Here is a 115,343-nt window from a genome sequence, read left to right as displayed (position 1 = left end):
ACAATGCCAATGAAATTGAGCGGCTGGACCTTCATGAAGGCGACTTCGTATTTGTAGAAAAAGGAGGAGAAATCATCCCTAAAATCACCGCTGTAAATCCGGATAAAAGAAAGCGCGGCGCAAGCCCGATAACCTACATCTCCCACTGTCCTGAATGTGGCACCGAGCTGGAACGCAAAGAAGGCGAGGCCAAACACTATTGCCCAAACACAGCATCCTGCCCGCCTCAAGTACTGGGAAGGATAGAACATTTTGTACATAAGCGAGCAATGGATATCGATTCTATGGGAACTGAGCGGATACGCGCCTTGATCGACCAAGGGTTTATTGGAACCTATGCGGATATCTATGAGCTAGAGGGCAAAAAGGAGATGTTACTGGGTTTAGAAATGTCCCAGGATCAGTATGAAACCGAAGGGGACGGACTGCTTTACATCACCTTGGAAAAAGCTATTTTTGCCTTGACGGAGCAGATTTCTTTTAAGCAAATCCGTGATTTCCTAACAGAAAAAGCTGAGTTGCCTTTGGCTGAAACACTCCGTGCATTCCAGGAACAAATCCGCATCTGGAAGAAAAAAACAGCTTCCAATGTAGGGATGGTAGGATACCTGGTCAACAATCTTAAAGACCATAGCCTTCCCAAACTGGAGGATTACGTACCAGTAGCTGTAGTGCTGGAGATCTTGCTGGGCAGAAGGGTTGATTTTGAAACTCTACTGTCTGTCAGTAAAAATGAGGGCACTGTACATGGGATTCTGCTCAAGTTAAATTTGGATTTGCCCCCGGAGGTCAGTGACCGCATTAAAAAACTAAAGGCCAACACCTTCCAAGATGGGGTGATTTCCAATATGATGGAAGGAATTGCGACATCCAAAAACCAGCCATTTGAAAAAGTCCTTTTTGCACTGGGAATCAGAAATATAGGAGAGAACACCGCACAGCTTCTAGCCAGACATTTTGGCAACATTGATCAACTCCAAGCTGCTAATTCCGAACAATTGTTGGCGATCAATGGTGTGGGTGAAACCTTGGTGCATAGCATTCAGGATTTCTTCTCACAAGCGGAAAACCTACACACCATACAACGGCTCCGGGAGCATGGGTTGAATTTTGAGATCGAACAGAATGAAAACACCCAAAAAGGAAAACAATTAGCCGGAAAAAGGATTTTGGCCAGCGGCAAACTTGAACATTTCAAACGGGACGAAATTAAAGACACTGTACAGGCTTACGGTGGGCAGTATATTTCCGCGGTATCCAAAAATCTGGACTTTATCATAGAAGGCTCGGAAATGGGGCCAAGCAAAAAGGAAAAGGCTCAAAAACTCGGCATCCCTTTGATTTCAGAAGAAGATTTTTTGAGGATGATAGGTAGGTAGATTTGGCAATATTTAGTCGTAATCGTAGTGGGCAGAACTCTTCATGTAATTGAAGTTTCTGCGACTGAATACTGTGACTCAACACTAATACCCCCTTTTTTCCCAAAAACTGAATGCCAATTCCTCTCATCCCATTATCTTTAACCTCCCAAACCTTATAACCATGAATAAACTAAAAGGAACCGGCGTCGCCCTTGTCACCCCATTTCACGATGATTATTCGATTGATTTCGAAGGTCTAAAAAGACTTGTCAATCACGTAATCGAAGGTGGCGTGGATTACCTTGTGGTATTGGGCACAACAGGTGAAACGGTGACACTAACATCTGCTGAAAAAAAGCAGGTGCTAAATGCCGTTTTGGAATACAATAACAGCAGGGTACCGGTAGTCTATGGCATGGGAGGCAATAACACCATGGCTGTGCTGAACGATATTTCCACTACTGACTTTACAGGTATCACAGCTATTCTGTCGGTCAGCCCATACTATAACAAACCAAGCCAAGCCGGGATCATTTCCCATTATAAAGCCATTGCGGACGCATGCCCGGTGCCTGTGATATTGTACAATATCCCGGGAAGGACTATGTCGAACATGACAGCTGATACCACCCTGGCACTTGCTGATCACTCCAATATCATCGGGATGAAAGAGGCAAGCGGCAATCTGGAGCAATGTATGCAGATTGCCGCTAAAATGCCGAAGGACTTTCTCTTGGTATCTGGGGATGATCTGATGACCAAGGCACTCTACAGTATAGGTGGATCTGGGATCATATCAGTGATGGCCAACGCCATCCCGGCTACATTCAAGGCACTGTGTCATGGAACAGAAGAGGAATCCCTCAAAGCAGCTTTCTCGCTCTTGCCCCTGAACAGTCTGATGTATGAAGAAAGTAATCCTGTAGGGGTCAAAAACTTACTCCGTCACATGGGGATATGCGAAGATCAGGTAAGACTGCCCATGCTACGGGCCAGCCTTGAGCTGAATCAAAAGATCAAAGCCGAATATCAAAAATTAAAATAAGTATGAAAAATGCCAGATCCGTATCCGAACTCAATAGGCTGATCCAACAAGCCTTGGAAACGGAATTGGATCCGGTGATTTGGGTGATTGGGGAAATCGCGGATTTCAGAAAAGCACCCCAGGGACATGCCTACTTTGAGTTGGTAGAGAAACAAGGAAATACAGTACAGGCAAAAATCAAAGCCAATCTCTGGTCTTTCTCCTACAGAACAGTGGCGGCCAGATTTGAATCCACCACCGGAACCAGCATAAAAAACGGGATGAAAGTCCTTGCACAGGTAACCGTGAATTTCCACGCTGTATATGGACTTAGCGTCAATATAAAAGATATAGACCCTTCCTTTTCATTGGGGGAAAGGGCGAGGCTCCGACAGGAAACCATTGACCGACTGACCCGGGACGGGTTACTGAGGCTGAACGCAAGACATTTACTTCCCCCTGTGATCCAGAAAATCGCCATCATAAGCAGCCCTACCGCTGCCGGTTATGGTGATTTCATCAACCAACTTGAGAATAACGTGTATGATTATCGGGTTTACCATAAGCTTTTCCCCTCTACTATGCAGGGAAACGATGCGGTAACTTCTATACTCAAAAGCCTAGATCAAATCGAAGAAACCAGGGATCAACTGGGAATAGAAGCAGTGGTGATTATCCGTGGAGGTGGTGCCCAACTGGATTTGGACTGCTTTGATGATTACCAGCTTTCTGTCCAAATAGCGAACTTCCCTCTACCGATATTTACAGGTATTGGACATGAAAGGGACGAGTGTATAGCTGATTTAGTCGCCCATACCAAACTAAAGACCCCCACTGCGGTGGCAGAATTCCTGCTCTCTGGATTTCGGGAATTTGAAGAAAACCTGGGTCTAATTCTGCTGAGGTTGGATCGGATTACCCGACAGAAAATAAATGGGGAACAGGCAAAAGTGCAGCACCTAGCCCATCAGGTTAGCGCCTTTGCGGAAAACAGGCTAAAACTGGAAGCGGAGAAATTGCATTCATCGGTAAACAGAATCCGCTTGTCAGCCAAAAACATCCTCAATATTCAGGAGAACAGCCTGGTGACTTTTGAGAAAGACTTGAAACGGGAACTGGATGCTTTTTTTCAGCATCAAAAACAAAACCTGGAATCCAAAGAAACACTGCTACGTCAGTTGAACCCTAAAGCTATTTTAGCACGAGGCTACACAAGGACGGAAGTAAAAGGAAAATCACTGCACCTAACCCAGGTTAAGAAAGGTGATCAGCTACTTACCTATACGGCAACGGCAAAAATCAGCAGCACTATTACACAAATTGAGGAAAAATGAACGAATTTAAATATAATGAGGCAATGGCCCGACTGGAAGCCATTCTAGCAGAACTAGAGGAAGGTAAAAAAAACGTGGACGAGCTATCAGATCTGGTAAAAGAGGCCGCCGAGCTGGTAAAGACCTGCAGAGGCAAGTTAAAAACCACTGAAGAAGATATTAAAAAGGCCTTTGAAGAAGCCTGAACTTGCAGCGTGAAGTGGTCAATTCATACATTGCCCTGTTAACAAATATAATTTAATACTGAGCATTGGCATATTTGTTGTCAAATTTGCAATTAGGTCCTGCCCTAAGGTATATTTCCCTGTTTAGGATTACACGTTATGTCAAGAATCATCAAGTTTGCTACAGCGGTCTTTCTCTTATTTGTAAGTATGACTATGTCCGCCCAGAATTTCTACAAAGAAAAACAACCCAGGGACAATATCTTCAGCATTGGAGTGGGGCCTTCCATAGCCTATATGGATAATGGTGGACAGTACAGATCTCTTAACTTTGAGTATAGGCCATCTGTCTCCGCCTCCTTGACCAAAAGACTCACAGACCGATATGAAATAAGGGCCACCGGTGGTGTCCAACGGATTTCAAGTGGGGGTAATCCAAGCACGGAAACCAGGAATATGTGGGCAGCCCACAGCTCTTCGTTCACAGCTATAGGCACTGCTTATTATTTTGATGTGATGCCAAGTATGTATCTGATCCCATTTGCTAACCACATGAACAGAAGCATGTTCAACTTTTATGTGGGCTTGGGACTAGGAGTAATGCACACGAGTACAAAGCAGACTAAATCCTTTAGCAAAGAGGAGGCACCAACCCGTGAGCAAATAACTACAGGGTATGTTCCCGTCCGGGGAGCTGTAACTTATACTCTAGGTGCTTATTCTGATCTCGCACTGGAGGGAACTTTATTGGCAACGTTCACAGATAACATTGACGGAAATGTAGGCTTCAATAAGTTTGGAGACCATCTCCTACAGGCTCAAATAGTTTATAGACGGTACTTTTTCAGCGAGTTTAAGCGATAGGACTTACTGACATCACAACTTTTCCGTGATTACCTGCGGTGTACTTCAAGTACAACTCAAGCGTTTTCTGTTGTGTGATAGATCTGCCCCATAGTTAGAGGGATCACATGTACAGGGAAGAAAAAAATCAAGCTGTGACTTCTAAAAATTTTCTAGGGACAGAAATCAGCAGATTCTGGTAGATCCCTGGAATTCTGATCAAGAAATAATCCTGATTTCCCTTCTCTATCACCTCACCCGTCATGTGCTGAAGGGGACCTCCGATTACCTTTACTTTCTGTCCGGGATCTATCGTAGAGCCATCGGACTCCACGCTTACCCCGGTATCTACTATCCTCTTGATGATCTCCAAGTCCTCTTCACGGACCGTGGCATGTTGACCGGAAAAATGAACAAATTTCACTGCTCCCGGCACCTGCAGGCATTCCCAAAGCTGGTTACGGATTGTCTTCACAAACACGTACCCGTTAAACATGGCGCGTTTTACTTTCTTTTTCCTGTCAGACCACTGCCTCAACTCCTCTATCATAGGCAAGTACACTTCCAGTCCTTTTTCCACTAGGCGATCTGCCACTTTCTTTTCAGATCTTGAGGCGGTGTACATTACATACCACTTTGGTTCTTCCATCTTTTTATTCAACTATTTGGGAGGGCGAACTTACAAATTCCATGCTGGAAAGGGAATAATTTTGACACCCAAAACATAAAAAACCTCCGAGACATAGCCTCGGAGGTTTTATCAAAAAAAACCACCAACCTTAATCCAATCAAGATTTAAGTTTGCTGATTCTCAATGAGAGTTTATCTGCCAACAAATACATGACTGGTACGATGACTAACGTAAGGAAGGTAGCAAAGGTTAGCCCAAATATTACCGTCCAGGCCATAGGTCCCCAAAATGCCGCATTATCCCCACCTACATAAAACTGGGGATCAAACGAGCTGAGTAATGTTCCAAAGTTAATATTCATGCCTATCGCCAAGGGGATAAGCCCAAGTACAGTAGTGATAGCCGTCAGCAGCACAGGTCGTAGCCTGGTCTTGCCTGACTCTACTATACTTGACACTAATATTGGATACTCCAGCCTTTCCTTTGGCCCCAAGCCCAGTTCATCTCTCTTTCTTGACCTTACCAGATTGGTATAATCAATCAATACGATCGCATTGTTTACAACAACTCCGGCAAGTGAAATAATCCCGATCCCTGTCATGATCACAACAAAGTCCATGTTGAAAATCACCAGACCCAAGAATACCCCAATAGTACTCAGAATCACAGATGCCATAATAATGAAAGGAGTAGTCACGGAATTAAACTGTGCTACAATGATCAGGAAGATCAATGAAACGGCTATGCCCAATGCTCCCATGAGGAATTCCATGGATTTCTGCTGCTCTTCCTGTTCTCCTGTGTATTTCACGGAAATACCATCAGGAACCTCCCAGGATTGCAGCGATTGCTGGATTTTCGCGTTCACTTCCGTAGGATTATAGCCATCAAGCACATTGGAATAAACCGTAATCGCCTTTTCCAGATCCTTTCTTTTGACCGAACCATAAGTAGAGCCATATTTAATGTCAGCTACTGCTGATATAGGCACTTCCCGCTTGGTTCCAAATTTATCCCTAAAGCCGATTTTTTTGTTTACCAGTGTGTTAATATCATAACGATAATTTTCCTGCAACCTAAGCTGGATAGGATAATCATCCTCTCCTTCTTTATATTTAGACACTTCCAGTCCAAACAATGCCGTCCTTAAATCAGTAGCTATCTCAGAGGTGGATAAGCCAAATCTTCTTGCCTTCTCACGGTCAATATCGAAAATCACCTCTGGATTACCGAGCGACAGATCGGATTTCAATTCTTCTATACCGGCTATATTTTGGTTGACCAGATATTCTCTGGTTCTATTGACAAAGGCTATCAGTTGCTCATAATCCTCCCCTACAAACTCCAGGTTGACAGCCCGGCCTGTAGGAGGACCATTTCGCTCCTTGTCCACAGTTATCAGCACACCTGGATATTTATCCACCAGCTGACGGATTGCTTCCATAGCCCCATTGGTATTGATCCCTTGTCTATCAATGTAATCCACAAATCCGATGGTGATCTTTGCCTTGTGGGGAGTAGGCTGGTTACTTGGCCCTTCCATAGGATCGCCAGTCCCTTCGCCCACTTGGGTAATCACGGATTCCAGAATGTTTTCATAATCATCCAATGCATCCATCAGCTCACTTTCCATCCCCTTTACAAAATCATTGGTGGCTTCTATATCAGTTCCAATAGGAAACTCAATAAACACATTCACCAATTGAGGCTGGTTATCCGGGAAAAACAGGACTTTTGGGGCTCTTATCCCCAACAAAACCAAGGAAAAAACCAAAAGCAGAAAAGTACCCCCAAAGAAGAGATAAGGATTCCTTTTTGAAAGGGCTAACTTGAGCAATGATTCATAGCCATTTTCAAGATTCACCAAAAACACCATCTGAAACCACCGGATGGCTTTTCTTAATACAAAGACGTTAAATATGGTAAGCAAACAGCCCACAAGCATCAAGGTACCAAAGCCTGTTGCTCCTACAAGATAAAATATGGCGGACAACACCAGAAAAACCCCGGCCACAATTATTGACTTCCGTTTTGGCTTATTTTTGGACATATCCGCCACTTTCATAAACATGGCAGTCAGTACGGGATTGATCACCAATGCCACAAAAAGAGAGGAAGAAAGTACAATGATCAGTGTAATAGGGAGGAACTTCATAAACTCTCCTACTATATCCTTCCAGAATGCAAGAGGGAGGAATGCCGCAAGTGTGGTGGCCGTAGAAGTGATGATAGGCCAAGCCACCTCACCTACTCCTTCCTTAGCTGCCTGAATCGGATCTTTGCCTTCAGACATCAAGCGGTATATATTTTCCACCACCACGATACCATTATCCACCAGCATACCCAGGGCGAGTATGAGAGAGAAAAGGACCATCAGATTGAGGGTGATGCCAAAAGCATTCAATACCAAAAAAGAAATAAACATGGAAAGCGGAATTGCTATCCCTACAAAAAGCGCATTTCTAAAACCTAAAAAGAACATCAAAACCAATACGACCAGGATCACCCCAAAAATGATGGAGTTTTCCAGATCACTTACTTGCAGTCTAGTCGCCTTGGACTGATCATTGGTGATGCTGATCTCCAGATCCGGCGGAAAGCGATTTGCCTTGGTCTTGTCTATGATCTCCTTGATTTTATCCGCGGCGTTGAGCAGGTTTTCCCCACTCCTCTTCACCACATTGATCGTCACCACCGGAAGGTTTTTACTGCGGGCGTAGCTCGTCCTTTCTTTATAGGTGTCTTTCACCTCGGCCACATCCCTCAAATACACTATTTTTTGATTATCTGTCTTGACTATGATCCCCAGCAAATCCATCGGGTCGGTAAACTCTCCGTCCACCCGAAGAGTACGCTGAAACTCTCCAGAACGGATATTACCCCCGGAGATAGTCACGTTTTCTGTCTGGACAGCTTGGGCGATATCGTTGAAGGTCACACCTGTGGACTCCATTTTATATGGATCCGCGTTGATCTGTATTTCCCGTTCCACGGTACCTGCAAGGTCTGCTTTAGAAATCTCAGGAAGTTTCTCTATTTCATCTTCCAGGTATTCCCCAAACTTTTTCAGCTCTGCCTCAGAGTAATCTCCCGATATGTTCACGTTCATAATCGGGAAATCCGAAGTGTTCACCTCAAGTACATTGGGATCCTGATCCAGGTCTGTTGGCAGCTCACTTTTGGATTTATCCACGGCATCCTTCACGTCCTGAATCGCCTTGGAGATTTCCACACCGGGATTGAACTCCACCACTATAGATGAAAAATCCTGAACTGAGGTTGACGTGATATCCTTCACATCATTGATAGACTTCAGCTCCTTCTCTATAGGACGGGTGATAAGGTTTTCCATGTCCACCGGCGAATTACCGGGATAAGGAGTGCCCACATAGACAGTAGGTATGACTATCTCCGGAAAACTCTCCTTAGGCATATTACGGTAAGCACTCAGCCCAAGCACAGTAATGATCAGGGTAAGGATTACTACAGAAGTGGAATTGTCCACTGATAGACTGGACAGCCCAAATTCTCTTGTTTTTTGTTGCTTTTGAATATCCGACATTGTGTTACTGCTGAGCTATATTCACATTGAAATTATCCCCGACTTCACGGAATCCCTTGTCCACCAAAGTTTCTGTACCGGAAAGCCCTGATACGATTTCTGTTTCCCTAGAAAAGGTCTTCCCTCTGGTCACGTATGTTTTTTTGGCCTTGCCGTCCACCACAGTGAACACATAATCCCCTCTGTTGTCGCTCAATATCAGATGACTTGGTATTACTATGGCTTCCGGGTTTTCATAATCCTTGATCTTCAAAACAGAGATCATATTAGGCTTGACCATAGGAAGATTTGGTAAAAAGACCTCCACTTTAAATGTCCTGTTGTCCGGATTGATAATCGCACCTACGGAAGACACCCGCGTAGCCAGATCCTTGTTGATAGAAGGGAAATTCACGTTCACGGAATCCCCTTTGTTCAACACGCCTACATAGCTTTCCGAGATATCTGCCTCTATGAACAAATCACTTTCTCCCACAAACTGGAACATGGACATACCCGGCTGGACCAGTTCCCCCAATCTCACCTCCACAGACTCGATAGTGCCGGAAAACGGTGCCCTTACCACAGTCTTATCCAGATTGGTCCGTGCAGTGGCCAGGTTCCTTTCGAGCCCTTCCTTTCTGTTTTTGGCTTCCAGATACTGTACCTCTGTGCCGATCTGCTGATTCCAGAGCCGCTCCTGTTTTTCAAATAAGGTAGTCGCAAGATCCAGGGAATTCTGAAGCTCATCTATATTGTTTTGGATGCTTTCAGAATCTATCCTGGCCAAAACGGCACCTTTAGCTACTTGTTGTCCTTCATTTACAGGGATCTCAAGTATTCTTCCCGCCGTCTCAGAACTAATCATAACGTTCTTCTTCGACAACACAGACCCAGTCACTTCTACATAGTGATCAAACTGTCCTTTTTTTGCCCGCACCGTAGTCACAAGCAGGGACTTTTGGTTCTGCTTCGCAAACTCCGGATCAAGCTGAACCAGCTCTGCCTCAAGCTCGCTTATTTTGGTGTTGATTTCGTGAGCCTCAGCTTTAAGCTTATCCAATTCAGCTTTTTTGGCATCTACTCCTTCTTCAGTAGCACAGGATATGGTTACTAAAGCCAGGATGAACAGGGGTAAAAATTTATAGGCTACCTTCATATATTTTAAATCAATGGTTTGTAAAATTATCTTGTGGGAATAGCTGGTTTATCCAAGCCTTCATGGATTATACCCAGGGCCTTCTCCAGATCTACTTTGGAGATGAGCCCATCGTATAAGGCACTCAGGTAATTTATTTCTGCTTCGATCAGGTCAGAATCTGCTTCCACTACTTCGAAATTTGACCCTACACCCTCATTATATTTGATCTTGGACATATCATATACTTCTTGGGCCAGCTCCATACTTTCTCTCTGCACCTTCAGCACTTTGATGTCATTGGCAAGATTTTGCTTGGCTTGAAAAATCTCCAACTCTATGTTTTGATCCAATAAGAATTTCTGGTTTTCCAGCTGCCTCAGCTGAATTCTGTTTCGCTGGATTCTTGCACTTTTAGAAAAACCATCAAAAATCGGAATATTCAAGGTTACCCCTAACATTGCCGAACTAAACCAGTTTATTTTATCAAAGGCAGTTTCAAAGGAATCTCCGGCTCCTGATCTCATGAAATTTCCGCTGAAATTCAAGGTCGGCATATACTGGGCCGTGTTATTTCTGAGATCCAATCCCGTCAACTCAATATTGGTATTTAACTGGTCCTTTTCCACGCGATGCACACCTTCCAGGCTAAGCAATTCGTTCAATTCCTGCTCTGGATTCAACTCCCGAAGTGTTTCTGTAATGACAATATCATAGTATTCCGGCAGTCCCATCTGGATTTTCAGGAGTTGCTTGGATACCTCATAGGCAGTTTTGCTACGTTCATACTGGGAGAAGGTATTGTTTCGCTGCACCTTGATCCTAGAAACGTCGATTTTCTCGGAGAATCCAGCCTCATACATCGCAGTGGTCTCCTCCAGCAGAGAATCTATCCTAGCCAGGTTTGATTCCGAGAGTTTGATTCGCTCTGCATTGACCAATACGCCGAAATATGCCTTTTTCACATTTTCGATCACATCGTTTTCCACCTTGATCCGATCAAACTCCGTGAGGGACTTATAGGTCTTGGCTGCTCTCAATCCGATAAAGAAAGACCCGTCAAAAATCATCTGGGTGACCGTCACCCCCAAACTGCTGGTGTTAGCCACACCAAAACGAAGAGGAATTACATCAGAAGGATTATCAGGATCAGCAAAAGGACCTTCATTCGGCACAAACATCACTTGCACCATAGGATTATGATTAAATGAAAATGACCCGTTTACCTGTGGTAATCCAGCCGCTGTCTCTTCCTTCACCGTAGTCTGCGAGACCAAGACTTCCAGTCTTGCATTTTTCGCATCTACATTGTTTTCCAAGGCAAACTCCAGAGTCTCTTTAAAATTAAGCTCTAAAGTCTCCCTAGGTGGAGCTTCCTGCGCTATAGCTTCCCATCCGGTTAAGCCTAGGACGAGTATAAGCACTATATAAATCTTCTGTTTAAGCATGATGTTATCTAAAAATGATCTTATTCTCTTTAATTATCTTTTTATTAGGCATTCCATTACTTGGACTCGCTGATCCGGGTTACTTTATCCAAATAGGCTTTCCTCCCTTTTTCTGTAAAAATCCCATGTAAGAAATGATCCAACATCTCAACATGAAGAGTGGCAAGACTGTAATCCGTTCTATCAAAGTTTGTCGGGTTCATCGCATATCTGATTTGTTCAATCCTCATATTTGCCAGAATTTTCGCGTTGAGTTCAGGACGAAAGTAGCCAAGCCTCTTGCCTTTTTCAATTACGTTGACGATATCTGTCACAATAATTTCATCTTTAAACTCATTAAACATATTCCACACTTCGGGAAAATACTTTTGGATTTCCAGCAAGACCATTGGATTTAAAGTGGCCAAGCGTTCTTTTACCATTTTGGACATATGAACCAAATGCTCAATGACTCCGTCCTCCCCTTCCATTATCCTTTTGATAGTTTTTTGATCTTCTTTCAAAGCCACAGAAAAAGCCTCCTTGACGAGCTGCTTTTTGTCCATAAATTCTTGGTAAATGGTCTTTTTTGAAATCCCTGCCAAGCGTGCTATATCCTCCATGGTAATAGCCCGTATGCCATATTGGCTAAATTGCTCACTGGCTACCTGTAAAATCTTTTCCCTCATTTAATCATAACTTCTGAAATTTTCCGATGCAAAATTACAGAAACTTTTAGCCTGTCAAAAGTTTCCTGCGTATCAAAAACGAACAATATTCGGTGTTAACAGAAAAATAATGCACAAAAACGTGCGAAAATGAACATACTGGTGATTTTTTGGAATATTAAGTGGAGTGGAAGGATAAGATATTAGATTCAAGACATTAGATTTAAGAGCCGACACTAAGTCTGGTTCAAGTCTCATGACTTGGACCCAAGATATTGCAGTCTTCAGACTGCCTTTCAATGATCATAGATTTATATAACCACAGCAGGCTGCTGCCCACGATAATGAAGTCTCCTTACTTCTATTTCAATTTCACAACATAGCAGTCTGAAGACTGCATTTAGCAAGGCACAAGTCATGAGACTTGCGCCAACTAAGGTTTTTCAAAAAAACCAGGCAATGAGTTTTCAAGTAAAAACCAAATTACTATTTTCGCATTCACTCGGGGTGTAGCGCAGTCCGGTTAGCGTACACGTCTGGGGGGCGTGAGGTCGCAGGTTCAAATCCTGTCACCCCGACAAATAGGTTAACAACCTATATCACAAGCCTGCAAATCTTACGATTTGTGGGCTTTTGAATTTTTATGTATCAGTTCGATTTAGACAATTTCATTGATTCGACTTCGCTCAATGTGACAATTATGAGTTACGAGACAGCCTCTTTCTTACAAGTTCAGCATTTCGTGTACCAGTTTCAAGATTCTTGTCTCATGAATAAATCCTTGAGTGAATTGTTTTGCGAACAGCACCAAAAAATGGTACTTTTCGCAAAATAAACATCTAAATGAGTGTTGAAAAATATCCGAGTCTTGAAAATTGGATCAACAAGCTTGGTATGGGGTTCTGAGTTAAAAACTAATAACCCCATCACTGGTTCAAGTCTCATGACTTGAACCCTCGATAATGAAGTCTACGTCTGGTTCAAGTCTTCAGACTTGGACCCAAAATATTGCAGTCTTCAGACTGCCTATTAGTAAACCACTCTCCCGACTTCTATTTCAATTGCAAACCATAGCAGTCTGAAGACTGCATTAGAATAGACACAAGTCTGAAGACTTGCGCCAACTGCGCTGGATGCTCTAGTTCAAGTCTCACGACTTGGACTTAACTTGCTGCAGTCTCCCGACTGCACTTAACCGGAGGAAAAAATCAGTAGCCTATTCAATCAAAAGCACATCAATCATCTTTTCCGGTAATCCTGCATAGTTGGAAACACTGCTATAAACATAATCCTCCGCTGAATAAACCAATCCGGCGACCACCGGATTCTGGTGAATGTAATTGAGGCATCTACTGATCCTTTCGCTTGTATTTAGCTCAATAGGATGATTATGCTGCTGCCATAATTGAAAATTAGCGTTGTTTGGGTTCTTTGCTCCAGCTTTCCTAAAGTGATCAAGCAAAAACTCTTTTCTGCTTTCATCTTGGCTTGTCTGGATAGGTTTAAGTATTTCTATTGAAGTGTATTTCTTGAAATCCCGGTTAATTGCCTCAATTGTCGGCTCACTATTTCTGCCAATGATCAAATGAATATGGCTTGACATGATGCAAAAGGCACATAAGTCCAAGCCTTTGTTGTTTTGGCAGTATTTTAAAGAACCTATCAGAATATCTCTGTAGTGTTTTCGGGTGAATAGATCTATCCATTCTACAATAGTAAAAGTCACGAAGTAAAGTCTCTCCTGATCTCTGATTTTGTATTTTCTGCTCATTTAAAAAGTCATTAGGTCACTACTAGTAAGTTACTTAAAAGTGAAATGTTTTTTCATGGATTGGTTAAAAAATTAGGCAATCTGGCTCAAGTCTCATGACGGGTCTGGTTCAAGTCTGAAGACTTGCGCCAATTCCAGCACAGTCTGGTTCAAGTCTCATGACTTGGACCCAAAATATTGCAGTCTTCAGACTGCCTTTCAGTAATCGTAAATTTATATAACCACAGCAGTCTGAAGACTGCATTATCATAAGCACAAGACTGAAGTCTTGCGCTAGACATCATTACCAAATTTTCCAATCCGCCACGGCGGACAAGTTATTTCATTTTCCAATCTTTCAATCTAACGCTCAATTCCGTACCTTTGCAGCTTACCAGCCAAAGGACATGATTTTCTTCTTTGAATCCCCTCAAAAAACCGTTTACGCTGTACAATCCCCACAACCTTTCGCGCCCGAAGACCTAGAAAAGCTGACTTGGCTTTTTGGTGGGGCTACAGCCATCAGCAGCCCTTCAATTTCCGGCAAATACTCAGGCCCCCGCAAGGAAATGATCACCCCATGGTCAACCAACGCGGTGGAAATCACCGCAAACATGGGAATCCCCGGCGTGATCCGTATCGAGGAGTTTTTTCCCCTCAACGAAGGAGATCAGATCGACCCCATGCTTCAGCATGCTTTTGAAGGGCTGGATCAGGAGATTTTTGACATCCACCTGCAGCCGGAAGCGATCGTGGAAATCCACGATATCGCTGCCTATAATACCGAACACGGATTGGCACTAAGCCAGGTAGAAGTGGATTACTTGGACAATGTAGCCAAGCAACTGGCCCGTCCACTGACGGATTCTGAGGTTTTCGGATTTTCCCAGGTGAACTCAGAGCATTGCCGACACAAGATTTTCAACGGTACTTTTATTATAGACGGAGTAGAAAAGCCACAGACACTTTTTCAACTCATCAAAGAAACTTCCAAAGCGCATCCCAACCGGATCGCTTCGGCTTACAAGGACAACGTGGCCTTTGTAGGCGGACCAAAAGCACAGCAATTCGCACCGAAAACAGCACATCAGGCGGACTTCTTCGAAACCCGTGAGATCGACACGGTTATTTCCCTAAAAGCTGAAACACATAACTTCCCAACTACCGTGGAGCCTTTCAACGGCGCCGCAACCGGAGCTGGTGGAGAAATCAGAGACCGTATGGCTGGTGGTACCGCCTCCATTCCTTTGGCAGGGACGGCGGTATATATGACTTCTTATCCTAGATCTGAAAAAGGAAGATCCTGGGAAAGCAAACTGGAAGAACGTCCTTGGCTATACCAAACGCCTATGGATATCCTGATCAAAGCTTCCAACGGAGCTTCTGATTTTGGAAATAAATTCGGTCAACCGCTGATTTCCGGATCTTTGTTGACTTTTGAGCATGAGGAAGACGGCAAGCACCACGGCTTTGATAAAGTAATCATGCTGGCTGGCGGCGTGGGCTTCACCAATGCCAACTACACGAAAAAAGACGCACCAAAAGCCGGGGATCAGATTGTGATCATGGGCGGCGACAACTATAGAATCGGAATGGGCGGTTCGGCGGTTTCTTCTTTGAATACCGGTGAGCTTTCCAACGCAATCGAGCTTAATGCCATTCAGCGATCCAATCCTGAGATGCAAAAGCGGGTTTCCAATGTGATCCGCGCCATGGCCGAGAGCGAAAACAACCCAATCATTTCTATCCACGATCACGGAGCCGGCGGACATTTGAACTGCCTTTCTGAATTGGTGGAAGATGCCGGGGGAACAATCCACATCGACAAATTGCCGGTGGGAGATCCTACCCTTTCTGCCAAGGAAATCATCGGAAACGAATCCCAGGAGCGTATGGGATTGGTAATCGGCAAAGCGGACGTGGACACCTTACATCAGATCTCGGATCGGGAGCGTGCGCCATTCTATGTGGTGGGTGAGACGACCGGAGATATGCATTTCAAATTTGAAAATGGCAAAACAGGTGAAAAACCTGTGGACTGGAACCTGAGCTACATGTTCGGTTCTTCGCCTAAAACCATTTTGGAAGACGATACAACCAACGCAACTTTTGCGGAAGCAAACTACGAAGCTGACCTGATCCAAGCCTATGTGCGAGAAGTACTTCAGCTGGAAGCAGTGGCTTGTAAGGATTGGTTGACCAATAAAGTAGATAGATCCGTGACGGGTCGTGTGGCTACGCAGCAGACCGTAGGTGAGATCCAACTTCCGCTGAATGACGTTGCTGTAATGGCGCTTGACTTCACCGGAAATAAAGGCATCGCAACTTCCATCGGACATGCACCGGTGGCAGCTTTGGCAAATCCAGAAGCAGGTAGCCGATTGGCGATAGCTGAGGCGATGACCAACTTGATTTTTGCACATATTCAGGACGGCTTGCAGGGAATTTCCCTTTCTGCCAACTGGATGTGGCCCGCAAAAAACAAAGGCGAAAACGATAGACTATATAGAGCAGTCGAGGCCGTTTCCAAGTTTGCCATAGACTTGGGTGTCAATATCCCTACGGGAAAAGACTCCCTTTCCATGACTCAGAAATACCCTGACGGAAAAACGGTGTACTCTCCGGGAACGGTGATTATCTCCTCCGTGGGTGAATGTTCTGACGTGCAGAAAACAGTAAAAACTGCCCTGAAACCTATCAAGGGAAGTAGAATTCTCTACATAGATTTCTCTAAGGATGAGTTCAAACTTGCCGGTTCCAGCTTCTATCAGGCGCTGAACAAGGTCGGAACAGAAACCCCGGACGTCAAAGACCCGCAGTATTTTGCCAAGGCATTTACAGCCGTACAGGACCTGATCGATCAGACTTGGATAATGGCAGGTCACGATATCTCTTCCGGAGGATTGATCACTGCTTTATTGGAAATGTGTTTCCCAGTGCAGAACATTGGCTTGAAAGTAAAACTGGACCGTCTGCATGAGCCAGATACAATTAAAGCATTGTTTGCAGAGAATCCGGGTATCCTGATTCAGGTAGCAGATGATCATGCAGTGGAAGCCTTATTGGTAGAAGCTGACGTGGATTATGTAGAGCTGGCGAAAGTCACTGATTCCGGAACTATTGAATTTGCAGGCAAAGACCTCACGCTGGATATCACTGAACTTCGTGATGTATGGTTCAGATCTTCTTATTTATTGGACAGAAAGCAAAGCGGAGAGCAACTGGCAAAAGACCGCTTTGACAACTATAAAAACCAGCCCTTGGCTTATGAGTTTTCAGATGGCTGGAAAGGTGATTTTGCTGCAGCCGGGCTTGATCCATTCAGAACTACAAAAGGCAAGGCGAAAGCAGCGATCATCCGTGAAAAAGGGGTGAATGGCGATCGTGAGATGGCTTACTCACTTTGGTTGGCAGGTTTTGAAGTGAAGGACATTCACATGACCGATCTGATCGCAGGTCGTGAAAACCTGGAAGATGTGCAGCTAATCGTCTTCGTAGGTGGATTCTCCAACTCCGATGTACTGGGTTCGGCCAAAGGCTGGGCAGGTGCCTTCCTTTATAATCCAAAAGCGAAGCAGGCGCTGGACAACTTCTACGCAAGACCTGACACCTTGAGTTTGGGCGTATGTAACGGTTGCCAGCTGATGGTAGAATTGGGCTTGGTCACTCCTGATCATGCTGACAAACCAAAGATGCTTCACAATGCATCCCATAAGTTTGAATCTACTTTCGTGAACGTAACCATCCCTGAAAATAATTCTGTGATGTTGGGTTCGCTTAGCGGTCAGCGACTAGGCGTATGGGTAGCACATGGGGAAGGAAAATTCCATCTACCTCAAGCAGAAAGCGACTACAACTTCGCGATGAAGTATAGCTACGAGGCTTATCCAGGCAATCCAAACGGTTCCGATCATGCTACCGCAGGTATCGCTTCCGCAGACGGACGTCACTTGGCTATTATGCCACATATCGAACGAAGCCTAAAACCTTGGAACTGGGCGCATTATCCTGCTGATCGCAAGGATGACTTTACGCCATGGATGGAGGCATTTGTGAACGCGAGGAAGTGGGTTGAGGCGAATTCTGAAGGCTAACAGCAGAAAGCTGAAAACTTATAGATAATACAAGTTTTATCACTTCCAAACAAAAAATTTAGGCAAAAAAACTTACTCTTTCCAAAAACGTACTATATTAATGAATAATTGAGAAGTCTAGAAAAGGGAATTGCTTAAAACTAACTATATTTTCGTATAACGAATTAATTAGCTTACTCTTACTGCCTGAACATAGGTTTAGGCGGATATATGAACCGATAAACATTACTTATACTTTTATAAAAAAAAAACACAATCATGAGCATATTTAATTTTATAAAAAAGTGGAAATCTAGGAAAGAAAAATCTGATTTACATAGAGTCAGGATAACTTCGAACGGAGCATTTTACATGAAAACAGAAGATCTATTTAATGATAAAGAAGAAAGTTTAATGCTTTTAACTAAATTGAATAAATCAATTAAAAACCACAATAAAAAAAGTCAAAAGTCATTTACTCTTGTTGAGTAAAATATGCCAAGACTAGATCTAATTCTATTACCTTTATTAGGTGGATATATCTTCCTAGTTAATTTCAACATTACACGATATTACCATTTAAGACTCGAACGCCAAAAACTGATTTATAACTCTTTGGCAGCTGCCATTTTGCTTGGATTATTTGTCTATTTTTTAGATTATTTTATATTAAGATCAAATTTATCTTTAGAAATTATTTGTTTAGAAAATATATATTTATACGAAATACGATCCAAATTTAGTTTTTTAATTGACAATATATTAAATATTACTCCTGTCCCTGGGTTAAAACATGCTATACTTATATTCTTGATTTCATATCCTTTAGCTCAACTATTGAACCTACTTTTCACGCGAAAATTTTCTTTTGATTATACCATAGAGAGGTGGGGGAATCATTTAGAAAGAATTATCTGGTTTTCATTAACTGAAAAAAAAGATGAAGACAAATTATTAATGATAACAACAAAAACAAATAAAGTTTACATAGGATACATAAATAGGCTTTCGGAACCTATAGGTGAGTCTTACGTAACAATAATCCCTAATTTTAGTGGTTATAGGGATAAAGAAACACAAAAACTAGAAATAACTACATCATATACAGATGTATTGGAAAAATATGTGACACAAAATAAAGAAGCTGACATTGGAAATAAGTTAGGTGTAATTTTACCAACTAATGAAATATTGTTTGTTTCAAGATTTGATAGTGAAATCTTTGGAAGATTTAATGAGAATGATCAAGAGACCGCTGTTACATATGGGTCGTTTACTAAAAAATTAATTTCCCTAATCATTAACAAAATTTTCTAGTTCAGTTCTAAACTCGAATATTTCCCCCACCCTCCTGATGTAGTATCATCCATTTGTTTTAATTTTTAGGATTAATCTAGAAAATCAAATTTTCAGTTGTACTTTTTCCTTTAGTCAATGCATAAATGAATTTAACTCATGGTTAAAAAGAAAAACAACATTGAAGGCAATTGCGCACTTTGTGGGGAACTCAAAAAATTGTCATTTGAGCACGTACCTCCCGCAGCGGCATTCAATAATTCACCAATATTTATCCAAGGTCACGAACACCTGACAGACGAAAGTAGTTATTTGTTTGGAAAAAAAATGAAGAGTAATAAAGGATTCGGAGGTTATACTTTATGCGAGTCTTGTAACAACAATACTGGTGATTGGTATGCCAGAGATTTTGTAAGTTTTGCTCATCAAGGAATGGAAATAATTAACAATTCCAAAGGTCAATACAACATAAAAGGAGAATACAAAATCAAACCTCTTAATGTCATAAAACAGATTTTGACAATGTTCATGTCTGCAGACAAGTCGGGACACCTTCAGTCTCAAAAAGATTTGGTTGAATTCTTAATGAATAAAGATAATGTGGGGATGCCTGAAAAATATAAGATATATCTATATTCTACTCTATCCAGCCACAAGAGAATGATAGGACATTCAATTGTGTATGACCCGAAACTAGGAATTCAAAAATGGTCAGAAATTAATTTTCAACCATTTGGGTACTTACTTTCAGAAGATTCAGTAGCTGCTCATGAGCACATGTGTGATATCAGCACTTTTGGCAGCGTAGAATATGGCAAAGAATTATTAGTCGAATTATCAACTGCATATCTCAATGTTGAGACTCCATTAATTGGATTATATTCATAACCGAATATAGGTGGAGTTTGATCACCCCTAATGAGTGTAATCAGAAAGCTTTTGGTAGCCCTCATATGCTAAGTCTATTCCATTCTCGCTTAGTGACCACTAAAGCACTTACCTTAGCGAGTTAGGACTTTCTAAATCGACTTTTTTAGAAAAAATAGTTTTCAGACTTACCTTGTTCTAAATGCCATTTCTGCCAAAATTCTTTTTCATAGTTGAATTGCTCTAGATTAACTAATCTGGCTTTCAGATGCCCTATTTCGTTATTTCTCTCTTTCGAATAAACATTTCTGAAGGAATGTTCAACAATTAGTTTATTGATTGAACTAGTCTTGTCAGCTGACAATCTGGTTCCCCTTTGGGGAGGTTTTGCTCCAATTTTAGTATATAGCAAATGCTGTGGACTGAGTGGAAAAATAATCTCAGTACCCTTTGAATTCCAGCCACCTTTAAAGTCATATTTACCTTTATGATAATTTAGACGCATGACAGGCTTATCTGACGTAAACCAGTTTTGTCCAAATGACGAATGCAATATAGTCCATCTATGCTCATTCAAAATGGTCGATGTATTTCTCATTTGGTGCTGAATTGTATATAACCAAGACGCCCGTCCAATATCAGTTTCTATTTTTAGCGAAACCGATTCTTCTCCTTCAATAACCTTGGGGGTAACCTTGAAGGGGAAACTATATATATTTTCCTCGATAGGTGTTGCTTCATTCTCTCTTTTTTGAAAATTATCTAAGTCCTTAGGGAAATTATCAATTACATTTTGCATTACACCCATTGTTGTTTCCGATCCTCTTTCTAAATATTCAAAAAGTCTTGCTGGGGTTCTTAGATCATGCAATGCCAAGAATTTAACCAAAGTCCTCCAGTCATCAGGTTTAAGAATATCATTTTTTAGCACCTTACTTAGAACCGCAGAGACAGGCGATTCAAATTCTGAACCAAACCAATGCTCCATTTCATCTGAAACTGATCCCTTTTCAATCCTAGAATACAAATGAGTAAAAAAAGCTGTTCCCTCAACATGTGTTTCATTCCAAGTGGGAATGTTTTCATGAGAAACAAGTGTCCTATAGCACCAAACTTTCCCCTTAGATGATTGCCAATGCTTAAGATAAGATTGGGCTAAATAATGATTGTCTTTAGTTATTTGTTTTCCATTCATAAAGACTCTAAAAAGGTGATTTTAATAAAAAAGCCTTCCTAGTTAACAGAAAGGCTTTTCCCAAAGATTGGTGATTCCTATTTCTCCATCATCTTTTTCAACAACTCCACCTTTTCCCGCTCCGATTCCAGAAGTCGCTCGTAAAGCTTTTTATTTTCGTCCATAGATTCAAGAAGTTTATCCAATGGATTAAAAGTACAGTGGTAATTCAAGCCTATTCCGGAGGAGTTGTTAAAGGAATTGTTCACTATCTGCAAGGCCATCTCCTCATTAAAACTCTTAATCGCTTCCGCTGGAACCTTTAAAATATCGGCCACCTGACGCAGAAGCTCCTCCTCCACTTCTTCCTTTTGCTCCAGCAGGCTGATTTTCTTCTGGGACCAGTCAGGCCCGAGTTCGAAGGCCAGCGATTCCTGCTTGATGCCCATCATCTCACGAAAACGCTTGATATTCCGGCCGTGGTGGATTTTTTCGTTCATAGTCTGAAGTATTAGAAAGGGAAATTAACAAAATCTGCCCAAAGTCCTTGGACTAATTTATTCCTTAGAGATGAGATCAGCAAGGAATCCGAGGTTTTGGCTGATATATCCAGACAAAAGGTGTCGGGAAATGTAATAAAGAATTGACATTCATCATATCCCGATCCCAAAGGGATCGAACCTTGAATAACCGCGGGTGAAACCCGTGGCAATGAGGACAAATGTATGATGCCCCACGACCCCGAAGGTGGTCGAACTCCGCAGCTGTACAGCTTTGAGCTAATGTCATGAGATCTGCCCATAGTGTTTAGACTAAACTTTTCTTTAGGGATGAGATCAGCAAGGAATTCTAGGTATTGCCTGATAAAAGACGACAAAAGGTGTCGGGCTAAAGGATTACTGATTGAGATTTTCACTGTTGACAGGCCAGGAGAATAGTTTGTTTGTGGTGGTTTTTTGATATCGGCCATGCCTATGGCATTTTGTGAACATGCTGTCCCCCATTTCACCAGCCATTGAAATGGCTGGCTAAAGGATCGGTCATGCCTATGGCATTGACCCCATTTTTTTTTATCAGGAACATAGAGCGTATTACTGTTACACCAATATCTAATCAGTCCCAGCGGGACGATCGATTTTCTAGCCAGAGGTTTTAACCTCTGGAATATTTGATGGAGATAAGATTTGGCTAAGTCCCAGAGGGACGGACGATATTCACCTCCTAATCATTGGCCACCTGTTTTCAAACCTAAATAAAATATCCCTTTTCCAGAATGTGGTATTCCTTTCTAGAATAGTTCATCCCGGTGAATCCTATGAATTTGGTCCTGTAACCAATGGCCAAGGCTATAGAAAACAGATGAAAAAGCAAACCCAAATCCCCGACGAAAAATCCTTCTACCGATTACCCTTTGAAAAAGGTACATTCACACTGACAGAAGAAACCCTTTATCAGCATTCTGCACACCGAAAGCCGGAATCCTATTTTCGTGAAAAGAAAAAGTATATTAGCTATAGAAATGAAATCCTGACTCTAAGTGTAAGACTGGAAAATGAGCCACAGAATAAGCAACTTGTTTTTATCAAAGTTGAAAAAGACAGTATCCTGATTAGCTGCAATGCTGGAACAACTTCCAGCTATCTTAGTCGATTTGCCTTTTTCACTCTGCTGGATTTTGCAAAGAATACTTGGAGTGAATATTTCAAAAAATACTATTGGCCAGACTTTTTTGACCCACAAACGGGCAAAAGTAAATATCTAAAAGTCATCAATGACAGACAGGGGCTGGATGTAGAGGAGTTGAAAAAATATCCCAAATTTTACAAACCTGGATTTGAGTTACCCGATTTGCAGAATGAACCCGCACCAATTCATCGAGAGGAAATTGTTCCTGTAAGTGTCGAAGATAAGGAAGAAAACAATTATGCCATCGCTTATTGTTTGGCTCATGAAACAGGTGGCTGGAAGTATGCCGAGCATTTTCCATTTTTAGTACCAAGCCATGCATTGTTGACTAAGGACAAAACCAGGATTAAGAATTTTACAAATTTTTTACTTGGTCAAAGTGATTATGAAAAATTAGCCCCCACTCCGAAACAAGTGCAACTAATTGAGCTTTGTTTTAAGATGAAGGAATTAGCAACGATCAACCGTGAAAATCAATGGGGAGCTAAAGATTTCACCAAAGATGACATTGAAAAGGCAAGGAAGCTCTTAGAAGTTTGGCATGAGGCACTAGAGTTACTTTTGGCTCAAAAATATGTTGCTGACTACCGAACAAGAGGCCTAAAAAGTCTTCAACAAAAACCTAAGAGAAATTCTTTCTACCGATGCAGTTTCAAAAAAGAACGACCAAAATTAGTATTGTTTAAAAATGATAAGGGAGACTATTTGACGCTGGAATTAAGGTTGAAAATCAAGGGAAAAACCTGTAAACCATACCATCCGATTTTCCCCCTCTTCATATCCACAAAACAAGCTTCGAGAGAATTATATCTTCTGGAAAACTTCACAGACTTTCAATTGATCGAATTTTTTTCAACGACAGATTTCAAATTTGCTGTACTTAAATGCCACTATGGGGATGAAATTGAACATTTCGTAAACCTATTGGCAGAGCGGTATGAGATAAAAGAATCCTGAGTGCTTTCAGGATTCTTGTAGCTGAACTAAAATAAGCGATGGTACAAACATAACCCAAGTTAGCATTTAGCCGGTACCTATTCCTCCAAACTACATGATCTGGGAAACCTGGTTCCAATCTCTGAAAAGACGGCTAAATATTGTTTCAGTCTAACACCATTAATGATTAATGCCCATGGAATGACGGAAAGTCTACCTCTTCCTTCTCTCTTAACTGCCATCTTCACGGTATCTCCTCATCTGGGTATAGTTTGACGATTTCCTAAATTTAGTAATTTGCAATCCCCGCACCACTTCTGATAATAGGCTAAGAGGCAAAGTTAGGAAGAGGTCGACTGGACAGAATTTGTAATTAACTTTTTCCTTAAAATCTATGATCAAAAACTGGGGCATATTGCAAAATTGTCTTTACTTAATGGCTTAGATGAATTCCTTACTTAGTCCTAACCAAACCATCTTCTTTCTCCTGAAAGAGAAAGACATTAATAATGGAAGATTACTTTCTTACCAGATTTCAGAAAAAGACTAGGATTGAGCTCCAACGGATAGTTGATAATCAAGAGCAATACCGACCTGAGGCTGTTTTAGCTGCGACCAAGCTGCTAAATAAAAACCTGAGTGAGCAAGTCCTTCCAGTTCTTGATGAAGCTGCCGATCCAACGAAAGAAAAAAAATTAGAAGTTGATAGGCTTTCCTTAAGCCTTGATTACCGTCCATTTTTCCGAACATTGAGTTATAGGGAGTTTTTGACTGCTATTTCCATTGCCCTGTTTGCTTTGGCCATAATAGGGATTATTAATTACTATTCGGATGAACGATTCTTTAAAGACACACATAGCACTTGGAAATTGTACACGATTCTTTTCGTTTTCATAGCTAACCACGTCGTTTATAGGCATGAGCATAAAAGGTCAAATAATTTTCTTGGCAGATCTATTAATGATCTCTTTTTACTTGTTTCACTGGTGCTATTGGCGACTTGTCACCAGTTTATAATAGGAAGTACCTACAATTTCCGAATTGAAAATGGTTTTTTAGGTATTATTATCATAGTAACAGTCATAACAATGGCCATTTTTTCTTTCGAAATTGGGCTTGGGTTTCTCAAAATGTTATTAAAAAAAATCAAGTGTCAAATTTTCTAAAACTCAAATTGACCTTGATAGTTGGGTCTATCAGTATTTTGACTTTAATCCCTCTTTTTGAGAGTAACTTTAATGCACCTGTCACCATGCATAGATGGAAGCAACTGGACTGGGACGATTTTCAAGGTTTTGTTAAACCCTTTACAGGCTGGGGGGCCGGAATCAGTAGTGATATTTTCATTGAATTCGACTCTATCCAGGAAAAATTCTCGGCATATGCCGCAATGAACAACCAGTCTTCTTGGAAAAGAAAAGAAGCAATCGATTCAAAATATACCTTAAACCATGAACAATACCACTTCAACATTACTGAATACCATGCTCGCAAACTTAATCAGCTAATCATCAACAAGAATTTAAGCAATGAGTCAGAGGTAAATTTCGAGTTATATGCAGTTCGCTCAGAACTTAGGAAAATGCAAGTAAAGTATGATACAGAATCCGATCATTCCTTAAAAAGAGCATTCCAAAGAATGTGGGAATACAAGATTGATTCCATGTTGAATAAATCAGGAGACTATCCATTATTTCAAGAAAACAGAAACATAGAAGTATTTTTCCCTGATAAACCTCAAGTACTACTTTATTCCATTGATGATGAAAAGCTTACAGGGCATATTCTTGAAAAGTATGACGCTTTGTTTTGGATACTAGATATGAACTTTTCTAGTACTGACACCTCGACGATTGAATCGTATGCGGTAAGTATATTGGCGGCAAATGGCATGTCTGACATTTTAGTTCATCGAGATTCACTTAAAGGAAATGTGATATTTGATTCCAAAAGCAAAGACACCTTAAAAAATGAAATAGTGGTGGACAAATGGTTCTTGGGAAACAATACTACCTATTGGTTAAGAAACAGGCATCCAATTGGAGAAGAAAACGAAGAGATCTACAAAAGAATGGGAGATCAATTCTTCAACTCATTTAAAGTGCTTGAAGAGTGAAAAAATTGATATTAGCTCAAGGCAAATTGAAGAATCCAGAAAGTCCCCGCTAGGTGTAGTACCATCGCTCGTGGGACTGGGTGTAGTTTCCCTGCCCTACAGGCTGGCCCAAGGCTAAAACAACCCGCCGCAGTGGGTTGTTTTTTAACTCCTTGTCCTACCCTAATAGCTTAACCGATTTGCAATCAGAAACACTTCCAATCTAGCATCATACGATGAAATCGAATTGTAAATTCATTGGCGCTTTAGGTTTCTTACCCATGTAGGTTTTCTTGGTGCGGTACAGGCCATTTTCAAAGGTTCTCAGTTCTGACCGCCAGCCTTGCAGATCCATCACTTCTGTAAAAAGCCGGGTGATCTCTCCCAAAGGATCACGATAAGCTTCTGAACCTAAAATTTCATAAGGTTTCATGTTGCTTTGTTTAAGTGTAACAATGATGGCACTTTGCCATGCGACTCAACAAAACTCGTAAGTCTCTGATCGGTAATCTATTCTGAGGAAGGATAGCTTATTCTAGCAGAAGGATAAAATACAGAAGGTTATGCTAGAAATATGGATGGGCGATTAATTAGTAAGTTCAACCCCTTCAGGGTTGATGCTATTTTCCCATTACGTCAGCTAACCACCCATTCCATGGGTGGCTATTGAAAAGTTTGACCACTTTGTGGTCGGCTTTCAATCGGTAATATTTGCTAAGTGATGACGAACAAGTATGATTTTATACTTTGAAACAATTCCTATTAACACTAACTAATCCTCCCCATTATCATGACTATACGAAAGAAATAGTAAATCAGATGACCTACCAAACTCTAAGTCTTTTTTGTATTCAATGATCCTGAAGAGCCTGTCCCGATCCTGAAAGGATCAAACCCTCAATAACCATGGGTGCAACCCATGGATCATAGCAGAGCACGTCTCTTTAGCCCAACCCCTATAGGGGGTTGAACAAAATCGATCTGTAGTCACTGCCAGACATAAATTGACGCGAAGATTTTAGAAATAGAATAAATTATCCCTACAAAACACCTATTTTACCTAAGAAATCCAGTCTCACATCCTGTGTCAAATGCAGGAAAGGATTAAATTTGATCTAACACAGATTTGATCTAACACAGAAATAAGTCACAATGATCTGTTACAGTTTGCACCTTCACAGTCTAAGTTCAAAAATATGTATCAGCTCTATTCTGTAAATAAAGAGATAAAAGCATGCTAAGATTCGGTAAACTCAAGCATTTAGGCCTCTCCGGTCTCCCGTCTTCGGTCTTCCATCCTCTAACGCAAAGAAAATAAGGCTACTGGCATCATTACGAATAATCATTTAAAAAATCACCCCATGAACGACTCTTCATCCAAACAAATCCATCAAGGCCGAAACGTCAAGCGCTTCCGTGAAATGCTGGGCATCAAGCAGGAATCCCTGGCTTATGAATTGGGTGAGGAGTGGAACCAGAAGAAGATCTCCCTGCTGGAGCAAAAAGAAGAAATAGAAACCAGCCTGCTTTCCCAGATTGCTGATGTGCTGCAACTACCTGTTGAAGCATTCCAGAATTTTGATGAGGAACAGGCGGTGAATATAATTTCTAATACCTTTAATAAGGAAGCATTTATAGCCAATTCTGGTGCAAACTTTCATTTCGATCCAGTGGATAAAATTCTCAAGCTACACGAAGAAAAAATTGAGTTATACGAGCGTATGCTGAAGGAGAAGGATGAGATGATGGCGAGGTTGGAAAAGTTGATTGGGAGGTAACAAAATTCCATTTGGATTAATTATCCTATTTTTGCGTTCTTTTAGTAAAATCAGCTCAAAGCATTGAATACCACTCCCTATAATATTGCCCGAATAGAACAGCTTATCCATCAGTTCAGATTGGAGAAGGAAGAGTTTTTGGATTTAGTGAGCGAAGGTTTGAAGAATAAATTGGAGTGGGAAGATATTTTTAAGTCTGAAATCCAACTCAATCATCTGAAAAGGATCGATAAGATTTTCAACAAAGGTCTATCCTATTATTTGGATGCAAACCCTCCTATTCAAAGTCAGGAAGCCAGTATATTTTTTAGAAAGGAAAAATTTGGAACTGATCTTAACCTTGCTTCCAAAAAGATTGTTACTCAGTTTGAAGAGTTGAAGCTGTCCTTATCAGGATTAGCTAAGATGTCTGATCTTAAAATGGATAGGACTTTGCCTATTTATACTACGGCTGAAGATGCACAAACCGTTGCTAAAGAAGTTCGGAAAACACTTTTCCCAAAGTTTAGAAAAGATTCCAAGAAGTTCTTAGAAGAACTGATCAATAAATTTGCAGAGGCAAATATTTTGGTCTTTGAATTTGTAGAGCACCCTTCATTAAAACAAAAAAGCAATATTGACGGGTTCTATCTACAACCAAATGTCATTGTATTAAGAAGGAATCAGGATTACTTCAAGCGAGAGATTTTCACTTTAGCTCATGAATTGGGTCATTACCTGCTCAATCAGGAAGAAGTCGAATCCATGGATTATGACCAACTGGCTCATAGTACAACCACATCCAAAATTGAGACTTGGTGTAATAATTTTGCTTTTGCCTTCCTCGCGGGTGATGAATTAGCGGCTCTTGATAATCTACCGGAAATTGGCAAATCCAATGATTATTTATTCGATGAGATCAAAGCTATTTCTGATAACACTCACCTGAGCTTTACAGCAATCCTTACTTATCTGGTTAGAACAAACAAGATGAGCGGTGCTATATATGGGAGAATGAGAAAAGATCAGGAGGATACTATTCAAACTAAAAAAGACGCTGAAAAAAAGAAAAGAGAACTGGAAAAGGAAATGGGCAAAAAGACAATGGCAAGTCAGGCCAAACCCATACAATCCCCATTATTTGTATCAGCCGTCCAAACCGCATTTTACGATGGGGTGATCAATGAATATGAGCTATGCAAGACACTACATCTCAAACCTGAGCAACTTGAAAAATACCTGAGATGATTGTAGTTATCGACACCAGTTCTTTATTGAGTTTGGTTCGGTACTATCTGCCGTTTGATAAAAAGGGCGTTCTATTCGAAGTGATCAAGAGCAAAGTTTCTTCAGGTGAGATCATTCTGCTTGATGCTGTTTACGAGGAAAGTAAATTTGTTGGCCAGAAAATCATCCTGCAAAAGCTGGATTTTCTGACTGATAAAGGATTTTTGAAAGAAAATAAGGTCATCACCAAGACAGATGAACTGATCCCCTTAGCTCCGACTAGGTTTTTAAACAAGGTAAAGAACCAGTTCGTCGCCAATCCATTTCAATTAAAAAAACTCAACGAATCAGAATTCGAAGTTCAGAAAAACCGCTTTATGGAATCTGCCGATGCAAAGTTGATTATGTATTGCCAACATCTGATCAAAGACAACCCAGAGGAAGAAATCTACTTAGTAACAGAAGAGACTCCTTCAGCCAATGACCTAAAACTTTTCAAAAAGATCCCTGCCATCTGCGGTATTCTAGGTATTCCTGTAATCACACTTCCCGAGCTTTTAGAAAAGTATCAAGAGGTGGAATTGGGGTTTAGCTAAGTCTTTCGATTCTTATCGCTACACTTTAAAATGCTTGAGCTGAACCCCTTCCTCTGTCTTCCACTCCAAAGGTCCACTGGCGGAGCGCGCCAAGGTAGCTCCAGCTAAATGGCATGCTTGGATTGCCTTTAGCCAAAAAAATTCCTGGACGAAAAAAAGAGAGCTGTCTGATTCTGTTTATTTGGAGGTAGTTTAATTTGAACGTATAAAATCATTTTCAAATAATTAGTCCACCATCTTATCCCTATTGAACGAAAAAGAATCGTTATGATAGGTGTACTTACTAACTACGTTTTTACATTCAATTATCTTTATTTAGGGGCTGAAACACAAATTTTATCCAGTCCCAACCCCACCAATGCAACTCGAACAAACAATAAATCAACTTGGCAAGCTCTACTCTCCCTTATCCATTGAATGCCAGCAAGATCTTATTGCCAACTCAAAAATCAGCACATTTAAGAGAGGGGAGATTGTAGTCCGGGAAGGACAGTATTCTGAAAAGGCGTATTTGATCGTAGAAGGTTGCGCCAGAGCTTACTATTTAAAAGACGGAAAGGATATTTCTGATTGGTTTACCTTCGAAAATCAGTTTATGGCTCCCATCGTCAGTTTTTTCAGTGCCAAACCTAGCCCTCATTATGTGGAGTTTGTGGAAGATTCAGTTGCTTACGAGTTCTCAAAAGACACGTTTGATAGTCTTTCCCACAAACATCATGATTTTGAGCGCTTCATCAGCAAAGTGGTGACAGAAACCATGTTGGGGCTATGCGAAAGGCTTTACACCATCCAATTCAATAGAGCCGAGGACAGATTTAAACACCTGATCAGTATTTACCCTGATATCACCAACAGGATACCGCTTACCCATATTGCCTCCTATTTGGGGATTACTTTGGAGACCCTGAGTAGAATTAGAAGCTCTAAAAACCGGACTTGATCTATATCAAATGATCACTCTTCCATTAGAATGACCTTTGTGAAAAGACTCAAAAAATGGAAAAAAACAACAAACTACCCACATCAAATTGGGGGAAATGGTGGGACCCCATCCGAAAATGGTTTTATCCAGGCTGGCTACTATATGAAATGTCAGTTCGTTTTTATGATTACTCCCAATCCGCCTATCATTTTTTTACAAGAAAGCAGGATTTCATCGCAGTTTATATTGGCAAAATAGGCAGCCAAACGCTGGCTGTTTTTAGTAGTGCCGCCACTTTCGCTGTTTGTACAGCCTTTTTAACCATCCCAGCTTGTTTTGCCCTCTACCAATTTTTCAAAACAGAGAATTTAACAGGATCTCCATTTGAGGAAAAATTCAAACCCTGGTTCTAATGACTATGAAATCGAGCATGTCGAAGGCGACACACAAAGGGATGATTATTCCCCGGGCGGGATTCCATGTGACCATTGAAAAACAATTATAAACACATGAAAAGAATACTGATTATAAATGGCCATCCTGATAAAGAAAGTTTCAACTTTGCCCTATCAGAAGCCTATAAGCAAGGTGCGGCGCAGTCGGACGCTGAAATCAAAGAAATTACTATCAGAGAATTGGATTTCAACCCAAACCTTCAATTTGGTTACAGAAAGCGGACTGAACTGGAACCGGATTTACTGGACGCACAAGACAAATTGAAATGGGCTGACCACCTCGTTTGGATATATCCGGTCTGGTGGGGTTCAGTACCAGCGATGATGAAAGGTTTTCTGGACAGGGTCTTACTCCCTGGTTTTGCGTTCCACAAAAGAGTAGATTCGCTGTGGTGGGACAAGTGTTTCACCGGAAAAACAGCCAGAATAATTTGCACTTTGGATCAGCCGGCATGGTATTACCGTTTGGTTTATGGAAGCCCAAGCCATCATGCCATGAGAAAAGTAACAATGCATTATATTGGGGTCAAAAAGGTGCGGATTACAGCTATTGGCCCCATCAGGCTTTCCAAAGAAGAATTTAGGGCAAAATGGCTAAAAAAAGTGGAAAAGCTGGGTCAAACCAATCAGTAAGAGTTGGATGATAATAAAAAGCTGATATAGAGCTGAATGGATACAAACAAGGAATGGGGTTATTGAATTCTGCAATAAGATTTCTCCATTAGATGATGCCGCCCTATCTGATCAAGCCAAAGGTTTTTGGCTGGCATGGTTGAATAGTTGACAACTCTCCTTTGGAAGGATCGTCGTTATAGCCTATATTCACAACCCGAGGTTTTGTAGGTTAGGGAGATTAACATAAGCCAAAACAGACTTAACAGCAATACCATCAATCACATAAGGAGCTTTTAATGCTTAAACTGGGGAAAGACAGCTATAAACAAAAGAAAATATCAAATCACATCGACCCATGAAAACCTTAACAAAAGAAATCCAAGAAGCCATTACTCCTGCTATGGCGATAGAACTATTAAAAGAAGGCAACAAGAGATTTGTCCAGAATTTAAAGGCAAATCGAAATCTACTCCAGCAAGCCAATGAGACCTCGGACGGGCAGCATCCTTTCGCCGTAATCTTGAGTTGTATTGATAGCAGAACTTCTGCGGAGTTGATTTTTGACCAAGGGTTGGGTGATATCTTCAGTGTGCGCATTGCGGGCAATATTGTGAATGAAGATATCCTGGGAAGTATTGAATTTGCATGCAAGGTCGCAGGATCCAAAATAATAGTAGTACTGGGACATTCGAAATGCGGTGCGATCAAAGGGGCTTGTGACCATGTTGAAATGGGGAATTTGACCGCATTGTTGGCCAAAATAAGACCTGCGGTGGATGAAGAAAGACAAACCAAGAAAAACAGGAATTCGACAAATGCCAAATTTGTTGAGAATGTGGCTGAAATAAATGTGAAAAGAACCGTCAAAGCAATAACTGAAAGAAGCACAATCATAAAACAAATGCTTGACAATGGAGAGATTGGAATAGTAGGGGGCATCCACGAATTATCTACAGGGCAAGTCTCATTTTACCCAGACACTATCAAACTAGGCTGATAAAGCTTTCATTATCATTAAGCATTGCCAACAGGCAGCTTAAACAACCCCAACTAATGCCAATGGGCTTGACCCGGGCTTGCTGAAAAAGCCTAAGGTATTCCAGACGTGCCTACAGGCAGGTTCAAGGCGTCCGGGTGAAGATGTACTTTGTACTTCGAATGTAAGATGGTACGGCAGAGGCTTGCTTAAAAATCCCCATTTTGGTGTTATTTGGTGCAGATATAAAAACCTCTTGCCGTCAAAAAGCTTGTATCTGCTGAAAAAACACCAATAAGCTATCATTTTAAATGATTAATCTATTTTTCCAGCGAAGGGTTTTTCAGCAGCCCCTCCATAAACTTCCGCATTCTAACAGAAATTTCAGATTGAATCATCCAGAATATTATTGAGCTCTTCCCAACACTTTTATAATTACCCCCCAACCTATACTATAAAAATCAGTTACGAACAATAATCTTTATTAAAATTTTTATTTAAGTAATAAATTTTACCTCTCATTTATTCAAATTACGTAAGTCACAACGTAACCATTTATACATTTTTTTACGTAAAAACAGCCAAACATCAATTCGTTTTAAAGAAGATTGAAAAATTGGCGTGATTTTGGTTTTAGTATGCATGCATCCTTTTTCGAGATTATCGCATCTTCTGAATAGGACAAGCTTAAAACGACCAACTACACAACAGAAGTACCTAAGTAATTTATTTGATCACTAAACCCACATAAAATGAAAACGCTGCAAATACCACGATGGACGAGAAACCTAATAATGGGAATCCTTACAATTCTCTGGGTTAGCCCTAAAAATGCAAAGGCTGATGCCCCGGCCGGTGTATCATTCCAGGTATTCTATGACGAATTGATGCCATATGGTGATTGGGTCAAAGATGCCAGGTATGGATATGTCTGGCTGCCCGCCGTATATGACGATTTCCATCCTTATGGCACCAACGGACACTGGGTCATGACATCCTATGGCAATACGTGGGTTTCTGACTACGATTGGGGCTGGGCAACCTTCCACTATGGTAGATGGTATTATGATGATAATTACAGGAGCTGGGCATGGATCCCTGATTATACTTGGGGGCCGGCATGGGTAGACTGGAGAACTGGAGGAGGATACTACGGTTGGGCTCCGATGGGTCCTGGTTTCAGTGTAAGCGTCAGAGTAAACATTCCGGCCTTCCATTGGGTATTTGTACCACAAAACAGGTTTGTGTACCGCAATGTTTATAGTTACTGTGTACCAAGAGCCCGTAGGGTAAACATCTACAATAACACTACTATCATCAATCATACAGTAGTTTACAATAACAATAAATACTATGCAGGTCCTCCTAGAAGGGAAATCGAACAGGTGACCAAAAGATCCTATCCTGAACGCAGATTAGAAAGCAGCAAAACCCCAGGTAGAACAGTGGCTTCCAGAAATGTGGTCAGCGCCTACAGACCTGACTTGCAAAGCGCAAGAGGAACTTCTGCATCAGCCAGGCCTTCCAGAGTACTCTCGTCCGGTGAAGCCAGAACACAACCTACCGCTTCTCCTTCAAGAGTTAATAGCAGATCAGAATCTGTATCGAGCAGGCCTGCCACAACAACAGCAGGATCTTCCCGTTCTGTTCAGCCTGCCACAACTCCAAGCAGGTCAAATTCCACTTCGAAAGGCAGTGCCTTCGAAACGAAGCCTTACTCTGGCAACCAGACCAGAACGACTGCGCCGACTAATTCCAGAAGTACTGATTCCCGAACTTCTGCGCCGGCGAGCAGATCTGGCTCAGGCAGAGAAACCAAGGCTTCCCCAGCTCAAACCAGAACCCAGACGGTATCTCCTGCACAGAGATCGACCCAGCCACGGACTCAGTCCGCACCCGCACAAAGATCTACTCAAAGTAGATCCCAATCTTCGAGTCCGGCAGTAAAAAGCGCTCCGGCACAAACCCGAAAAGCCGCTCCGGCTCCTAGCCGTAGTTCCACAGAAGTGAAACGCTCCTCGGGTTCCAGAACAGCCCCGGCCTCAACTTCCAGATCTTCTAGTAGTCCCTCCTCTAGAAGCAGTTCTAAGAGCAGAGGGAATAATTAATCTCAAACCATTCCTAGTAGGATGGCCAGCTGGCCATCCTTTTTTTGTGCCATGAAACTTTTTCATCCGCAAGAAGCACAGAGGCTCCCGAAGAGATCAAAACTATTTTATCAAGAAACAGAATGGGAGGAGTCCACCATAAAGCCCACCTTGGCCTCCTGATCATGGCCGGCCAACCCCACCTCTCGCCGAACTGCAGCAATCCAACTATAAAGAAAAACGGTCAACGGAATTGTTGCCGAAATCCATGTTGATTCTTATTCTACAGCCGAAAACACCATCTGCCTAAACTTCCAGCCAGTCTCATCCCCCGTATTGCCTTGAGTCTGCTTCATAAGGATCCCTATGGTATTGGTCACCGGATCGGCAAAATACTGTGTATTGAAGTATCCTCCCCAGTCAAAAGTACCTAAACTGCCTATACCTCCTTTGGCCACACCATTTTCGTCCACCAGTCCAAAAGCCAGCCCATAGTCTTTCCCTCCATTTCCCAGTAAATCCCCCACTTGATTACTCATGATGGCTTTGATGGTCGTTGGACTGAGTAATCTATTTCCATTATACGCACCACCATTAAGATACATCTGAAGGAATTTGGCATAATCTTCAGCGGTAGATGATAGTCCTGCCCCGCCGGAGAAGTAAGTTTTTGCTCCTTTTTTGGGGTAATCCGGATCGTAAAAAGTCACTGGAAAAGCTTCCCATTGATTATTGACTTTCCTGTGAACAGTGACCAGTTTTTCACCTTGGGAGTCATTTAGGTAAAACCCCGTGTTTTTCATGCCGATGGGGTCAAAAACCTTGGTTTGAAGAAATTGGTCAAAAGGCATTCCTGAAACAACTTCTATAAAATAACCTAGCACATCCAGCCCTTCACTGTAGGTGAATTTTGTTCCAGGATCATGATGAAGTGGGAGTTTGGCAAGCTTTTTAATATTTTCGCTGATTTTGATCGGCTCTGTGGTAAACAAATCCACAATTCCGGCTTTGTGGTAGATCATTTTCATCCGCTCATCCCCATCGATCACCCCATACCCGATCCCCGAAGTATGGGTGATCAGATCCCGTATAGTGATTGCCCGGGATGCAGGCCGGGAAGAAAATGTAGTGTCGCCATATCGGAAACCTGTCAAAACCTGAGGCTCTGCAAATTCAGGGATATACTTGGATATTGGGTCATCCATTTGGAATCTCCCCTCCTCCCACAGCATCATAACAGCCGTAGAGGTGATGGCTTTTGACTGTGAGGCAATCCTAAAAATCTGATCTGTTGCCATTGCTTTCCCCGTAGCGACATCCGCCAAACCTTTAGCTTCATGATAGACTATTTTACCATCTTTCACCACCATAGCAACTACTCCAGGGATCTGGTCCGAACTGATGGCATCTTCCAGCATCTGATCTATACGGCTTACACGCTCTGCGGACATCCCTTGAAAAGGTTGTTTCCCCTGTGCAGAAAGAACAGTTGAAGGGCTCTGGGCATAGCTATGTATGCTCAATAAGAGCGTGAAAGCAAAACAGCAGACGCCAATGTATTTCTTATCCATAGGTTGAGGGTTTGATTGAAAAGTAAATTAGGAAATCTTGCCTTCAATGCCGCTGCTGCCTGAAAAAAAAGGCCGATGAAAAGTCACCGGCCTATGTTCTATGCTCTTTGCTTGTTTGATTATTCGACCTCAAAGTAATACTCGGTTCCATCCTGGAACATACCAAGCACTACTAAAGGCTCTCCATTGTTGGCTTCTAAGACTTCCAGCAGATTTTCCACATCTGTGATTTTTGTCCTGCCGCTTTCAGAGATGACAGAAGTTATGATAAACCCCGGTCTGGCTCCGGCCCTGCCCCACTTGCCTCCGTTGACACCGGATATCACTGCTCCACCAGCAATTTCAAGTTGACTTTTAACCTTATCGCTTACATCCTCAAAAACCACTCCCTCATATTCATAGGTTTTCGGGATTTCCCTCCTTACAATCTCCGTATCACCTGAGAAGTTTTTCAGGGTAGCGGTAGTTTTATGGGTTTTACCATTTCTGATATATTCCACTTCCACCTTGTCACCTGGGCGTTTTCTGGCAACCATTTCCTGTAGATTAGCCACATTGTTTGTGGCACGGCCATCGACACTGATGATGATGTCTCCTTTTTTGAGACCGGCTTCAGCCCCACCGCTGTTTTCGTTTACTCCGCCCACATACACACCTTGCTCTACCGGGAAGTTTTCCTCCAAATAATCAGCAAGCTCAGGGCTGACATTTTGGATATTCACCCCCAGCAGTCCTCTTTGCACAGTACCGAAGTTCATCAGGTCATCCATTACCTTCTTCACCAAAGTGCTTGGAACGGCAAAAGAGTACCCGTTAAACGTACCTGTCTGGGAGGCTATCGCAGTATTGATCCCGATCAGTTCACCCGCCAGATTCACAAGTGCCCCTCCCGAATTACCCGGGTTGACTACTGCATCTGTCTGAAGGAATGATTCTACTTCCATATTATTTTCAACCACACCTCGTAGAATGCCAATATTTCTTGCTTTTGCCGAAATAATCCCGGCAGTAACTGTGGAAGTAAGGTCAAATGGATTTCCTACTGCCAACACCCATTCACCGATCTTGGTATTATCTGAGTCACCAAATCTTACAAATGGGAGATTGCTAGCTTCTATTTTCAACAATGCAAGATCAGTAGTTGGATCCGTGCCTATGACTTTAGCTATGAATCGTTTATTGTTCTCTAAAGAAATCTCAACTTCAGTGGCTTTATCCACCACATGATTATTGGTGACAATATAGCCGTCAGAAGAAATTATGACACCCGAACCGGAACTGATTGGCATGGGCCTGCTTCCAGGACCTGCTCCCCTGCCACCTTGAGGTGGTATTCCAAAAAACTCCTGTAGGGGATCCCTTTGTATTCTGCCACTTGAAGGGTAAGCGATTTTGCTTTTCACATGCACCACGGCAGGGGTAACTATTTCGGCAGAGGCCACAAAATTGATCCCATCAGGCACTGTGAAATCCTTACCAGAAAGTAAATTCACAAAACTCGCCTGCTGCTTTTCATCAAAGCTTGTGGCATTCTGTGATTGAGAGAGAAAGCTGACGCCCGCTAAGGCAACTATGCCCCCTATTAAAGATGCAAGAAGCATTCCTAGAAAGAATTGTTTTTTGCTCATATGTACTTTGTTATAATTAGGTTTAAGATAATAATTATTTCAACCCTTGGAGTGTCTCCTTAGGTTCAAATATTGAACCTGAACTACCGACCGGGGATCCAAATTAACATGAATTAACCGCTTTTTGACCCCTTTGCCCATAAGATTTCAACAGCGCTGATTTCGATAAAACCATGAACAACCCCTCAGCTAAGCCCTATGCCCTCATATTACCTAGCAGTACTTCATTCATGTATTTTCAGAGAATCAGGCATGTCATTTTACAAGACGGAATTACCATGTAAATTTGGCATGAAAGAGGTGTCCATCCGTCAGATTTCATTCCTTACATTATGTCAATTAACTGGGCTTATTATTTCTAACGGAGTATGCGAGTCCATGTTCTTGAGAAATAAGATGCTTTGGAAAAATGAAAGGAAGAAGAAAACCAAAGTATCCATATATTCCATACTTGATTATGGAAAAGACCCTGAATACGGTAATTGCTTATTTTGAGTATATTAAAGGAAATATATTTTTATGAAGTACTACCTGTCGGCCCTGTTGTTGTTCTTTTCTTTTCCCCACTGCAGTGTCGGGCAAGAGACTAGCACGTCCAACAGTTCACAGCCTACCCCCACCCCAACAACCGCAATAGATACGCTCTTCACATTCAATGACACCATCAACATCCCCCCGAAAACCACAAAGTCCCCCGGTTCAGTACTGACCCAAATCATCAACAAAGCCCAACGCTATGCATATGACCTAAGCGAACTCAACATAGAACTAGCTGAGTCTCTCGACACATTGGAGATGTATGACCAACTCCCATCCATCAACCGTTTGGCCAGTAGAATAAAGTCTCAAACGGAAGCAGATGCGGATCATCTAAACCATCGCTATTTGATAGGGATGGAGAACCTTGTTTCCACTGCGGGAGATATGAATAATGAGTACCGGAGGAAAATTCAAGAAAGGGCGGACAATCTTTCAAAAGTGGGGGAAAAACTATACAAAATAAAAGCGGACTCACTTTTTCAGATGACACTTAGGGACACCTCTTTGATACCCTCTATCAACCACGAATTCAAATTACTCAAGGAATCCTTAATGAAAGTAGATAGCATCTATCTACAGCAAGAAATTCTCACTGCTCGCTATCAGGCAAAGGTATCTGAAAACGCTATGGTTTTTCTAGCACTGAAACAGTACCTGAACCAAACCAAGAAAAGACTAGATAGGCAATATTGGACCAAAGAGATCAATTACCTATGGGAACCTACCAACTACCCCAAACTTGTAACGCTATCTTCGGCAACAAAAGCCTCTTTCCATCTCAATTTCAACCTGATGAAGGCTTATGTTGATCGCACAAAATACACTTTTCTTATCTGTAGCGTATTGTTGATTCTCTCCTATTGGAAAATCAGATCGACCCTCAAAATCATAGCTAGCCAAAAGGAATTTGCCCCACTTATATTCGACCGGGTAAAATATTTCAAGCGATATACCTTCTCTTCCACTTTACTGATTCTTCTACCTATATTTTTGATAATTTTTCCCAAGCCGCCATTAGTATTTATATCCCTATTATCCCTTATTATGGTGATAGCTTCCAGTTTTCTGATCAGAGAACAATTTGGTGCTTACTTCAACAAAATATGGTTTGCCTTTTTGCCTCCCTACGTGCTTTTGGCAATTAGCGGCTTGAATTGGAAGACAATGTATCAGGAAAGGTGGTTTATCCTACTTTCATCTTTGATTTTTATTTTGATGGGAATTTTGCTTCTCAAGCATGCTATGAAAGTCAAGGACAAGCATCACAACTTCCTGAAGTGCCTAGCCGTTTTTCTGATTCTGATCGAGATTTTTGCCTTCTTCACCAATGTGTTTGGACGGTTCAATCTGTCCAAAACCTATTCGGTCGCAGGTATTGTTCTTTTCTATAGGGCAATAGGCTTATATCTATTTGTCAATGTATTTCTGGAAGCCATCTATTTATTTATAGAACACAGCAAAAAAGAAAGCGACGTGTTTACCTCCTACTTTGATTTCCAGGATTTACAGAAGCGCACAAAAGGCATTCTTTACGTTTTTGCTATTGCCACCTGGGTTTACGGGATGTTTTGGCATCTGGGCTTTTTTGATGAAACCTATGCCTGGATCTCAGAATTTCTATTAAAGGACAGGACATTGGGAGAAACCGTTTTTCAATTCGGGAGCATTCTTATGTTCGCGGTAATCCTCTATGTCTCCACCTTTCTCGCTAACAACATAGCCTATTTTGCCTCTGTAAAAGATCAAAAAACCGCTACATCCAGAAAGCAGCGACTGGGCAGTTCTGTTCTCTTGATCCGGCTTGCTGTGCTGATAATCGGCTTTTTCATAGGCATGACGGCTGCCAAAATCCCATTTGACAAAATTGCTATCGTACTGGGAGCCTTATCAGTAGGCATCGGGTTTGGCCTGCAGACCATCATCAATAATCTGGTATCAGGCATCATCCTTGCGTTCGAGCGGCCTATTCAGATCGGGGATGAAATCCAGGTAGGGATGAATGCCGGAACTGTAAAAGATGTAGGAATACGGGCAAGTAAAATCCAGGCTTATGATGGCTCTGAAATCGTGGTGCCAAATGGTGATTTGCTCTCGCAAAGTTTGATTAATTGGACTCTTTCAGATAAAAAGCGAAGAGTGGAGCTGATTATCGGAGTGGGCTACGGTTCAGATATGAAGCTGGTCAAAGCCGTACTGGAAGAGGTCTTGAAAGGGGAACGTATTATGAAGGCTCCACCTCCACGTGTATATATGCAGACTTTCAATGATAGTTCGGTGGATTTTCGGGTATTATTCTGGGTGGAAAGTATGGACATCTGGGTGGACGTACGGGCGGAAGTGATGGCTACAATCTTTGAAAAATTCGCTGAACACTCCATAGAAATCCCATTTCCGAAAAGAGACCTTTATTTAAAATCCATCCCATCCAACTGGCAAGAAAACATATCCAGACCCGGCGAAGACATCAGCCCGGAACGGTTAGACACGGATCAAAACAATGATCCAGGGAATAAAAACAAAAATTCCTCTGAAGGCAAATCTCCAGAGGAATGATTCTCGCTAACAAAAAAAGATCTTATTAGGCTCTTTTGACATTGACCGCATTCGGCCCTTTTTTGCCATCTTTGACGTCATAAGTTACTTTGTCATTCTGTGCGACTTGGTCCACCAACCCGGTAGCGTGTACGAATACTTCGCTTTGGGACTCATCGTCAACGATAAATCCAAACCCTTTGGCTTCATTGTAAAATTTTACTGTTCCGGTAAACATAATAAATTGTGATAAAATGGAATTGAAAGAGAGCTAAAAGTAAATATTCGAATAAAAAAAACAAAATAATCATTCTTATTTTGAAAAAATGAAGAAAATAATTTTGGTCAGACATGGGAAATCAGCGTGGGACAACCCTCTTTTGGATGATCCCGATAGACCATTGGCAGGGAGAGGCTTGAGGGATGTGCCAATTATGGGATTCAGGTTATTACAAAGAGGGGTTTCTCCTGACCTCATCCTGAGTTCTACTGCTACACGTGCTGCCCATACTGCAGAAATCATATCCGAAGTACTTAAGCTATCCCAAGCTAAACTAGTTTATGAAAAGTCCTTATATCATGCTTCTTCAAGTACGCTCTTGAAAATTGTCCAAGGGCTGGATGATTCTTACAATACAATTTTTTTGGTCGGGCACAATCCGGGCATGAATGACTTAATTGAAGTCTTAGGTGGGAGCATTGACAATCTGCCTACCTCCGGTCAATATGGCTTTCTAGCAGATACAGATCACTGGGCAAAGTTCTCTCCAAACAACTCCAGGACTTGGTTCTTTGACTACCCTAAAAAATCATAAATCAGAAGGGACGCCACTCCTTTTCATTGGAATCCCCCAACTTATAACACAAAATTACGACTACAATAAGTAGGGCATGCTGAAAAACGCCAGTAATAAATCAAAAGCTATCATTTTGAATGATTAACCCTTTTTTCATGCGTAGGGTTTTGAAGCAAGTGCAAGTTTATTGAGGGGAATGGGCCTTTATCCATGCATCAGAAAATCTCAAAATCGAGATTTTCAAGCTAGTCTAAGGCATACCATCTTCTATGTTGGCCTCATTCGAGGTATAAGCATACATCTTCACTCGGCCGCCTTGAACCTGCCTGTCTGGTAGGCCCGCCTCCCGGAGGGCAGCCAGACCTGGCATACCTGAGACTTTTTCAGCAAGCCCTAAGTAAAAAAGTGCAAGACAAACCTGCCAGGTTTTGCCAGTAAAGCCGTAACAAATTACTTTTTCAGCAAAAATCACCAATTTAAACCTGGCAGGTTTGAGTAAAAGCTCCCTTAGGTTACCTTATGAAAATCAAGGCAAATCAAAGGCTCTTACATCCTGAATCACTCCTTCAAAATCCTCAGAATGATCCAATAAGTAACTGACCTTAGCTGCAACCGTCTCTGGAGAGGAAAGATCTCCTGCTACTTTGTAATTCTTAAAACGCGCTAAATCAGGAAAATCAGATTCTTCTGCCTGCCTTATTTCATCCTGCATCTCTGTATCTATAATTCCAGGCGCCAGGCTAAAAAACCTGAACTGGGAATTTTCATGCTCTTTCTCAGCCACTTGAGTAAACATGGCAATGGCAGCTTTGGTACTGCAATATCCAGCCCATCCTGCCACAGGTCTGGAAGACGCTCCGGAGCTGATATTACAAATAATCTTTTTGGCATTACTATCTTTATACGCTGCCACAAAAGCATTTGTCAAATACATGGGAGCCAAAAGATTTACATTGACCTGTGCCCTCATTTGCTTGACTTGGAGCACTCCTACAGGTTTTATCTCCCCTATCCAGCCCGCATTGTTGATCAAGACCACCTCTTCGTAATCTCCGGAAGGAAAAAATTCCGGGAGTTTATTCTCCAGCACATCCAAATCCCCGAGATCAATACTGACCTCATGGAGATTTGGATGCTTCAGACCGAGCTTACTCCTAGAAATAGCTATAATAGTATAATTATCCTTTTGCAGATAAGTATCCAAAATCGCTCTACCCAATCCTTTGCTATGGCCTGTGAGAATAAGAAGAGAATGTTTCATTTAGAATGAATGTGTTGATTTAAAGAATATACTGGGAAAGATCCCTGTTCTGTACAAGAGAGCTCAATCTGTCCTGTACCATTTCTTTGGTAACCATGATTTTGGAATTGGCTGTAATGGTATCCGGCACCTCAAACAGGAAATCATTCAGTAAGTGGCTCATTACCGTATGCAGCCTTCTTGCGCCTATATTTTCCACCTCTTGATTGATCAAAAAGGCCAATCTGGCAATTTCCTCGATAGATTCATCATTGAACTCCAAGTACACCTCTTCGGACTCAAACAAGGCTTGGTACTGCTTGGTAAGCGCGTTCTTAGGCTCGCGCAAAATTCTGGAAAAGTCTTCCTGGGTCAAGCTTTGCAACTCAACACGGATAGGGAATCTACCTTGGAGTTCGGGTATCAGATCTGAGGGCTTAGCCACATGAAATGCGCCCGCCGCAATAAACAAAACATGGTCTGTGTTGATCACCCCGTACTTGGTATTGACGGCAGAGCCTTCTACTATAGGCAATAAATCACGCTGTACACCTTCACGGCTCACATCGGGACCACCACCGTTTTTACCCGATTTGGAAGCGATCTTATCGATCTCATCGATGAAGATGATTCCGTTATTCTCAGCCAGTTTGATTGCCTCTTCCTTTACTTCTTCAAAGTCCACCAACTTGGACATTTCTTCTTCCAGCAGTATTTTCCTCGCTTCAGAAATACTCACTTTGCGTTTCTTCACCTTTTTAGGCATCATATTGGAAATCATGTCCTGAAGGCCTGCCATACTGGCATCATCCATCATCCCGTTTCCGATCATGCCTACCCCCACCGGCGAGCCTGCTTTCACGCTGATTTCGATTTTCCGCTCATCCAATTCCCCATCACGTAGCTTCTCCCTGAAGCGGTCACGGGTCCTTTCATTCAGTTCATCATCATTGCTTGGCTCAGAATCCTCCTCGCTATTTACAGGAATAGTCCGGGTAAATCCGGCATTTTTTACCGGAGGGATCAGAATATCCAGAATAATTTCTTCCACCGCTTCAGCGGCTTTCGCTTTTACAGCTTCATTTTTCTGATCCCTGACCAGTGCCACGGATTGCTCTACCAGATCCCTCACCATGCTCTCCACATCCCTGCCGACGTAACCTACTTCGGTAAACTTAGATGCTTCTACTTTGGTAAAAGGCGCATGCGCCACTTTAGCAAGCCTTCTGGCAATCTCCGTTTTACCCACGCCCGTGGATCCAATCATAAGAATGTTATTCGGGACGATATCCTTCTGTATATCGGTCTTCACCAGCAAGCGCCGGATCCTGTTTCTCAATGCTATGGCCACGTTGCGCTTTGCATCGTGCTGCCCAATGATATATTTATCCAACTCAGCGACAATCTGTCTCGGAGTAAGTGAAAGTATTTTTTCCATGTTGTTAGGTTAAAATGTACGCAGATCGCTGTGGTCTATGGCGATCTGAGTCATTGTATGATTTTAGTATTTTGATAAGTACTTAGCCTGATTTTGGCCAAAGAACACTAGTCGTTTTCTTTGGGGTTTTCAGGCTGTAAGTTAAACTTCAAGGGGTCGTCCACCTTTGCTTTCAAAAGTGCTATTTCCAACACTTCCTCCACTCTATTCACAAAATGGAAGTCCACTCCCTTAACGTACTGTTCATCGATTTCTTCGATATCCCGTCGATTTTTATGGCAAAGGATAATTTCCTTAATCCCAGCTCTTTTGGCCGCAAGGATTTTCTCCTTGATTCCTCCCACAGGCATTACTTTTCCTATCAGGCTGATTTCCCCTGTCATGGCTATCTTTGCCTTTACCTTTCGCTGGGTAAAGACAGAAGCCATCGCTGTCAGCATGGTAATACCAGCTGATGGCCCGTCTTTAGGCACAGCTCCCGCTGGTACGTGGATGTGCAGGTCATATTGATCAAACACTCTATGATCAATCCCAAGTTTCTCAGCTTTGGATTTCAGGTAGGATAAAGCAGTGATCGCGGATTCCTTCATGACTTCGCCAAGTTGCCCCGACAAGGTAAGTTTGCCTTTGCCCCGGCTAAGACTGGTTTCTATAAAGAGTATCTCGCCACCCACACTCGTCCATGCCAGCCCTGTCACAACACCAGCGGTATTATTGTCAGTATAAGACTCCTTATCAAACATCTCGGATCCCAGGATTTTCCGTACTGCGGTGGCCGTGATCTTGGGACTGTACTCCTCTTCCATCGCTATAGCCTTGGCTATATTCCGAACCACTTTGCCTATCGCCCTTTCGAGATTCCGTACACCGGATTCCCTGGTATAATCCTCTATTATTTTTACCAATGCAGCCTTGTCAAAGCTGATTTGCTTCGCCTTCAACCCATGTTCCTTTCGCTGTTTCGGTACTAAATGGCGCTTGGCGATTTCCACTTTTTCTTCCTGGGTGTATCCAGTCACCTCTATGATTTCCATTCTGTCCCGCAGTGCAGGCTGAATAGTATCCAGGGAATTGGCAGTGGCAATGAAGAGCACCTTGCTCAAATCATATTCTACTTCAAGGTAATTATCCAGGAAAGCGCTGTTTTGTTCAGGATCCAACACTTCTAGGAATGCTGACGAAGGATCTCCCCTGAAATCAGAAGAAAGCTTATCAATCTCATCCAGCACATACACTGGGTTTGAGATTTTCACCTTTTTCATGTTCTGGATGATCTTCCCGGGCATTGCCCCTACATAGGTTTTGCGATGCCCCCTGATCTCTGCCTCATCATGCATCCCCCCCAGTGACATACGCACGTATTTTCTTCCCAAGGCTGCCGCTATGGACTTACCCAAAGAGGTTTTTCCCACACCAGGAGGGCCGTAGAGACATAAAATCGGGCCTTTTAGATCATTTTTTAGTTTCAAAACCGCCAAGTACTCAATGATTCTTTCTTTGACTTTTTCCAATCCGAAATGATCGCTGTCCAATACCTTCTTGGCATGGTTCAAATCAAAATTATCTTGGGTAAATTCATTCCAAGGCAAATCCACCATGGTTTCGGCATAGTTCAGTGCTATAGGATATTCCGCTGCAGAAGGGTTGATTCTGAGCACTTTGTCCAGTTCCTTTTCAAAATGTCGCCTTACTTCTTCCGGCCAGTTCTTCTTAGCCCCCCGAAGTCTCAGGTCTTCCACTTCTTTTTCAGGACCCTCGTCCCCAAGCTCGGTCTGCAGGACCTTCATCTGCTGCCGAAGAAAATAATCCCGCTGTTGCTGGTCAATATCCGTGTGTACTTTCTTTTGAATCTCAGATTTCAGCTCCAGCATCTGGATGTCCTTCATCATAAACTCCAGCAAAAGTGTCGCCCGCTCTACCCCATCATTGATTTCCAGCAAACGCTGCTTTGCCTCAACCGGGGCGTTGATATTGGAGGAAAGGAAATGCGTCAAAAAGGGGGTATTGTCAATATTGTCCAATGCCACCTGGGCCTCCCTCGGAATCTCCGGGTTAAGATGAAGTATCCGGGTGGCGGATTCCTTCAATGACTCTTCCAATGCCTGGATTTTTTTGGAGCTTTTGGGGAAATTTTCCTCCAGGTATTCAGCTTTGGCAATGAAGTATGGGTCATCGGTGATCTGTTCACTGATCTGGAAACGTTTTTTCCCTTGGATAATAATGGTGGTGTTGCCATCAGGCAAGACGATCATTTTGATGATTTTGGCAAGTGTCCCTATTTGATAGATATCCTCCCAGCCTGGATCATCAATATTAGGATTGATCTGGGCACACACCCCTATCAGTTTATTTCCTTTTTGTGCTTTTTTCACCAGGCGTATGGAACGTTGCCTCCCCACGGTGATGGGGATGACCACCCCAGGGAAAAGCACCGTGTTTCTCACTGACAGAACAGGGATCTCATCTTCAAGAACTTCCTTTCCCTGCGCATCATCCTCTTCATCGGTTATTAGCTGGATCAGATCTCCTTCGCCGGCAAAATCACCGACCATCATATTTTGAAACACTGAATTTTCGAATTGGCTCATATAGACAGAATGACAGCTAAGCTGTCCGTTTTATGCTAAAATAAAAGAAGAACCCTCAAAATACGAAGGTTCTTGCTAAAAGGTCAAGGTGCATGCCAAAGGGGCAAATGGTCAGAATGGCAGTTATTGGTCAAAATATTCAGGATCAAACTCAAAAAGTGACCTATCTGAGTAAACATAAATCTTATCCTCCGATTGAAATGAGTAATTCCAATTGAAATAAGAAACCGTAAATCCATGCTGCCAAATCTTAGTGGACTCTGTCCGCATATTGAACGCTGAAACTTCCTCCGGGTAAAAACTGTAAACCCAGTCACCTATTACAAATATTTCATTGGCAGAAGTTGGTCTTCCAAAATGTCCCAAATCTGCATAGGGCTCCCAATTTTCTGTAGTGGGGTTAAACTGTCGTATTTCTGGATATATAGATCCAGTGTTGTCCATAATAGTATAAATAGCACCATCATATCTAAAGGTTCTGAATAATACAGTATACTGATCATTTTCAAATTCTCTTTCAAGCTTTTCCCAAGTATTGGTAGAAATGGTATACTTATATACACCTGCATCCCAGATATAACCACCGGCGGTATATTTATATCCTCCTTCAAAATACAAGTGGCTACCCATAGAATAAATTAATTTGGGTTTGTTTGCCAAGGAAGGAATATCAGCAAGTTGTTTTAATTTATTTGTTTTAGGATCAAATTCCCAAAAGGAATTCTGACTGACTGACTTGCCAATGGCACCTAAATAGATTTTACCGTTAATAGAAGCGTAAGAGAATCCACCGGCAAGATGGTACACACTTTCTGGACCGCTGGCCACTTTTTCTACTTTACGTAATTCCGGGTTAATTCTGTACACATTATTTTCCAAAAAGAAGTACCCAATACCCTCAACAGTCACCCCACTTTCCTGTACATTTCTATAGCCAACAAATTCCTCCGGCATTGGCATAAAGCGCAAATTCGGATCAGTGAAGTGAAACTCAGCATAATTCTTAGATTTCTGTCCATAATTATTTGCATAGACTTTCAGATTTCTGGATGAAATATTTCTCCCAAAAATTACACCTACCATATCGGAAGTGGCATGCTCACTAGGAACAGCAACACCAGGAATATCACTTAAGAATTCATTGCCTTGATACTCTTCTATAAAATTCTGTCCCAAGACTTCATAGTAATCATAGGTTTTACCAGAAAACTGTTGATTTGGTATTAACTCCGATCCCTTCATCCTGAAAACATCTTTGAGAGGATATTCCTTTCCACGAACTTCAACTACCAAGCTCCCATTGGCAGCAATATAATTATTCATCCGTGCTAGAAATGTTATTTCCTTTTCTTCGTACTTCATGACAGGCAAAGGCCATCCTCCACCATTCTCACTCTTCATGATCACCTGAACTTCATCAGAAGTGAGAAAATCTCCCTTTATCACTACCTCCTGTTGATAAAAGACCTCTTGAATTGGGTTAGTAAAAAACTGTGGTTCTTTGAAATTTACTTGTTCATTTAATTCTAACTTTTTCCCTGCAATAGTGATATCGAAGTTTAAGTTAATAGATTGGTCATCTATTCGATCAATTTGTATCAAGCTTGGGATTATAATTTCAAAACTCTCTTTGGTTAATCCTAATACCTGGGCAGGAGTCCCATTTACCTTTATCTCATAATTTTGAAGGTTTGTGCTAAGCCTTTCAGCAAAGACAAGTATTGTATCACCATAATAAGCCGGCTGCGCAAATTCCATTCTATCAAACACAAACCCCTTACTTCCCTGACTCAAAAACTCGGTGGGAGTGGAATAGACAATTCCATTACTAGTCCGAAGAAATGCTGCAACATAATATATCGTTCCCTCTATCAATCCATAAGAAGCTGATAAAGTGAAATTTTCCTGAGGAGCACCTGGATTACTGACATAATCTGAGTATCCTATTGTAGGATTATCTGACTCTGAATACACAAATCCATATTCCAAAATCTCATCACTCCCACGGTCAATCATGCGGGCACGAAACTCCGCCCCCTCCTCAGATATACTCTGCACTAGTGTCACAGAAAACCGTGGGTTTGTCCTTGGTACAATCTCTTCTTTTTCACAAGAAGCTAAAAACATGATAGAAACCGCGGCTATTATAAATCGTAACCTCATACCATTCAAAATTCAAATCCTATATTAAATGAAACAAGCGTATTATTATATCCTACGTTGGTTGAATTAGGCAAAAAGGTCAAATACATTCCTTTTGCATAATCCGCTTGAATTTCAGCGTATAACCTTCTTTTCTCATTGATTGGAATAGTGCTTCCCAACTTCAATCCAGGAACAAAAAGTGATGGTTCTGCCTCCATCAGATCCATGTTGCTTAAATAGGTTTGATTTGAATGAAGGTGTGTAAAGTCAATGTATCCCTCACTGGTTTTCAGGGAAGTAAACATTAAACCAGCACGTAAACCAAAATAAATATTCAAGTCATCCCTTTTATAAAAACTAAAATTGACACTAAAAGGGATTTGGATGCTTCGCTGTGTAAAATCTTGCGATCCTGTTACCATAATGGATCTATTGACTTGACTGATCGACCAAGTACTAGACATGACCTGGTACTTGAATCTTAAATCAAAACTTATTCGAGGAGACTTTCTGAAATCATGAAGTCTAATGCCTGCCTCAGCTTGAAAATTACGTGGTTGATCTATTTTACTTGCTCTCCCATACTCATTTTCAAAAGACCTAATGAACATAGCTGCCATTCCCACTCCTACAGTAGGTGACATTTTAAAAAGTGGAATTTTATCTACATGAACCTTATAAGGTAATTGCTCGCACTCATGATATTGTGTTAGGATACGGATCAAATCTTGTTCTTCCAAATTTGCCCGTTCAATCAGGTCATTTATTTCAAAACCACAGCTTCCCGCCGTTAATATCTTTAGAGTAGAGATATACAATTTGATACGTTTTCTCCTCTTTCCCCCATCATAGGTCACATCCTGGTAATATGAGCGAAGCTCTTGGATCTCTAATCCATTGTCTATATAATATTTGCCCTTTTTATAATCCAGTTGGAGTTTGCCGGAAAACAAAATCTGTACAAATTCAAGTGCTGAGGATTCGTCCAGTTTTTTGCTCATAAAAAACCGCCCATTGGCCAGCCCAAAAGCCTGAAGATCTGCGGGAAAATAAGTCTTTACACTTCCATTATGCTCAAATTCAACTTTATCATAATTGGAGTAATCATAGTTGCTGATGATTTGTCCAAAAAGCTTGGTTCCATCAGTAGTAATAATAAAATCCGACTCCAGAGCGGAAGCTGGATTGATTCTTGACCATATCTCTTCCTCTATATAACCACTCTGTGCCTGGACATAAAAAAATGGCATACCCGTCAAAATCATGACCACCACCATGAGTATAATTCTATTCATATGTCTCTAATTATCACGCTAGATAATTAGATTATTTTTAACTAACCAATATTTAGTTAAAAATATTTTTAGTAGAGCCTGCCACTGGTTAAAAATCAAAAAGCCGGGATTTCTCCCGGCTTTCCTTATATACTTTCACTCTGCTTTAGCCCTCACCTGTAAACAGTTTGAGCACATCGTTTCCGATCGCAAATACCATCAATGCAAGCAGGACGACCATACCGACTTTCTGGGCATTCTCTAGAAATCTATCGGAAGGCGCACGTCCTGAGATCATCTCATATAGCAAGAAAATCACATGCCCTCCATCCAGTGCAGGGATCGGCAACAGATTCATAAAGGCAAGGATCATGGAAATCAACCCTGTGATAGTCCAAAATTTAGTCCAGTTCCAGGTATCCCCATAGATTTTTGCCATCCCAATAGGCCCACTGACATTTTTGGTTGATACTTCCCCGGTAAACATCTTACCCATTGCTTTTGCATTCACGATTACTACCGTAAATGCTTTTACCGTTCCCTTTTTAAGTGATTCAGTAAAACTATATTTGCTTTGAACCATTTCTATCAAAGGATTGACAGCAATATCCACCGTCCCCCTATCTGTCACCGCTACCATTTTATGTATGGTGTCATTGGAACTCGTCAGCAATTCAAAATCAGCCGCTTTATTTTTGGATTTTCCAAGTGCAGTCTGTAGTTCGTCAAAATAAGTGATTGGCTGACCATTTACAGAAAGGATTTTATCTTCTGGCGTGATTCCGGCTTTGTCTGCCGCACCACCTTTATCTATCTTGCGTAGTTCGAACGGATATCTGATGTCCACAAAACTGTTTATCGCATTCTGACTATTGAAGGAATTGATAAAGCCACGGGGAATATCAACTTTGAGGATTTCTCCTCCACGATCTACGGTGTAGTAGCCATTTTCACTGAGCAAAGCTGAACCTGAAGTAAGATCACTGAGTGTTTCATAGGGTTCACCATTGATATCCAAGATCTTATCACCTGTTTGCAAACCTATAGACTCACCTATTTCAAGGGCAACAATGCCGTTTTCTATGATTTGGTCCCGGGAGAAATAGGTTTCCCCATTATTATAAACCAAGATCACGAAAATCACGATTCCGGTAACCACATTGACAATAATTCCGCCCAACATTACGATCAGACGCTGCCAAGCTGGCTTGGAGCGAAACTCCCAAGGCTGTGGCTCCCCGGACATTTGCTCTGAATCCATGGATTCATCCACCATTCCGGAGATTTTTACAAATCCTCCCAGTGGAATAGCCCCAATGGAATATTCGGTTTCCCCATACTGGAATCCGGCGATTTTCGGAGGAAATCCAATTGAGAATTTTTCTACTCTCATGCCAAACATCTTGGCGGTAAGCAAGTGGCCCAACTCGTGTAAACCCACCAGGATCGACAATCCCAGGAGTAATTGGCCCACCATAATTAAGGTATCCATTATACTTTATTCGTTATTAGTTCTTTTGTAATTTCTCTTGCCCGCTTATCCGTCTCCACATAATCCTCCAACTTTGGATGTGCAATAAACTCAGCTTTTTCGAGAGTTTCGCCAATCAGCTCTGACATTTCCAGAAAACCCACTTCTTTATTCAGGAAAGCCGCAACCGCTATTTCATTGGCAGCATTCAACACACATGGCGCATTCCCTCCTTTTGCAAGGGCATCATAGGCCAGCTGAAGATTCTTAAAGGTTGTTAAATCCGGTTGTTCGAAGGTCAATTGAGGATAATCCATAAAGTCAAACCGCTCGAAATCACTTTTCAGCCGATCAGGAAAGCTCAGGGCAAACTGAATTGGAATACGCATATCTGGTAATCCAAGTTGTGCTTTGATCGATCCATCTTCAAACTGAACCATGGAATGTACAATACTCTGAGGATGTACGACCACATCAATCTGCTCAGTTTTCAGCCCGAACAGCCATTTTGCCTCGATCACTTCCAAGCCCTTATTCATCAAGGAGGCAGAATCTATAGTGATTTTTGCACCCATGTCCCAATTGGGATGCTTAAGTGCCTGTTCACAAGTTACAGTTTCCAGGAAAGTTCTGTCCTTACCCCTAAACGGGCCGCCGGAGGCAGTAAGGATGATTTTTTCAATAGGATTATGAAACTCACCGATCAGGCACTGAAAAATCGCGGAATGCTCAGAATCCACAGGATAGATATTGACCCGGTTTTCTTTTGCCAAAGCAGTGATAATCTCTCCTGCTACAACAAGAGTCTCTTTGTTTGCCAAGGCAATCTGCTTACCTGCCTTAATGGCATTTACCGTAGGAATCAGCCCGGAATAGCCTACCAATGCGGTCAAAACCACATCAATAGTTTCCATCTCCACCACTTGGGCAATAGCTTTGTCGCCCGCATACACTTTAATGTCCTTTGGCTGAAGGATATCCCGAACTTTGGAGTACAGTGTTTCATTACCGATCACTACCACGTTTGGATTAAACTCCAGCGCTTGTGCAACCAGTAAATCCGCATTATTCTGTGCGGTCAGAACCTCCACAATAAAATCTTCAGGATGTTGGCGGATCACCTCCAGGGTTTGGGTACCAATACTTCCGGTGCTGCCCAGAATGGCTACGCGTTTGGGTTCTGTCATTCAGTTTTGGATTGTTGAGTAAATCAAAACTCTTTAGATTTGGTGAGTTTTCTCAATTGCTGACAAAATTACAAGATGCTCCCACTTTTCCTTGTACAATTCGTCAGATTTTATCAGATGGCATATTTTTAAAGGCCAAAAAGAAGAGATTTTATTACACTTTGAACTTAAAAAAAGTGAAATTCTCAACAGAAACCAGTGCAATCCGTCACTTTGATAAATAATTCGCTATGAACAGTCTATTCAAAACAACCGGAGTGTCCTTTCTGGCAGGCTTGGCCGGAGCTGCAGTCTGGACATCAATCAATTTTTCGGAAACAGAACAGTTTTATAATGCTCCTGAACCCAATACCGCTGAGGTAAGCTTTACTTCCCAACATCAACCTTCCACAAGGCCATACGCTGCTACTGATGCGCCAATTTCTTTTGTCGAAGCATCGGAAAACAGTACAGAGTCTGTTGTCTTTATCAAGAACTTCTCCGGAACCGATCCCAGAAGATACAGTATGTTTGATTACTTCTTCGGAGGAGGGGGGGTACCCACCCAGCAAGTCAGTACAGGTTCCGGTGTGATTATTTCAGCAGATGGCTATATCGTCACCAATAACCACGTGATAGACCGGGCGGAAACCATAGAAGTGGTACATAAGAAGAGAACGTACAAAGCCAAACTGATCGGCACAGATAAAAACACCGACATAGCGGTTTTGAAAATAGAAGAAACCAATCTGCCCGCAATTAAGCGTGGCAGCAGCCGGGATCTGAAGATCGGAGAGTGGGTACTTGCAGTTGGAAATCCATTTAATCTTACCTCCACTGTCACTGCCGGGATAGTCTCTGCCAAAGAGCGTCAGATCAATATCCTAGGAGGGGATTTTCCTCTGGAAAGCTTTATTCAGACAGATGCACCCATCAACCCGGGCAACTCTGGGGGTGCTCTTGTCAACGTAAATGGAGAACTGGTAGGGATCAATACCGCTATCCTTTCCAGAACAGGATCTTATACAGGATATGGATTTGCAGTACCAGTGGATATTGCCCTGAAAGTGTCCAATGACCTTATACAATACGGAGAAGTCCAAAAAGCCATTCCAGGTATAGAGGCGGTAGAAATCACACCTGAATTGGCGGAAGAAATGAACATCAAAACGCTAGATGGAGTCATAGTCACCCATGTGATCAAAGGGGGTGCGGCAGAGCAGGCCGGATTGCAGCGCAATGATGTGATCACAAAACTTGGAAACCAGGTAATTACCGGAAAAGGAAGTTTCGAAGAAGCATTGTCCTATTATTATCCAGGCGATGATCTGAGTGTGAATTTTCTACGAAAGGGAAGCTCAAAAACAGCTGAACTCCGACTTCAAAACCTAGAAGGCGGTAACGGAGTAATTAAGCGGGAATTCTATAGCTCAGGTATTTTAGGGGCAAGACTGGAAGCGGTGAATACCATAGAGAAAGACAAATTTGGGGTGGATTATGGTATCAAAATCACCGGATTGACCAGAGGATATCTACGGGAGCTCGGGTTGCGGGAAGGATTCATCATCACCCAGATCAATGGAAACCCTGCGCAAGATCCTAACAAAGTCGGTGCCTACCTGGAGAAATACAGCGGAAGGCTTTTACTTGAAGGTGTAGCCTCGAACGGACAGCCATTTATGCAGAGTTATAGTGTGAGGTAGCACCTAAATTTAAATTTACCTTATTAAATATACTATCTAATCATCTAGGCGATCCATAGAAATCATGATTCCATAAAATCTTGCTATCGGTCAGTTTGAAACAGGTGAAAGGTCATCACAAAATACCGAGATGCCCTCGGAGCTTAGGCAAGCCCCCCACAGCTGATAAGTCTCCGCTACATCGGATGGTTCCCATATAAAAGTATGACTTGGCTCTACCAGAGCCTTCGGTTCCCAGAGCAAAACGGGACGGAGATCCGGTAAAGCTGAGTCAACTCTCTTATTTACTTGCACCAAATCATTTACTCCCTGGTAGTAGGGATAATTTTCTTTCTCATCCTTCTTTGGATATTGGAATTCTTCTTTCATTTCTATACTGACCACCCCATACCTGCCCAAAACACCAAATCGCTTTTGGGATTGGATTGAGTTATAGATAGAAATGGCTCTAATTTGGTGAAAAGGCGTTTCCATTAGTTCCCCCAACTCGAATAGAGGTGAACCATTAACTAGAATTAATGGCCCTGATTCGTATCGGAAACCTGAATTTGCCGGAGACAGGTACAATTCGTACGTGTTTTTGTTCCGTTTTACAGATGCCTTTGAGACTATACCTGAAAAAGCCTCTCTCAAGGTAGCAATGCCAGAATAATCACTGGCCAGATAAACCTGATCAGGAGCGATTTGTTCTGTTTGTTTAGCTAGTGGTTCATATTCATCAAAACCAGTCCGGTAAATCTGGTCTATGTATTTCCGCTTTCTTTTATGATCCAAAATTTTCACAACAGCTTCGCTAAATGGCACTTTGTCCTCAAATGGTTTGAACTGGTTATTCTCCAAAGATGAAAAATCCACCTCCACTTCACCTATAGGTTCTCCTAAATTGCCGGATTGATATGCCCAAACAGCAGAAGCCCCTCTATGATGCATAAGTTTATCTTCGTACCTGGCACTATCACGCCATGCAAATTCCTCAACCAATCCCTGATCCAGAAAATAGACAGAGATTCTTGAGTTAGGTTCTTTAACAGGCGGTACTAATTTGAATTTCGGTGAATTATCTACCACAACTTCCGATTCCTTCAATGTTCCGAAAAGTGGAGATGCTTCCAGCGAGGGATCGTAAACTTTCACTACCACTAATTCCGTTTCATTGGATTTTGATGAGGCCTTAACGGAGTTTGATTTTATTTCAACTTTAAAACATTCATTATCAGAAATTTTTTGCTTTAACGGATCTAACTCAGGATCAGCATTTTTTGGAAGGGAAGTCGATGAAAAAATTGCGGGATTATAAACATGGATTATAGCCTCAGTCTGGAAATCCGAACCCGGAATATGAGCCACCAGCTTATAGTTCCCCGTAGCAAGCTGGTCTGATAATAACAAAGCGGAGGATGCATTGTCCATGGAAGCATTAAATCGCTCGATAGCCACAGTCTTTCCTGTGTTATCGACCAAATACAGATTCAACAGTTTATCTTTCTCGACTGGACTACCAGCTTCATCCACAGGGAGCAATAGTAAAGGGACTATATCTCCACTTACAAATACCGAGGAAGAGACAATCATGCCCACTCGGTGCTGTGTATCCTGAGCAAATGACAGGTTTTCTCCCGAGTTAATAAGAAAAAACGTTACCGATAAATAAGTTAGAATTCGTTCCACCATTCTGGTTTTTGGTTGGTAATATCAGTGAGTGCTCCCCTGTAGTCCAGGCAATTGCTACAGCCAGCAGGAGGAATGAATGGTATGCCGGGAATAGGCTCGCAAGGATCAAGAAATGTGAGTTGATAGGGCAAGTCTTCTGGGGAAAGCATCCATCTATAAGAGGATTCGTGTGCGACAAAAAAGTAGCCCGAAACTTTCTCTTCAGCATCGGCGACATTTCGGATATTAGTTACCAACTCAAATGGAGGAGGGTCAAAGATACCTCCGCCACTTTGTTGCTGGGTAGCAAGCTGATCCCAAAACTGGTATCCTTCAGGTGATAGGCTATATTGGGTAATGTAAGCTGAATAACCAAACTTAATCTGCTCATTATCGTCCGTTTCTAAAAAAAACAATCCCCGGTTATATCCCCCTTTTTTATCTTCCCAAACTCTTATGTCCTGATATTCATAAGCATTCGTAGCATAACACCGTTTGTTTGGGTTATTATCTCCCAGCATCGATGTTTCAAAAATCCAACTCGGCACAATTTTCCATCGAAAATAGAAGATCTCTTCTGAATGCTCCTGTAATGGGACAGACACCTGAACTCCTCTCTGCTCTACTAACTGTGTCTGATTATCTACATTAATGCTCTTCAGGATCGTCTTATGTTCCACATCTACTTTCTCAATGGCTGGAGCGGGATGAATCCCATCCTCATCGGACTCGTATATCCTCCCATCTGAAGTCTCTATATGCACTTTATAAGTCACGCCTACCTTAGCAGAGAAATCCGCATCCCCGATCAAGTATTTTTTAGCTTCTGGGTTCCAGAGATAGGCATAGCTTTCACCCTCAGAAGTCAATAGGGTAACCCTGGCATCAGGAATCACCTCATCCAGGACATTATTCACCGTGCTGGTCCATCGCAATGCCACATAAAATCTTTGAGGAGGTGCAGGCTTCTTACTTTGCTCCAGGTAGGAAATATTGGAGATAAAGCCGTCCACAACCAGCCGACGTGGTTCACTTCCTGTCTCGAAGGAAACGGGATCAATGCAGGCAGTCAATATCAATAGAAGCGCTATCGTAAAACTCTGTCGCATCTTTATAATTTAAAATTGTAAGAGATAGAGGGAAAGGCACTACCCAAAACAGAAAGCTGAAAGGCATTCCCTCTTTGGGTAAAATAAACTGAAAAGGGATTTCTTCTGCTGTACACATTATATATGGAGAATACCCACTCCCCGTCAATAAACTTCTCTTTTTTCAAGCCGCTTTTCAACGTAAAAGCCAAATCCAATCTGTGATAATCCGGAATCCGATATTGATTTCTGTCACTGTAATTCAGCACTGAGAGAATGTCTTCAAATTGAAACTTAGAAACAGGAACCGTAATTGGCCTGCCTGTAGAATACGCAAAATTAAGATTCATGGCAAACCTTCTACTTACCTTATAATCCATTACCAGGGAGAGGTCATGCGGTTTATCATAATTGGCCGGAAAAAAGCTCCCCCCATTGATTTTCTCTTCTTTGAACGGGGATTGGTCAAACTTCCTTAAACTTCTAGAATAAGTGTATCCTACCCAGCCTGTGAGCTTTCCGCGATTTTTCCTAATCAAAAACTCTGCTCCATACGCTTTGCCTACACCTTGTACCAAGTCAGCATCCAATGTTTCATTTAATAAAATCGTTGCGGCATTCTTATAATCGACTACGTTTTGTATGTCCTTATAATAGCCTTCCACCGATACTTCAAATAGATTATCCTTCCAGTTTTTGAAGAACCCCAGAGTATATTGATCCGCAATCGAAGGAGATAGATTATATCCCGAGGACTTCCAATAGTCCACAGGTGAAATAGCAGCCGTGTTTGAAATCAAATGGATATACTGGTTCGTCCGATAATAGCTGAGCTTGATCGAGCTGGAAGGAGTAGCGAGCCATCTAAAAGAAGCCCTCGGCTCTATACCAAAAAAAGACTTAGCTATTTCATTTGAGCTAAAGGCCAAGGTATCTGTGACAGATGCCGGTGTACGGGGCTGATCAGGATCAAATTCAAAGTAACTGCCCCCTAGAGCCAAATAATTAGAGACCCTCAACCCATACACTAAGGATAAGCGCGGAGAAATGACGTACTCATCATTCAGATAGACGGCACTTTCAAGCGCGTTTTCCTGCGGGATTCGCACCATTTGAGAGGTGGTATTTTCTCTTCCTGGAGTAAATTCCCCATTATTGAAATCATAATAAAGCGAGGTAAATCCAAAATCGAACTTATGCGCAGCTCCCAATTCATAAGTAAAATCAATTTTTCCCTGATAGTTTAGAATACCGGATTGATAGTCGAAATCGTAATTGACTTCAGTATTATGAATATTACTTTGGAAATCACTCACGACCATCTGTGCCTGCATCAGAAATCTGTTGTTAAACCGATGTCCCCATTTTAAAATACCGAGTTTGGTCTTCCACACATAAGCTGTATCAGATGCAAATTCAAAATTATCCTCACTAAGATATCCAGAGAAAGTCAGAACGTTGTTTTCATCTAGGGTATGGTTGACTTTAAAATTGACATCATAGAATCCTGCGGCACTTTGGTACAAGTCCGGATCTTTCATCTGCTTCAGCATCCAGTTAGGATAAGCAGTTCTTCCTGATATCAAAAATGTGGTTTTGTCCTTCTTTATTGGCCCCTCTATCAGTAGTCTGGAGGAGATCAACCCTATCCCACCCTGTACTTCCATGCCTTGGGAATTTCCGTTGCGAAGGTTTACGTTCAGCACAGATGAGACTCTCCCGCCATAATTAGCAGGCCCGCCTCCTTTGTATAATTCCACGTCCCTGATCAGGTCTGAATTAAATGCTCCAAAGAAACCAAACAAATGAGAACTATTATACACAATAGCCCCGTCCATCATGACCAGGTTTTGTCCCGGATCTCCGCCGCGTACATTGAAACCTGACGTGCCTTCTCCGACCGAGCTCACGCCAGGGAGAGAAATGAGGCTTTTCACCGGATCTACTTCGCCCATGAATGTGGGCAGACTTTTGATTACCGCAATATCAAGGATTTCCCTTCCTGCAATTTTTTCAGAAACAGAAATTTCCTGACTTCTGGCGGTGATAGTGAATTCTTCCAGCTTAAGAGTTTCATTAAAAAGTTCCGCATCCAATTCTCCTGTATTGATCAACTGAATTGGGATCGATTGAGGCTCATAACCTGAATATTGAACAAGCAGTTTATACTTTCCAGGAATAATTTTCAGCACATACTTGCCGTCTAAATCAGTAACCACCCCCTCTTCGCTGCCTACTACCTGTATGCTTGCTCCGATCAAAGGTTCATTTTCACCGGCATCAGTGATCCTGCCAGAAAGTGTAACCGGCAAATTCGAATTTTCCGGCTTGCCTGCTCCTATTAATTGATATCCATTAAGGTTGGCGTCATCTTCCTCCCACTTTTCGTACCGGTATGCCTCCAAGCCTTCCTGGTTGACTATGATTAAGAGATCTTTATAATAAACAATACTATAGCCATAATTTTTCAATAGGTTTTCTATGTATTCAATAGCGTTTTCCCCTTGTTTGGCATTTACCAGAAAAGCTTCAATTCCCCATTCCTTTTTATAGAAAAAGAGGTTTTCTGTATGCTCTTGAAGATTATCCAACACCACTGGAAGGGGCGTTTCGAAATAGTCCCGATCAAAAAATATTGGCTTGACCGGCTCTTGTGCGAAGAGTACCGGGGTTAAAAGCAAGAAGAATAATAAGTGTGGTAGTTTTCTCTTCATAGGTGCAGGAAGCATAAAAATGCCATCCACAAATTGCAGATGGCATTTTATATTTTCAGCTTAAATTAATCAACATCCCACCAAACCGGAGTATCCAATCCATCGGCACCTTGACGGGCTACTACAGCCTGGTAGTTTGTAGAATTAAGGTTAACCTCAAACAAAGGATATGCTTGACGCACTGGAATCTGACCACTGGCGTTCAGCGCATCTTCAGCTGGCTTCAGATCTGGATAACCAGTTCTTCTCCACTCTGCCCATGCTTCATAACCATTCAGGAAGTTGGCTATCCACTTCTGGGTATTTATCTTCTCTAAAGCTCTGGCATTATCATATTGAACCCATGAATTTGATATGTAAGTGGCATATCCATCAGCTACCTCATATTGTTCCAGAGAGGCTTCGATACCTTGATAATATAGCGCTTCGGCATCTCCAGCAATCCATCCTCTATGGGCAGCCTCAGCCATAGAAAACAATACCTGAGCTGACGTAAAGATATAATTTGGAGCATCTTGAGCTCGTAATTCTTCTCCTAAGAAAGATTTGTTTGTATTGGGAATCGCACCGGATCTAGCTTCTGACAGCCCATAAGGCATCCCTACATAGTTCCCTCCATTTTCAGTAGGATCTGCATATACAGGAAGACGCGGATCCATGGCGACATTGAGTACTCCACCGTTTGCTACAGTCTGCATTCTATCTACCAAGGTATTGGCCACAGCATAATCACGGCGTGTAAGGAATCTGGCAAACCATGCATTCTGGAAAGCTGCTTCCGGTAGGTTCGCGTAGAAAATGTTTTCGCTATTATCCAAAGCAATCACTCCATCATTTATAGCAGAAGCAAATTCAGCGGCGCCAGTTGTTGGATCTACCTCCGAAAGCCGCAAAGCCATCACCATACGGAGTGTATTTGCAAACTTTTTCCACATATCCATATCTCCATCGAAAAGGATATCCCCCTGTACAGGCGCAGTTGAAGATATGTTTGCTTGAGCGGTTTTGAGTGTAGCCAAAATACCCGCATAAACATCTGATTGTGCATCAAATGCAGGTTGACGTACTCCTTCACCAATATTTAATGCCTCAGAATAGGGAATATCCCCCCATCGATCGGTTGTTCTCTGGAAAAAATAAGACTGCAGTATTTGAGCCACTGCAATCTGATTCTCGTTTGAACCATACCTTGATGCTTCCACCATGGTTTCCTCATTAGAATTTACGAGAATGATCTGCTCTAAATCCATTAATGCTCCTCTATATAGGGCTCCATAATCAAATATAATTGTCTGATAATTATCCGCACTCGTGTATTGGGAATTTGCCAAATATTGCGAATAAAGTGAGCCCTGAGGATCATCTACTGTTCCCTTCAAGCTATTGATTGAATTAGTCAATAAGGAAGACGGGATTGCCTGAGTTGTTTCATTAGGGTTTACGTTAGTATCCCCGAAATCTCCTATATCACAGGATGCTACTCCAACAGTAACCATCCCGATAAGCATATATTTTGAAATTGATTTTTTCATGTTTCTTATTTATTAGAATCCTAAACGAATATCAAAACCAATAGATCGTGTAGCAGGAAGCTGCCCACTATCCACCCAAGCACCGTTGTTACGGGCAGTTCTGGTATCACCTGACAACTGGGAAGGATCCAAACCTGGTACGTTTGTTTTAATCAACCAAGGGTTGTTTGCCACTACTGCCACAGCTGCGGTTCTTAAGAAATTGGTACGCTGTAGCAAAGATTGGGGCAGGTTATAACCGAATCTAATCTCACGCAGTTTCACATAGCTCGCATCATATACCCATGCTTCGTGTAGACCGAATAGTGACTTCCAATAAGCATCTGTCTCTAGGTACGTGTCATTTTCTGTTCCATCTGCATATACTCCATCAAACTTCAGACCTCCACCGTCCTCTACTGCATCCCGCATAGGTACTCCTTTATCGTTGTTACCAACTGTCATTTCTCCCAATCCAGAATAGGCGTTGAACATGTTGGTAATGGAATTGATCTTACCTCCGATTTGCCAATCAATTGTAAAACTCAATTCAAAATCCTTATAGGTAAATCTGTTAAAAATACCACCAGTATAATCAGGCAACACCGTACCTAAAACTTGATTTTGAACCTGCAAAGGAATGCCATCATCTCCAACCACAATCCTACCTGCTTCATCTCTTTCATACTTTGCACCAATAATAGTTCCCCACTCTTCGCCTACTTTGGCTCTTGCTGAAATTGAACCCCAACCGCCAGAGACACGGTCACCAAGGAAACCATTTACAAGCTGAATAGCATCTATACCGGGATAAATTTCTTCGATAAAGTTTCTGCTTCGCGCAAAATTGAAGTTGATATCCCAATTAAAGTTGGTAGTTTGAATCGGTGTACCACCGATTGTAGCATCCCATCCACGTGTATATGTCTTACCTGCATTTATTGTATAAGAGGAAATACCCGTTGTGCTAGGCACCTCAGTACTGATTATTTCATTGGAATTATCATAATAGAAATAAGAGAACTCCGTGCGGATACGGCCATTGAGGAATGCTAGCTCTATACCTGTCTCAATCGCAGAAGTTGTGCTAGGTCTTAAAGTTGGATCTACTAATGAATTAGGATAACCCATTGTAGGATTTCCATTATATGGGGTACCTAATGCATAGGTAGGGTCTAATTGATATGGATTCAATTCACTGCCCACTTCTGCATAACCTGCACGAAATTTACCAAATGATAAGATATTTTGGCTACCCAATAGCTCGGAGAATATAAATGAGGTAGAAACAGCCGGGTATGTAAACGCATTATTGTCTTCTGGCAAAACAGAATCCCAATCCCGCCGAATCGATGCATCTAAGAATAATATTTCCTTATAGCCTATACTAGCTTGTGCAAATAGTGATCTTACTTCCCTTTGACGGAATCTATTGGCCACAACTGGACGATCCACCGAAGCACTCACATTATAAAGGTCAGGAACTGAAAGCCCTCCTGCTGTTGATATACTATTTCTACTATCTTTATCAAAACGAATATTACCACCTGCCAGTGCAGATATAGAAAAATTCTCAGTCACATTGCTGTACTGCCCCATAAACTCAAAGTTATCTTCCGTACGCTCTTCTGTACCTTGTCTGTATCTATCAAGGTCAAGTGTACCAGAGGCTATCCGATCATCCCATCGGTATGATTCGTAATAACGGCTTGCATTTGCAACTACAGAAAGTCCATCAACAATTTCATAGGACAATCCAAATTTACCGTTGTACACATCTTTTTGGGACTCTGCAATATTTCCATACTGTTCAGTGTAAGGGTTATTCCAATAAAGCGGTGTAGAGTTTCTTGCAGAATTTATATTCCAACTGGTATATCTGCCATCAGGCATTCTATAATACCTTTTTAACATGTCCATATCCAGCTGACGCTGGAACCATTGATTGAAATTCTGGGAAACACTGCCTTGGTATCCCTCAGTTAGGTTTCCAAAAGTGTTGGTTCTATTATAATTACTCATTATCCGCATTGTCAATCCTTCTGCTAGATCAACACTTGCATTCAAGTTCAAAAATGTTCTTTCCTGATTTGTGTTTGGTAATACACCAGTTCTGTTCACATTAGTCACTGTTGCATTGACATTATATCCCTCGCCAGCTTTTCCTATATTCAAGCTGTTTTGCACACCAACTCCAGTGTTAAAGAAATTCTTCACGTTGTCTGGATTTGGAGACCATGGTCGAGTCTGACCATAAGATTCAGTTCCAGGAGTAAAGGCATCCCACTGGGCTACCTGACGTCCATCCATGCGTGGCCCCCAGCTTTCATCCGCTGAGAAATTTGGAATTAGGGCACCATTTAATCCAGCAAGTGCAGGATCATCTGTGGCAGGATTGAAGGTAAAGGTCTCAAATTCCTGAGAATACCCCCCTCCATATTCGTTTTGATACTTGGGCATTACGGAAACATTTTCAAATGTCGTCGTATTGTTGAAATCAATCGTCATAGCCCCAGCTTTAGCCCTCTTCATGGTAATGATGATCACACCTTCTTTAGCACGCGAGCCATATAATGCTGATGCATTTGCTCCTTTCAATACGTTAATTGATGCCACATTGTCCATGTTGATAGAAGCAGGATCAGCAATGGGCACACCATCTACCACGTAAAGAGGTGAACCTCCGCCGAAACCTCTTACACCTCGAATACGGACTACTGCCTCTCCAAATTTGGCTCCGGATCCTGAAACCACCTGAACACCTGAGATCTTACCTGCAAGTGCTTCATTTAAATTGGTCTCTCTAGCTACGCGGAGATTTTCGGCCACCACTTCTTGAGTTGCATAACCTAGAGTCTTCTTTTCCCGCTCAACATTAAGAGCTGTCACTACCACTTCGCTTAGTTGAGTCACATCTTCAGCTAGCTGTGCGTCGATGGTTGATTGGTTCCCAATCTCAATCTCAGTGGAGGTCATGCCTACAAATGAGAATATCAATACTCCTCCCGTATTAGGTACAGTCAATTGGTACTTACCGTCAATGTCGGTAATCGTTCCGTTCTGAGTTCCTTTCAAGATGACACTTACTCCAGGCAAAGTAGCCCCGTCTGATGCAGACGTCACCGTACCTTCTATAGTACGGTTTTGAGCCCAGGCTAAACCTGAAAGGACCATCAAGAAAGAAAATAGTAAAATTTTCTTCATAAGGGTTTTATTTAGTTTGGTTGAAATTAATGATCCATGAAAATGTTAATGTTTCATAATCGTGCAGAACAAATATATAGAAAATCAAAATGCGTACAAATCAAACCAAACACAGCAACACCCCACCCAAAGCCCGATGGACGCAAACAGAACCAAAACATCAAGTTTAAAAACCCCACGACAAGTGATTTATACTAAGAATTTCAATTTTTATTCATAAAAAAAACCTGTTTTTTAAAAATTCGGATTTTTCATCTCTTCACAAAATGTTCAGTCAAGGAGAAAAAAAAATCTTTTTTTTTTGCGTGCCAAATTTTAAAAATGGGGCTTCAATAGATTCAAAAGCAAAACAAACTCTTAACATTAGAATTTATTCATCATATTTTATTATTTTGATACTAAGTGCTAAACAATGTCACATTGAAAACATCCGCTAAAAACCCCGGTCAAATCCTAGTTGAATTCAGCAACTCGCTAGAAGAGCTGGTGGACTACTCCACACGGGCAAAAAGCAGTGGATTTGTTGAAGCTCACTCAAGGCAATTATTGGGCAGCTTTGAAAAAACACACGAGCTCGCACTGGATCTACTGACCAGTTACTTTAAACAATTTGGGAAAGGCCCTTTCTCAGGATCCAGGGATTTAACTGTCGAGGCTTTTCATGCTGACCTGATCGACGATGGAAAGGCTTGGCTGGATATAGTAATAGACCGCATTCAGTACAACCCAGTCTATCCTATTGACACTCAGGAGAGGTTCTTGGAAAACATCCAAAAAAGGTACACTAGACTGCTCCAGCGCTTTGAAGATACTATGAGTAAAAAGTTGAATGAGTAAAAATCATCATCAAACAACCTCCGCCCTACAGTCAGGCCACTTCCGTCGCCGGGCTTCCGTTAGTCAAAGTACTGGAAAATGGCCAAGCCTTTAATTGAGAGCGTTCCAGAGATATCAATAAGACCTCATCTTAAATTTTTTCTTCAGCTCCAGCACAGCGTTTTTGAATGAAGTATCTGTCTCCATCATATCATTCACCGTCTGTACAGCATGGATTACCGTAGAGTGATCTCTTCCCCCAAAGTGGTAACCGATAGATTTTAGGGAATGATTGGTAAATTCTTTGCAGAAATACATCGCGACCTGCCTTGCGGCTACAATTTCTTTCTTGCGCGTCTTTGCCTTGAGGTCATCCAGCACTATCCCATAGTACTCCGCCACTGTCTTCTGGATAAAGTCAACCCCCACTTCTGTCTCGATATCCTTGATGATGTTTTTCATCACGGTTTTGGCCAGCTCCAGACTGATCTCCACACGGCTCAATGACGCATGTGCGATAAGTGAAATAAGAATACCTTCCAGTTCACGTACATTGGTATCCACTGTGTAAGCAAGATATTCCACTACATCATCAGGGATCATAATCCCCTCAGATTGCATCTTTCTCCGGATAATCGCCACCCTGGTCTCAAAATCCGGCATCTGCAAATCCGCGGTCAGCCCCCATTTAAACCGGGAAAGCAATCGCTCTTCCAAACCTTTCAGATCCCTAGGCGGACAATCTGAGGTCATGATAATCTGTTTTTTACTCTGATGTAGATGATTGAAGATATGAAAGAACATTTCCTGAGTCCTATCTTTTCCAGCCAAAAACTGGATATCATCAATGATCAACACATCCACCTGCATATAAAAATTAGTGAAGCTCTTCACATTCCCATCCTTGATGGAGTCCATGAACTGATTCACAAATTTCTCCGAAGACACATAAAGCACAAATTTGTCCTCAGGGCCATTTTTGATCTCATTACCGATCGCCTGAACCAAGTGGGTCTTGCCCAATCCCACTCCCCCATAGACCATCAGCGGATTAAAGGAAGTGATTCCTGGCTTGGTGGCCACGGCAAAACCAGCTGAACGCGCAAGTCTATTGCAGTCACCTTCAATATAAGTAGTGAAAGTGTAGGTGGGGTTTAGATTACTATTTGTCAATGCCTCGGCATTGAGAGACTTCATCTCAAAAGGGGTCTTGTCAGGCTCGACAGCTGGTGAAGCACTTTTTTTAACACCATTGTTTCCCTGAGGGAAAGAAACCACATAGGGCTGGTTTGAGGAGTTGCCCCTATCCACTACCACTGCGTATTCCAATCTGCCACTTTGTCCAAGAGTAGTCTTTATGGCCAATTTTAACTCTTGCACATAGTTATCCTCCAGCCACTCATAGAAGAACTGGCTTGGCACCTGGATGGTCAGTGAAGTACCCTCCAGTTTGACGGGATTAATAGGCTTAAACCAAGTTGAAAAGCTCTGCTCATTGACGTGCTGCTCGATAACACGTAAACATTCATTCCAAACGGCGCTAGCTTCTGAACTCATTAGAGAAGATTTCTGAAAAACAAAGATTTTGCAGTAGGTGCAAGGGTGTCAAATTTGAGCAAAATTAACTTAAATAAAAAATTGAATTCTTCTTGAAATATTGAGATTTTGAATTCCGACCATTTCTCTCCCAAAGGAAATTTGGTTCAATTATATTATTCGATTCAAAGTTTTCACCCCGGGGCTATTCAGACTACTTTTTATATTAAAAAACATAATGCTCTGAATGGCCCTACTGGCCAACCAAATCAAACAACTACCATAATCCTTTTCAAAATCTTGATTTCCCCGGCATTTTTCTATTTTTGATAAAGGACATTTTAACCTCTGATTTCAAATCAAGGACTGTTTTTTATACGTAAACTTTTGAAACCACCGACATTTAAACCCACTTATGACAGATCTAGACTTCTATACTTTTACACAATCCGGCAAAGAGGCCTGGATTGAGCAAATAAAAAAAGATTTAAAGGGAAGAGATTATGACCAGACACTAAGCTCCACTCTTTGGGAAAAAATCAAAGTCCATCCTTTTTATACCAAAGAGGATTTAAATAAAGACACAGCTGAATATAGATTCCATATGGATTCTATCATGCCAGGAGATTCCGCACGGACTTGGACTAATTTAGTATCCATCTATCCTATAGAAGAAACTGCAAATAAAGAGATACTGCATTTCCTGCAAAATGGCGCTGAAGGCCTAGTCCTTCATCTGGAAGGCACCGAAAACCTGAACAGGCTTCTCAAAGGCGTACAAACTGAATTTATTTCAACCAATTTTTTACCCACTGGAGAAACAGCTCTTTTCTTCCGAACAATTCAAGAATGGACAGAATCCCTCACACTTACCCCAAACATGCTAAAAGGCAGTTTTCTATGGAGCCCGTTTGATGATTTGTTTCGAGGCAGCAGCTCTTTCGACCAAGGTCTTGATTTTGCCGCCAAAGCAATCCATGATTATAAAGAGTTTAGGGAGCTTTTCCCAGTGACGGTGAACCTGGCCCGATATGCAAACACAGGCGCCACCGGGATACAGGAACTGGCATATGGATTGGGAGAAGTCATAGAACTTATAGATAAGTTTTCAAAAAAAGCGATCTCGCCCGCTCAGGCGTTTGAAAACCTTGTATTCCATACTGCAATTGGCGATTCCCACTTTGCTGAAATCGCCAAAACAAAAGCTTTGAGAAAACTCATAGTAGAGCTGGCTAGAAATTATGGCGTACACCTTCAGATGGAGAGCATTCATATTATCGCTAGCACCAGTACCTGGAGCAAATCACCTTTGGACAAAAACACCAATCTGATCCGTCAGACCTATGAGGCGACGGCCGGGATTCTGGGAGGAGCCAATTCTCTGTGGGTAATTCCTGCGGAAGAAAAGAATGCCTCTGCCTTGGAAAAAAGAGTCGCCAGGAATGTTTCTGCTATTCTGAAAGAGGAATGTAACCTCGACAAGGTAATGGATCCTGGATCTGGGTCATTTTATCTGGAAAAGCTACAGGAAAAAATCGAACAGAATGTAATTCTGAAGCTTCAAGAACTCGAACAAAACGGAGGATGGCTAAAAAGCTTCGAAAACCGTAACCTTCATTCTGAAATCAGAAAAAGCCGTGAATCTTCACAAAAGAAAGTTTTAGCTGATTCTGAAATTAAAGTAGGCGCAAACAAATATCTCGCAAAAGATAGTCAGGAGGAATATATATTATTCGACCCTTTGGTTGAAAAGGACTTTGAACTGCTTCCAAGCCGTGCCACATACTTTGTAGAACAAAATAACCTGAGCAACTCATGAGACCGGACATCACTAAATGGGAATCATTAAAAATTCAAGTTCCCGAAAAAACGGAAAACCCCAATTGGGAATCTCCCGAGCAGATTTCTATTCCTCCCCTTTTTGATAGCAAACAAATTGCAGGACTTCCCCATATCACTTATGCGGCAGGAATCCCCCCATACTTGCGTGGACCTTACTCCACCATGTATCGCACACGCCCCTGGACGATCCGCCAGTATGCAGGTTTTTCTACCGCTGAAGAGTCTAATGCTTTCTATAGAAAAAATCTTGCCGCAGGCCAAAAAGGATTATCCGTAGCCTTTGATTTAGCTACTCACAGAGGGTATGATTCTGATCATCCCAGAGTAGTAGGTGACGTGGGCAAAGCCGGGGTGGCCATCGATTCCATAGAAGACATGAAGCTGCTTTTTGATCAGATCCCGCTGGATCAAATGTCTGTTTCCATGACCATGAATGGGGCGGTGATCCCGATTTTGGCATTTTACATAGTAGCGGCCGAAGAGCAGGGAGTCACAGCAGATCAGCTCAGCGGCACGATACAGAATGATATCCTGAAGGAATTCATGGTACGAAACACCTATATCTACCCTCCCCAGCCATCGATGCGGATCATAGCGGATATTTTTAGGTTCACCTCAGAGAAGATGCCGAAGTTCAACTCTATATCCATCTCAGGATACCATATGCAAGAAGCCGGAGCCACTGCGGATTTGGAGTTGGCTTACACGCTGGCAGATGGAATGGAGTATTTGCGTACCGGCGTAAAAGCGGGTTTGGACATTGATGATTTTGCCCCACGGCTTTCCTTCTTTTGGGGAATAGGGATGAATTACTTTATGGAAATTGCAAAAATGCGTGCTGGCAGATTGCTTTGGGCAAAAATCGTCAAGCAGTTCCATCCCAAATCGGATAAATCACTCGCACTCCGTACACACTGCCAGACCTCAGGATGGTCACTTACCGAACAAGATCCCTACAATAATGTGACACGAACCGCCATAGAGGCACTTGCGGCAGTCATGGGAGGAACCCAATCCCTGCATACAAACTCTTTGGATGAAGCCATAGCACTGCCCACAGACTTCTCTGCAAGGATAGCCAGAAACACCCAGCTTGTTCTGCAGGAGGAAACAGACATTACAAATGTGGTGGACCCTTGGGGAGGATCACATTATGTAGAGTTCCTGACCGATCAATTAGTGAACCGTGCTTGGAGCTTGATAAAAGAAGTAGAGGAGCTTGGCGGAATGGCGAAAGCTATAGAGACGGGATTGCCAAAACTCAGGATAGAAGAAGCTGCTGCCAAAAAGCAGGCAAGAATAGACAGTGGGCGTGACATCATTGTAGGAGTAAATCGCTATCAGGTGGATGAAGACTCCGGAATAGAAGTGAGGGATGTAGATAATCAAGCTGTAAGAACCTCCCAACTAGAAAGGCTGAAAAAGCTAAAAGAGTCCAGAAACCAGCAAGAGGTGGGGACTACTTTGGAAGCCCTGACAAAAGCTGCAAAATCCGGCGAAGGGAATCTTCTCGAACTTGCGGTCAATGCAGCAAGAAAAAGGGCTACTTTAGGGGAAATCTCAGATGCTATGGAAGAGGCATTTGGGCGACATCAGGCACAAACCAAATCAATTACCGGAGTTTACGCAGCAGAAGTGAAAAATCAGGACTCGTTCAAAAAAGCCATAGAATTATCTGACAAATTTGCAGGATTGGAAGGACGCCGTCCAAGGATAATGGTCGCAAAGATGGGGCAGGACGGGCATGACCGAGGTGCCAAGATCATCGCAACGGGATTTGCCGACATGGGATTTGACGTGGACATCGGCCCCCTTTTCCAGACTCCGGAAGAAGTAGCCCAACAAGCCATAGAAAACGATGTGCATGTAGTTGGGGCTTCTTCATTGGCAGCAGGTCATAAAACCCTCGTACCCCAATTGATCGATGGACTTAAAAAACTCGGCAGACCGGACATCATGGTAATAGCAGGCGGGGTCATTCCCGCCAAAGATTACCAGTTTCTCACCGACGCAGGTGTGTTTGCCGTTTTCGGCCCTGGAACAGTTCTTTCTGAAGCAGCAATTCAGATTCTGGAAAAGTTGATCGAAGAGGAATGAATGCTGAATTTCTATTTCGAAAACAACCGGTCATCAAAATCGAATGGTTCTGTCAAGGTAATTTCAACTTCATAAGATAGCCTATGGGATGGATTAATCAAGAAGTTAAAATCACCCCGAACTACTACTGATGGGACTTTAAAAACCAGATATTTATTTTCTGAGAGAAATTCATCACCTATTTCCCGTGTGGAATGAGAATGAGGAATTGATCCCCAGTCAGGAGGCAACTCCGAAGTCACAATTTCCTTCACCTCAATTGTATCAGGAATTGTAATTTCCACTAGTTCATAATCGGTCGGGATATTACCAAGCGGTGTGTGTACAGCTATTTCAGCTGTGCAAAGCGCACGGGATTGGCTAGTGTAAAGCACTGCTTTCCCTTTGCTATTCCATCTTCCGCCAGCCAATTCCGCTCCTTTTCCTGACAAATCGAACGCATACTTGCTTTTGGAAAGTCGGTAAATTTTCATGCTAAAAGACCATACTCGATTCTAGTCAACTCGTCCTTCAAAAGAGTAATCCCAAAACTGCTGTCCAGAAAAGACTTTGGTAGTAAACCGCCCAAAGCTATGGAAGGAGTCTCCAGCCAAGTTTGAAATTTTGACTTTTGCCCGAACACCTCTACTCCTCTCTTTTGAAGTAAGGCAATTTCAACTATCTTTTCTGACTGCAAGGAATCAAAAGACTTTTGCTCTTTTTGGTATCGCTGCATGGTACGCTCAGAGATATGTAAATACGACGCCCATTCTTCATTTGTAAATGCACTCTTGGAGGCAAACCTATCGAAATCCTCAAAAGAAACACCTTGCCTGATCAGAGAGATTACGTCATTTATAAACTTATCGTCTGTGGTGTTATAAGCTACTTCTGGATCAAAAATAGTAAATTGAGTCATGGCGCATCAGCAAGACTATGTACAACTGTCATAAATTTAACGACATTTGTCTAGACTTTGTTTAATTACTTCAGTTTTTTCTAAAAAAATCCTATATGTCATTAAGGTATTCTACAGCTCTACTCCTGACACTTATAGTCGCCTGCAGTTCTCCTGGAAAGAAAGACAATCCAAAAGAAATTCTCGCTAACCAGATGGAAGAGCATCTCAAAACCGAAGTACTGGATAAGTGGTACCCTCAAGCTATCGACACTATTGACGGTGGTTTTCTGAGCAATTTCACCTACGATTTCAAGCCAGAGGAAAAGCAGGAAAAAATGATCGTAACCCAATCCCGCCACGTCTGGACAAACGCCAAAGCATCCTTAAAGTATCCTGAAATCGATTACTATAAACAGGGAGCGGAACACGGTTTTATGTTTCTACGCGACAAAATGTGGGATTATGAACATGGAGGATTTCATTGGCTGGTGGACAAGCAAGGAAACCCGATCGGTGACCCCATGAAAACTGCCTATGGAAATGCATTTGGGATCTTTGCGCTAGCCGCATATTACGATGCATCAAAGGATGAATCTGCTCTCCAGCTAGCAAAGGAAGCTTTTTACTGGCTGGACACCCATGCCCATGATTCTATCAACGGAGGATATTATCAGCATTTAGAGTCCGATGGCTCCCCTATTTCCCGAACTGACGACACCCCTTCCACTTCCGACCTTGGATACAAAGACCAGAACAGTTCCATACATTTGCTGGAAGCCTTCACTGAATTATACCAAGTCTGGACGAAACCAATTGTAAAGAAGAGGCTGGAGGAAATGCTGCTGTTGATACGGGATCAAATCGTGACTGACAAAGGTTATTTGACGCTTTTTCTTAGTCCAGAATGGAAGCCTATTACGTTTGTGGATTCCACAGAAGAGGTTATTTTGGCACATCACAGCTTAGATCATGTATCTTTTGGCCACGATGTGGAGACAGGTTTTTTGATGATAGAAGCCTCAGAGGCTTTAGGCTGGAAAAACGACAGCACCACGCACAAGGTGGCAAAGAAAATGATAGACCATGCACTGGAAAAGGGCTGGGATGAAGCTGTAGGTGGGTTTTATGATGAAGGGTATTATTTTAAGAATGGTTATCGGGTGACACATGACACCAAAAACTGGTGGGCGCAGGCAGAGGGAATGAATGCCTTACTGCTAATGGCCGAGCTTTATCCAGAAGATTCACGTGACTATTATGGCAAGTTTGAAAAACTATGGAAATACACTGACACCTATCTTATAGACCATGATCATGGTGATTGGTATTCCGGAGGACTCGATAAACAACCCGAACTAAAAACAGTTGGAAAAGGGAATATTTGGAAAGGAATCTATCACCATTACAGATCATTGGATCACTGCATTGACAGGTTGAGAGAAATGAGTGGGCATATGGAATAACTTCTGACTCCCATTAACTTCACGGTAGTGGAACTTATTTCCTAGAACTATGCCGGTGATGTGACCCACAATCTTTGGTTATTTTATAAACCTAGCATGAAGCAAATCACTTTTGTATATGACCCGGAAACGGAACAGGAAAAACTGGAAGAGCTTTTGGGAAGACTTGATCCGAAGCCCCATGAGCATGTTTCTTTTTCAGATCTTTCATTGAATAAGTACTCTTCTGGACATTGGCTAGCCTGCTCCTTATCCGATTCACAGTTTAAAGAATTGCTTAAAAAGTTAAAAGGTAGCGAGATAAACATAGGAATCCTTCCACATCCTAAATTGGTGAATGGGAAAAAGGGGCTAGGAATCAGCCCAAGTCTTGAAAAAGCCTGGGAGGAGATTCAAGTAGCTAAAGACATACCCAAAATGGATCTCATGCAGGTGAATGAAGAGTTGACTTTCAATTCACTGGTAGTGGGCAACTCGCTCAGTATATTATACTCAAACGGGTCGGCTGGTTTCATAGAAGGAATCAGAACCAGATTTTCACAGCTGCTCAACCTATTCCGCAGGGTAAAACTAAAACCCTACACAATCACATACAAGAACAAAAACGGCGAAGACCTGACCATCAATACTGCAGCAATGGGAATTCTAGCCGTAGCCCATTGCGAAAGCAATCTGATTTTCCGGCGGATAATCCAAGAATCCGGGCTTGATGACGGCAGGATACACCTGTTGATCTTAGCGCCAAAAAGCCTTTTTGCATTGATTCAGTTTGGCCTGCAGCATTTGTTCATCCCAATGAAAGGGGGAACCCTGCCCAGCTTCGTAGGCTATCTATCCACGAATGAAGCAAAGATTGCATCTTCAGAAGCTATGGAATATGCCATAGACGGCGAAGAGGGCAAAGCGAATGAGCTAATTGTTAATCTGGTGGATGAAAATCTCAACGTACTTCCTGGTTCATCTATCATGGGAAGTGAGGAAAGAGAAGGTCCTATTGAAATCAATATTAAATCGCTGCCTTCAGGAAGATTGAAAACAGAGCTTCTGCATTCTTACCTGCCATGGGTACGCCATGCCACTACCGAAGAATTCAAGGAACTATTCTCCATGCTCCGACAGAATTCACGGACGAGTTCGAGCTACTTGGTTCTGATGGCCTTGTCCACCATGATCGCTACCTTTGGCCTATTTGGTGATTCCGCTCCGGTTGTAATTGGGGCTATGATCCTTGCTCCCTTGATGGGGCCGATTATTTCCCTTGCAATGGGTGCGCTGAGGCAAGACAGTATGCTGGTACGAGATAGTATGCTAACGATTTTGTGGGGAATTATCCTTGGGTTGATATTCTCTATTCTGATTACCTGGATTACACCTCTTGAAGTGCTTAACAATCAAATTACCGCCAGAATACGGCCAAATCTATTAGACTTGGGAATAGCAGTAGCTTCAGGAATTGCCGGTGCTTATGCCTATTCGAAAGAAGAAATCTCCAAAACGCTGGCTGGAGTAGCTATCTCCGTGGCCTTAGTCCCTCCCCTAGCAGTTGCCGGAATAGGTATAGGGTGGGCAGATTGGAGTGTGTTTAGTGGTGCCATGCTATTATTAGGAACAAACCTGGCTGGAATAGTAATGGCGGCCGCCCTGACTTTTCTCATTCTTGGGTTTAGTCCGTTTCGTCTGGCCAAAAGAGGGTTGCTGATCAGCCTTGGGATTCTCCTGGCTATCGCTCTTCCGCTGGGATTGAGCTTCAATGAGATAGTGAAGGAAAACAAGGTAATCCAAGATCTCAGTGGAAAGGAGATTCCGCACGGACTACTACGGGAGGTAAAGGTGCTTCGGATGCAACCACTGAAGTTGTCAGTCACTATTCTTTCGGAGAAAGCCCTGGGTGAAGAGGATTTTAAAGAAATCAGACAAGAAATTGAGGCCGAAATCGGTCAGGAAATCTCGTTGGAACTAACCTTGGGCGTGAGAATGGGGGACATAGAAAAATAGATTAGTTATACAGGAATGAGATCACAATACCAGAATCCATAGGTAGATGGATCTTCTTTCTCCTTAGAAAAGCATTGATCAGACTCATCCTTGCTTTTTGGCGCTTCATATTTCCGCAGGACCACTTCTCCCTTTTCAAAATCAACAGGTTTGCTAAAAATGGGCCCATCATAAACAAAGGTGTGGAACTCACCATTTTCACCGCAGGGATCTACACCTGAAGGCAGGTCTTTTATAAAATCTTCATCAATCTCCCGTCCAACAAAGCTTTTATCCAGGTATTTCTCATTTACGCAGGTTGTAATAGTTTTGAAACCCAGATCCAAAAACTCCCGGATGAGTAGATCAGTGGATTGCTTCCAAAGCGGAAATACACCAACCAAATCCAACTCTGCCAGTTTATTTTGCCGATAAGTTCTTAGATCCTCCAGAAAGATATCCCCAAAAACAGATGCAGTTATGCCTTCTTTCTTCAAGCTGCTAAGTGTATTACGCATAGTTTCCTCATAGATTTCCATGGATGGCATATCCGGGATTTCCATTTTCACCAAGGGCTTGCCTATGCTTTCTACCTGCCTATCCAACAATTCCGTGCGAACCCCATGCATAGATATCCGCTGATATCTCTGACTGATACTGGTCAGCAAACATTTTACTTCATACTCCTCTGACTGCTGCAATTTATAAAGGGTAAGTGCGGAATCTTTTCCCCCACTCCAATTGAGTAGAACTTTAGCTTTTTTATTTGTCATCGAAATATTGGAATATAGAGCCTAAAATAGATAAAACTGGCCAAAAGACTAATCTATAGTCTATGTAAACCTTTTCTGATTGTACTAGACTATTAAAAAAAAACACTCTATTTCAGCAGGTTATCCGCTAAAATAGAGTGCTAGAGATATTAACTTTTTACTCCTTTACCCGGGTAAGTTTCATCTCCCCCCGCTGTGACACTACTTTAAGCTCATCCTCAGAAATAAGCTCACCAGCGTGTGAAATGGTCATATCTTGAACAGCAAAGTCATAGCTGAATTTATTCGCTTCTACTTTTCCATTTTCCAAGGGAATCTCACCCATTTGGCTTGCTATCGTACCTGTCAATGTTCCATTATCGACTTTATAATTGAACGTTAATTCCATTTCACCTTGAGGGCCGGCCAAAGTGGTTTTCCATTTTCCGGTAATGTCACTTTGTGCATAAGCTGTCATGCCTGCTACCATTAGGACACAGCAGAGCATTGATAATTTCTTGAAATTCATGATTTTTTTAGGATTAAGGGTTTAAATGATAAAAAGAGCATCAGCCTTTCCCGAGACGCCAACTAATCAAATGTTTTCGGCCTCCTGGAAATGACAGACTTTCAAAAATTAGTTAATTATCAGACAATTACCAAAAATTAGACGGATACAAATTGCTTTATACCAGTTTTTCCGACTGCTTCAAGATCAATATTATCTTGGGCAACTATAAACCTGGCAAACAGTCATGAGGGAGAATTAATTTATTGTTTCATACAATTCTGGGTTAAGTAAAAGTGTTGTTTGGGGGATGACAGTTGAGAAATAAATTTCAGGGTGAAATTGACCAAAAAATAAGATCGCTATTTCTATTTACGTAAAAGATCCTTTCCCATGAATTTCTATTTCATAAAACTGATATAGGAGAAAATTAGGCATAGGAAAACGTAGCTTACTTCTTGTCTTATAAAATTAAAATTCTCGGCAAAGCAGTGCAAACCGCCTAATTAATGTAAATTGCACTGGTCATACAGCCTAATTAATATAAATTGCGCTGGTCAACCAGCCTAATTAACATTTATACTAATGGAAATCCCAAGATTCATTGAGAAAAAGCTCGTTAACCAAATTGGAAAACAAAAGGTGCTGATGCTATATGGCAGTAGAAGAACAGGTAAAACCACCATAATTGAAAACATCCGGCAGAAGCATGAGAAAGATACATTAATGCTTTTGGGAGAGGATATCCAGGTTTCCGAATATTTACAAAACAGGACTGTAGCGAATTACACGCAGCTAATTGGAGGTAAAAAACTGATTATCATTGACGAGGCTCAGGCAATTCCCAACATCGGCAAAATCCTAAAGCTAATGATAGATTCTGTAAAAGGGATCACTATCATTGCTACTGGCAGTGGTAGCTTGGATTTGGTAAATGATGCCGGTGAACCTCTCGTAGGAAGGCAATTAGAATATCTTCTTTTACCACTCGCTCAAACAGAATTAACACAAACAGAAAACAGATTAGATTCCCTTAATCAACTACCAAATAGACTTATTTATGGAGGATATCCGGAATTAATCCATCTCCCCTCCCTTGAGGAGAAGGAAGAATACTTGAAATCTTTGGTTAACTCCTATCTGCTTAAGGATATTTTAGCGCTGACAATGATCAAAGGCGCTGATGTTTTGCTTCGCTTATTGAAACTACTTGCTTTCCAAGTTGGAAGCCAAGTGAGTACCGTAGAACTGGGAAACAGCCTTCAGATCAATAAAGAAACTGTAGATCGTTACCTAGATTTACTCTCAAAAGTATTTATAATTTTTCCTCTGGGAGGATTTAGTCAGAATCTTAGAAAGGAAGTGTCTAAGTCAAGAAAATGGTATTTCTATGACAATGGAATTCGAAATGCATTGATTAACAATTTCAGTCCTTTAAACTTCAGAAATGATGTGGGAGCACTATGGGAACAATGGATAATCGTGGAACGGATGAAGTACAACAGTTCAAAAGGATACAACCCTCAATACTTCTTTTGGAGAACCTATGATGGACAAGAAATTGACTTACTGGAAATCAACAGTAAGCAGGAAATACAAGCAATTGAATGCAAATGGGCCACTTCTAAATCTAAAATCCCAGCTGCTTTTGCGAAGGGGTATCCTTCAGCAAAATGGGCTGTAGTAACTAAAGAGAACTTCAGTGAGTGGATAATCGACTAGTTTCCTGCCGGGAGCATATTGCGGATAGCTGCGATCTTCCACTGCTCAGTTTCTGTAACTACTATGAAGGTGCTCCACATTTTGCGGATATTTCCCGAGGTATCTGTGATCTCATAGCGTGCATCTACAATCGCAGACTCAGGATTCAAAAAACGTATGGACTCAACCTTCAAGATCCGGTCGCCGGGATTTGATGATGAGCTCTCCATCATTCCCTGGACGGCTGCTGCCATACCTTTGCGCCATTCTCCTGAGGAAACCAATTGGTCTACTTCCTCCATCAATATCTCCTTCAGCAAAACCGTATCCTTAGTTTCCCTAGCCTTAGAATAGGAATTGATCAAGTCGATGATTTCCTGGGACTGCGCTTTGGAATTTAATGGTTTTTGGCAAAAAGCAGTGGAGCTGAAAAGGAGGAAGAAAAGGAAGATGAGGGTTTTCATGGATAATAAGTAGTTTCACTATTAGCAAGATACACATTGAAAAGCCATGAATTAGAATCAACCTTGAATTTATTATAATACAAAAGTGCCCATGAAACTCTTGTTGCCTCTCTCCGCAGGATAGAAATAGACAGGGACAACAATCTTTATAGAATCCGACCTTGACTTGTCTGCTCCAAAAGGTCTTAGTTTATAGGTGCAATTTGAAAGGGTTTCTACTATTTCCGCATCTACTGGATCTTCAAATCCTTTGATTACATTGACTTCTATCGGTAATTGCTGATCATTAAAGTTAACTTCAAACAGTGCAAATCTCTCTTTTACCTGAATGCCTTTTTTACTCTCCAATAAATCTGCAAACTCTGAAGAAATAAAATATTCGAGGTTTGAGGAATACGTATTATCCCATTTACTTAGAGTCCGAATCACATCTAAATTTATCTGGTTACTTCTCCTTTCAGCATTTAGATCAATAATAAAGGAACACATTCCAAACACTAGTTGACCAGAAGAGTTTCGTGACGCTGTTACTACTAATTCAGATCCTGCAGGATAAAAAACATCGCAAGAAGTTCCGATTTTTCCATCAGACCTCCCTCCCACGAAAATCGAAGTGATTTCTGAACCTTTGAAAAGCTCAAGCAATTCCACATCTGTCTTATACACTGAACTTTCTCCTTCATTTGGGTAAACTTGTGTGATTTTAATATGTCCCACAAATTCCTCAGTACTAAAACTGCGAATAGGGTCATTAAAAGCACATTTGCAGGCAAAAGACTTGACTCCAATAACAAAAATAAGAATAGTTAAAAGGTATTTCATACCCTCCTAAAATAATAAAAGTCTCTAATCATCGAATCTGTTTTAGATTTTTTAAGGATAGCTTAATAAAGCCCGGCCGCAAAGAAGCAGGACAACTGTAGGATCAGTCTGAATATCCGGGGTGGGATCGTGATGTTTGATTAGGTAGTTAACTTGTGTTGGGCTCCATAGCCAACAAGCCACCATAGTTTTTACCAGAGCTATAGGAATCCCCACCTCTAGGAGTGCCCCAGGATTTACCGATCGTGCCGTTGGCACTCTTGGCGAATTTATTCAGATTCCCCAACCCTGAATTTCGCTTTGCTGCATTCAGGGCGGTTACCTGTTGTGCCTTTGGCACAAACGCCTAAATCAACTCATTTCCTGTAAAATAATTTCCCTTGCCAAAGGCAAGGCCTGTAAATGCCCAGAATGCAATTCTGGGTCAAGGATATAGTTTATATGATTTTCAGAGTGCCAACGGCACGATCAGTAATGTAAAGGTATTTGTGATCAGCCCGACAACTGTGGCCTTTGCGCTACCTTTGTGACCTTTGCCGTTAAAAAAAGTAAAGCCACCCATTGCTGAGTGGCTTTAAGTATATTTAGATTGGCATACCGATTCTAAAAGTCCAGCTTCTGGAGAAGCAGGACAGCTGTGAATCAGTAATCGCTTACTGATCTTCTCCCCGGAGCTTAAGCACTGCACCCTCCAATACATCTCCAATACGGATCTGACAGGCGAGCCTTGAAGTAGGGAAATATTCCGGCATAGTCTCCAACTGATCCAATTCAGGATCTGTGGCTTGGCCTAGTTCATCCTTGCCTTCCAATACTTCTATGTGACAAGTACCACACAAAGCCATACCTCCGCAAGTAGCCAAAATAGGATATTCGTATGCTTTGAGGATTTCCATCAAGTTGAAGCCCATATCATCCGGTGCCTCGCATTCCTGACGGTTTCCTTCTTGATCTTCTACAGTGAAATTAACCATGCCGCAAAAATAGAATTAAAATGAATTTACACCATTAACGGTCGTGTATTTGAAGCTCAATTTCTGATCTGGATACACATATTTAAACGCAGAGTGCATCATGATCGCCGCTTCATGGAATCCACATAGGATAAGTTTCAGTTTACCCGGATAGGTATTGATATCACCGATCGCATAGATCCGCTCCACTCCTGTGGAATAATCCCGGGTATCCACTTCTATCGCATTTTTATCAATACTCAGACCCCAGTCAGCTATCGGGCCGAGTTTAGGGCTCAATCCAAACAATGGGATCAAATAATCTGCTTCAAGTTTGATGTCGATTTTGGATTTATCCACAAAAGTCACGGAATCTAACTTGCCGTTACCACCCAATTCCTTCAAATTGGCAGAAAGGATCAAATCAATCTTACCGTTATTGGCCAAGTCAAACACTTTGGCGGCAGAATCAGGTGCCCCACGGAAAGTCTCATTTCTATGGACCAAAGTCACTCTTTTAGCAACTTTTGATAGGAAAATAGTCCAATCCAAGGCTGAGTCACCACCGCCTGCCAATACCACGTTTTTATCCCGGAATGTCTCAGGGTTTTTCACCATATAGGTAACTCCTTTTCCTTCGAACAACTCCAAGTTTTCCACTACAGGTTTTCTAGGCTCAAAACAACCCAAACCTCCTGCAATGACTATGACCTGTGCATGGACTTTGGTTTTGTCGTTGGTAGTTACAATAAATGATCCATCTTCCTGCTTATCCAAGTGATCAACCCGCTCACCTAAGGTAAAGGTAGGAGAAAACGGTTTTGCCTGCTCCATCAGATTATCCACCAATTCCTGGGCATTCACTTCAGGATATCCAGGGATATCATATATTGGCTTCTGTGGATAGATCTCCGAAAGCTGACCACCCACCTGAGGCAGGGCATCAATAAGATGACAGCGCATTTTCAGCAAACCAGCTTCGAATACTGCAAATAGGCCTACTGGGCCGGCTCCGATAATACAAAGGTCTGTATGGATCATGATGGATGAATATTTGGGAAATTTCCCGGTTGTAAACTCTCTTTTATTAAAATTGATTATTGATCAAGCGATTCTCCATTGAGATTCTGATAAATCGTATTAAGAATGCGCTTGAACTCTTCGAAATCATGGGGGCTCAGATTTTCCCACGCTTTCTCCCTAATCTGATGAATCTCAGGACGCAAAGAAACGACCTTGGACACACCTGATTCCGTCAAATGCAGCTGAAAGCTCCTCCTGTCCTGAGGATGTGGCACCCGCTCCACGTAGCCCTTCTTACAAAGCAAATCGATGATACGTGTAAGCGTAGGATGATCCTTAAAGACCAAATTGGCAAGTTCCGTCTGACTCAACAGGTCATTTTCGGAAAGATTTTTCAGCACCAACCACTGATCCACAGTCACATCAAAATCTCCTGATTTGAACTGCTGCTGAGCATATTGCTTCACTTTTCGGGCCGTACGGTCCAATAGAAATGAATACCTTGAATATTGCTCTTGTGTCATACCAATAGTTAGTGTGACAAATATATGAAAAATCTGATTCGCAAAACAATTCTCTATAATTTTTATGGGGTTTGTAGGATTATAGAGTTAAGTGCAGGGAAGTGAGAAAGTTGGAAGGTTGTCAAAACTTCGGCATTCAGTATTCGACAATCTTCATTCGATATATTCGTGTTTAAACAAACGAAGGTTCCAAATCTGAATTTAATATTCCCAACCTCTCAATAGCCGTATTTCCCCTTCCACTTAGAGCTCAAATATCTTCTGAGCTCATTTTCCCTGGCATTTTCTCCCGGTTCATACAATTTCAATCCTTTGATTTCATCTGGCAAAAATTCCTGCTCCACAAAGTTCCCAGGGAAATCATGGGAGTATTTATAAGCTTTACCATAGTTCAAATCCTTCATCAATTTCGTTGGTGCGTTTCGCAAATGAAGCGGAACGGAAAGATCTCCTTTTTCCCTCACCAAAGCCTGGGCCTGGTTAATCGCCATGTAGGAGGCATTACTTTTGGGTGAACTAGCGAGGTAAGTCACACACTGTGAAAGTATGATTCTGGACTCAGGATAGCCGATCAGTTTCACCGCATCAAAACAGTTAGTAGCCAAGAGCAAAGCGTTGGGATTGGCGTTACCTATGTCTTCCGAAGCCAAAATCACCAAACGCCTTGCGATGAATTTCACATCTTCTCCTCCCTCTATCATCCTTGCCAGCCAATAAACCGCCGCATTGGGGTCAGAGCCCCGTATTGATTTAATAAAAGCGGAAATAATATCGTAATGCTGCTCTCCTGACTTGTCATATAACGCAACCTTTTGTTGGGCTATATGCATCACTTTTTCATCCGTAATGATGCAGGGATCCTCATTGATCCCATCGATTACGATCTCCAACAGATTCAGCAATTTTCTCCCATCGCCCCCGGAAATCCGCAGTAAAGCATCCGTTTCCTTCAATTCTACTGTACGCTTTTTCAAATCCACATCCTTTTCCAAGGCCTGCTGAATCATCGCCTCCAATTCGGCTCTGCCCAACGAATTGAGGGTAAACACCTGACACCTGGAAAGCAAAGCTGCGTTCACTTCAAAAGAAGGGTTTTCCGTTGTCGCACCAATCAATCGGATTACTCCTTTTTCCACAGCTCCAAGGAGAGCATCCTGTTGGGATTTATTGAAGCGGTGGATTTCATCTATAAAAAGAACGACACCTTGTTGAAATTTTGCCTTTTCAATTACTTCACGGATATCTTTTACTCCAGAGCTGATTGCCGAAAGTGTATAGAAAGGTGCCTTTATCTCATTGGCAATGATATTGGCAATGGTAGTTTTCCCCACACCCGGCGGTCCCCAAAGTATCAAGGACGGCACATTGCCTGATTTAATCGCTTTAAACAGAAATGACTTGGGCGAAGATAAATGTTCCTGTCCGATCAGGTCTTCCAATCGGGTGGGACGCATACGTTCTGCAAGGGGAGTGTTGTTCATTTTGAAGAATCTAGATTCAAGAGGCAAGATAGGGAGAAAAGAAAAAAGGCCTTCGCAGGCCTAATATTATTGACAAAAGCTGTCTGAAAACTATAAGCTTAAAATTCGCTTACGAAACTCCTCCAACTCCTCATCCCTAAAATCCAGATGCGTCACAAATCTCACTAAGTCGGCGCCAAATTTCACAGCTTTGATATCCTTTTCAGCAAGTTTTTTCAAAAACTCCTCCGGTAAAACACCTTCCAGTCTTGCAATCACAATGTTGGTGGCAACAGGAAAAACTTCAGAAACAAATGACAACTTCACTAACATCTCCCCTAATGCACTAGCTCTTGCGTGATCCTCTGACAATCGGGTCACATGATTATCCAAGGCATATATCCCTGCCGCAGCCAAGAAACCTGCCTGCCTCATTCCCCCGCCCCAGACTTTTCGTACTTTTTGCGCCTGCTTGATAGCTGATTTTGTCCCCAAAAGCAAAGAACCCACCGGACACCCCAGGCCTTTGCTCAGGCATATAGAAATCGTATCAAACTGACGCCCCCAGTCGGCCGGACTTTCACCTGACACTACCAATGCATTAAAAAGTCTTGCACCATCCAAATGTAGTTTCAGCCCGTTTTCAACACAGATCTCACGGATCGGCTTGACTTCATCGAGGGTATAAATACTCCCCCCGCCTTTATTCATCGTGTTTTCCAGAGAGACCAGCGTAGTCAGCGGGGCATGCACATCATCCGGATTGATTGCTGCTTTGACTTGTTCCGCCGAAATCTTACCCAGATTCCCATCTAATAACTTGACGGAGGCCAAGGAATTGGACATGATCCCCCCTCCTTCATAGAGGTAAACATGGGAATTTTTATGGCAAATCACCTCTGATTGGATTCGGGTGTGAAGACGGATGGCAATCTGATTAGTCATCGTACCCGAAGGACAAAAGAGAGCCGCCTCCATACCAAAGAGCTTAGCTGCTTTTTCCTCCAACGCATTCACTGTAGGGTCTTCCCCAAAGACATCATCCCCAACAGGAGCAGAAAACATCGCTTCCTTCATCCCAGGCGTGGGCCTGGTGACCGTATCGCTTCTTAAATCGATAATCATTGGTTAAAATACTTGGATTTAGAGCTATTTGAGGGGACTAAAGTCTTGATCGCAGCAGCAGCCTCTATCGGTCTATCAGTTGCCAGGATATCAGTACCTTTTTGTACGAAACTGGCATAAAGCTCATCTCCTCTTGTCACTGCACTTTGATCCAGGTTACCTAATACGCCCAATATGGCAAAAACACCTTTATCGTGGAGAGCTTTGTTAAATTCCTGCGGACGCTCAGCCACTCCGGTAAACGCAATCACTCTGTCCCATGGGATACCGGATTGTTCCAAACGTCCCATTTCCTCCAAATTTCGGATGGTCACAGAAAGCATCAGTTCCGGAGCCATGTCATGTAGTTTTTTGGCTGCGGCAAAGGAATAGGTAATAAGTGCCGCATGAGCCTCTGATTGCGTTTCCCGGACAGCTTCCACGATTTTCTCGTATGGAACTGACTTCTTGATATCCACCGTCAAAAGTGTTTTCCCTTTTGACCAAATCAAAGCATCTTCAAAAGTCGGTACTTTAAAGTCAGTAATACCCCCCTCCTCGTCCTTAAGGAAAAGCTCTTGTATCTCTCCATAGGATGTCTCACTGACCAACCCGCTTCCTGTAGTTGTTCTATCCAATTTATCATCGTGCATCAGAATCAAAACCCCATCTTTGGTCATAGCCACATCCAATTCGATAATCGTCGGAGTGTATTTCAACACATTGGCAAAGGTCTCGATAGCATTCTCGGGAAATCCGGGATAAGGACCTCCCCGGTGTGCAGACACCATCGGAATACGGTCCGAAGTCCAAGTATAGAAATCACGTGCTTCTTCTACACTGTTTACCTGGATATGATTCCCGGAAACTTGTATTGTAGGTTCAACTCCATGAATTACCTGTTGCTCTACCTGTTTCTGGCTACATGAACCACATATTAAAAGCAGAAATGGAACCCATAAAAATTTATTCTTCATTTTTTTTCGAATCTTTTCTAAATATAAAATCAAGGCCACTGCTTCTCTTTCTGAATATTTGCTCCATGTCTGCCAGTTCCAAGTTCAATGCTTTGGTGGATATCTGGATTTCTATAAGTGAAAGCGCCAATGAAATCAGCAAAGACAACATACTCCCCACAAAAACCCAATTAGCTGCTGCAGTAACCCCGCGGAAAAGCAAATACATACAAATGACACATAATAAAAAGCTAAAAACTCCAAAGAGCTGCATGTTTTTGATGAGCGTAAGTCTTCTGCGAAGATTGTGGATTTGCTCTACGATAATACCTTCATCAGGCGCTTCTATAAACTTCTTGTGTAAACCACGGATTAGATTGGCAATAGCCAGAAAGCGGTTGGTATAGGCCAGCATTAGCAATGTGATGGCTGAAAAAAGCAATGCCGGTGTAGAGAGTTGGAGTTCCATATAGGTAAATATCAACAATCAACATTGTCCTTGAAAGTCGCATGAACTTTAATTTGTCTTTAAAACATATTTCAAAGAATCCAATGCGCCCGGATTATTAGGAGAAATTTCTTTAATCCTCAAATCAGAACCATTCTTATAGATGATTAAAGGATAGACAGTCAAAAAATTTTCTCTTAAAAAGTACGAAGAAGTATCCAGATAAATATTGCTCTCGTCAAGTGTAAATCCCAGCCTCCCAATATTCTTTCTGGATATTTTCCCAGTAAAAACTATTATTCCTTGCTTCATTTCCTTCTTATTTTCATTAACAAACTCTTCCACTGTCGTGATGCATTCCGTACATCCTGCATTTGGAATAACCATCAAAAACCCAATATCCGGATTCTTATTAAAAAGAGATCTAGCCAATTCATCCTGTTGTTCAGCACATGAAACTAAAGCATACAAAATTAATGTAATGAAATTGCTACATTTACCCATCAATACTTCACCTTGTACTTACCAAAAACTAGAATATCTTCATTCTCTTTTTCATATATGACAACTCGTCTAAATAGAGCACTATCGGCACAAAAAGCATCTTGATACAATTTTTGATGAGGTACTTCCCCTATCTTATTCAGAGACTCGTCCAATACAATTGTAAGAACATAGATATTATCGTTGTTATTGGACAGAAAGCTACCAGATTCCGAGGTAGCGAGCAATGGATTTGCATCTATAGGAATACTCAATCCCACTGAGGCTTCCCGAAGATAGACCCTTGCAGTAGGCTCGTAAACTAGTTTTCCGTATCTGGCTCCTTCAAGGACATGTCTTATCCTACTTTGCATATCTCCACCTCCGGAGTAAGGAACGTACTTTTTTATTTTTGAAGATCCGGCATATTTTTTTTCTAAGTTGCCATTAATAAGGTCATAAATTAAAATGTGTTCGTTGTAGGGCAAAGATAAATATACTTTATCATCTTTCATAACAGCACTAGATGGCTTAGTTGCCATCATCCAATCCTCTATGTATTCAATGGGCCATTCTATCTCATAAGACTTCTTCTTAGTATCAAAATCATATTCTAGCAAAATTTTATTCCTTAATGGCAAGACGTTGGGTGTCTGCCTTGCCAGAGTAAAAAGTTTAGATTTATGAAATTCAAAAAAGCTTATTCCCGATTGTATGGCTGGATCTCCATTATCCATATCCAAGATTCTAATCTTCTCAATTTTTTTTCCTTCGTCGCTAATTCTAGTTATCTGCCCAAGTATCTCATTCACTGAGAAAATACTGTCCAAACTATACACTTTAAACAAATCTACTCTTCCTAAGCCTTCCGGACCTTCTTTGGCAAACGGAATTCTTTTCCAGTTCTCCTTTGTCGCCAAATTGTAGAAATAAAGAGTATACGTATTATCGTTAAAAAGATAAATAGAGTTGAGAGATGGGACAAAACCTACGTGTTTAGAATCTCGACGAGTTAGAGAATCCAACTCAAAGATATAATATTCCTCAAGCTCAATTTGCACTTCGAAATTTTCCTGCTCAGAATTACATGAGAAAGCTACAATTAATAGTATAAATAAATATTTCTTCATTCTTGGTTAGAGATTTAAAAAAGGGCCAATTAAACTTGGCCCTGAAAACTTATAAAAGTTATGCTTCTCCTGGTGGTAGCACACATTTGCCTAATGCCCCATTCTCCTCATCAAGTAGTTTTTCACATGCCATATCTAGTGTAGCAGTACCATCCTCATTTTCCTCTATGTTCAAGTTACAAAAACCATTATTTTGTGATTGTGATGGACTTATTGTGCACGAGGCATCTGTTGAAAGAGGCAACATCATACCTGAGAACATAACTATCCCAATTGCTAGTAGATAAATTATTCGGTTTTTCATAAGTAATAATTTTAATAGCTCATCGCAATATGCTGGCAAAGCTTTAAACCAATTCGGTTTTCCGGAAACGAATAGTTTAAACTAAAAAAAAAAAAAAAAAACGCAAAATTTTTATTTGCGTTTATCTGAGCTCCTTCAGTTTAGTCTATGTTAAACAAATACCATCTGCCTATAAAACCTTTAGGGAAATAATGACAAAGCATTTTTGCTGTACTCCATTACCATGTTGGCAAGTGGCAGAAATCGATTTGTGTAAGCTAGCATCAGCAGGGTAATTGCCGAAAAAAGTAAGGCAGGCGTCGATAACTGAAGTTCCATAGGCGGAAGCTAATAGATTAAACCCGGCCTATGCATTAGGATTCGTAACAGCCTGTCTCGATCTTTTTCGGGAAGGCTCCAAACTGCAAGAAAATCAGACACTTTGGAGATCAAGTCGTAGCACCGCTACGGTGAGAGCGAAAAGTGAATCCTAGCGACTGATTTTGAAGCAGTTTGAAGCCGTAGTAGATTTGCTGATGCATGCGGGTTAAAGATTCTTGTAATTCCCGATAATGAAAAAAACCTGCTCCTTTTGGAACAGGCAACTATCAACTTATTCAAAGTTCAAATTCTTATGCCACTTCTCCCAACACCACCAGTTTTTCGAGTGTAGGCGCTTCGGATCCGCCTTTTGGCTCTATAGTGATTGCAAATGCACCTGCTTGAACCACTGCTTCCATTTGCTGCAAAGTCAGCTTTTCGTCTGAATTCACAAGACCTATACCTACGGGACCGTCGTCTCCGATAGCCCAAAGCTGGTAATCATACTCATCGCTAAGGTCATTCAAGTTATTCACTGCCACAAAGACTTCTTGCGCATTTTGATCCCAGAAGACATCCACTTTAGCGTCTTTCTGCATTTCGAAACCTTCTCCTCTCATCTCCACACGCTTGAAGTCCCCTGCGACCATTCTGTCTAATTGGGAATCTTTTTGATCGTACTCCTGCTTCACTTGATTCAGATTATCCGCCATTACACTTTGATCCTGAAGCAATGCGGTAAACTGCTCGTTTTTCTCCTGATACTTACCCGCATAATAAAATGCAGCCCCTGAAGCTACTATGGCGGCTATAGAAGCAGCTATCGCAAAAGGTTTCCATGGGCTACTGATCGGCACTACTTTAGCCCCTTCTGGCACAGCAGTAGGTCCCTGTGCCGCCTTTAGTACAAAATCACTTTCTAAGGTATTAAAAATCTTATCCTTTACATCCTGAGAAGGGGCTTGACCTGACATATTATCAATGGCAAACATAGTATCCTCCAATTCATCCAGTTCTTTCTGAATCTCGGGATATGTCTTGGCCAGGCTCAACACTTCCTCACGCTCATGCTCCGTCAACTCTCCCAAAAGGAAAAGTTCCAGTTTACCTGACGATATGTAAGATTGAATATCCACTAGATTCTTGCTACATTTTTTTTCAACACTTGTATTGCCGCTCTCACCCTAGACTTGACGGTGCCTAGAGGTATTTCGAATTCCTCCGAAATCTCCGAATGTGTATATCCCTTGAAGTAAATATACTCTACTATAAACTTTTGGTCATCATTGAGATCGATCATCAACTCCCTCACTCCGATCCCGTCTATCTGCTCCTGTGTACCGGATTGGCTTTCCATCCCATATACGAAATCATCTATCGTGTTGGTCTTACCCGATTGGGAGATTTCTTTAGAGCGTAGCTTATCAATGGCTGAATTCCGACAAATATTGGCCATCCAAGTGTACAAACGCCCTTTCGACTCATCGTAATGATCTATTTTTCTGATGATTTTCACAAAGGAATCGTGAAAAATCTCCTCCGCTATGTCTTTATCAAAAATAATCCTTGAGATCACCGCATAAAGAGCCCTAGAGTATTTGTCATACAAATACTCCGTGGTCTTTCTGTCCTTTGCCCGTAGTCCGGCGATGAGTTGTTCTTCTTGCAAAAATTAGGTGTATTGAAAAATTTCTTCCCTAAATGTAAAACACAAGACCTATTACTTATAAGCCTTGTGCCTTTTTTTTTCAAATTATTTTGATCAAAGGTGAATCACCTCGTCATAAGCCGCGGCAGCTGCCTCCATAATAGCCTCTGACATAGTAGGGTGAGGATGCACGGTTTTGATCAGTTCATGACCGGTGGTTTCCAATTTACGTACAGCCACAACCTCCGCGATCATCTCAGTCACGTTGTATCCTATCATATGCGCTCCGAGTAATTCACCATATTTTTTGTCAAACACCAATTTCACAAACCCATCCTTTGCGCCAGCGGCAGATGCTTTGCCTGAGGCGGAGAATGGAAACTTACCGACTCTCAACTCGTATCCAGCTTCCTTGGCTTTAGCTTCCGTCATACCTACAGATGCAATTTCAGGAGAGCAATAAGTACAGCCTGGAATATTGCCGTAATCCAAAGGCTCAGGATTCTGACCTGCGATCTTTTCCACACAGATAATCCCCTCAGCAGAAGCCACATGGGCCAAAGCCGGCCCAGGAATCACATCGCCTATGGCATAGTAGCCAGGCATATTTGTTTTGTAATACTCGTCAACTTTGATTTTGCCTTTATCCACCAAAATCCCTACATCTTCCAGTCCAATATTCTCAAGGTTTGAAACAACTCCTGCGGCAGAAAGCACAACATCACATTCCAACGTCTCATCACCTTTAGCAGTTTTCACAGTGACTTTGCAGCCCGTGCCTTTGGTATCTACCGCCGTCACCTCTGAAGAAGTCATGATGGTCATACCGGCTTTCTTATAGATCTTCTCCAATGTCTTGGAAACTTCAGCATCTTCTACAGGCACGATTCTATCCAAAAACTCTACAATAGTCACCTCTGTGCCCATGGTCGCATAGAAATAGGCAAATTCAATACCGATAGCCCCCGAACCTACGACCACCATTTTCTTAGGCATTTTGTCCAAGGTCATTGCTTCACGGTAACCGATAATCTTCTTTTTGTCGATTTTCATGGAAGGAAGCTCTCTGGATCTGGCTCCGGTAGCTATAATAATATTATCCGCAGAATAGACTGTTTTCTTGTCTTCACTATCGGTCACTTCTACTTTCTTTCCAGGTTGGATTTTTCCCCACCCTTTGATCACTTCAATCTTATTTTTCTTCATAAGGAAGGTAACCCCCTTGCTCATTCCGTCCGCGACACCTCGGCTTCTTTTGACAATACCCGTAAAATCAGCATTGGCGTCTTTTACTGTAATGCCATAGTCAGCAGCATGATTGATGTACTCAAATACCTGAGCACTCTTCAGTAGAGCTTTGGTGGGGATACACCCCCAGTTAAGGCAAATACCTCCCAATTCCGCAGCTTCTACCACGGCAGTTTTTAGGCCGAGCTGAGAAGCACGGATAGCAGCCACATAGCCACCCGGTCCGCTTCCCACCACGATCACATCAAATTTTGTCGAAGACATATCTATTTTGAGTTATTTTAAACGAGTTGAAACTATGCAAAAATAGGCCTTTTGGCTTCAGAAAAAAATCCAGTTTGGCTCCCATACCAGGCAAAAAATACTGTTTTCACTTAAAACACAAGCCTTTTTTAATCCTTGATTCCGCACTATTCGACAATAGTAGAATTTTATTCTAAGTTATTGCGCATAAACAGATTAATACCCTTTATTTATCAAGAATGACTAGCAGAATCGACTTTAGAACCAAAAGTTTTAGCTTTTTTTCTAATTTTGAGCAAACAAAATTTTAGAACTAGATGGGATTACTTTCAGGAAAAACGGCATTGATCACCGGTGCATCTAAAGGCATCGGAAGAGCAATAGCTATCAGATATGCACAAGAAGGCGCCAATGTCGCCTTCACTTTTTTGTCAAGTATTGAAAAAGGTCAAACACTCGAAAGAGAACTGGCAGCTTATGGAATCAAAGCCAAAGGCTATAGATCTGATGCTTCAGACTTCAAAGCCGCCGAGGAATTGGTAAACGATGTGGTGGCTGAATTCGGCGGACTGGATGTTTTGATCAACAATGCAGGAATCACCCGTGATAACCTCTTGATGAGAATGACAGAAGAAGCTTGGGATGAAGTGATCGGGATCAACCTGAAATCCTGCTTTAACACCGTAAAAGCTGCCACTAGAACTATGATGAAAGCCAAGTCCGGCTCTATCATCAATATCACTTCTGTAGTGGGAGCCAAGGGAAATGCCGGCCAGTCCAATTATGCGGCTTCCAAAGCAGGGATCATAGGCTTTACAAAATCTGTTGCGCTAGAACTTGGCCCTAGAAATATCCGGTGCAACGCCATAGCTCCAGGTTTTATAGAAACTGAAATGACCGCAGTACTGGATGAGAAAACAGTGCAAGGCTGGAGAGACGGCATCCCGATGAAGCGTGGCGGACAGCCGGAGGAAGTGGCTGATGCCTGTGTGTTCTTGGGATCTGATATGAGTAGCTATATCTCTGGACAGGTGCTTCATGTGAATGGAGCGATGTACACCTAACCTTTGAGGTCTTTCAGACCTCAAAGGTTTATAATTAATGGATACATTTGAGGTTTTTGAAAACCTCAAAGTCAAACGAGCGGCTGGAGAGATTCAGCCGTTTTTTGTTTTTAGCCACGAAGAGCACGAAGTGGCGCAAAGCAGTCCTCCCTTACCCTTCAACTATTCATTTGCAAACCCACTCAAGTCTATCTTATAAAACCCGTATTCATCCTCTGATTCCTGCTCGGGCTTGTTTATGAAAAGACCTTCGGAAGTAATGAACCAGTTTTTCAGATCAGAGTTTGGTGGATATGAAAAGTCAAACTCTCCCAAGGAGTCAAAATCCCGGTTATAAAATGAGAGCGAATAGTTTTTAGTTCTGGAATCATTGGTTTCTCCCGTCCCGCTTTCATTAAGCTTTCTTAATAGGAGGAAGAGATCTCGTGTCTTATCGAACAACAAATCAATCGTTGCAGAGGATTCTTTTTTTAATTCATAAAGCCCGATCCGATCATTTGTCACTGAAGTTTTTATCACAAATTCCGACCCTCCATAGTTTGGTTTGCGAGCTGGTTCAAAAATACTCTTACTTACTAGCAATGAGTCTTTATAGATAAATACAGAATCCGAATAGGGAAACGTATAATAACTAAGACCTTCAAAATCGAGATACAATAGATCTGGAGGATAAGAACGAATATCAGTTGCGAACTTTTTTAAATAGCCAAAAGGAAAGTCTATACCATAGAAATCAATTTGCTTGTTGTTTGAATCGAAGTCCAAAACCCATTTTTCAAGGCTTTTATCATAAGCTGAATTATCTTTCGTGGTAAAAAAGCTTAATGGTGATATAACAGTTCTGTACCTACCCTTTTTTAATTTATATAGTGCGGATCCTAGAGTGGTCAAATAAGGTATTTCGGAATTAATTAAGATTCTTTTCAAAAGAACCCCTTCCTCATATTCATAAAACATTCCTTGAGTATTTAAAACTGCTATTTCATTTTTAGAATCAGCATAAAACAAAGCAACATAATCATCAAACGCATAAGGGCCAATTAAGGGCAATTGAAAGTCATGAATCACTCGCCCGGTTTCTAATGAATAAATTTTCACATTCTGCTTATCTCCAGACACTGGATATTCCACATCATCAATCACCAAAATCTGCTTAATATCAATGACTGAAGTCAAGGAATCTTTAATCAAAGAAATTTCTCCAACAATCAACTCCTCCAACTTCCCTTGATAAATTTCTTCATCTTCCTTTTCAGCACATGAAAAAATCAACACTATCAATAACAATCGTAGCAATGTCTTTTTCATCAGTCTGCAAATTGGGATAAGTCTATCTTATAAAACTCGTACTCATCTTCTGAGGCTTGCTCAAAGCTCATCTCTCCTGACACGAAATCTTCAAGCTTACCCTGGATTGGTTCTTTTTCTTTGGCGCAAGCAAAAAAGAGGATGACAACTAAAAGAGGGTGCGAGTATTTCATCTACGGAAATTTAAAAGTATAACTAAAAATAAAGAAAAAAATTTAAACAAGGGGAGGTATACTGCAAAAAAACAAACCCTAAGATCCAATTCGCAGGGGACAAATCCTCTGTGTCCTTAGTCGCAAAAACAAAAAGCCCCGGATCTAAACCCGAGGCTCTTGTAACCTTTGATGAGTCACCTTGAGCGAAATTGAAGGGGCTCCTCGAAGGTTTAATTCTGAAGGTAAATTCAAAGCTCTGTACTTAAGACCTTCGAGGTTTTATAAACCTCAAAGGTCGCTTCCCAAGAAAGGGTATTTATAATCCTCTGGGGAAACAAAGGTTTCCTTGATCGTACGCGGAGAAACCCAGCGTAACAGGTTGATCATGGAACCGGCCTTATCGTTAGTTCCGGATGCTCTCGCTCCGCCAAATGGCTGCTGTCCTACTACAGCACCAGTCGGTTTATCATTGATGTAAAAATTACCTGCCGCATTTCTAAGCTTCGTAGTTGCCAGCTCAACGGCGTAACGATCCTGAGAGAAAATCGCCCCTGTCAAAGCATATGGCGAAGTCTGATCTACCAACTCCAATGCTTCTTCAAAACGCTCCGGATCATACACATATATTGTCAACACTGGCCCAAAAATCTCTTCGCACATAGTAGTGTACATTGGATCTTGGGTCACGAGCACTGTCGGCTCAATGAAGTAACCTTTGGACTTGTCGTAGTTACCTCCAGCGATGATTTCCACTGCCGGATTGTCCTTTGCGTTGTCTATATACTTGGCGATTTTATCAAATGACTTCTCGTCGATTACCGCATTGATGAAATTGGTAAAATCTTCCGTTCCACCCATTTTCATATCTGCAAGATCAGCCAACAAGCTTTCTTTCACTTCTTCCCAGATATTGGAAGGAATGTAAGCACGGGAAGCGGCAGAGCATTTTTGTCCTTGGTATTCAAAAGCACCCCGGGCAAGTCCTACAGCCACGGCTTTTGGAATAGCAGACTTATGGGCGATCACAAAATCTTTTCCACCTGTCTCACCTACAATCCTCGGATAAGATTTATATTGATGAATGTTCGTACCGATTGTTTTCCAGATGTGCTGGAATACGCCGGTAGAACCTGTAAAGTGAATTCCCGCAAAATCAGGATGTTTGAAGATAACATCTCCCGCAACCGGTCCGTCCACGTAGATCAAATTAATTACACCAGCAGGAACACCCGCTTCTTTGAATACTTGCATCAGGACATTTGCAGAGTAAATCTGCGTGTAAGCTGGCTTCCAAACGATGGTATTCCCCATCATGGCAGCTGAAGTAGGCAGGTTACCGGCAATTGCTGTGAAGTTGAACGGAGTCAACGCGAATATAAACCCTTCAAGAGGACGCTGTTCCAGTCTATTCCATACGCCATTTCCAGAAACAGGAGGCTGTTGCGCATAGATCTCAGTCATGTACCGCACATTGAATCGCAAGAAATCTATAAACTCACAGGCTGCGTCAATCTCTGCCTGCATCGCATTTTTGGACTGGCCAAGCATGGTAGCCGCATTGATTTTGGCGCGATATGGGCCTGCGATCAAGTCGGCAGCTTTTAAGAAAATCGCTGCTCGCTGTTCCCAAGCCAGGTTCACCCAAGCCTCTTTGGCCCCAAGTGCCGCATCGATTGCCTGCTCCACATGGGAAGCATCTCCCTCATGGAAATGACCCAAAACATGTTGGTGATCGTGCGGAGGAGACATTTGGTGTGTATTGCCAGTTCTGACCTCATCCGAGCCTATATACATCGGTACATCAACTTGCTGGGATCTAGCTTCTTTGAGCGCAGCTTGTAATTCTTTTCTCTCGGGGCTACCGGGAGCGTATGTTTTTACCGGCTCATTCACCGGAGTTGGAACATTAAAAAAACCTTTGAGCATGATATCTGGGGTTATGATTTTCTGATTTGCCAAAGATAACCAGAAGGTTTTATTGGCGGACAAATATGAAGTAAAAGAACCCGAAAGAACGATTTCTAGTTCGCTGATGCCCCTGCTCGTATCTCATTAATGGGGAATCAACTCTAGAAACATTCTCAATACTGTAAGTCTGAGCCCCCACAGCGGTATTCTGCTATAGAATGGCTTCCAGTTCTCTTAAATGTGAAATTGTGTAGGTGGGCTTCAGGTCAATAGCCTTACCAAGTGGGTTGAAAAACACTTGATCCAGCCCTGCATTATATGCTCCTAAAATATCTGATATGGGATTATCCCCTATCATAAGACTGTTCTCTATCGTGGCTCCGGCTTGATCTACCGCATACTGAAAGATCCTGGGATCCGGCTTTTTGTGACCGGTTGTCTCGGAAGTGATGACCAATTCGAAAAACTCATTCAATCCAGATGCATTCATTTTCTTTGCCTGGCTTTCATCAAACCCATTGGTGATCACATACAGCTTATATTTAGGCTTGAGATAGCCGAGGACTTCCATGGTATGGGGAAAAAGATGGGGCTTACTGGAAGTCCTGTGCATGAAGTCCCCTTCAAAACCCGCAGGAATAACCGTACCTACCAGCCCGGCATGAGCAAATATCGAAGGAAACCGAGTAGCTCTCAATTCATCCCTATGGATTTCCCCTTTGTCATAGGCTTCCCAAAGCCTATAATTCACCGCATAAAAGGAGTCTATAAAATGCTGACACGAGAGAAGCCCAAGTTTTTCCAGCTTATAGTGAACAAAAAGCTCAGAAAGTGATTCCTGTACATTTCGATCATAGTCCCAGAGTGTATGGTCCAGATCGAAGAAGAGATGTTGGTAAGTTTTCAAAGGGAATTAACGTCGGTACTGATTATTCTGAATTTTATTGATTGCAAGTTCACGGTTTGATTTTAAGATTTCGAAGGTTTCCTGATCTTTCAGGAGACTTGGATCCTTCTGTATAAACTTAAAAATCTGCTGAATGATTTCCATGTACTCTTCCAGGATGTAATAAAACACCCACTGATCCACCCGTTTACTTCCCAACAAACCTGCGTTTTTTAAATATATCAAGTGTCTGCTGGTTTTGGTTTGGGTAAAATCCAATATGAGTTCGAAGTCTGAAATGGACAGTTCCTTATTGAGCATCAATAAGTGGAAAATGCGAACCCTAGGCTCTTCGGAAAGCGCCTTAAAAATCCTAAGACCGTAGTTTAAGCTGATGTTTTTTAACCTCATTTGTAAGATTTAACGCAGTTTATTCGGGTAAAATAAAAATTCACCCGAAATTAGAGTATTATCGTATCAGAAAAGACAACCAATTGCCGTTCTATTAAGTTAATTTATTTGTGAAGAATTCTATACTCCTTCGGTCAGCATTCCTTTTACTAGTGGGATTTATTTTTACCATAACCTATTCTCATGCCCAAGATGAACCCCAGAGGAAAGTGATTCAGCTTTCCGGTATCGTCCTCAATGCAGACAGTACCGATGCTGTAGCGGGAGTGAATATATACGTGCCAACCAAAGGAAGAGGCACAAGTTCAGGTAGGTTTGGATATTTCTCCATGCCTGTGCTGGAAGGTGATTCGGTAGTATTCAGTTTTATAGGACTAAAAAGACAGACCTTCAAAATCCCCGAAAAAGTGGAGAGTGACCGGATTAGCCTGATCTTGACTATGCAAGTAGATGAAATTGCACTCGCAGAGATTGAGGTGATGCCTTTCCCCACTGAGGATGAATTCAAACGAGCGGTGATTGCCATGAACGTGGTAGATCCTATGTCCATATCCCGATCTAATATGAGCCCTGAAATGTTCCTCCGATGGGCCGAAGCCATGCCAGCCTCCGGCAATGAGAATTTCCGATATTTCCAGGAAGCGCAGATGCTGCAAAACCAGGATCTATACGGTCCAAGAACTCTCAGACTTCTCGACCCATTTGCCTGGGGACAGTTTATACGCTCTATCAAGCGTGGGGATCTGAAACAGAGGGATTAGATAACATCTTACCAATAGCCTATTTACCTTATTGCACCGGCATATCGCTAATTGAAAGCAATTTAAATATTTCCCGTTTTCAATCAAGCTCAGGCAGTACCCATTCCTCAAGCACACTTGGTACCCGCATCATTTCCTCTATGGCATCAACCGTTCTTGGAGCATCGGCTGAGAGGTTGATATGACCGTCCTTGGTTATCAAAATATCATCTTCAATCCGCACTGCTATACCCCACCATTTTGGATCACAATTGGATCCTTCCGGTATATAGATACCAGGCTCTACAGTGAAAACCATTCCTTCTTTTAATGCGTCTCGTGTACTGCGGTCATGTACATCCAGCCCGATATGATGGCTAGTCCCATGTGGAAAATACATGTGACTTTCTCCTTTTTTGACGATCCCCAATTCCTCTAACCCATCATTGATGATTTTTCTGCCCACAGCATCTATCTCCTGAAAAGTAACACCAGGCTTGGAAAGTGCTATTCCAGCTTCCTGCGCTCGATACACCAGCTGATAAATGGCTTTTTCTTCATCGTTGAATGTACCATTCACAGGAATCGTTCGTGTCACATCGGCTGTGTAGCCTCTCCATTCCGCACCCAAATCCATCAAAAGTAGCCGATCAGTCAAATCACGCTTATCATTCTCTGTATAATGCAGGATACATCCATTATTGCCCCCACCTACTATTGATGGATATCCTACCTCCTCTGCTCCATACCTTTTGTAGATAAACTCATGCACCCCCTGTATCTCCCTTTCTGTCATACCCACTTTCGCCGCTTTCATCACCTCTACCTGTCCCACTGCAGAGATCTTTATTGCTTTTTTTAGCAGGACAATTTCTTCTTGGGTCTTCACTTCCCGAAGTGAAGCCATCATGCCCGCCAGTGAAACAATATCTAGCTTTCGAACTGGAATCTTTTCTTTAATTACCATCCGATTTTCCGGAGACTCCGCATTCATAAAAGAATTGATCAAGGGATCGTTCATCATGTCCGGATTCTGCTGGGCATATCTATGGAGCATTTGAACCACCTGATCAGCTGACTTCAGATCAGAGCCTCCAATCAAAGCATAGATTTGTGCATGCTCCTCATTATATTTATCTGGGTATGAACTCGCATTTTTAAACTCCTTCACCATGTGAATCAACGGTTCATTGGTTTTGCTTCCCTCTATTTCTTCCGAAAGGCTAAAAGTCAAAATTTTATCAAAATCCTGAAGGCTCATCCCTGATTTGGAAGCGAATTCAGAATTAAGGAAGACATCTTCAAAGCCCAGCTCAGCTTTCACTCTTTCCACTCCCATGCGCTTTCCATTCCACATTTCCGCGCGAGGATCTCTATTCTGCACAAACATTAATTCATCGGTCAATTTCCCATTTACCTCTCTGGCTTCACTGAAAACCACCAAAACCGAATTAGGCTCACGAAACCCCGTCAAATAAAAAAAATCCGTATTCGGATGGTAGAGGTATTCCACGTCGTTAGTCCGGTTTTTCACCGGATTATTAAAAAACACAGCTACCGAATTTGCCGGCATCAGCTTTCTCAATTCCTCTCTCCTTTGGCGATGCCATTCAGGGCCAAGACCATCTACAAAATAAGATTGGGCAAAGGCATAAGTAGAGAACACCACCAGTAAAAGAGTCCAGATTGTCTTTTTCATAGAGATTAAATCAGATTTTGAATTCTAATGTCAGTGCTTTTGACCATTTAACAAAGTCATAATCTACCGATAGCGTCAGATTCTTATCTTTGGAGACCAAAAAATCAAAACATGAACAAATTCAGAATTTTATTTTTGCTCTTTCTATTGATGGCATACCCGGCTGTCACACAAGCTCAGGCCGAGAAACCAAAAATTGTTGTAGGAATTATCGTAGATCAGATGCGTCAAGATTACCTGTACCGGTTCTCTGACAGATATTCGGAAGATGGTTTTAAACGATTGATGCAGGATGGTTTCATGCTTAAAAACGGCCATTATAATTACATCCCAACTTACACAGGCCCTGGTCATGCTTCCGTCTATACTGGCACTACTCCAGCATCGCACGGAATCATCGGTAATGATTGGTATGTGAAGCGACTAGACCAAATGATTTATTGTGCGGGGGACACTACTGTGACAAACATAGGAGGCTCTGCCTCAAATGGATTTATAAGCCCTCGAAACATGCTCACCACCACTGTTACAGACGAACTTCGGATTGCGACCCAAAAAAGGTCAAAGGTAATAGGTGTAGCAATCAAAGATAGGGGCGCAAGCCTTCCTGCTGGACACATGGGTGATGCCTATTGGTTTGACAGCAAAACCGGGGAATTTATGACTTCTTCTTATTACTATGACAAACTGCCTGAGTGGGTAACTAAGTTTAATGAAAGAAAGGTTGTGGATAAATACCTCTCACAGACCTGGAACACTCTGTATCCAATAGAAACTTACACAGAAAGTATTGCTGATGACAATGAGTTCGAAGGGATTTTCTTAGGAAAAGATTCACCGACTTTTCCGTATGACTTAAATGAACTTAGAAAAACCAACGGGGAATTTGGCTTGATTTCTTCTACTCCCTATGGCAATACCATGACTTTGGATTTTGCCTTGGCGGCACTGGAAGGAGAAAAACTGGGTATGGGAGAAGAAACAGATTTCTTAGCGTTGAGCTTTTCCTCACCTGATTATATAGGCCATAGATTCGGGCCTCAGTCCAAGGAAATTGAAGACACTTACCTGAGGCTGGATCAAGAAATAGCCCGACTTTTTGCTTATCTGGATAAAACCTACGGAAAAGATCAATACCTAATATTCCTTACCGCGGACCACGCCGTAGCTGAAGTAGCCACCCACATGATCAGTGAGAATGTACCTGCAGGCAATCTTAAAACCAGTGAAATGCGCACAGCGCTCTTAGACTACATCACCTCGCAGTATGGAGAAGGTGATTGGATCAAAAACATTTCAAACAACCAGCTATTCTTGAATCACAGACTAATTGCTGACAAAAAGCTTAACCAAGAAGACTTTGAAAATGAAATTGCCCAATTCTTGGTAAAGATTGAGGGGATCAAGGAAGTCTATACTGGCACAGCTATGAGGACAAGGGAGTTCACTATGGGAAATGCCATGCGGCTCCAAATGGGATATAACCACAAAGCCTCTGGTGATATTCTTCTCGTGCTGGAGCCGGCATGGCTGAACGGTGGGGACAGAGGTACTTCACATGGCACTGGCTACACCTACGACACTAATATCCCAATGGTATTCTATGGCTGGAAAATACCTCAGGGAGAGAGCTCCCGTCATGTGTCGATTACTGATATCACTCCTACACTCTGCATGATGCTAGATATCAAACTTCCAAATGGATCAACCGGCAACCCTATTCTGGAGATTACTGATAAAAAGTAAGCATACCTTCTCAAATCCAAAAAAAGCCTCGATTTCAAAGATCGAGGCTTTTCTGTTTTTGAAGGATTCTAGGAGTCTCTTGATTTCCTGAATGCATTGTGCAGACCGGTATCAGGCTCAACATTCACATTCCCATCATAAATTCTACAATCGTAAATCGTCTATCCTACTCCGTCCAGCTCATAGGATAATTTTCATCGACAAACTCTAACGCATCCGTCGTAATCTGCAGCGATTTGAAGGTATCCAGCATGACAGCATATTCATCCGTTGCCTTGGCACCTATGGATTTTTCCACAGTCCCGGGGTGGGGTCCATGAGGCAATCCACCCATATGGATGGTAAATGATCCCCTATCTATGCCTTTACGGCTCATAAATTCACCTTCTGCATAATACAACACTTCATCTGAATCAATATTGGAATGATTGTAAGGTGCGGGAATAGATAAGGGATGGTAATCAAACAATCTTGGCACAAAAGAGCAGACCACAAATCCTCCTGCCTGAAAAGTCTGATGGACTGGGGGTGGCTGGTGAATTCTTCCGGTTATCGGTTCAAAATCATAAATAGAGAGCGCATAGGGATACAAATACCCATCCCAACCTACGATATCCAGCGGGCTATGCCCGTAGGAATAATGATATAGCATGCCCTGCTTTTTGATCTTTACAAGGTAATCTCCTTTTTCTTTTTCTAGATGTAATTCGAGGGGAGGACGGATATCCCGCTCACAATATGGAGAATGCTCCAATAGTTGTCCTACTTCATTTCGATAGCGCCTGACGGTTTCTATGGCACCAGAAGATTCTATAACAAGAAGTCTAAGAGGACCGCTTTCCTCAAATTCAAATCTGTATATAGTCGTCCGCGGGATCACTATGTAATCTCCTTTATGCACCTCCAGCCTTCCAAACTGGGAATACATCACCCCCTCTCCATCATGGATATATATCAACTCATCTCCGTCGGCATTCTTGAAATAACAATCCATTTTTCGCTGCCTCGGGGAACATATCCCCATCATCACATCGGAGTTTATCAGCAGATTTCTTCTGGCAGAAAGATAATCCTCCCCTGTAAATTCTATTTCCGAGGTTTTTAAGTGGGTTTGTCGTAAACCATGCCCATTGGCAGGTTTCCAGGAATATCGCACTGGTTCACCTATAGCTTTTACCTCGTTTGGATTATGGATGTGATATAATGTGGAGTATATTCCTGAAAATCCTTTGGAACTCACCACCTCTTCTTTATAGAGACTTCCGTCCGGCTGTCGGAACTGCGTATGCCTTTTAGGCGGTAAGGAACCAAGTCTATGATAGTATGCCATTTGTTTTTGGGTTTATTTCTTTGGTTAAATTTAAACATTCTATGAAGATACCTTAGGTCTATCCCAAAAAAATGATCCTTCCTATCAGCCTGATAATATCTCCCGGATGAAAATCAATTCATCAAATAATTATAGCCCAACTCCCTTGACAAAAAAAAACGGCTTTCGCCGTTTTCGTTTATTCAGCTTCAAAAAGCTCTTTTCTCAGAAAATCTTCGGTTTCTCCAGTCTTCTTTTGAATCTGACCCAGTAATTGATCCTCTTTTCCTTCAACATAAGTCAAATCATCATCGGTCAGTTGTCCGTACTTTTCTTTGAGTTTACCTTTTAAGATATTCCAGTTTCCTTTTAATTTTAGGTTAGTTGACATTATACTTGTGGTTTAAGTTAAACTTTTACTATCTAGAGTATCGCAAAGTATATTCCATACCTACAAAAGATGAAAGCTCTCTGTTTCCACCTTGTTATATTGATGGTGCTAAATATCTGCGGTTTTGCCCAAGAAGCCCGTTTGCTGTGGTCAGAAGAGTTTTCTGTGGAAGGCCCTCCCGATCCTACAAAATGGGTTTACGATATGGGAGACCATGGCTGGGGAAATGGCGAACTGGAATATTATACACAATATGACCTTAAAAATGCCCGTGTTGAAAATGGGAACTTGGTAATTGAAGCCCATGCTGACTCTACCCAAGCTAAAGGATATACCTCTGCACGACTGCTGACCAGAGGGCAGGCAGCTTGGCGATACGGCTATATAGAAGTAAAAGCAAAGTTACCTCAAGGCAGGGGAAGCTGGCCAGCTATCTGGATGCTTCCAGAAGAAAACAACTACGGCGGATGGCCAAAGAATGGTGAAATAGATATAATGGAACATGTGTGATTCGATCCAGGCAAAATTCATGGGACAGTACATACCGAGGCATTCAACCATACCATAGCTACTCAACGGGGGGGCTTTGTCCAAGTCCCGGATTTTAGTAGAGCTTTTCATAGCTATGCTATAGACTGGACTGAAGAAAAGATCGACTTCTTACTAGATGGAGATATTTACTATACCTTCCATAATTCCGGGGGCGATTATAAAGAGTGGCCATTTGACCAACCCTTTCACCTAATCCTAAATATTGCAGTAGGCTGCAACTGGGGTGGGCAGCAAGGAGTAGCTACTGATATATGGCCACAGCGGATGGAGATAGATTATGTGAGAGTCTATGATAAAAAACCTTGAAAATAGCCTGAAAATCCTCTTTAATATCTTCTAAGTTGAAAAGGTACATTTATCTTTAAGCCAATATTGCTTGGGCAGCCAGAAACTTATTACTAAACTCAATAAAATATACATCCATAATAGTTTACTATGAAATCAGTACAATTAAAATCATCTTTAAGGCACAGAGGGCACCTGATATTTTAATCTCCTCAGAGTACCTGCCCCACCACGAGCAACCAAATGACCATTAAAAAACAACCAACACACTAATGAAAAGTACTTCTTCTCGGCGAAAGAAAACAACAGCACTTGTGGTCATTGGCCTTTTGATGCTCTTGTTTTATAGCAAAAATATCACAGAACGTCAGGCGTTCAAGGAAATCAGTGGCACTTTTGCGGAAGTTTATAATGACCGGCTTGTAGTAGAAGGTTACATCTTTAGAATCTCAGAAAATCTGTTCAAAATCCAGAAGCTTGTGGATCACTGCAATATCAATTATGATTACTCGCGGGTTATTGATGAAATCGCTGAACATGAACGAAACATCTCCACAATTGTAAATGATTTTGAAAAAACCAACCTAACCAATCAGGAAGCGGTGTTCCTAACTGACTTTAAAAGTATCATTGAAAATGATTTACAGATCAAAAACTATAGCCTCCTCTATTCTGACTCCTCCGGGGTCAACAGTGACCAGGTAATGTTATACGACCAAAAAATAAGCAAAGCCCAACAAGATCTGGACAACCTGAGTAAAATACAGATGGAAGAAGGCGAAAAGCTAATCAACAAAGCCAACATCATTATCAATCGCTCCCAGATTTGGTCTCAATTTGAAGTGGCTCTGCTGATTATCCTTGCCCTCGCATTGTATTTTATACTTTTCAGAGATAAAAAAAGTAAATCAAACCTTTAATTTAGTCAGATAAGCTGCGTTTTTCTCAGCTGCCTCTAAGGGATTGGTACCTACAAACCTCTCCTGTTCAACCACGAAATATTCCATACCATATTTCTTGGACTTCTTGATGATATCCGCATAGGGCATTTCACCTGTACCCAATAATACGCCACGGTCATGTGCATTTCCTCCACCTTCAGCTTCGGCATCTTTTATATGACACAGCTTATATCTGCCGGGAAATCTGGAAATATACTCTAATGGATCATATCCGGCCACAAATGCCCAGTACATATCCAATTCGAAATCAACCAATTCCGGATCTGTATTTGCCATCAAAATATCTTGAGGAAGCTGGCCATCAAGCATTTTAAAGGTATAATCGTGGTTATGGTAGGCGAACTTTAGCCCGTGGGACTTGAGTGTCTTGCCAGCATCATTGAATCTATCTGCTACTTTTTTCCATTCATCCACTGATTTTTGCGCTCCTATATACGGGCAGATTAAGTATTTCATTCCCACTTCTGCAGCTTGCTCTGCCTGGGCATCAAGATCCTTGAACACATTGGCATGAGATGATATAAAATCCACCCCAATCTCACCCATTAATTTTTTGCATTCGGCAGGGTTCATTCCCCAGAGTATGCCCTTTCCTCCATCAAATCCTTCAAATTGTTTGTACCCAAAAGCGGCCAACTTACGCATAGTCGCGGCTGCATCCTTTGCCATCTCCTCTTTTACGGAGTAGAGTTGGAGTCCGAATTTAGAAAGCTTAGCCTTGTCCATGGATCCGGCCACAAGCTCATAAGGCAACAATGCCACACCTACACCTAGCAAGCTGCTTATCTGTAGAAATTTTCTTCGTTGTTTGTTCATAAAAGAATAGCCTACCCCTAAGTAGGTCTTAAATCAGGTTAGGTTTAACTTATAGTGCGAAAGCTTTATCTCCTTCATTATATGGAATACACGGGTCAAATCTTCCAGGTGTCTCCACAAAATTTAGTGCTTGGGTAGAACCAATTTCAGAAGTGAAGTAGCCCAATACAGTCAGGTCACGGAGCATATTGATCACTTGTGGACTTCTTTCTCCCCCACTGGCTTTATACTCCTCATACATGGAATTCAAGTAAGCCAAACGCTCTTCCGCAGGTGCCCCTACAAAGTCTTTTCCATTGGTTGATTTGAAATCTTTTCTCAACTTATTCAAGCCATCCACGAATGCCTTCTGGCTATCTCCGTCATAGGTATCTTTGACCATCATCACCATAAATGAGCCGATCCCTACAGCCTTAGCGCCCGGAGTATCGGTCTCGGGGATAATAGTATCTCCTAATTCATCCAAGAAAGCTACATCATCAGGATCAAAATCCAATCCTTCTATCTGGTTCTCGGGAGTACATCCGGTCATAATCGCCGAAGCGCCTATCATCGTCCCCCCCATCATTACCATGACGCTTTTCAAAGCGTCTCTTCTATTCATAGTCATAGTGTTTGCTTTTACGATTAGAGGTTTTGCTTTTTCAATTCATCTACCGCAAAGGCTGCTGCCCGGGCAGTCAAAGCCATATAGGTAAGGGAAGGGTTGACAGCCGCAGCTGAAGTCATACAAGCCCCATCAGTGACAAATACGTTCTTGGCTTCCCATACTTGGTTGTTCCCATTCAGGACAGAGGTCTTCGGATCTCTTCCCATTCTAGCTGTTCCCATTTCATGAATACCTTGTCCAAAGGTATATCCAGCATCGTATTCATTGATATTTTTAAAACCGGCCACTTCTAACATCTCCGCCGCATCGGCCATCATATCCTTTCGCATCTTGATTTCGTTGTCCTTGATCTCGGCATCCATCACCAGTGCTTCCATGCCCCACTTATCTTTAACAGAATCGCTGAGTTTGATTGTATTTTCATGATATGGAAGAATCTCTCCAAAAGCGGTAATGCCCATTGACCATGGCCCCGGCTGGGTAAGCGCCTCTTTCATAGGTGCACCAAAATTCAATTCAGCCACATCACGGGTCCAGCCGCTACGGCTGGCACCTCCCTGATAGCCAAACCCCCGAAGGTAGTCCCTCTTATCGCCATGTACATTCTGAAATCTCGGGATATACAACCCCGTAGGTCTTCTGCCAAAATAATACTTATCCTCATATCCTTCCATAGTACCACTTGCACCCAAGCGGAAGTGATGGTCCATGACGTTATGTCCAAGTTCGCCTGAGCTACTTCCCAATCCACCAGGCCATACATCAGTAGCCGTACGCATCAGAATGGCTGTAGAATTAAAAGCCGAAGCGCAGAGAAATACAATTTTCGCATCAAATTCTATAGTCTCATTTGTTTGTCCGTCAACGATCTCTACACCAGTGGCTTTTTTGCTATCCTTGTCATAAATCAACCTTCTCACAATAGACCAAGGTCTCAGGGTAAGATTGCCTGTGGCTTCGGCAGCCGGCAAGGTGGATGCTTGGGTACTGAAGTACCCACCAAAAGGGCAACCCAAGGAGCATTTGCTTCGATACTGGCACCCAGGTCTGCCCGGTAAGGGTTCGGTGATATTCGCTGGACGTCCGATAGTCCATGTCCTAGCTCCTTTATAATGCTCCTTTATTTTTGCCGCTGCGTCAGTCTCCACACAGTTCATTGGCATAGGTGGCATAAACTCCCCATCAGGAAGGACATCCAAGCCATCTTTAGAGCCTGACACCCCGGCGAATTTCTCTACATATGAATACCAGGGAGCAATATCCTTGTAACGGATCGGCCAATCCACAGCCACACCCTCTTTGGCATTTGCTTCAAAGTCCAGATCAGACCACCTATAGGATTGCCTTCCCCAAAGTAGAGAGCGGCCACCAACCTGGTATCCCCTAAACCATGTAAAAGGTTTTTCTTCCACATAAGGGGATTCATCTTCATGCGCCCACCAGTCCAGATTAAGTTCATTTAGTACATAGTCTCTTCTCAAATTTGGATGGTTCTCAAGCTGTTCCTGAGTCCTTCTACCACGATGTGGTACTTCCCATGGCGGAAGTGTTGCCGTTTTATAGTCTTTGATGTGCTCTACATTCGGACCTCTTTCTAAAAGGAGTACCTTCAACCCCTTTTCTGTCAATTCTTTGGCAGCCCATCCGCCACTTATTCCTGACCCAACTACAATTGCGTCGTATGATTCGTTTGCCATAAATATGGGTTTTGTTTTATTGTTTCTTCTTAGACGTCACAGATCTGAACACCCTGGGCCAGTGAGGCCATTTTATCTTCTGATTTAGGGATAAATTCATGGGACACGTACCCTTTGAAGCCCGAGGCCACAATTGCCTTCATCACCGCAGGATAATAAATCTCCTGAGTATCATCCAATTCATTTCTTCCCGGGTTCCCTGCAGTATGATAATGCCCGAAATATTGATGGTTTTCCTGTATGCTTCTGATCAGATCCCCTTCGTCAATCTGCATGTGATAGATATCATATAGCAATTTGAAGTTTTCACTTCCCAATCGCTTACAAAGCTCAACGCCAAATGCAGACTTACTGCATAAGTAATCTTTATGGTTTACGCGGCTATTCAACAGCTCCATCTGGAGGATGACCCCATGCTTTTCAGCCAAAGGGATAAGCTTTTCTAAACCTTGGACGCAGTTTTTCAAACCTGTCTCATCGTCCATACTTCTTCTATTTCCAGAGAAACAAATCAGGTTTTTGTAACCTGCTTCAGCTACTTTAGGAATCATTTCCGTATAGTTTTTGATCAGTTGCCCATGATATTTCACCTCTCCAAATCCTTCCGTAAGACTAATCTCAGCTCCGTTGCACATGGATGAATCCAAGCCATGTTTTTTCAAAATATGCCAGTTATTTGGCCCTATCAGGTCTATTCCTTTGATACCGATTTTCTTTGCCTCTACACAGAAGTCTTCCAAATTATAATCACGGAAACACCAGTGACATACGCCATGATTAACATTTCCTTTCAATTCATAAGGTTTTTCTTCTTTCATTTCAAATGAAGACAGGGCGCCAAATGCGGCTCCTCCAAGCAAAACTTTTTTTAAAGATTCTCTTCTCCCTGTGTCAATAGGTTTGGTCATGAGGGTTTTTTTATTGTGAATTTATTTGTTCTCTCTTAAAAAGAGCCATGAAAAGTAGCAAAACCACAACAGAAAAACCAACGGGAAGCAACCAAATTGGTTCCCAATTGTGAAATCCTTCTTCAATCACAAAATAGTTGGGGATTAATCCGGCTACCCAGAAACCTATAAGCATTCCCACACAGTATGCGGCCAAGGTAATAAGACCCTACGCTGATGACCTGTACTTTGATCCAGCATGGAAATCCGTTTAGATCTGACCGCTTACAAAATTCCAAAACATCATAAAGGAAAGACGGGGCTTGGTAGTGATATTCATAGATTTGAAATCTTTTGAGGATTACACAGGTCTTAAAGTACCATCTAAAGTTTAGAATTTAGCTATTTTGGACTATTTTAGGCAGCTCAAATGCCCCCTAGAAATAGGGCACCTCTATATGGGCTAAGCCATTAATACCCAAATGGGGCTTTTGAGCAATTATTGTATCATTCCATTCGAAGAACGGAGTTTTTTCGGTTCGGAATCAATTATTTCAAGTAATTAATCCTGAAAATAAAGTCTTTTCCCTCATGTCATCTTCACAAAAACTAAAAATCGGACTCATTGGTGGAGGTCCCGGATCTTTCATTGGAGCCATCCATTTAAATGGAGCATTGATGGATGGAATGTTTGAGTTAGTAGCTGGCGCATTCAGTTCTGATCCTGAAAAATCAAAATCGCGTGGCAAAGAGCTTATGCTGGATCCTGCGAGAATCTATTCCAATTATGATGAGATGTTCGCCAAGGAGCTGGAGCTTCCTGAAAACGAAAGGATTGATGTAGTAGTGATTGTCACACCCAACAATGTACATTTCGATCCGACAGTTAAAGCACTAAAACACGGTTTCCATGTAATACTGGACAAGCCACTTACGCTAAATTATCAGGAAGCAAAAGAACTATACCATAGAGTTAAAGCTTCAGACAGACGGTTTTTATTAACGCACACCTATTCCGGCTACCCTATGGTCAAGCAGGCAAAGCAGATGATCGCCGAAGGCCAACTCGGCAAAGTGAGGAAAGTCTATGTGGAATATCCTCAGGGCTGGCTATGGAAACTGTTGGAATCTGAGAACAATAAGCAAGCTGAATGGCGTACAGATCCTAAAAGAAACGGTTTGGCAGGATGTATGGGTGATATCGGTACCCATGCATTCCACTTGGCAGAATATATGTCGGGTGAAAAAGTGAAAGCTCTCTGTGCGGATTTGTATATCAAAGTAGATGGGAGGTTGATCGACGACGACGGGGTGGTGCTATTGAGATTTGAAAACGGAGCATCAGGTGTATTGACCGCCTCCCAGACTGATACCGGTGCAGAAAACAATCTCCGGATCCGGGTCTATGGTGAAAAAGGCGGTCTGGAATGGGAACAAGAGTTAAATAATAGTCTGATCGCCAGATGGCCAGATGCACCGGATCAGATTTATCGGGCAGGAACAGGCTATTTAGGTTCACTGGCAAATGAGAACACCAGAACTCCTGCAGGGCATCCTGAAGGGTACGTGGAAGCATTTGCCAATTTGTATAGAAACTTTGCCCGCTGTATCTATGCAGATCGGAAGGGAGAAATCCCGAAACCTGAATGGGAGGACTATCCTGGAATAGAAGATGGTATCCGGGGAATGGCATTTATAGACCATGTATTGAAAAGTAATGAGTCAGAAATCAAGTGGACTCCATTTATAGTAGAAAAATAATTCTTAAACCTAATCTTTAAACCTAACTAAAATGAAGACAATCAAAGGGCCTGCGATTTTTCTCGCCCAGTTTATTGACGACGCTAAACCTTTCAACAACCTTAAAAACATCTGCCATTATATGGCCGATCTCGGCTATGCAGGCGTGCAAATCCCCTCTTGGGATCCTCGGATGATTGATTTGCAGAAAGCGGCAGAAAGCAAAACCTATGCTGATGAAATCAAGGGTATTGTAAAAGAAGCCGGACTTGAGGTCACCGAACTCTCTACCCATCTTCAGGGACAGTTGGTTGCCGTACATCCAGCATATAATGAGTTGTTTGACGGATTTGCCCCTGACCATCTTAAAGGAAATCTCAAAGGGAAAACAGACTGGGCAATACAGCAGTTGAAATATGCGGCAAAAGCTTCCAACAATATGGGACTCACCGCTCATGCCACCTTTTCTGGTGCCCTCATGTGGCATACAGTATATCCTTGGCCACAACGTCCTGCAGGCTTGGTAGAGACTGGTTTCACAGAACTGGCCAAAAGATGGGGCCCGATTTTAGATGAATTTGACAATTATGGTGTAGATGTATGTTACGAGCTTCACCCTGGAGAAGATCTACATGATGGAGTTACATTTGAAATGTTTCTAGATAAGGTAAATCATCACAAGCGGGCAAACATACTCTATGACCCAAGCCACTTCGTGTTGCAATGCCTAGACTACCTGCAATTCATTGATTTCTACCATGAAAGAATCAAAATGTTCCACGTAAAAGACGCTGAATTCAACCCATCCGGTAAGCAGGGAGTATATGGAGGATATCAGGGCTGGGTAGAACGCGCAGGGCGATTCAGATCCTTAGGAGATGGACAAGTTGATTTTAGTGGAATTTTTAGCAAACTTTCGCAGTACGATTATGATGGTTGGGCCGTTTTAGAATGGGAATGTGCCATCAAACATCCTGAGCAAGGTGCCGCGGAAGGCGCTCCATTTATTGCTTCACACATTATAAATGTCACTGAAAAAGCTTTTGACGACTTCGCCGGAAGAGGTGCCGACGAGGAATTCAACAAAAGAATACTAGGGATCTAAACACTCAATCAATTTTAATATCCAACTTAATGAAAATCACAAAACCTTTAAATCTTGCCATAGTAGCTCTGGCAGGATTCACTTTCGCCTGTGGCGGTGGAGAAAAAACTTCTGAAGACAATAAATCAGAAACGGTAGCCACACCAGCAGCGCCGGAGAAAGAAATGAGCTTGGAAGAAAAATACCAAGACGATCCAATTTACATCAAAGGATTGGCCAAAGTAAAATCCTCAGATTGCACTTCTTGCCATATGGTGGAGAGGAAGATCGTAGGGCCATCCTATGCGGATGTAGCTGCCAAGTATGAAACCACAGACGAGAACATCGAAATGCTCGCCAAAAAAGTAATAGAGGGCGGTGTGGGCGTATGGGGTGAAATCCCGATGTCTCCGCATCCAAACCTTAGCTTGGAAGACGCCAAAGACATGGTAAGCTATATCCTTTTATTGAAAAAATAAGATGAATAAGCAGTATATCCTAGTAGCGGCACTGATAGGCATTCTTACTTCCTGTTCCGGCGAAAAGGCAAACGAAACAGAGACGGAGGAAATAACGGTAGCTGAAGCTCCCGCCGAAGAATGGGTGGATCTATTTGCCAACAATGATTTCTCGAACTGGCACAAATACGGCGGAGGAGAAATAGGCAATGCCTGGAAAATAGAAAATGGTGAAGTCTATCTAGATGCCGGAAACAAAGATAAATGGCAAGCCGGAGACGGAGGGGACATTGTCACAAATGAAGAATTTGCCAATTTCCATTTAAAATACGATTGGAAAATATCCCAAAACGGCAATAGTGGATTGATATTCTATGTTCACGAAGCTCCAGAATATAAGAACACCTATAATACAGGCCTAGAAATGCAGGTATTGGACAATGATGGACATCCTGACGCTAAAATTATCAGCCACAGAGCTGGAGACTTGTATGACCTCATCGTCAGTAGTGAAGAGACTGTAAAACCATACGGAGAGTGGAACTCAGCGGAGATCATTAGCAAAAATGGTCAACTTGAATTTATCCTTAACGGGACTACTATAGTCAGTACTACACTTTGGACGCCAGAATGGGAAGCCCTTATCGCTGACAGCAAATTTAAGGATATGCCGAATTTCGGGACATTTAAAAAAGGTAAAATAGCCCTCCAGGATCACGGTGATGTAGTTTACTTCAAGAATGTGATGATTAAAGAACTGTAACAAAGTTCTAAAAGAACTATAAAAAGCCCCTCAGAATTGCGGGGCTTTTTTGTTTTCCTACCTTATAGGGATGCTGGAAACGCCAGTAAAAGATCAAAACTGTTTTCAACAGACCCAAGCTTACTGAAGGCAAAAGGCGTTAATCCATCCATTAGAAAATCTCAAAACCGAGATGTTCAAGCTATTCTCAGCTATACCACCTTCTGCGCTGGCCTCATTCGAGGCATAAGGATATATCTTCACTCGGCTGCTTTTAACCCTGCCTTACCGGCCTTTAGGCAGGTCTCGCATAACTGAGACTCTTTCAGCAAGCCCCACTAAGCCTTAACTATACAATGGGAATTTTAAGCCACAGGGTAAAAGTTTTGAAGAGCAGATATCGCTTCAATATTATCCACTAAAACATTGTTTTTAACCTCACTAAAGCGGTGCTGCGACTCAGCCTCTAAGCAGCAAGGATTTAATGCATTCACTGTCCTCCATGATAAAATCAGTCCAGGCTAAATCAAACCAGATGCATAAGCTGGGTGGTCAAAGTCTGGTGACAGACTCCTTTTTAATATAAGCGCTTTTATCCTTCCACTCGACTTCGTACCAAATATCCTTTGACGATTTGATCCGAACACGGTGTCCGGGTTCTACTCTATCTACAAGCTCCCCGCCTGCCGAAGGCTCAGTAACAATAAAAGTAGGACTTCGTGTAATCAACCCAGTTCTGGGACCACTCAGAAAATTATTGGCAAGAAAGATCAAAATAATCAGCAAAATAGTCGGCCAAAAAGTTTGTGTTTTATTCATCTTGCTTCCGGTAAACCAACTTATAACAATAGAAACCACAAGAAAAAACGCCAAGAACCCCACAATATACTCCTGATATTCTGTAAGAAAAATCATAAACCTCTGCCTGTCACTAATCTCAAAACCTTCCAGAGAACTTTGTCCTGTAAGACTTTTCATTTTAGTAATTACCTGAGGATTGGGAGCTAAATCGTAATATTTACTGAGATAAAGTGTAGCCCGCTCACTGTCTCCTGTTCCCTCAGCTATAAAGGCCATTTTCAGGAGCATTGCAGGGGAATATATCCCCGATTCATAGTTTGAATCGTAAATAAGCATGGCCTCTTTGTAGCTTCTGTTATTGAACAAAGAATCTGCTTTTTTTAGATCGATTACATCTGCTTGACAATGAATACTTTGAAAAGATATCGATAAAAATATCAAAAGTTTTGTAAGAAAGATTGATTTCACGTTTGGCATTTAGAATTTGTCCCCTTATTTTTGCAGTCCAATTACGGCAATGATCTGGCAAAAAGCAAGGCTAGGGAGTCAATTTGAAAGGTTTTAAATCACTTGTTGGTGGTTAAATTTCCTGAAAATATTCAGAGCAATCTGATTCAATAGCTCAGCTGGCAGAGCATCCCGGTTTTATCGAGAGGATTCTGGGTTCGAGTTTGTGATAATGAGAAAGAAAAAGCTCTTTACTCTGAGAAATTAAAAATAATGATTCCGTAGCTCAGCTGGTAGAGCAATACACTTTTAATGTATGGGTCCTGGGTTCGAGCCCCAGCGGGATCACTGAGAAATGCCATATTACTTTTGGCACAAACACTAAGTTTAACTTACAAGGAGTTAAAAAGAAAGTTTCGGGGTGTAGCGTAGCCCGGTATCGCGCCACATTTGGGATGTGGAGGTCGTAGGTTCGAATCCTGCCACCCCGACTTTATTTACCGTTGTGATATCTTTAAGAAATCACAAAATTATCCAGGTCCTGTAGCTCAACTGGATAGAGCAACTGCCTTCTAAGCAGTAGGTTTCAGGTTCGAGTCCTGACAGGATCACCACTCAAAAGCGGAATCACGTTCCGCTTTTTATTTTATCATTTAGCACCGATTCCGTAGCTCAGCTGGTAGAGCAATACACTTTTAATGTATGGGTCCTGGGTTCGAGCCCCAGCGGGATCACAAGAGAGCAGTCCAAATGGGCTGCTTTTCTTATTTTTAGCCAATCCTTACTCTAATGGCTACAATGTATATTCTATATTCCGAAAAACTTGCCAAGTATTATGTGGGCGCATGCACTGATCTTGACCGCAGATTGTATGAACATAACATCGGCCATTCCAAATTCACCTCCACAGGAATCCCGTGGAAGCTGGTTTACCGGGAGGATTTTGACGAACTGATTACAGCCAAACGGAGAGAGCTCCAGATCAAAAAGATGAAAAGCAAAAAGTTTATTGAGTCCCTGATCGACTCAGCTCGGTAGAGCATCCCGATCTTAATCGGGAGGG

98 protein-coding genes, 5 tRNA genes and 2 pseudogenes (1 of these 105 running past the window's edge) are annotated in these 115,343 nt (G+C 42.1%); 44 read left to right on the top strand and 61 right to left on the bottom strand.

Annotation, left to right across the window (positions count from 1 at the left end; all coding sequences use genetic code 11):
• The 5 genes from ligA to LZF95_RS14325 all read left to right on the top strand — a co-directional run.
• Positions 1-1,379, top strand: partial view of an NAD-dependent DNA ligase LigA gene (gene ligA, locus LZF95_RS14345; RefSeq protein ID WP_233755782.1) — the 3' portion only. The gene continues 1,072 nt to the left of window position 1, outside the view; the window shows 1,379 of its 2,451 coding nt (coding positions 1,073-2,451); its start codon lies beyond the left edge, outside the window; it ends in the stop codon at positions 1,377-1,379.
• A gap of 163 nt (positions 1,380-1,542) precedes the next feature.
• Positions 1,543-2,406, top strand: coding sequence for a 4-hydroxy-tetrahydrodipicolinate synthase (gene dapA / locus LZF95_RS14340; protein ID WP_233755781.1), 864 nt, complete (start codon positions 1,543-1,545; stop codon positions 2,404-2,406).
• A gap of 2 nt (positions 2,407-2,408) precedes the next feature.
• Entirely contained in the window at positions 2,409-3,719 is a 1,311-nt protein-coding gene (gene xseA, locus LZF95_RS14335; RefSeq protein WP_233755780.1) for an exodeoxyribonuclease VII large subunit, read from the top strand.
• A complete protein-coding gene (xseB, locus tag LZF95_RS14330) occupies positions 3,716-3,904 on the top strand; it encodes an exodeoxyribonuclease VII small subunit (protein WP_233755779.1) in 189 nt (62 codons plus the stop codon). Before xseA ends, xseB begins: the two co-directional genes overlap by 4 nt.
• 138 nt (positions 3,905-4,042) lie before the next feature.
• Positions 4,043-4,747, top strand: a complete 705-nt coding sequence (locus tag LZF95_RS14325; RefSeq protein ID WP_233755778.1) for a hypothetical protein — start codon at positions 4,043-4,045, stop codon at positions 4,745-4,747.
• A 127-nt stretch (positions 4,748-4,874) separates the two neighbouring features.
• Here the strand turns inward: LZF95_RS14325 and LZF95_RS14320 are convergent, their stop codons facing one another.
• The 5 genes from LZF95_RS14320 to LZF95_RS14300 form a co-directional block, all read right to left on the bottom strand.
• Complete coding sequence (locus LZF95_RS14320; protein WP_233755777.1) at positions 4,875-5,375, bottom strand: UpxY family transcription antiterminator; 501 nt, start codon at positions 5,373-5,375, stop codon at positions 4,875-4,877.
• 139 nt (positions 5,376-5,514) lie between these two features.
• A complete protein-coding gene (locus tag LZF95_RS14315) occupies positions 5,515-8,919 on the bottom strand; it encodes an efflux RND transporter permease subunit (protein WP_233755776.1) in 3,405 nt (1,134 codons plus the stop codon).
• Between the two features lie 4 nt (positions 8,920-8,923).
• The gene (locus LZF95_RS14310) at positions 8,924-10,057 is read right to left on the bottom strand and encodes an efflux RND transporter periplasmic adaptor subunit (RefSeq protein ID WP_233755775.1); all 1,134 of its coding nucleotides are present in this window, start codon (positions 10,055-10,057) and stop codon (positions 8,924-8,926) included.
• 26 nt (positions 10,058-10,083) lie between these two features.
• Positions 10,084-11,484 carry a TolC family protein gene (locus LZF95_RS14305; protein WP_233755774.1) on the bottom strand — a complete coding sequence of 467 codons (1,401 nt, stop codon included), beginning with the start codon at positions 11,482-11,484 and terminating at the stop codon, positions 10,084-10,086.
• A 56-nt stretch (positions 11,485-11,540) separates the two neighbouring features.
• Complete coding sequence (locus LZF95_RS14300) at positions 11,541-12,152, bottom strand: TetR/AcrR family transcriptional regulator (protein WP_233755773.1); 612 nt, start codon at positions 12,150-12,152, stop codon at positions 11,541-11,543.
• Between the two features lie 482 nt (positions 12,153-12,634).
• On the opposite strand from LZF95_RS14300, the gene LZF95_RS14295 reads away from it, so the two are divergent.
• Positions 12,635-12,709 (top strand) — tRNA-Pro (locus tag LZF95_RS14295).
• A 638-nt stretch (positions 12,710-13,347) separates the two neighbouring features.
• On the opposite strand, the gene LZF95_RS14290 is transcribed toward LZF95_RS14295, so the two are convergent.
• Entirely contained in the window at positions 13,348-13,902 is a 555-nt protein-coding gene (locus LZF95_RS14290; protein ID WP_233755772.1) for a transposase, read from the bottom strand.
• Positions 13,903-14,288: 386 nt separating this feature from the next.
• Here LZF95_RS14290 and purL point away from each other — a divergent pair, with 386 nt between their 5' ends.
• The 3 genes from purL to LZF95_RS14275 all read left to right on the top strand — a co-directional run bounded on the left by purL (position 14,289) and on the right by LZF95_RS14275 (position 20,138).
• Positions 14,289-17,975, top strand: a complete 3,687-nt coding sequence (gene purL / locus LZF95_RS14285; protein ID WP_233755771.1) for a phosphoribosylformylglycinamidine synthase — start codon at positions 14,289-14,291, stop codon at positions 17,973-17,975.
• Positions 17,976-18,449: 474 nt separating this feature from the next.
• Complete coding sequence (locus tag LZF95_RS14280) at positions 18,450-19,271, top strand: hypothetical protein (RefSeq protein WP_233755770.1); 822 nt, start codon at positions 18,450-18,452, stop codon at positions 19,269-19,271.
• Between the two features lie 138 nt (positions 19,272-19,409).
• Positions 19,410-20,138, top strand: a complete 729-nt coding sequence (locus LZF95_RS14275; protein ID WP_233755769.1) for a hypothetical protein — start codon at positions 19,410-19,412, stop codon at positions 20,136-20,138.
• Positions 20,139-20,283: 145 nt separating this feature from the next.
• Here LZF95_RS14275 and LZF95_RS14270 read toward each other — a convergent pair whose 3' ends face one another.
• Positions 20,284-21,312, bottom strand: a complete 1,029-nt coding sequence (locus tag LZF95_RS14270; RefSeq protein WP_233755768.1) for a DUF4238 domain-containing protein — start codon at positions 21,310-21,312, stop codon at positions 20,284-20,286.
• Positions 21,313-21,389: 77 nt separating this feature from the next.
• Positions 21,390-21,791 (bottom strand): XRE family transcriptional regulator, encoded by a 402-nt coding sequence (locus tag LZF95_RS14265; protein ID WP_233755767.1) that lies wholly within the window; start codon positions 21,789-21,791, stop codon positions 21,390-21,392.
• 859 nt (positions 21,792-22,650) lie between these two features.
• On the opposite strand from LZF95_RS14265, the gene LZF95_RS14260 reads away from it, so the two are divergent.
• The 3 genes from LZF95_RS14260 (at position 22,651) to LZF95_RS14250 (ending at position 26,029) form a co-directional block, all read left to right on the top strand.
• A complete protein-coding gene (locus LZF95_RS14260) occupies positions 22,651-23,934 on the top strand; it encodes a hypothetical protein (protein WP_233755766.1) in 1,284 nt (427 codons plus the stop codon).
• Between the two features lie 488 nt (positions 23,935-24,422).
• Positions 24,423-25,079, top strand: a complete 657-nt coding sequence (locus tag LZF95_RS14255; protein WP_233755765.1) for a hypothetical protein — start codon at positions 24,423-24,425, stop codon at positions 25,077-25,079.
• Positions 25,064-26,029 carry a hypothetical protein gene (locus LZF95_RS14250; RefSeq protein WP_233755764.1) on the top strand — a complete coding sequence of 322 codons (966 nt, stop codon included), beginning with the start codon at positions 25,064-25,066 and terminating at the stop codon, positions 26,027-26,029. The genes LZF95_RS14255 and LZF95_RS14250 overlap by 16 nt, the downstream gene beginning before the upstream one ends.
• Positions 26,030-26,237: 208 nt before the next feature.
• On the opposite strand, the gene LZF95_RS14245 is transcribed toward LZF95_RS14250, so the two are convergent.
• On the bottom strand, positions 26,238-26,441 hold the full coding sequence (locus LZF95_RS14245) for a hypothetical protein (RefSeq protein WP_233755763.1): 204 nt from the start codon (positions 26,439-26,441) through the stop codon (positions 26,238-26,240).
• A gap of 928 nt (positions 26,442-27,369) precedes the next feature.
• Between LZF95_RS14245 and LZF95_RS14240 the strand changes: the two genes are divergently transcribed.
• The 8 genes from LZF95_RS14240 (at position 27,370) to LZF95_RS14205 (ending at position 34,664) form a co-directional block, all read left to right on the top strand.
• Positions 27,370-27,786: an XRE family transcriptional regulator gene (locus LZF95_RS14240; protein WP_233755762.1), complete on the top strand. Its 417-nt coding sequence runs from the start codon at positions 27,370-27,372 to the stop codon at positions 27,784-27,786.
• Between the two features lie 63 nt (positions 27,787-27,849).
• Entirely contained in the window at positions 27,850-29,013 is a 1,164-nt protein-coding gene (locus LZF95_RS14235; RefSeq protein ID WP_233755761.1) for an ImmA/IrrE family metallo-endopeptidase, read from the top strand.
• Positions 29,010-29,588: a DUF4411 family protein gene (locus tag LZF95_RS14230; RefSeq protein ID WP_233755760.1), complete on the top strand. Its 579-nt coding sequence runs from the start codon at positions 29,010-29,012 to the stop codon at positions 29,586-29,588. Before LZF95_RS14235 ends, LZF95_RS14230 begins: the two co-directional genes overlap by 4 nt.
• A gap of 358 nt (positions 29,589-29,946) precedes the next feature.
• Positions 29,947-30,528, top strand: coding sequence for a Crp/Fnr family transcriptional regulator (locus LZF95_RS14225; protein WP_233755759.1), 582 nt, complete (start codon positions 29,947-29,949; stop codon positions 30,526-30,528).
• A 56-nt stretch (positions 30,529-30,584) separates the two neighbouring features.
• Positions 30,585-30,923: a hypothetical protein gene (locus tag LZF95_RS14220; RefSeq protein ID WP_233755758.1), complete on the top strand. Its 339-nt coding sequence runs from the start codon at positions 30,585-30,587 to the stop codon at positions 30,921-30,923.
• A gap of 96 nt (positions 30,924-31,019) precedes the next feature.
• A complete protein-coding gene (locus LZF95_RS14215) occupies positions 31,020-31,598 on the top strand; it encodes an NAD(P)H-dependent oxidoreductase (RefSeq protein ID WP_233755757.1) in 579 nt (192 codons plus the stop codon).
• A 337-nt stretch (positions 31,599-31,935) separates the two neighbouring features.
• Positions 31,936-32,577 carry a carbonic anhydrase family protein gene (locus tag LZF95_RS14210; protein ID WP_233755756.1) on the top strand — a complete coding sequence of 214 codons (642 nt, stop codon included), beginning with the start codon at positions 31,936-31,938 and terminating at the stop codon, positions 32,575-32,577.
• A 731-nt stretch (positions 32,578-33,308) separates the two neighbouring features.
• A complete protein-coding gene (locus tag LZF95_RS14205; RefSeq protein WP_233755755.1) occupies positions 33,309-34,664 on the top strand; it encodes a DUF6600 domain-containing protein in 1,356 nt (451 codons plus the stop codon).
• A gap of 257 nt (positions 34,665-34,921) precedes the next feature.
• On the opposite strand, the gene LZF95_RS14200 is transcribed toward LZF95_RS14205, so the two are convergent.
• Together LZF95_RS14200 and LZF95_RS14195 are read right to left on the bottom strand one after the other, a co-directional pair.
• Positions 34,922-36,214, bottom strand: coding sequence for a serine hydrolase (locus LZF95_RS14200; protein WP_233755754.1), 1,293 nt, complete (start codon positions 36,212-36,214; stop codon positions 34,922-34,924).
• A gap of 119 nt (positions 36,215-36,333) precedes the next feature.
• On the bottom strand, positions 36,334-37,842 hold the full coding sequence (locus tag LZF95_RS14195) for a S1C family serine protease (RefSeq protein ID WP_233755753.1): 1,509 nt from the start codon (positions 37,840-37,842) through the stop codon (positions 36,334-36,336).
• A 519-nt stretch (positions 37,843-38,361) separates the two neighbouring features.
• Between LZF95_RS14195 and LZF95_RS14190 the strand changes: the two genes are divergently transcribed.
• A complete protein-coding gene (locus tag LZF95_RS14190; protein WP_233755752.1) occupies positions 38,362-40,935 on the top strand; it encodes a mechanosensitive ion channel domain-containing protein in 2,574 nt (857 codons plus the stop codon).
• Between the two features lie 25 nt (positions 40,936-40,960).
• On the opposite strand, the gene LZF95_RS14185 is transcribed toward LZF95_RS14190, so the two are convergent.
• Positions 40,961-41,152, bottom strand: coding sequence for a cold-shock protein (locus LZF95_RS14185; RefSeq protein WP_233755751.1), 192 nt, complete (start codon positions 41,150-41,152; stop codon positions 40,961-40,963).
• An 88-nt stretch (positions 41,153-41,240) separates the two neighbouring features.
• On the opposite strand from LZF95_RS14185, the gene LZF95_RS14180 reads away from it, so the two are divergent.
• Positions 41,241-41,729, top strand: a complete 489-nt coding sequence (locus tag LZF95_RS14180) for a histidine phosphatase family protein (RefSeq protein WP_233755750.1) — start codon at positions 41,241-41,243, stop codon at positions 41,727-41,729.
• 232 nt (positions 41,730-41,961) lie between these two features.
• Here the strand turns inward: LZF95_RS14180 and LZF95_RS14175 are convergent, their stop codons facing one another.
• The 8 genes from LZF95_RS14175 to LZF95_RS14140 all read right to left on the bottom strand — a co-directional run bounded on the left by LZF95_RS14175 (position 41,962) and on the right by LZF95_RS14140 (position 53,054).
• Complete coding sequence (locus LZF95_RS14175) at positions 41,962-42,186, bottom strand: hypothetical protein (RefSeq protein WP_233755749.1); 225 nt, start codon at positions 42,184-42,186, stop codon at positions 41,962-41,964.
• 51 nt (positions 42,187-42,237) lie between these two features.
• Positions 42,238-42,972: an SDR family NAD(P)-dependent oxidoreductase gene (locus LZF95_RS14170; RefSeq protein WP_233755748.1), complete on the bottom strand. Its 735-nt coding sequence runs from the start codon at positions 42,970-42,972 to the stop codon at positions 42,238-42,240.
• Between the two features lie 19 nt (positions 42,973-42,991).
• Positions 42,992-44,389, bottom strand: a complete 1,398-nt coding sequence (hslU, locus tag LZF95_RS14165; RefSeq protein WP_233755747.1) for an ATP-dependent protease ATPase subunit HslU — start codon at positions 44,387-44,389, stop codon at positions 42,992-42,994.
• Between the two features lie 107 nt (positions 44,390-44,496).
• Positions 44,497-46,977, bottom strand: coding sequence for an endopeptidase La (gene lon, locus LZF95_RS14160; protein ID WP_233755746.1), 2,481 nt, complete (start codon positions 46,975-46,977; stop codon positions 44,497-44,499).
• A 123-nt stretch (positions 46,978-47,100) separates the two neighbouring features.
• Complete coding sequence (locus LZF95_RS14155) at positions 47,101-49,140, bottom strand: kelch repeat-containing protein (RefSeq protein WP_233755745.1); 2,040 nt, start codon at positions 49,138-49,140, stop codon at positions 47,101-47,103.
• A gap of 5 nt (positions 49,141-49,145) precedes the next feature.
• Positions 49,146-50,417, bottom strand: a complete 1,272-nt coding sequence (locus LZF95_RS14150; RefSeq protein WP_233755744.1) for a hypothetical protein — start codon at positions 50,415-50,417, stop codon at positions 49,146-49,148.
• A gap of 145 nt (positions 50,418-50,562) precedes the next feature.
• Positions 50,563-51,888, bottom strand: coding sequence for an RIP metalloprotease RseP (rseP, locus tag LZF95_RS14145; protein WP_233755743.1), 1,326 nt, complete (start codon positions 51,886-51,888; stop codon positions 50,563-50,565).
• Positions 51,888-53,054, bottom strand: a complete 1,167-nt coding sequence (locus LZF95_RS14140; RefSeq protein WP_233755742.1) for a 1-deoxy-D-xylulose-5-phosphate reductoisomerase — start codon at positions 53,052-53,054, stop codon at positions 51,888-51,890. The genes rseP and LZF95_RS14140 overlap by 1 nt, the downstream gene beginning before the upstream one ends.
• 230 nt (positions 53,055-53,284) lie before the next feature.
• Here LZF95_RS14140 and LZF95_RS14135 point away from each other — a divergent pair, with 230 nt between their 5' ends.
• On the top strand, positions 53,285-54,736 hold the full coding sequence (locus LZF95_RS14135) for a trypsin-like peptidase domain-containing protein (protein ID WP_233755741.1): 1,452 nt from the start codon (positions 53,285-53,287) through the stop codon (positions 54,734-54,736).
• Between the two features lie 90 nt (positions 54,737-54,826).
• Here LZF95_RS14135 and LZF95_RS14130 read toward each other — a convergent pair whose 3' ends face one another.
• From LZF95_RS14130 to LZF95_RS14110, 5 genes are all read right to left on the bottom strand, one after another.
• Complete coding sequence (locus tag LZF95_RS14130) at positions 54,827-56,407, bottom strand: hypothetical protein (RefSeq protein WP_233755740.1); 1,581 nt, start codon at positions 56,405-56,407, stop codon at positions 54,827-54,829.
• The gene (locus LZF95_RS14125; protein WP_233755739.1) at positions 56,389-57,495 is read right to left on the bottom strand and encodes a DUF4249 domain-containing protein; all 1,107 of its coding nucleotides are present in this window, start codon (positions 57,493-57,495) and stop codon (positions 56,389-56,391) included. The genes LZF95_RS14130 and LZF95_RS14125 overlap by 19 nt, the downstream gene beginning before the upstream one ends.
• Positions 57,496-57,497: 2 nt before the next feature.
• Positions 57,498-60,188 carry a TonB-dependent receptor gene (locus tag LZF95_RS14120; protein ID WP_233755738.1) on the bottom strand — a complete coding sequence of 897 codons (2,691 nt, stop codon included), beginning with the start codon at positions 60,186-60,188 and terminating at the stop codon, positions 57,498-57,500.
• Between the two features lie 65 nt (positions 60,189-60,253).
• Positions 60,254-61,720 carry a SusD/RagB family nutrient-binding outer membrane lipoprotein gene (locus tag LZF95_RS14115; RefSeq protein ID WP_233755737.1) on the bottom strand — a complete coding sequence of 489 codons (1,467 nt, stop codon included), beginning with the start codon at positions 61,718-61,720 and terminating at the stop codon, positions 60,254-60,256.
• A 12-nt stretch (positions 61,721-61,732) separates the two neighbouring features.
• Positions 61,733-64,903: a SusC/RagA family TonB-linked outer membrane protein gene (locus tag LZF95_RS14110; RefSeq protein WP_233755736.1), complete on the bottom strand. Its 3,171-nt coding sequence runs from the start codon at positions 64,901-64,903 to the stop codon at positions 61,733-61,735.
• Positions 64,904-65,323: 420 nt separating this feature from the next.
• On the opposite strand from LZF95_RS14110, the gene LZF95_RS14105 reads away from it, so the two are divergent.
• Positions 65,324-65,740 (top strand): nucleotidyltransferase substrate binding protein, encoded by a 417-nt coding sequence (locus tag LZF95_RS14105; protein ID WP_233755735.1) that lies wholly within the window; start codon positions 65,324-65,326, stop codon positions 65,738-65,740.
• Between the two features lie 114 nt (positions 65,741-65,854).
• Here the strand turns inward: LZF95_RS14105 and dnaA are convergent, their stop codons facing one another.
• Positions 65,855-67,276: a chromosomal replication initiator protein DnaA gene (gene dnaA / locus LZF95_RS14100; protein WP_233755734.1), complete on the bottom strand. Its 1,422-nt coding sequence runs from the start codon at positions 67,274-67,276 to the stop codon at positions 65,855-65,857.
• Positions 67,277-67,670: 394 nt separating this feature from the next.
• Here dnaA and LZF95_RS14095 point away from each other — a divergent pair, with 394 nt between their 5' ends.
• Complete coding sequence (locus LZF95_RS14095) at positions 67,671-69,074, top strand: methylmalonyl-CoA mutase family protein (RefSeq protein ID WP_233755733.1); 1,404 nt, start codon at positions 67,671-67,673, stop codon at positions 69,072-69,074.
• Entirely contained in the window at positions 69,071-71,194 is a 2,124-nt protein-coding gene (scpA, locus tag LZF95_RS14090; RefSeq protein WP_233755732.1) for a methylmalonyl-CoA mutase, read from the top strand. The genes LZF95_RS14095 and scpA overlap by 4 nt, the downstream gene beginning before the upstream one ends.
• 11 nt (positions 71,195-71,205) lie before the next feature.
• Here scpA and LZF95_RS14085 read toward each other — a convergent pair whose 3' ends face one another.
• Positions 71,206-71,667: an RES family NAD+ phosphorylase gene (locus LZF95_RS14085; protein ID WP_233755731.1), complete on the bottom strand. Its 462-nt coding sequence runs from the start codon at positions 71,665-71,667 to the stop codon at positions 71,206-71,208.
• Positions 71,664-72,092: an antitoxin Xre-like helix-turn-helix domain-containing protein gene (locus tag LZF95_RS14080; RefSeq protein WP_233755730.1), complete on the bottom strand. Its 429-nt coding sequence runs from the start codon at positions 72,090-72,092 to the stop codon at positions 71,664-71,666. The genes LZF95_RS14085 and LZF95_RS14080 overlap by 4 nt, the downstream gene beginning before the upstream one ends.
• 95 nt (positions 72,093-72,187) lie before the next feature.
• Between LZF95_RS14080 and LZF95_RS14075 the strand changes: the two genes are divergently transcribed.
• Together LZF95_RS14075 and LZF95_RS14070 are read left to right on the top strand one after the other, a co-directional pair.
• The gene (locus LZF95_RS14075; protein WP_233755729.1) at positions 72,188-73,537 is read left to right on the top strand and encodes an AGE family epimerase/isomerase; all 1,350 of its coding nucleotides are present in this window, start codon (positions 72,188-72,190) and stop codon (positions 73,535-73,537) included.
• 96 nt (positions 73,538-73,633) lie between these two features.
• Entirely contained in the window at positions 73,634-75,532 is a 1,899-nt protein-coding gene (locus tag LZF95_RS14070) for a TIGR00341 family protein (RefSeq protein ID WP_233755728.1), read from the top strand.
• A 5-nt stretch (positions 75,533-75,537) separates the two neighbouring features.
• Here the strand turns inward: LZF95_RS14070 and LZF95_RS14065 are convergent, their stop codons facing one another.
• Positions 75,538-76,284 (bottom strand): diphthine--ammonia ligase, encoded by a 747-nt coding sequence (locus LZF95_RS14065; RefSeq protein ID WP_233755727.1) that lies wholly within the window; start codon positions 76,282-76,284, stop codon positions 75,538-75,540.
• Between the two features lie 157 nt (positions 76,285-76,441).
• On the bottom strand, positions 76,442-76,792 hold the full coding sequence (locus LZF95_RS14060; protein WP_233755726.1) for a hypothetical protein: 351 nt from the start codon (positions 76,790-76,792) through the stop codon (positions 76,442-76,444).
• A 564-nt stretch (positions 76,793-77,356) separates the two neighbouring features.
• On the opposite strand from LZF95_RS14060, the gene LZF95_RS14055 reads away from it, so the two are divergent.
• Positions 77,357-78,493 carry an ATP-binding protein gene (locus tag LZF95_RS14055; RefSeq protein ID WP_233755725.1) on the top strand — a complete coding sequence of 379 codons (1,137 nt, stop codon included), beginning with the start codon at positions 77,357-77,359 and terminating at the stop codon, positions 78,491-78,493.
• Here the strand turns inward: LZF95_RS14055 and LZF95_RS14050 are convergent.
• The 3 genes from LZF95_RS14050 to LZF95_RS14040 all read right to left on the bottom strand — a co-directional run bounded on the left by LZF95_RS14050 (position 78,490) and on the right by LZF95_RS14040 (position 80,098).
• Complete coding sequence (locus LZF95_RS14050; protein WP_233755724.1) at positions 78,490-78,936, bottom strand: SgcJ/EcaC family oxidoreductase; 447 nt, start codon at positions 78,934-78,936, stop codon at positions 78,490-78,492. The two genes, LZF95_RS14055 and LZF95_RS14050, sit on opposite strands and share 4 nt — an antisense overlap.
• 72 nt (positions 78,937-79,008) lie before the next feature.
• The gene (locus LZF95_RS14045; RefSeq protein ID WP_233755723.1) at positions 79,009-79,758 is read right to left on the bottom strand and encodes a hypothetical protein; all 750 of its coding nucleotides are present in this window, start codon (positions 79,756-79,758) and stop codon (positions 79,009-79,011) included.
• Positions 79,759-79,906: 148 nt separating this feature from the next.
• A complete protein-coding gene (locus LZF95_RS14040) occupies positions 79,907-80,098 on the bottom strand; it encodes a hypothetical protein (RefSeq protein ID WP_233755722.1) in 192 nt (63 codons plus the stop codon).
• Positions 80,099-80,138: 40 nt separating this feature from the next.
• Here LZF95_RS14040 and LZF95_RS14035 point away from each other — a divergent pair, with 40 nt between their 5' ends.
• A complete protein-coding gene (locus LZF95_RS14035) occupies positions 80,139-80,288 on the top strand; it encodes a hypothetical protein (RefSeq protein ID WP_233755721.1) in 150 nt (49 codons plus the stop codon).
• A 123-nt stretch (positions 80,289-80,411) separates the two neighbouring features.
• On the opposite strand, the gene LZF95_RS14030 is transcribed toward LZF95_RS14035, so the two are convergent.
• The 14 genes and pseudogenes from LZF95_RS14030 to lpdA all read right to left on the bottom strand — a co-directional run bounded on the left by LZF95_RS14030 (position 80,412) and on the right by lpdA (position 91,603).
• The gene (locus LZF95_RS14030; RefSeq protein ID WP_057935576.1) at positions 80,412-80,732 is read right to left on the bottom strand and encodes a 2Fe-2S iron-sulfur cluster-binding protein; all 321 of its coding nucleotides are present in this window, start codon (positions 80,730-80,732) and stop codon (positions 80,412-80,414) included.
• 15 nt (positions 80,733-80,747) lie between these two features.
• Complete coding sequence (locus tag LZF95_RS14025; RefSeq protein ID WP_233755720.1) at positions 80,748-81,752, bottom strand: NAD(P)/FAD-dependent oxidoreductase; 1,005 nt, start codon at positions 81,750-81,752, stop codon at positions 80,748-80,750.
• Between the two features lie 56 nt (positions 81,753-81,808).
• Positions 81,809-82,258 carry a MarR family winged helix-turn-helix transcriptional regulator gene (locus LZF95_RS14020; RefSeq protein ID WP_233755719.1) on the bottom strand — a complete coding sequence of 150 codons (450 nt, stop codon included), beginning with the start codon at positions 82,256-82,258 and terminating at the stop codon, positions 81,809-81,811.
• 218 nt (positions 82,259-82,476) lie between these two features.
• Positions 82,477-83,739 carry a replication-associated recombination protein A gene (locus LZF95_RS14015; RefSeq protein ID WP_233755718.1) on the bottom strand — a complete coding sequence of 421 codons (1,263 nt, stop codon included), beginning with the start codon at positions 83,737-83,739 and terminating at the stop codon, positions 82,477-82,479.
• A gap of 90 nt (positions 83,740-83,829) precedes the next feature.
• Complete coding sequence (locus LZF95_RS14010) at positions 83,830-84,843, bottom strand: low specificity L-threonine aldolase (protein ID WP_233755717.1); 1,014 nt, start codon at positions 84,841-84,843, stop codon at positions 83,830-83,832.
• A complete protein-coding gene (locus tag LZF95_RS14005) occupies positions 84,840-85,799 on the bottom strand; it encodes a glycerophosphodiester phosphodiesterase family protein (protein ID WP_233755716.1) in 960 nt (319 codons plus the stop codon). Before LZF95_RS14005 ends, LZF95_RS14010 begins: the two co-directional genes overlap by 4 nt.
• Positions 85,789-86,247: a DUF2721 domain-containing protein gene (locus LZF95_RS14000; RefSeq protein WP_233755714.1), complete on the bottom strand. Its 459-nt coding sequence runs from the start codon at positions 86,245-86,247 to the stop codon at positions 85,789-85,791. Before LZF95_RS14000 ends, LZF95_RS14005 begins: the two co-directional genes overlap by 11 nt.
• Before the next feature lie 48 nt (positions 86,248-86,295).
• Entirely contained in the window at positions 86,296-86,697 is a 402-nt protein-coding gene (locus tag LZF95_RS13995; protein ID WP_233755713.1) for a hypothetical protein, read from the bottom strand.
• Between the two features lie 32 nt (positions 86,698-86,729).
• A complete protein-coding gene (locus tag LZF95_RS13990) occupies positions 86,730-87,839 on the bottom strand; it encodes a DUF4221 family protein (RefSeq protein WP_233755711.1) in 1,110 nt (369 codons plus the stop codon).
• Between the two features lie 58 nt (positions 87,840-87,897).
• The gene (locus LZF95_RS13985; protein WP_233755710.1) at positions 87,898-88,143 is read right to left on the bottom strand and encodes a hypothetical protein; all 246 of its coding nucleotides are present in this window, start codon (positions 88,141-88,143) and stop codon (positions 87,898-87,900) included.
• A 219-nt stretch (positions 88,144-88,362) separates the two neighbouring features.
• Positions 88,363-88,461, bottom strand: a pseudogene (locus LZF95_RS13980) (DUF2721 domain-containing protein); the annotation flags it as partial.
• 293 nt (positions 88,462-88,754) lie between these two features.
• The gene (locus tag LZF95_RS13975; RefSeq protein ID WP_233755709.1) at positions 88,755-89,579 is read right to left on the bottom strand and encodes an anti-sigma factor; all 825 of its coding nucleotides are present in this window, start codon (positions 89,577-89,579) and stop codon (positions 88,755-88,757) included.
• The gene (locus LZF95_RS13970) at positions 89,579-90,112 is read right to left on the bottom strand and encodes an RNA polymerase sigma factor (RefSeq protein WP_233755708.1); all 534 of its coding nucleotides are present in this window, start codon (positions 90,110-90,112) and stop codon (positions 89,579-89,581) included. The genes LZF95_RS13975 and LZF95_RS13970 overlap by 1 nt, the downstream gene beginning before the upstream one ends.
• Positions 90,113-90,205: 93 nt before the next feature.
• Positions 90,206-91,603, bottom strand: coding sequence for a dihydrolipoyl dehydrogenase (gene lpdA / locus LZF95_RS13965; RefSeq protein WP_233755707.1), 1,398 nt, complete (start codon positions 91,601-91,603; stop codon positions 90,206-90,208).
• A 296-nt stretch (positions 91,604-91,899) separates the two neighbouring features.
• On the opposite strand from lpdA, the gene fabG reads away from it, so the two are divergent.
• Positions 91,900-92,646 carry a 3-oxoacyl-[acyl-carrier-protein] reductase gene (fabG, locus tag LZF95_RS13960; RefSeq protein WP_233755706.1) on the top strand — a complete coding sequence of 249 codons (747 nt, stop codon included), beginning with the start codon at positions 91,900-91,902 and terminating at the stop codon, positions 92,644-92,646.
• Between the two features lie 162 nt (positions 92,647-92,808).
• On the opposite strand, the gene LZF95_RS13955 is transcribed toward fabG, so the two are convergent.
• The 5 genes from LZF95_RS13955 to LZF95_RS13935 form a co-directional block, all read right to left on the bottom strand.
• Positions 92,809-93,954: a DUF4221 domain-containing protein gene (locus tag LZF95_RS13955; protein ID WP_233755705.1), complete on the bottom strand. Its 1,146-nt coding sequence runs from the start codon at positions 93,952-93,954 to the stop codon at positions 92,809-92,811.
• Complete coding sequence (locus LZF95_RS13950) at positions 93,954-94,127, bottom strand: hypothetical protein (RefSeq protein ID WP_233755704.1); 174 nt, start codon at positions 94,125-94,127, stop codon at positions 93,954-93,956. Before LZF95_RS13950 ends, LZF95_RS13955 begins: the two co-directional genes overlap by 1 nt.
• A 270-nt stretch (positions 94,128-94,397) precedes the next feature.
• Positions 94,398-96,035 (bottom strand): L-glutamate gamma-semialdehyde dehydrogenase, encoded by a 1,638-nt coding sequence (gene pruA / locus LZF95_RS13945; RefSeq protein ID WP_233755703.1) that lies wholly within the window; start codon positions 96,033-96,035, stop codon positions 94,398-94,400.
• A 193-nt stretch (positions 96,036-96,228) separates the two neighbouring features.
• Positions 96,229-96,924 carry a YjjG family noncanonical pyrimidine nucleotidase gene (locus LZF95_RS13940; protein ID WP_233755701.1) on the bottom strand — a complete coding sequence of 232 codons (696 nt, stop codon included), beginning with the start codon at positions 96,922-96,924 and terminating at the stop codon, positions 96,229-96,231.
• Between the two features lie 6 nt (positions 96,925-96,930).
• A complete protein-coding gene (locus LZF95_RS13935) occupies positions 96,931-97,314 on the bottom strand; it encodes a helix-turn-helix transcriptional regulator (RefSeq protein WP_192348425.1) in 384 nt (127 codons plus the stop codon).
• 170 nt (positions 97,315-97,484) lie between these two features.
• On the opposite strand from LZF95_RS13935, the gene LZF95_RS13930 reads away from it, so the two are divergent.
• Positions 97,485-98,075 carry a carboxypeptidase-like regulatory domain-containing protein gene (locus LZF95_RS13930; protein WP_233755818.1) on the top strand — a complete coding sequence of 197 codons (591 nt, stop codon included), beginning with the start codon at positions 97,485-97,487 and terminating at the stop codon, positions 98,073-98,075.
• A 79-nt stretch (positions 98,076-98,154) separates the two neighbouring features.
• On the opposite strand, the gene LZF95_RS13925 is transcribed toward LZF95_RS13930, so the two are convergent.
• The gene (locus LZF95_RS13925; RefSeq protein ID WP_233755699.1) at positions 98,155-99,753 is read right to left on the bottom strand and encodes an aminopeptidase P family protein; all 1,599 of its coding nucleotides are present in this window, start codon (positions 99,751-99,753) and stop codon (positions 98,155-98,157) included.
• 111 nt (positions 99,754-99,864) lie between these two features.
• Here LZF95_RS13925 and pafA point away from each other — a divergent pair, with 111 nt between their 5' ends.
• Positions 99,865-101,499: an alkaline phosphatase PafA gene (pafA, locus tag LZF95_RS13920; RefSeq protein WP_233755697.1), complete on the top strand. Its 1,635-nt coding sequence runs from the start codon at positions 99,865-99,867 to the stop codon at positions 101,497-101,499.
• Between the two features lie 166 nt (positions 101,500-101,665).
• Here the strand turns inward: pafA and LZF95_RS13915 are convergent, their stop codons facing one another.
• Both LZF95_RS13915 and LZF95_RS13910 read right to left on the bottom strand, forming a co-directional pair.
• Positions 101,666-102,829 (bottom strand): homogentisate 1,2-dioxygenase, encoded by a 1,164-nt coding sequence (locus LZF95_RS13915; RefSeq protein WP_233755696.1) that lies wholly within the window; start codon positions 102,827-102,829, stop codon positions 101,666-101,668.
• Between the two features lie 178 nt (positions 102,830-103,007).
• Positions 103,008-103,199: a CsbD family protein gene (locus tag LZF95_RS13910; RefSeq protein WP_233755694.1), complete on the bottom strand. Its 192-nt coding sequence runs from the start codon at positions 103,197-103,199 to the stop codon at positions 103,008-103,010.
• A 69-nt stretch (positions 103,200-103,268) separates the two neighbouring features.
• On the opposite strand from LZF95_RS13910, the pseudogene LZF95_RS13905 reads away from it, so the two are divergent.
• Together LZF95_RS13905 and LZF95_RS13900 are read left to right on the top strand one after the other, a co-directional pair.
• Positions 103,269-104,057, top strand: a pseudogene (locus tag LZF95_RS13905) (family 16 glycosylhydrolase).
• 251 nt (positions 104,058-104,308) lie between these two features.
• Entirely contained in the window at positions 104,309-104,956 is a 648-nt protein-coding gene (locus tag LZF95_RS13900; RefSeq protein WP_233755693.1) for an MCP four helix bundle domain-containing protein, read from the top strand.
• On the opposite strand, the gene LZF95_RS13895 is transcribed toward LZF95_RS13900, so the two are convergent.
• From LZF95_RS13895 to LZF95_RS27780, 5 genes are read right to left on the bottom strand one after another with little or no spacing between them, the layout of a single operon-like run.
• A complete protein-coding gene (locus tag LZF95_RS13895) occupies positions 104,945-105,814 on the bottom strand; it encodes a sugar phosphate isomerase/epimerase (RefSeq protein ID WP_233755692.1) in 870 nt (289 codons plus the stop codon). The genes LZF95_RS13900 and LZF95_RS13895 overlap by 12 nt on opposite strands.
• A 49-nt stretch (positions 105,815-105,863) precedes the next feature.
• Complete coding sequence (locus tag LZF95_RS13890) at positions 105,864-106,424, bottom strand: gluconate 2-dehydrogenase subunit 3 family protein (protein WP_233755691.1); 561 nt, start codon at positions 106,422-106,424, stop codon at positions 105,864-105,866.
• A 17-nt stretch (positions 106,425-106,441) separates the two neighbouring features.
• Positions 106,442-108,121 carry a GMC oxidoreductase gene (locus tag LZF95_RS13885; RefSeq protein ID WP_233755690.1) on the bottom strand — a complete coding sequence of 560 codons (1,680 nt, stop codon included), beginning with the start codon at positions 108,119-108,121 and terminating at the stop codon, positions 106,442-106,444.
• 29 nt (positions 108,122-108,150) lie between these two features.
• Entirely contained in the window at positions 108,151-109,029 is an 879-nt protein-coding gene (locus tag LZF95_RS13880; RefSeq protein WP_233755689.1) for a hydroxypyruvate isomerase family protein, read from the bottom strand.
• 10 nt (positions 109,030-109,039) lie between these two features.
• Positions 109,040-109,225: a hypothetical protein gene (locus tag LZF95_RS27780; protein ID WP_368670781.1), complete on the bottom strand. Its 186-nt coding sequence runs from the start codon at positions 109,223-109,225 to the stop codon at positions 109,040-109,042.
• A gap of 374 nt (positions 109,226-109,599) precedes the next feature.
• On the opposite strand from LZF95_RS27780, the gene LZF95_RS13875 reads away from it, so the two are divergent.
• The 4 genes from LZF95_RS13875 to LZF95_RS13860 are packed head-to-tail and all read left to right on the top strand — an operon-like array spanning position 109,600 to position 113,053.
• On the top strand, positions 109,600-110,769 hold the full coding sequence (locus LZF95_RS13875) for a Gfo/Idh/MocA family protein (protein ID WP_233755688.1): 1,170 nt from the start codon (positions 109,600-109,602) through the stop codon (positions 110,767-110,769).
• A 31-nt stretch (positions 110,770-110,800) separates the two neighbouring features.
• Positions 110,801-111,853, top strand: coding sequence for a sugar phosphate isomerase/epimerase (locus LZF95_RS13870; RefSeq protein ID WP_233755687.1), 1,053 nt, complete (start codon positions 110,801-110,803; stop codon positions 111,851-111,853).
• A 29-nt stretch (positions 111,854-111,882) separates the two neighbouring features.
• A complete protein-coding gene (locus LZF95_RS13865; protein WP_233755685.1) occupies positions 111,883-112,311 on the top strand; it encodes a c-type cytochrome in 429 nt (142 codons plus the stop codon).
• A 1-nt stretch (position 112,312) separates the two neighbouring features.
• Positions 112,313-113,053, top strand: coding sequence for a DUF1080 domain-containing protein (locus LZF95_RS13860; RefSeq protein ID WP_233755684.1), 741 nt, complete (start codon positions 112,313-112,315; stop codon positions 113,051-113,053).
• A 531-nt stretch (positions 113,054-113,584) separates the two neighbouring features.
• Here LZF95_RS13860 and LZF95_RS13855 read toward each other — a convergent pair.
• Positions 113,585-114,199, bottom strand: a complete 615-nt coding sequence (locus tag LZF95_RS13855) for an SH3 domain-containing protein (RefSeq protein ID WP_233755683.1) — start codon at positions 114,197-114,199, stop codon at positions 113,585-113,587.
• 356 nt (positions 114,200-114,555) lie between these two features.
• Here LZF95_RS13855 and LZF95_RS13850 point away from each other — a divergent pair.
• From LZF95_RS13850 to LZF95_RS13830, 5 genes are all read left to right on the top strand, one after another.
• Positions 114,556-114,628: transfer RNA gene (locus tag LZF95_RS13850), tRNA-Lys, on the top strand.
• 69 nt (positions 114,629-114,697) lie between these two features.
• A tRNA-Pro gene (locus LZF95_RS13845) sits at positions 114,698-114,771 on the top strand.
• 46 nt (positions 114,772-114,817) lie between these two features.
• A tRNA-Arg gene (locus tag LZF95_RS13840) sits at positions 114,818-114,894 on the top strand.
• A gap of 47 nt (positions 114,895-114,941) precedes the next feature.
• A tRNA-Lys gene (locus tag LZF95_RS13835) sits at positions 114,942-115,014 on the top strand.
• Between the two features lie 55 nt (positions 115,015-115,069).
• The gene (locus LZF95_RS13830) at positions 115,070-115,318 is read left to right on the top strand and encodes a GIY-YIG nuclease family protein (protein ID WP_233755681.1); all 249 of its coding nucleotides are present in this window, start codon (positions 115,070-115,072) and stop codon (positions 115,316-115,318) included.
• Positions 115,319-115,343: the final 25 nt, after the last annotated feature.

The sequence above is a fragment of the Algoriphagus sp. AGSA1 genome (assembly GCF_021390545.1).
Taxonomy (GTDB): Bacteria; Bacteroidota; Bacteroidia; order Cytophagales; family Cyclobacteriaceae; genus Algoriphagus.
This window is presented reverse-complemented; position numbering and strand designations above follow the sequence as displayed.

Coding starts and splice junctions, on each gene's coding strand:
- LZF95_RS14180 (WP_233755750.1), top strand. CDS start 41,241: ATGAAGAAAATAATTTTGGTCAGACATGGGAAATCAGCGTGGGACAAC.
- LZF95_RS13950 (WP_233755704.1), bottom strand. CDS start 94,127: ATGAAATACTCGCACCCTCTTTTAGTTGTCATCCTCTTTTTTGCTTGC.
- LZF95_RS14060 (WP_233755726.1), bottom strand. CDS start 76,792: ATGAATTTCAAGAAATTATCAATGCTCTGCTGTGTCCTAATGGTAGCA.
- LZF95_RS13985 (WP_233755710.1), bottom strand. CDS start 88,143: ATGAAAAACCGAATAATTTATCTACTAGCAATTGGGATAGTTATGTTC.
- LZF95_RS14255 (WP_233755765.1), top strand. CDS start 24,423: ATGGAAGATTACTTTCTTACCAGATTTCAGAAAAAGACTAGGATTGAG.
- LZF95_RS14275 (WP_233755769.1), top strand. CDS start 19,410: ATGGTTAAAAAGAAAAACAACATTGAAGGCAATTGCGCACTTTGTGGG.
- LZF95_RS14115 (WP_233755737.1), bottom strand. CDS start 61,720: ATGAAAAAATCAATTTCAAAATATATGCTTATCGGGATGGTTACTGTT.
- LZF95_RS14015 (WP_233755718.1), bottom strand. CDS start 83,739: ATGAACAACACTCCCCTTGCAGAACGTATGCGTCCCACCCGATTGGAA.
- LZF95_RS14085 (WP_233755731.1), bottom strand. CDS start 71,667: ATGAAAATTTACCGACTTTCCAAAAGCAAGTATGCGTTCGATTTGTCA.
- LZF95_RS14065 (WP_233755727.1), bottom strand. CDS start 76,284: ATGACAAATAAAAAAGCTAAAGTTCTACTCAATTGGAGTGGGGGAAAA.
- LZF95_RS13885 (WP_233755690.1), bottom strand. CDS start 108,121: ATGGCAAACGAATCATACGACGCAATTGTAGTTGGGTCAGGAATAAGT.
- LZF95_RS14305 (WP_233755774.1), bottom strand. CDS start 11,484: ATGCTTAAACAGAAGATTTATATAGTGCTTATACTCGTCCTAGGCTTA.
- LZF95_RS14225 (WP_233755759.1), top strand. CDS start 29,947: ATGCAACTCGAACAAACAATAAATCAACTTGGCAAGCTCTACTCTCCC.
- LZF95_RS14000 (WP_233755714.1), bottom strand. CDS start 86,247: ATGGAACTCCAACTCTCTACACCGGCATTGCTTTTTTCAGCCATCACA.
- LZF95_RS14215 (WP_233755757.1), top strand. CDS start 31,020: ATGAAAAGAATACTGATTATAAATGGCCATCCTGATAAAGAAAGTTTC.
- rseP (WP_233755743.1), bottom strand. CDS start 51,888: ATGGATACCTTAATTATGGTGGGCCAATTACTCCTGGGATTGTCGATC.
- LZF95_RS14170 (WP_233755748.1), bottom strand. CDS start 42,972: ATGAAACATTCTCTTCTTATTCTCACAGGCCATAGCAAAGGATTGGGT.
- scpA (WP_233755732.1), top strand. CDS start 69,071: ATGAGACCGGACATCACTAAATGGGAATCATTAAAAATTCAAGTTCCC.
- LZF95_RS14155 (WP_233755745.1), bottom strand. CDS start 49,140: ATGAGGTTACGATTTATAATAGCCGCGGTTTCTATCATGTTTTTAGCT.
- LZF95_RS14190 (WP_233755752.1), top strand. CDS start 38,362: ATGAAGTACTACCTGTCGGCCCTGTTGTTGTTCTTTTCTTTTCCCCAC.
- LZF95_RS14185 (WP_233755751.1), bottom strand. CDS start 41,152: ATGTTTACCGGAACAGTAAAATTTTACAATGAAGCCAAAGGGTTTGGA.
- LZF95_RS14310 (WP_233755775.1), bottom strand. CDS start 10,057: ATGAAGGTAGCCTATAAATTTTTACCCCTGTTCATCCTGGCTTTAGTA.
- xseA (WP_233755780.1), top strand. CDS start 2,409: ATGAAAAATGCCAGATCCGTATCCGAACTCAATAGGCTGATCCAACAA.
- LZF95_RS14265 (WP_233755767.1), bottom strand. CDS start 21,791: ATGAACGAAAAAATCCACCACGGCCGGAATATCAAGCGTTTTCGTGAG.
- lpdA (WP_233755707.1), bottom strand. CDS start 91,603: ATGTCTTCGACAAAATTTGATGTGATCGTGGTGGGAAGCGGACCGGGT.
- LZF95_RS14315 (WP_233755776.1), bottom strand. CDS start 8,919: ATGTCGGATATTCAAAAGCAACAAAAAACAAGAGAATTTGGGCTGTCC.
- LZF95_RS14245 (WP_233755763.1), bottom strand. CDS start 26,441: ATGAAACCTTATGAAATTTTAGGTTCAGAAGCTTATCGTGATCCTTTG.
- LZF95_RS13910 (WP_233755694.1), bottom strand. CDS start 103,199: ATGTCAACTAACCTAAAATTAAAAGGAAACTGGAATATCTTAAAAGGT.
- pafA (WP_233755697.1), top strand. CDS start 99,865: ATGAACAAATTCAGAATTTTATTTTTGCTCTTTCTATTGATGGCATAC.
- LZF95_RS14150 (WP_233755744.1), bottom strand. CDS start 50,417: ATGAATAGAATTATACTCATGGTGGTGGTCATGATTTTGACGGGTATG.
- LZF95_RS14095 (WP_233755733.1), top strand. CDS start 67,671: ATGACAGATCTAGACTTCTATACTTTTACACAATCCGGCAAAGAGGCC.
- LZF95_RS14140 (WP_233755742.1), bottom strand. CDS start 53,054: ATGACAGAACCCAAACGCGTAGCCATTCTGGGCAGCACCGGAAGTATT.
- LZF95_RS13990 (WP_233755711.1), bottom strand. CDS start 87,839: ATGAAGAAATATTTATTTATACTATTAATTGTAGCTTTCTCATGTAAT.
- dapA (WP_233755781.1), top strand. CDS start 1,543: ATGAATAAACTAAAAGGAACCGGCGTCGCCCTTGTCACCCCATTTCAC.
- LZF95_RS14220 (WP_233755758.1), top strand. CDS start 30,585: ATGGAAAAAAACAACAAACTACCCACATCAAATTGGGGGAAATGGTGG.
- pruA (WP_233755703.1), bottom strand. CDS start 96,035: ATGCTCAAAGGTTTTTTTAATGTTCCAACTCCGGTGAATGAGCCGGTA.
- hslU (WP_233755747.1), bottom strand. CDS start 44,389: ATGGAAAAAATACTTTCACTTACTCCGAGACAGATTGTCGCTGAGTTG.
- LZF95_RS14290 (WP_233755772.1), bottom strand. CDS start 13,902: ATGAGCAGAAAATACAAAATCAGAGATCAGGAGAGACTTTACTTCGTG.
- LZF95_RS13890 (WP_233755691.1), bottom strand. CDS start 106,424: ATGACTATGAATAGAAGAGACGCTTTGAAAAGCGTCATGGTAATGATG.
- LZF95_RS14045 (WP_233755723.1), bottom strand. CDS start 79,758: ATGAAATACCTTTTAACTATTCTTATTTTTGTTATTGGAGTCAAGTCT.
- dnaA (WP_233755734.1), bottom strand. CDS start 67,276: ATGAGTTCAGAAGCTAGCGCCGTTTGGAATGAATGTTTACGTGTTATC.
- LZF95_RS14005 (WP_233755716.1), bottom strand. CDS start 85,799: ATGAAGAATAAATTTTTATGGGTTCCATTTCTGCTTTTAATATGTGGT.
- LZF95_RS14070 (WP_233755728.1), top strand. CDS start 73,634: ATGAAGCAAATCACTTTTGTATATGACCCGGAAACGGAACAGGAAAAA.
- LZF95_RS14240 (WP_233755762.1), top strand. CDS start 27,370: ATGAACGACTCTTCATCCAAACAAATCCATCAAGGCCGAAACGTCAAG.
- LZF95_RS13925 (WP_233755699.1), bottom strand. CDS start 99,753: ATGAAAAAGACAATCTGGACTCTTTTACTGGTGGTGTTCTCTACTTAT.
- LZF95_RS14320 (WP_233755777.1), bottom strand. CDS start 5,375: ATGGAAGAACCAAAGTGGTATGTAATGTACACCGCCTCAAGATCTGAA.
- LZF95_RS14200 (WP_233755754.1), bottom strand. CDS start 36,214: ATGGATAAGAAATACATTGGCGTCTGCTGTTTTGCTTTCACGCTCTTA.
- xseB (WP_233755779.1), top strand. CDS start 3,716: ATGAACGAATTTAAATATAATGAGGCAATGGCCCGACTGGAAGCCATT.
- LZF95_RS14210 (WP_233755756.1), top strand. CDS start 31,936: ATGAAAACCTTAACAAAAGAAATCCAAGAAGCCATTACTCCTGCTATG.
- LZF95_RS14055 (WP_233755725.1), top strand. CDS start 77,357: ATGGAAATCCCAAGATTCATTGAGAAAAAGCTCGTTAACCAAATTGGA.
- LZF95_RS14195 (WP_233755753.1), bottom strand. CDS start 37,842: ATGAGCAAAAAACAATTCTTTCTAGGAATGCTTCTTGCATCTTTAATA.
- LZF95_RS13895 (WP_233755692.1), bottom strand. CDS start 105,814: ATGAACAAACAACGAAGAAAATTTCTACAGATAAGCAGCTTGCTAGGT.
- LZF95_RS14030 (WP_057935576.1), bottom strand. CDS start 80,732: ATGGTTAATTTCACTGTAGAAGATCAAGAAGGAAACCGTCAGGAATGC.
- LZF95_RS13865 (WP_233755685.1), top strand. CDS start 111,883: ATGAAAATCACAAAACCTTTAAATCTTGCCATAGTAGCTCTGGCAGGA.
- LZF95_RS14130 (WP_233755740.1), bottom strand. CDS start 56,407: ATGGTGGAACGAATTCTAACTTATTTATCGGTAACGTTTTTTCTTATT.
- LZF95_RS13880 (WP_233755689.1), bottom strand. CDS start 109,029: ATGACCAAACCTATTGACACAGGGAGAAGAGAATCTTTAAAAAAAGTT.
- LZF95_RS14010 (WP_233755717.1), bottom strand. CDS start 84,843: ATGATTATCGATTTAAGAAGCGATACGGTCACCAGGCCCACGCCTGGG.
- LZF95_RS14260 (WP_233755766.1), top strand. CDS start 22,651: ATGAAAAAGCAAACCCAAATCCCCGACGAAAAATCCTTCTACCGATTA.
- fabG (WP_233755706.1), top strand. CDS start 91,900: ATGGGATTACTTTCAGGAAAAACGGCATTGATCACCGGTGCATCTAAA.
- LZF95_RS14025 (WP_233755720.1), bottom strand. CDS start 81,752: ATGATCCATACAGACCTTTGTATTATCGGAGCCGGCCCAGTAGGCCTA.
- LZF95_RS13870 (WP_233755687.1), top strand. CDS start 110,801: ATGAAGACAATCAAAGGGCCTGCGATTTTTCTCGCCCAGTTTATTGAC.
- LZF95_RS13915 (WP_233755696.1), bottom strand. CDS start 102,829: ATGGCATACTATCATAGACTTGGTTCCTTACCGCCTAAAAGGCATACG.
- LZF95_RS14120 (WP_233755738.1), bottom strand. CDS start 60,188: ATGAAGAGAAAACTACCACACTTATTATTCTTCTTGCTTTTAACCCCG.
- LZF95_RS14280 (WP_233755770.1), top strand. CDS start 18,450: ATGCCAAGACTAGATCTAATTCTATTACCTTTATTAGGTGGATATATC.
- LZF95_RS13830 (WP_233755681.1), top strand. CDS start 115,070: ATGGCTACAATGTATATTCTATATTCCGAAAAACTTGCCAAGTATTAT.
- LZF95_RS14325 (WP_233755778.1), top strand. CDS start 4,043: ATGTCAAGAATCATCAAGTTTGCTACAGCGGTCTTTCTCTTATTTGTA.
- LZF95_RS13875 (WP_233755688.1), top strand. CDS start 109,600: ATGTCATCTTCACAAAAACTAAAAATCGGACTCATTGGTGGAGGTCCC.
- LZF95_RS14125 (WP_233755739.1), bottom strand. CDS start 57,495: ATGCGACAGAGTTTTACGATAGCGCTTCTATTGATATTGACTGCCTGC.
- LZF95_RS14110 (WP_233755736.1), bottom strand. CDS start 64,903: ATGAAGAAAATTTTACTATTTTCTTTCTTGATGGTCCTTTCAGGTTTA.
- LZF95_RS14270 (WP_233755768.1), bottom strand. CDS start 21,312: ATGAATGGAAAACAAATAACTAAAGACAATCATTATTTAGCCCAATCT.
- LZF95_RS13955 (WP_233755705.1), bottom strand. CDS start 93,954: ATGAAAAAGACATTGCTACGATTGTTATTGATAGTGTTGATTTTTTCA.
- LZF95_RS14020 (WP_233755719.1), bottom strand. CDS start 82,258: ATGACACAAGAGCAATATTCAAGGTATTCATTTCTATTGGACCGTACG.
- LZF95_RS14300 (WP_233755773.1), bottom strand. CDS start 12,152: ATGAGGGAAAAGATTTTACAGGTAGCCAGTGAGCAATTTAGCCAATAT.
- LZF95_RS13860 (WP_233755684.1), top strand. CDS start 112,313: ATGAATAAGCAGTATATCCTAGTAGCGGCACTGATAGGCATTCTTACT.
- LZF95_RS14050 (WP_233755724.1), bottom strand. CDS start 78,936: ATGAAAACCCTCATCTTCCTTTTCTTCCTCCTTTTCAGCTCCACTGCT.
- LZF95_RS14205 (WP_233755755.1), top strand. CDS start 33,309: ATGAAAACGCTGCAAATACCACGATGGACGAGAAACCTAATAATGGGA.
- lon (WP_233755746.1), bottom strand. CDS start 46,977: ATGAGCCAATTCGAAAATTCAGTGTTTCAAAATATGATGGTCGGTGAT.
- LZF95_RS14230 (WP_233755760.1), top strand. CDS start 29,010: ATGATTGTAGTTATCGACACCAGTTCTTTATTGAGTTTGGTTCGGTAC.
- LZF95_RS14080 (WP_233755730.1), bottom strand. CDS start 72,092: ATGACTCAATTTACTATTTTTGATCCAGAAGTAGCTTATAACACCACA.
- LZF95_RS13900 (WP_233755693.1), top strand. CDS start 104,309: ATGAAAAGTACTTCTTCTCGGCGAAAGAAAACAACAGCACTTGTGGTC.
- LZF95_RS14075 (WP_233755729.1), top strand. CDS start 72,188: ATGTCATTAAGGTATTCTACAGCTCTACTCCTGACACTTATAGTCGCC.
- LZF95_RS13935 (WP_192348425.1), bottom strand. CDS start 97,314: ATGAGGTTAAAAAACATCAGCTTAAACTACGGTCTTAGGATTTTTAAG.
- LZF95_RS14135 (WP_233755741.1), top strand. CDS start 53,285: ATGAACAGTCTATTCAAAACAACCGGAGTGTCCTTTCTGGCAGGCTTG.
- purL (WP_233755771.1), top strand. CDS start 14,289: ATGATTTTCTTCTTTGAATCCCCTCAAAAAACCGTTTACGCTGTACAA.